Origin of the sequence: Nitrospira japonica (assembly GCF_900169565.1) — a bacterium.
Lineage (GTDB): Bacteria > Nitrospirota > Nitrospiria > Nitrospirales > Nitrospiraceae > Nitrospira_C > Nitrospira_C japonica_A.
Map to the genome: position 1 here is coordinate 115,343 of NZ_LT828648.1, position 115,343 is coordinate 230,685.

A 115,343-nucleotide genomic window follows, 5' to 3' on the forward strand; every position below is an offset into this window, starting at 1 on the left:
AATGCCTGAAGGGTCTGAATGAGTTCGGGCTTGACGGTATGTTCCTCCGGAGAAAGAATCGGACAAATCAGCGGAACTCCATCCGAACTGAACAGCATAGCGTGGCCGGTCATGCCGATGGAAACCTCGGCGATAGAATGAAACAGGGTATCCCGACGCATCAGAATCGTGATGGCCCCGATGACCGCCCGTTGTTGATCGTCAACGATGGGAGCTGAGACGACGACGACATGGGTGCCGAAAGAGGGATCGAAGGCGATCTCACCGACATAAGGCTGACGGGTCCCTCCTTTGACCACAGCCTGCCACCAGCCGGTCTTGCCGTAAAAGTACTCCACCTGGGGAATGGAGCTCACGACCAGCGCCCCTTGCACGTCGGTGACCAGAATGCCCACATAATCGGCCTTCCGGATGTCGTGCCACCGGATCAGATAGTTGGTCACGATTCGATTGATGAACAGCGGAAATTCGCTCCGCTTGTCCCGTTGCTTCCACCGCTGCTGCCAATCCTTGATGACCTCCTGAATGCGCTGCGCATCCTTTCCTTCATACGTCCGATTGGCTTCCACCACCGCCGTACGCAGGAAGGGAGTGGTCGCCAACTGTTGCGCCTCATTCATACCCCGGCTGACGTGCATTTCGATCCGGCGGGCCGCTTCGACCGCCACTTCCTTGAAGCTGGTACCGGTGGTCTCGCGCAGGGCGCGGCGTTCTTCCAGATAGGTCAAGGCGAGCAGGAATGTGAGGGGGAGAAGTCCAACCATCACGATCGCCGTGATGATCTTGTGCTGGAGACTGTACGACCGACTCCAGAATTTCATGAACGTGTCCGCCTATGCGAGGGACCGCCCGACCAGGCCCGCAGGGCGGCCCGTTCACTATCGCTCAAACCTAGGCACGCTTGAGCAAACGTCCGGTCGTTCCGGGCCACAGGAGCAACAGGGGGCTGGCGACAAAGATCGACGAATAGGTTCCGAAGACCACCCCCCACAGAAGGGCCAGGGAAAAATCGTGCAGCACCTCCCCGCCGCCGACGGCGAGGGGAATAAGGACCAGGACCACGGTCAAACTGGTCACAATCGTGCGGCTCAATACCTGATTGATGGCGGTGTTGATCATCATTTCCTCACTGTCCCGCCGTCGCACTCGAAGATTCTCTCGAATACGGTCGAATACCACGACCGTGTCCGTCAGCGAATAGCCCGCCAAGGTCAAGAGGGCCGTCACGACCAGCAGGGTGATCTCTTTGTCAAGAATGTAAAACGCGCCGAGAACGGCCAGCACATCGTGGAATGTCGCCAGGGCCGCCGCTACTCCGAACCGCAGTTCAAAGCGGGCGGCAATGTAGAGGATGATGCCGACAAACGATACGAGGACCGCGATCAGCGCATCCTCCTGCAGTTTCTTGCCGATGGTGGGCCCGATTTCCGTGCTGGAGTCCACAATAAAGGTGTTGCCGGGAAACTCCTTGGAAAAGATCGCGACGACCCGTTCCGCCGTTTTGTGTTCCAACGTCGTGGACGCCTTCACCCGAATCAGCAACTTGTTGTCCTGGCCGAATTCCTGAAGTTCGGCATCCCCCAACCCGTTTGTCTCCAAGGCCTTCCGAGCTTCGTCGATCTTGATCGGCTGATTGAATTTCAACTGCACGGCCGTACCGCCGGCAAAGTCGATACCCAGGTTGGCCGCACCACGGCCGATCTGGATGATCGCCAGAATTCCCAGCACGACCATGATGCCGGAGAACGCAAACGAGATGTTCCGCTTGCCCATGAAATCAAAGTTCGTCTTTCCCAGAATTTCCAGCATGCAGGCTCCTTCGACCTAGATACTCAACTGATCGACTTTGCGGCGTTGATTGATGATGTCAAAAATGACCTTGGTCCCGACTAGGGCCGTAAAGAGATTGATCGCGATGCCGAGACAGAGCGTGACGGCAAAACCCTTGATCGGACCGGTGCCGAACAGGAACAGCGCGACACCGGTGATCAGAGTCGTGACGTGGGAATCGATGATGGTGAGCAGTGCCTTGTCATACCCTCCATCGATGGCAAGCCGGACCGCTTTCCCCGATCGGAGCTCCTCTCGGATGCGCTCGAAGATCAACACGTTTGAATCGACGCCCATGCCGATCGTGAGGACGATGCCGGCAATGCCCGGCAAGGTCAACGTCGCCGTCAACGCGGACAACGCCCCCATCAAACAGATCAAGTTCAGGATCAGCGCAACGTCGGCGATGAGACCCGACAGCCGGTAGTAGACGATCATGAAAATCATGACGATCGCTCCGGCCACTAACGTCGCCTTGATGCCTTTCTCGATCGAATCCCGGCCGAGCGACGGACCGACCGTCAGGTCTTGGACGATCTTCAACGGTGCCGGCAACGCACCGGCTCGCAGTACGATGGCAAGATCATTGGCCTCTTGCGTCGAAAACGTCCCGGTAATTTGCGCACGCCCGCCGGAAATCCGCTCCTGAATCACGGGCGCGGAATAAATGGTGTTGTCGAGCACCACCGCCATCCGTTTTTTGACGTTCTCGCCGGTGATACGCTCGAACTCACGTCCGCCTTTGGCATCGAACGTGATGGAGACGTACGGATCATTGAACTGTCCGATCGATACCCGTGCATCGCTCAACACGTCACCCGTCAGCATGACGCGTTTCTTGACCAAATAAGGAATGCGATACTCCCGCCCCGTATCTTTGTCGATCGCCCGCTCAAAAAGGATCTGATCGCCCTCCGGCAGTTTGCCCTCGAACTGCGAAAGCACTTCGGCCTCTTTATCTTTCGGCACCCTGGCAGGAAGGTCCAATCTGATTTGGCTGTCCTCGTCCAGCATCTTGAATTCGAGCAGGGCGGTTTCCTTAATCAAATCTTTGGCCCGCTTCGGCTCCTTGACTCCCGGCAATTGCACCACGATCTGCTTTGGGCCTTGCCGTTGCACCACCGGTTCCGCCACGCCGAACTGATCGATGCGATTGCGGATGGTCTCGAGAGCCTGATTGACCGCGGAATCCTTGATGCGCTTTATTTCCGACTCCCGAAGCTCCCATGCCAGCGTATTGGCGGACCCCGCCGAGTCCTTCTCCGCAAAGGTCGGGAAGTCGTCGATCAATTTTTGGATCTGGGCCTTCAGGTCGGCGTTCTGAAACTGAACGGTGATGTCCGTCGGACTCGTGCGCTTGACCGACTCAGCCGGAATCTTCTTTTCCACCAGGAGATCCTGCAGCGACGTCAGCGACCGGTCTACCGCGATTTCGACCGCCCGGTCCTCGTCGACTTCCATCACCATGTGGATGCCGCCCTGGAGATCCAACCCGAGGGTGATGCCCTTGTTCGGCAACAGGGTTTTCAACCACCCAGGTAGGCCCTGATACACATCCGGAACCGACGGCACGAACGCAATCACCGAAGCGATCACGACCAGCGCCAACAACGTCAACCGCCCGCTCACTTTCTTCATCGTGCCTCTTGTCCCCTTGTTCCCGGAGTCTACGACTCTTTCTCGTCGTCATCCGCACGCAGCCGCGCGATGTGCTCCCGCTGGATCTTAATCTTGGTGTTGTCGGCGATTTGCAGCGTCACCGTGTCTTTGCCGAGATTCGCCACGACTCCCCAGACGCCGGACGACGTGATCACCTTGTCGCCTTTCTTCAGAGCGTCCATCATGGCTCGTTGCTGCTTCTGTTTTCTCTGCTGCGGCAATACCAGCAGAAAATAAAAGATGACGAAGACCAGCACGAAGGGGACGAGCGACAGAATGGTGCTTGCACCACTCCCCCCTCCGGCAGTTCCCTGGGCCCATGCGACTGATGCCATCCACATATGTGAGCGTGTCCTCTCTGCGTCGACTTTGCCTCGATCCTCTACTGACCGCTGGTCTCCGCCGTGCCGACGAACTCCGACGGAGCCTCCGCGCGCATCCGGTAAAACGCGTCTCGAAAATTCGCGAACGTCCCGTCGGCGATCGCCCCGCGAAGCCGACGCATGAAATCGGAAAAGTACCAAAGGTTGTGCGTGGTATTCAGCCGCGATGCCAGCATTTCTTTGACGTTGTATAGATGATGCAAGTACGCGCGGGAATATCGTCGGCACACCGGACAGGCGCAGTTCGGGTCGATCGGCCGCTCATCCCGTGTATACCTGGCTTGCTTGATCGAGACTCGCCCCGACTCGGTGAACAGCCATCCGGTCCGTCCATGCCGGGACGGGATGACGCAATCGAACAAGTCGACGCCGCGCGCCACGCCTTCGATGAGATTTTCCGGCATGCCGACCCCCATCAAGTAGCGGGGCTTTACGGAAGGAAGCTCGGGGGCGCAGATCTCCAACATTCGATACATCTCTTCTTTGGTCTCGCCGACCGACAGACCCCCGATGGCGTAGCCGTCGAATCCGAGTGCCACGATGTCGCGCGCGGATTTCCGTCGAAGCTCGGGATCCAACCCTCCTTGGACGATTCCGAAAAGCGCCTGGTCCGTCCTCCGTCGACTCTCCTGACACCGGCCAGCCCACAGCGTCGTCCGCCGCACCGCATCCGCCACCCTGTCCCGGTCGGCAGGCAATGCCACGCATTGATCGAAGGCCATGATGATGTCCGCGCCGAGGTCTTCTTGAATTCCAATCGCGGACTCTGGGGTGATGACGTGGGTCGATCCGTCCAGATGCGAGCGAAAGGTTACACCCTCGTCGGTGATCCGGCACAGACCGGCCAGGCTGAAGATCTGAAATCCGCCGCTGTCGGTTAGAATGGATCCCGACCAGCCAGCGAACCGATGCAGCCCACCCAGCTCCGAAATGACCTTATGTCCGGGCCGCAGGTAGAGATGGTACGCGTTGTTCAGAAACAGTCGAAAACCCAACTGGTGTAATTCTTCAGGATCGATCCCCTTGACCGGTCCCAACGTGCCGACCGGCATGAACGCCGGGGTCTCGATTTGACCATGTGCGGTCGTCAGCACGCCCAACCTGGCGTGCCTCTCCCCAGCGGTTTGCTTGACGGTAAATTCCATGCTGCTTGCCTGGTTCTCTCTTACATGTGGTCCGGAGCGGAGATGCCAAGCAGCGACAGGCCGTTCCTGAGCACTTGCTGGACTCCCGCCATCAGGGCCAAGCGCGCGGCCGTCCGGTCGGAATCGACGATCTCCCGTTGCCGGTCCCCATCCGGCACCACGATCCCCAACTCTCCTTCTCCACCGTCCCTATCGGCCGCCGGAGGCAGAACACGGTGCTTGTTATAGAACCCGTGAAGCAACGCCGCCAGTTGTTGCAGATAGTAGGTGAGCCGATGAGGCTCATACGATAGCGCGCTGGCGTGAACGACGGAAGGAAACGCCGAGAGTTTTCGAATCAATGCCAGCTCATCCGGATCCATCAGCATGCTCAAGTCCGTCCGGCTCGCCCGAGGACGGTCGATTCCGCGCGACTTGGAGACCCGCCATAGGCTCGAAATCCTGGCATGGGCATACTGCACATAGTACACGGGGTTTTCGGCAGATCGCTGTTTGGCCAGTTCCAGGTCGAAATCGAGATGGGTCTTGGAATCCCGCATAAGAAAATAGAATTTCGCGGCGTCGGCACCCACCTCGTCAATCACGTCCCGAAGGGTGACGAATTCCCCGGCGCGCTTGGACATCTTCACTTCCTCACCGCCGCGCAGCAACTTGACGAGTTGTACGAGAACGACTTGCAATCGTTCTTTCGGATGCCCGTAGGCTTGCATCACGGCCTGCATGCGAGGGATATACCCGTGGTGGTCCGCCCCCCAGACATCGATCAACAAATCATATCCTCGCCGCAGTTTGTCCCAATGATACGCGATGTCGGATGCAAGATAGGTATACTCTCCGTCCTGTTTCTTAACGACGCGGTCCTTCTCGTCGCCGAACTGTGACGATCGAAACCACGAAGCACCGTCCTGCTCGAATACCAACTGTCGAGACTTCAGGTCATCCAGCACTCGTTCGACGGCATGGGAGGACAGAAGAGACGCCTCGCTGAACCATGACTGGAATTCGATCCCGAACGAGTGGAGATCCTGGCGGATCACGTTCAGCAAATCCTCGAGGGCGAAGCGTCGGCACTGCTCTTCCAGGTCATCAGTATCCGGGTTTTTACCGGATCCCCGTTGTTCCCGTAACCGCTCCGCCACGGCGGTGATATAGGTTCCATGGTATCCGTCGGTCGGAAACGCGACGTGACGGCCGTCCAATTCTTGATAGCGGGCACATACCGATTGGCCCAGGAGCTTGGTTTGACGGCCCGCATCGTTGATGTAATATTCGCTGACGATTTCATACCCGACGGCATCGAGCAGATTCGCGACGGCTTGACCAACCGCGGCTCCGCGGCCATGTCCCACGTGCAAGGGACCGGTTGGATTTGCACTCACATACTCGACGAGGACCCGACGCCCGCTGCCGGAATTACTGCGGCCATAGCGGTCACCCTGGGCTTCAATTTCCCGCAATACTTCCTGCCAAACCGCGGGCTTCACCGTCAGATTGAGAAATCCGGGCTGGGCGATTTGGACACGATCGAACAGCCGATCGTCCTGGACCAACTCCTCAACGATGATCCGGGCGATATCTTGCGGACTTCTTTGCTCGGAGGAAGCCAGCGACAGAGCTACGGTGGAAGCCAGGTCTCCCCACTCCGGGCGCTTGGGAGCGTCCAGGCTTAGAACCGGCCATGATTCCGTTTTCAGCAGCCCTTTTCTTTTCGCCCCGTTCAAGGCATCCAGCAATGCGCTGGTAACTTTGTGCAGCACCACACCCTGAGACACCGAATCACTCCTAAGTCCTTAGCATTGAAAGAGAAAATTAGCCTGTCACTCTATCACACGGCCTAATGGGAGACAAGGCGCTTTGTGTGGATTTTCGAGGAGTTGTGACGAACCAACCGCTGCCGACACATATCCAATAGCGTGTGCGGAGGAATGTTAAGACAAGGCCGTTCCACACAGTGACCGACGGCCTCCCAGTTCGGGCATCGACAGGCGTCCGCCTTCATCACGGTCACATGTCCCCCTCGTGGAGCCCATCGTTCCGCCACGGTAGGACCGAACAGCGTGATAGTCTCTGTGCCAACCGACGCGGACAGGTGACTGGCTCCCGAATCGTGTCCCACGAACAGATCGGCCGATGCCAGCACACCGGCCAGCAATCCCAAATTCAGGTCCCTCAAAATGCCGATTCGTTCTTCCCTCACCAAGCGGGACACTTCCACGACCGTCGCATGGTCGGCCGGTCCCTCCAGCAAGGCGAGCCCAAGTCCGTCCCGCCTGAGGCCGTGGATCACCTCGGCAAATATCTCCGCCTTGGCACATTTCGATCGGCTTCCGCTACCAGGGTGAAGAAGGACGATCCTGCGATCAGGATCGAGATTTGCCTCGCGGAGGCGTGTGCGCCCGAGTTCACGCAGTCCCCGGGGCAACTGCAGCACCACAGGCTGCACAGAGTCGCGCGCCACTTCGTCCAGTGCCTCCCAAAATCGATCGCTCTGATGGACGGAAGATAGTCGGGGCGAAAATGGCGAGCAAACGGCGACTGTACCCTGCACGTATCTCCTGAGCACCTCTTCAAGAATTTCCCCTTCATCTCTGACCCAAGCCACCGCCAGTTCGCATCTGGCCAGCCAATTCGACATCACGCTTCCCGCTTCGACGTATCCGCCGAATAGTTGGCCGACGCCGAATCCTTGTGCCGGCATCCATCCGTCGACGAGGCCGCAATCCCGCAGCAATTCGCCGATCCGACGGTCGGCACAGAGCACAAATTCATGGCGGGGAAATTTTCTGCGGAGGTTGACGATCGCCGGTACGGCGAGCAGCACATCGCCCAATGCGCCGGGATGAATGATGACGACGGTTCGTATCACAATCGAGGAAGATGATTCTACGATCGGTCGCTCGCGAAGATCGACCGAGCCAATTCAAGATCCGCCGGCGTATTGATGTTTAAGAATGCTCGCCCGGCCGGATCGATGGTCTTCAAGTCTTCCGCGGTGACGGTATGTAATTTCAACGCGGGATGTTCGGTCACCCGATGGATCCGCAGGTCCTTTGCCGCCATCATGGACTCCATGACCGGCAGGCATCGCCGGCCGTACAGGGCATGCATGGGGTGCCATCCATTGTGTAACCGCGCCATCACGATGTCGGCCTCGGTCTTGAGATGCACGAAGTAGCGCACCGTCTCTTGACTCAAGAATGGCATGTCACAGGCCAGGACAAAGACCCGGTTCGTTCTGGCAACGCTCAATCCCGTGTACAAACCTCCAAGGCTCCCGCAATCCGCTACGAGATCACGAACGACGGGGACAGTGGACGAAAGATCGGGACTGTCCTGCGCGATTACGATGACGACGTCCTGAAAGACGCACCGGAGGATATCGAGGCTTCGCTCCAGAAGGCTGCGCGCTCCGATTTCGACAAATCGCTTGTCCTCACCCATTCTGCGGCTTTTTCCGCCAGCGAGCAGGATACCGGTGACCTCTGTGATCATAGACGTTTCACTGTGTCCGGCGGAAAAACAAAGAGGGGGTGGGTTTCCCCACCCCCTCTACGCATTGACCTCTCTCAGCGGCGATTAGATGGTCTTGCCCTTCTTCTTATTCGACCGCCGCGTCATGACCCATCCTTCCAGCAGCACGATACCGAACGCAATGACTGCCGGATAGATGTAGGTCTCCCTGGGGATCGGGGGATTCAGGAACGTATAATAGAAAGCCGACACGGCCATCTTCCGTCCTGCATCGCCGTTGTGTCCGTCCCAGGCAAAGAACACCGTAGGCACATACTGGCCGACCTCAAAGAACGTGTCCTCATCGTAGTCCTGATCCTTCTTGTTCCCAAGGGGGCGTTGGATCATGACGTACCACCGGCCGTTTTTCCACTCGGCCTTGAGGACTTTGAGGTTCTCCTCATAGGTGTCGCGTTCTTCAAAATCCTTGTCCCATCCCGTTCCCTTGAAGGCTCGGATGGATCCATCCGCTTCCCACTTCACGATGTCGACCGGGAACTGCTCGTTGGTTCCGAACAGGTAGCGCGGCTTGATCGGAGCCGGCAACTCCTTCCACTTGACCGGATGCTCGATCCCGATCGCGTCGTTGTACACGGTGTAGTTGTTCTGATGGGCCGCGATGGACCCTTCCTCACCGGTCTTGGGATCCTGCTCCTTCACATCAACATTTACCTGCGTAGGCGCCCAAGGCAGCTTGCCTTCGGCCACGCTCTTGGTCCGGTCGTCCCACTCCAATAGATACACGAGCGACTTTTCGTTATACAGAGCCCGAACCCAGATGTCGTCGATACGATTGACGAAGTTTCTCGGCTTGTGGGTGATCTGTCCGCCCATCGCGACGTATCGGCGGGAGGCCTTTTGCCACGCCTCATTTTCGATATCGGCCGGAATTTCCCCTTCGACCAGATTCGCCGGCACCACGAAATTGATCTTCGGCTTGTCGGTCAAGGGATCGATGGGAAGTGGATTTCCTTCGAGGTCCCGCTCGCACAACGAATTCACGAAGTTCGCAATATCCCACCGCTCGTCGACCGAGGTGTTATCCGCGAACGACGGCATCGGCGTTCCATTGACGCCAGTGGAGAAGGTTCGGAAAATGTTCTTCACATTGTACGGATCCTGGCGGCTTCCACGGAAATTCCAGCACTTATGCCAGTTGGCCGGCTGAATCGAGAATCCCCAGTCATCCTTCAGGTTGAAGGCATTTCCATCTCCTCGCCCTTCAGTACCATGACACTCAATACATTTCTTTTCGACGATGAGTTCTGAACCACGCTTCTTGCTTTCGTCATTTGCGGCTTTCGGCTTGATGTCGCCGAGCTGGAGCACCGTCTGTGTTTCCGACTGCTTGTCGGTGAACTTCCGGTCCTTCACCAATTGAGTCGTGACGAACGACAATACCTGAAGCCGTTGTTCCTCAGTCAAAATACCTTCCCAAGACGGCATGGCCGAGCCCGGCAAACCGTGCGTGACGGTCTCAAACAGGTCGTTCTGTCCAGCGACCGGCTTCTTCGCATCGAACAAGGGAAGCTCGCCGCTCGCCGTGTGACGGATCTTGAAAGTACCCTGATTGAAATTCCGAGGACGAGGCCACAGGCGGTCTGCACCGGGACCATCGCCCGCTCCATCGACGCCGTGGCACCAAACACACTTCGTAAAGTAGACCCGCTTCCCCGCCTCGATCATCTCGGCGGAGGGCTCCGCGGCGAGATCGCCTTTTTTGAATCCCTCTGGCAATCCTTCCGCACCGACGACCGGTATGCCGATCTGTCCGGAGGCCAGGATGATGCCGAAGGCGGCAGCGGCGGCCACTCCTACCTTCTGACTTGCGCTCTTTCTCATGTTTATCCTCTTCATCGTATGTCCAGGTTATCGAAAAAGCCTTCGGCGCATTAATCCCACGTACGCGGGTAGTAGCCGGTATGCCAATATTCGAAGAGAATGACCTTCCAGATTTCGTCGACGGTCAGGTGCTGCTCCCAAGGCGGCATGACGGACGCCCAGGGGAATCCTTCGTTCGGCAATCCAATTCCGCCCTTGGACACGCGCCAGAAAATGAAGGTCTCCTGGAGCTGCGCGATGGTGCCCGGATCGGTGAAGTTTGCAGGAATAGGATTGAAGGCAAAGGCATGGAGGCCGCGGCCGTTCAGATTATCACCGTGACAGAAGTGACAATTCTGAAAGAAAATTTCGCCGCCCTCACGCACGTACTTCAAGTACCCTGCCGCATTCTGATCCCAGGGATTGGCGTTCGGCTTCATGAGCCGGCCCATGCCCTGCTCCACAATGTTGGCATTGGTATATTCCTGATCATATTTCCCTTCGGGATTGACCCGGAAAGGATTCTGGGAGGTCTGCAGTACGTAGGTCTTGCCGTGCACCTTGGTGCTGGCGGGAGGAGCCGGATGCACGGTCCGAAGCTCGATCGGCTCTTCGGACTTTGGCACCATAGCGTTGTACGAAAATCCACCGATCAGAATCGGCAACAGAATCAGATAGGCATAGCGCAACATCTTATTCATGCCCGTCTGCGCGTCCATCACGTTCATGATCGGCTGCTTGAACTTTCTCCAGTCCTCTTCGTTTGCCGACATCCACATAAACACGGCCACGAGAGACACGGTCCCGTACATCGCTCGCACGCTGAACGGAATGGGCGGATACACGCGGAACTTCAGATACAGCAAAATGAACGCCCAGAATGTGATTCCCTGCCAGAACCGTGGGATGCCCATGCCCATCGCGTTGAGCATGTAGCTGAGCCCCGTAAAGCCGGCGACGAAGATCGCCAACTCCGTGAGCATCTGCATGGGCATATAGCCTTCTACCAAGCGCACGGTGTTCGACGGGACGATATCGAAGATCATCCCGACCAGCAGGAGGAGTCCAACGACTCCAACCAGCGCACCGACGGACATCAATGCTTTCATGGGTTAACTCCCTCTAGTCTTCGAACGATAGACTGTACAGATTAGGAAATCTTCGGTGGCGGCGCTCCGGCCTTCACCTGCGACAAATAGTCAACAATCTTTTTCAAAGCTCCCGCGCTCAGTTTTTGCCCGAAGACCTTGGGCATCGTGTTGTCCGGGAACGGCTTCACCACATAAGTGCTGGGTTCAACGATCGATTCCATGATGTACTCGGGAGTGCTCTTGGCCATTCCCTTGTACTCCTTGTCCTTGATCCGGAGAGGGGCATTGGTACCCTCCTCGAGCTTCGGACCAATCGTGCCCGTGGCGCCAGGGATACCGGGAATTGTATGGCACGCGACACATTGCGCCTTGGCAAAAATCTGATCGACCGGTTCGGAACCGTCCGCCATCAACGCACTGGCTGCCTTTGGCGCGTCCTCTTGCATCTTGGGACGATCGGCTTCCGGAATGAATTTCTCATAGGACTTGGTGATGTCTTCAAAAGAAGGCGCGTCGCGTCCTTCGCGGACGTACAACCACGTATCCACCGCCGCCAGCTCAGGCAGGGAGAGCGATATTGGTGGCTTGTGAATCTTGGGCATCGGGCTCTCTTTATCGTTAGTCCCCTTCACACCATAGCCCGCAACCACATAGCAGCTGGGACATGCATGGGATTCGGCAATGTACTCCTGCCCGTTGTCTGCCGTTCCAGATCCAGGAAAAGCCTCCTTATCTGCATACTCACGCTTGGCAGGATTGCCCTTGGAATACTTAGGATCTTCGAGCCGCTCTTTGCCCGCACGCTCAGGAAGACCGAGAAGGTTAGGCGCACGTTCCCCCAACATACCGGCATGGAATGCGTGACAGAGGGGGCATTGTCCTTTACCGATCGCACCCTGGACTTTATTCTGCCCAATTCCCCCGAAGATGATCTTTTCACCTTCATCGGCCAACTGCTGGGGCGTCATGGAACTGAAGTCCAGCTTCTCTTCCTTGGGAGGAAATCCTCCTTCTACCTGAGGCAACCAGTTTCCATAGCCGGAGAGGAAGGCCGCGACGAAAAACATGAATCCGCCAATCTTCAGCAAGGCGGCCAGGTTGGTGAAATACAAGGCCATCACAAACGTCGTGGCGGTAATCATCACTAGGGAGACGGGCAGAAGCCGGTTCTCACCATAGAAGTTGTTCTTGTAATTGGCGACGGCGACGAGGATCAGGAATGCTGCGAGGATTCCTATAAAGGTCTTGAATACCGCCCGCTTCTTTGCCGCTGGATCGTGGATGGAAACCTGGAAGTAAATGAGCAGCCCGACGAGGGTGGCCAGGATCATCCACCCCATCGAAAGAGCTTCGTTAATCAGATTACCCACAGTTGTAACCTCCTGCGGCTACACCGGGGACGGTGCATGCTGCACCCTCCCCGTGAGCCTCTACTGATAAGTAAGATGGTTAATGGCTGCCTGCCGGCTGCGGCGCGCTTCCCGGAACTCCAGCCTTGGCTTCCACAGGTACTTTCTTCGCCGCCAAGCTGCCGAGCCAAAAGACGAAGAGAATACTGATCCAGAAAAACAGCACGTTGAACGAAATCATATTGGCGGCGAATCCCACCGTATGCGTATAGGCCCACGGAGAGTTGTCGCGCATGATCTCATTGACGTGCCAGAAAAGGCGGACGGAAGAGCGGATGTAGCCCATCAGTCCCATCATCCAGGTAAACGCGGTTGCCAACATGATCAACGCGTACTGGGATCGCGCGGAGATCTTGCCCCACTCGATCGGCCCCATCTGCTTGGCGCCCTTCATCATCACGCTGTTCAGCGCGAACATGAAGAACAAGCATGACAATGTCGTGGCCACCTGAGGCACCGATAGGCCGACGCGCACGTTGGCCGGAATGTAATATCCATAGACCGCCAACCAAACAATGTTGATGTAGGCGCAGGCGAAGAATACGCCCATGAAAATGTTGCCGAACTTGGCCCAAGACACCGTCGAGACCTTGTTGCCTCGCATGTACCATACGAAGCTCAAGACGGTCGTGGTGATGATCACATTGATGCCGCCGTTCTTCGCGGACATGACACCATAGTTACCCAAGACCGGATGCTGCTGACCGCCCATCGCCTTCAGTTCGGCTGGCGTCATGACCATCGTGTGCGGCGTAATGAACACCAAGAATCCGCACGCGAGCAGGAACACGAGATACTTGATGTAGCGCTGATATTTTTCCGCTCCTCGCATCCGACCCATCGCCTGCCACAGGTAATAGTTGGTGCTGAGGAACAGAATGCCGATCATGGTCGCCTGAATGATGAACAACCACGCCAGCAGGCCGCCCATGAGCGTGATGCCCATTTGCTGACGGTAGGCATACACTTCGCGCATGAGCCAGTAGCCGGCAAACGGCAACGGGATCAGGAACGCGACGCCGAGCGCCATCGCGATATAGCCCATCCAATCATAATGGGCACGGTCTTCTTCGGTCTTGGCCGCCAGGAACTTATAGGCCGCATAGGCCGCGACGACACCGCCACCGAAGGCCATATTGCCGAGAATGCGGTGCACGTTGAGAGGATTCCACAATGCGGTATGAATCACGTGCCAGATGTTGCCGAGGAAGCGACCCTGCTCATCGACTCCGGCCGGGGACATCATGAACCCGATCCAGGAATTGGCCAAGAACATCAGCAGCGTGCCGATGATGTTCAGGATGACGGACATGCTCAAGTGGATCCACTTGAGAAATCCCTCCTTCATCTTGTCCCAGCCGTAGTAGTAAATGTAGAGCGTTCCGCTCTCGGCCACGAACATCAACGCATAGATATGCATGACGGGACGGAAGATGCTGGAGAGGTATCCGAAAAATGCCGGATAGAGAGTCAAGAACGTGAAGATCAAAATGCCGCCTAAAATTGCCGTCAACGAATAGGCCGTCAGACTGATCTTGATGAAGTCATAAGCGAGCTGGTCGTACCGCTTGGCGAGCGCCTTGTCCTTCGTCACCACGCCCATGAACTCGATGACCATGCAGAAGATCGGAACAGCCAAGACGAAGCTGCCGTAATACAAATGCTGCTGGTTCGCAAACCAGAGCAACACGCGGCTCTCGAAGTTGTAGCGGGGATAGTCCTTCGGGCCGTCGGTCGTCTTGGGTGCCGGAGCGCCGGCCACAATGCCTTCGGTCTTGTAATAGACATCGCGCCCCTTCTCGACCTTGTCTCCCTCCTTCTTTGCCCCATCAGCCGCGGGAGCCTCTTCGCCGGATGCCAGCGTCGGCAGCGACATGACGATGGGAAACAGGAGGAGGCCAACCATCGCGCACAGCGCCATGATTGAAAACACTTTCTTTCGGGTTGCAAGACCCATGGGATACCTCCTTGATGCAATACGACAAAGACTCATGACAAAATTCCAAACTTTCGCGGAGTCGTAACTCACAGACCTACTTGCGGAACAGGTACCAGTAGTCCAACCCCTGCATGTCCATCAAAAAATGATCGACCAAGGTGAAATAGGCAACACAGATGATCAACGAAATCACACCGTAGACGATTGCCTGACCCATATTGTCTCCTCCTCAACTCGAAACGCATTCCGGGAAATTATTCACGCCGAATGGCCCTGCCGTCAGCAGGGGCACTGGATGCCGGCGAACCAGTAAAAGAACCACAAACCAATCGCACAGGTGATGTAGAAAATCATCTTGCCGATCTTCACCTTGAGTTCGCTATCCGCTGTTGCCGTGGCCATTGGTTCTCCTTCTCTAGACTGGAATGGTAAGTGAGCGCATAAATTCAGGCATTTCTTGACACGGACATATGCGTGTGTTATTCAAATTTTGTCGTTGGGCGCGAAATAATAGGGAAAATCATGACGAAGAACTCAAAAGTGTTCGACATTATAGTTTTGGCTGGTATGGTTGTCAATATAATTTTGGCCGTCTTTTTGATCCTCTACTACTTCGACTTCCTTTAATTCTTTCCGCCACTTCCATCACTTTTTCCGGTGCTTTTCGGGTCGGAAATTGCGCACCGAAATCCAATGGTTTCATCGCGAAAGTCCGGCACGATCTTGCTGCGACTCGTAATGCGTACATCGTGCCCCGTAGTCGTATAAGCCCCCCCTCGCATGACCCGATAGGTACCGTATTCTGGGCTCGGCGGGTCTTGTTCAGGGGAATCGCGGTAGTACGTCTCGGCGTACCAATCATCCACCCATTCCATCACGTTTCCGGCACCGTCCATGACCCCGTAAGGGCTCTTGTCCGCCGGGAAGGACCCCACTCGCGCTGAAACCTCATGGCCGTCATTCACTCTTCCCCAGTTGGCCCCATTTGGCTGCTCGAGATTTCCCCAGGGCCAGAGTCGTCCATCGCCGCCCCGCATGGCCTTCTCCCACTCCGCTTCGGTCGGTAACCGCTTGCCCTTCCAGCGGCAGTATTCGACCGCATCATCCCAGGACACGTAGACGACGGGTTGATTGATCCCCCGCATCTTGCCGACGCTTTTCGCGTATCGCGAGGGCGGTCCGGCCTTGCGATGACCGGTCGCCGTTACGAACTGCCGATACTGATAGTTTGTGACCTCATGGCGATCGATCTTGAACGCACTCAATGCAATCGTACGCTGAGGTTGCTCGTCAAATCCTCCATCCGTCGTACCCCTCAAGAACGGACCGGAAGGAATTGCGACCATGTCTTCGCCGACAGGCTCTTCCTTAGCATCCGCCTCCAACGGCTCCGCAACCGATTCAGTGCGAGAGGAGGAATCTTCCAACGGCGTCAGAGATGTTCCTCGGAGAATGCCCATAATAGGCAACGCCGCAAAGGCGATCACGGTGAGCAGGAAAGCGACCTTGAATTTGGTTTCGAGCATAACCGGGGCTATGACGCCGAGGAATTTCCTCCAGCGTCGGCGTCGCTGGCACAGCGGATACCAATCGTGATGTCGGTCCGCCAGTGTTTGGCGGCGAAGCGTTTTGACAATCTTGTATTATGTTCCGTCTCCCTCCACGATCCCCCACGAACAACCTTCAGATCTCCGTTTTCCGGCCCCTTGGGATCCCGATACGGAGACTTCTTATAGTAATTTTCATCGTAGGTATCGGCCACCCATTCCGCCACGTTACCAGTCATATCGTGCAGGCCGTACGGACTTCGGCCTGACTCAAATGAACCGGGCGGTGCCAAATAGCGGTACCCGTCTTCGCTTCCATCCACATTGGCCCGCCCCGTGACGAAGGCCTCGCCCCACGGATATTTTCGCTTGCCTTCCCCGCGCCCGGCCTTTTCCCATTCGGCCTCAGTCGGCAACCGCTTCCCGGCCCATTTGCAGTAGGCATTGGCGTCATCCCACGAGACGCTCATCGCGGCAAACTCGGGTTTCAGCAACTTGGACTGATCGTCTTCGAACACTTCGATCCTCGGCAGTGCGCGCCTTGTCATTTTGGCGAATCGGGCATATTCATCCTGCGTCACTTCATTGCGATCAAGATAAAACTCTTTAAGAAAAACCTGATGCTCAGGAGCTTCATCCGGATCTCCGTCTTTGCTTCCCATCATAAAAGGGCCTTCGGGAATATGAACCATCTCTCGCCCTTCGTCTCCTATTCTCGTCTTATACATGGAATAGTCCTGCGCGGGGCCGGCGCTCGCAGTTGGCTGACTTTCAGTCTTAATGGACTTCGCCATCTCCTTCATCTTGTAGGCTTTATTCGACTCCCAGAGCATCATGCCGATCATCAGAAAAAAAGAGGCAAACACGAAGATGATCGAGCCGATCAAGACGCCTCTGTTTTCCATAATATTTCGATTCCCTTCACTCGATGTTTACGTTCATGCGGCCGGATCGGCAGGTTCAGGCACGTGTTTTCTGGCCGCGCGAATGTCGAGGAGCATGGAGATCTGGACTCCCAGAAATCCTCCCATCGCCGCTCCGGCCCCGGCCCCAACCCAAATGCGATCGGTCCCGGCGACCAACCAGACCAATGCTCCTCCGAGAACGGTTCCAATCAGGATACTGACGAGAAATCTTCGACCGCCGAGAAACCCGATCACACCGCCGAGTAGAAGTCCCAACCCGATGGCCACGGGCATGAGGCTGGCCCCCATGATAAATCCGATCAGGGTCCCCACCGTGCCCATGACCGTCATACCGAATACGATATCGACAAGCTTCTGGATCGGCATCGGGTCGGTTTCCTTCGCAGGCGGCTCTGTGAATGCCTATTTCGCTGCGCTGGCCGTCATCGGTCCGAAATCGATTTCGACCCCCGGACCGGCGATGATCGAGATTCCCCACGCCTTGGCTGCAGGTTCATGCTGATGAATCCGCTTGAAGTCGTCGTACACGTTGACCTTTTCCTCGAACCATTGTCCGATCTCACCGGTCCCGCTTTGCACGACGATTTCCGATCCGCTGAACATTCCGCCTTCGGTCAACGTCCCTTCAGGCTTTGTCGCGCTCCACACGTACTTCGTAAAGACTGGGATGAACATGAGGTCCGTATCCAATGACGCGTAAATGGCCGCTAACGGCTCCGTCCCAGCCACTGCCTTATTCAAGCGCCACCGCCAGGTCAGTACCGGATAGGCTTTGGGATCCCAATCGATCTTCTTCTTCTTGATGCGCTGCCCCGCATCTTTTGCGGACAAATAGCTGGATCCATTTTCAGTTTGAATCTTGTAGGCGTCACGACCCTTGGAATGGCTGCGCTGGCTTTCATGATCCCAACTCGAAGGAAACCCGTCAGCATCCTTGGCCTGGAAATCCTCCAAGACCAATGCCTGCCCCTGCCCGACGGCAGAGCCCTGCGCGATCACCAGACCACCGAACAGCAATGCGAGCAGCACCCTCATGCGACGAATCCCTCCTGACATGCGTAAATCACGGTCAAACCTCTTGCGATGGAATGGGCGCCAGCGCCGGCGATTTCTCGCCCTCGAATTCCTCTCCAAAAGCCTCCTGCTGCCCTCGCTGGCACATCCAGAACAGCGCAAACACCGCCCCCCAAAAGACCACCATGTTGAGCGTGACCATCTTCGCCGCAAACTCGAGATCCGGTGTAAACGCCCACGGGGACACATCGGCCATCAAGTCGGTGACGTGCCACGACAAGCGTCCCGACGAACGGATATAGCCCATGAGACCCATCACCCATGTGAAGGCAGCCGCCAGTCCGAAGAGCCCGACCATGCCGCGGACGGGGATCTTGCCCCACTGGACCGGTCCATGGACGATCGCGTGTTTGAGCATGGCCCGGTTGATCAACACGGACGCAAGAATCACGGTCAAGGTCGTCACTGCCTGCGGTGCGGACAAACCGACGCGTACCTTGGCCGGTAAGTAGAACCCATACAGCGACAGCCAGATCACATTGAGAAATCCCACCGCGAACAGCATGCCAATCGCAAGATTTCCCGTCTTGACCCAGGAGACGGTCATCGTGCGATTGGCCCGTCGGTAGTATAAGAAACTGAGCGAGGTGAGAAGAATCAGGATGTTGATGGCACCGTTCTTGGCCGACATGACCCCGTAATTTCCCACGACGGGATGTTGAGCCCCTCCCATCGCTTTGACCTCACCGGCCGACATCAACACCGTATGGGGCGTCAACCACACGAATAGCGCGAGTGTCAGCGCGCCGAGGAGGATTTGATAATACGGCTGATACCTCTCCCCACCCTTGATCCGGGCCATGCTCTGCCAAATGTAGTAATTGACGCCAAGAAAGAGCGCGCCGATCAGAAGCGCCTGCACGACGAACAACCACGTCAGCAATCCCCCCATCATTGTCACGCCCATGCTTTGGCTGAAGGCATAGACGGACCGCATCAGCCAGTATCCGGCGATCGGCATGGGCAGCAAGGCGCACACCGTGACGAAGAGGAAAATGTAGCCGACCCAGTCGAAGTACGCCCGCTCTCCGTCCGACTTGCTGGTGAAGAACCGATAGCAGGCGTAGGCGAGCACGACGGCGCCTCCGGACATGATGTCCGCGAGGAGTCGATGGACGTTCAGCGGATTCCACAAGGCGGAATGCAGGAGGTGCCAACCATTGCCCAAAAACCGTCCCGTCGCATCCACACCGGCCGGCGCCATCATGAACGCGGACCACGCATTGGCCAGCAGCAGCAGCGCGGTCCCGAAGATATTGGTCAAAATGCCGATCGCCGCGTGGATCCATTTCAAACCCGGTTCCGCCATGCGATTCCAGCTGTAATAGTAGAGAATCAACAACAGCGACTCACCGACGAACACGATGGCGTAGGCGGGCATGAAATCTTTGAACGTTCCCCCCATGTACTTCATGAAACTCGGGTAGAACCAGATGAACATGCCCAGCATGAAACTTCCGACCACTGCCGTGACCGATAGGGCCAAGAGTGCGACCTTTGCCAAGTCCCTCGCCAGTCCGTCGTATCGAAGCGACAGGGAAGGATTTTTTGTGAGGAGTCCGATAAATTCCAGCAAGGCGCAAAACAAGGGCAGTGCAAGGACGAATCCCCCGAAATAGGTGTGTTGTTGCGTCACGAACCACACCAGCAATCGGCTGTCCATCGAACCGATTCGCGAATAGACCGTTTCATGAGGCGTCGGAGCCGGCGGCCCTTGCGGGGTACCTTCCGTCTTGAAATAGATATCGGCGCCGCCATCGGCCGTCGCGGAAGGGGTGATCCCCGCCCACCCGCCGGCGACGATCAGCAGACCGACAAAGAACACCGGCACAACTGCACGCGCAAATCCCGTCTGTGAGGCAGCCATCGCGTCAGACCTTTGATGTTGATGGCGCGGCCAAAGAGGCACCCGCGCCGGACTTTCCCAATATACCCATGACAAACGGACAGCGGAGCATCGCCGTGCTCACTTCGGGTGCTTGTTGATCCTCAATATGGCGACGGTGGCCTAGATAATAGCCGTACAAACCCATCAGCGCCCCGACTATTCCGCCGGCCGCCGCCGCACACCACGTTGGAACACCCGGCTCTCTTGCCACAAAGATGACAACACCCGCCGCAACCAGGTAATAGGTCGAGGCAAACGCCATACCTGGCCACCACCAGTACTTCAGGGACTCGCTGAGCTTGGTGCCGAGCAATCCGGAAGTCCACGGTACTTGCGGTCGAACGCCGCTGAAATACGCGCCCAAGGCAATGGTTCCTCCCACCAGGGTGACTGCGGTCACTTGCACGATCAGCGCGAGCTGGCCTGTCTGCACACCGTGCCCCAGAGAGGCCACGAGAGCTCCGGCGAGCAGACCCGTCGCGACCCAGGGTCGCCATGGTGCAGATCGGGAGCCGATCAATTCACGCAACGACGCTCCGTTGGGAAAGGTGGTGAACGGCCGTCCCATGATCTGCATTTTCCTGACATGTCCGATCTCAAACGCATCACGGGCCACGGCCGTACAGGAAATGATCATGGCCATCATCGCCGGACCATCGGGATGTTGGAGATAATCATAGCCAACGAGCCAGAGCAGCGAAAGAACGAGAAGAGACAACTGCACCCCATAGGCAAAACCGATCCAACCGGCAATCCAACTCAATAGGCCCGCACCGTCTTGCTCGCCCATGGTCCGCCAGTCGGAGGCACGACCGACGCGATAGGCAGCCGCGGCGGTCACGACTCCCAGCGCTCCGCAGGTCACGAGGAGAACCCAGGGCTCCGACAACGGCAGGACGTGCTTGGCCAGTCGATAGCATCCGAAGGCCACCATACCCGGCGCAAACATGACGATCCGCTTTTTCTTGCGGACTGCGTCCTCCGTGACGGCCAGACTGAGGCTGGGCAAGACCCGCAACACCATCCGATGCAACATGGTCCTTACCGCCTGTCCTTTGCCGCGCCCATTCCGAAGTACCGAGCCTTCACTTCTTCCATCAGGGCGACCGTGATACGGGTGTCCCCCCGTTCCACGGCGGTCCGCTCCAATTCGATTTTTGCCATCGCACGGACGGCGGACGGCACATTATCCAAACGACGCTCGGCTTCCGGTTCCCACTCGATCCGTTCGCCGGTCAAGGGGCCCAGCAGCCTGTCGTAGGTGACCACCCGTTCGTTGCCTGCACGCAAACACTGTTCGACGTCCTCCCGGACCAACTCCGCCAGGTACGGCGGCATGCGCTCCAACCGGTGCAGTGCGTCGTCCGTCCACATCGTGCGGTCGATTAGGCCTCCAGGCTCACCCGCCGGCACCTCAACCCCGACCCTCAAACCACAACCCCGGCATTCCGAGCGTACAAACCACTGGGGGGATGCGCCGTCGTCGACCCGCTCCTCAATGCCCTCGCTATGCATCCAGCGCCCGCATCCGCAGGTCAGCATGGTCTAGCCTATTTTGCCCGGATACAGGATGTACAACATCGTGTAGGTGAAGCTCCCGGTGACGAACAAAATGCAGTAGATGATCATCGTGAATCGCCCGAGCGCCCGATGGCGCCGCGCGCCGTTCGGCCAAATTCGTTGAATGGTCGTCTCAATGCCAAGAACAAACGCCACGAGAATCAAGAAGCCCAGGTAGACTTCGAACTTTCGCATGGAAAATCCGGCGGTCGCGCCCCGCAATGCGAAGGCCAGTACCGCTACGGCCGTCGTTCCCCCCATGATCATCCCGATCCGTTTCCATGTGGTCACGAGGGGCGTCTCGCTCAGTTGCCGACGATTTCCGATAAACATCTGGGCACGAAAACCAAGAATGATCATGTAAATCGCCATGACCAGGCCGATGATGACCAAGATGATATGAAGGATAAGAACTGGAATAAACACGTTGTCGTATAACGCCTGAGAGCCTCCGAAACCTTCTTTGCCCTCCACCGCCAGGACGCCGAGCTGTCGAAAAAGGTAATAAGCGATGAAGAAGGACAACATGGCGATCATGCCGCCCAGCATCAGCCAGTGATGCGCGTCGGCCTGCCGCTTCTTTGCCTGAAACCATCCGATCACAAACAGCCCGGTGAACAAGGTTGCCATGAGCTGACTCAGGTCCGCCCCGATGGTCGCGTGAGTGCCGAGAAACCCGGGATCCTTCAACCAATCCATGATGACCTTACCCGTGACCTTTCGTACCCAGAACAACGGCGGTCGGCTCCAGTTCCACCGCGGAAACAAACCCGGCGCGGGTCATCCATTCAATCGCGTCGGTAACTTTGTAGCAGCCGCCCTGCTGGGTATTGATGAGGATATGCACCGCGAAGGCGGTCGTCCAAGCCGGTCCCGTTCCCGTCTCGTTGAGGAAACGGTCCTTGATGATGAGTCTCCCGTCCGCGGCCAAGTGCGCAAAGACCTTGCGAACCAGCGCCGCATTCGTCTCGAACGATTGATAATGGAGAATATCCGACATGAGGACGACATCATAGGGTCCGCCCAGTCCGTCTGCATTGAAATTGCCTGCTCGGAGCGAAATCCTCGACTCGAGGCCCGCTTCTTTGACGGTCTTTTCCGTGAGACGCAGCGTGGCCGGCAAGTCAAAGACGGTGGCGGACAAGTCAGGATAGACGCGGCAGAACGCAATCGCATTGGTACCGGCGCCTCCGCCCAAATCCAACAGACGAATCGTCCCCGTCAAATTGACCCGTTTGGCAAAGTCCGGTCCGCTTTGGCGGCCGATCCGATGGAGTACGGCCAGCACGTTGCCTCCAAGGTCGGGGTCGGTTTCGAACACGTGGCGGTCGACGGAGCGCTGTCCCGTGCGGATCGTCTGCTCGAGCGTTCCCCAATTCTCCCATTCCGCGTCGTGAAGGAGCAGGAGATGTCCGACGAAGTCGGACGAATGCCGTACCAAATGCTTGTCGGTGACGGAAGAATTGCCATACAGGTCGCCGTCCTTGGTCAACAGCCTCATGGCAACTAGGGCGTTCAGAAGGAGCGAGAGCGTGGGTTCGTGTGCTCCGATGCGAACGGCGATCTCACCGGCCGTCCTTTTCTTGCCGTCGAGCGCGGTGAAGAGATCCAGACGAACCGCCGTCAACAGAATTTTGGTTTCCCAGTAGTAACCGAGTTGGAAGATTTCCGCGAGCGAGAGTTCTCGTGACACACCCATCCTCCCAGCTGGCCCTTGCAGGATATTCAAAAGACAGGCCGTCCGATTTCAATATCCTATGGGGGGAAATGCCGTTGAAAGACCGCATCTTACCTAGATCGAAAACGCAAACGCAAGGCGGGGGCACCGCGACATGTCGCACAAAACGCTCAAAAACACGAAGGGCAGCGGAACTTCCGCTGCCCTTCGCCATCGACGAGGCTGTCGTCGAGAACCGAATCGAGTTACTTGATTTCAGCCTTGAGGTTCGCCGTTCCGCCTTCCGGAACTTCGACCTCGAACTCCACCTTCTTGCCCTTGGCGGCGAACGGATGCCAGGCCACGACCTTATGCTTGCCGGCCGGCACATCCTTGAGTTCAAACGATCCGTCTTCCTTCACCACGACGAAATGCGGATTCGTCACGGGCAGGAAGAAGGACTGCATGAACTCGTGCTGGTCGCACTGCAACCGATAATAGCCTTCCTTCTCCGCGCCTCCGCGGAAGGTCACCGGCTTGTCCAACTTGTCGCCCTTCTTGGCAAGACCGATGTTGAAACCGGTCGCCGAGGTCGAACCCTTCACGGTGAAGCTATGCGGATTGTGCAATACGCCCGCGGTCGACTTGGGATCGTCAGGATCCGAATCGGTATTTTCAACCTTGAACGGCCTGGTATTCACCACCACACCGCTGAAAGGCAGAAATTCGCAAAAGGCCGCCGTCACTTCCGTTCCTGCATACCCGTCCACGAAGGCCTTGTCTTCAATGTCGGTAACAGCCACGACCGCACCCTTCAAGCCCCCGTCCTTGCCGACCTCGACGGTCTTCAAGAACCGCTTGTCGCCGTCCATCAAGGACTTGTTGGGGTTCTTCGGGCAGAACTTGGGGTTCGGGAACTTCGAGAAGAGAAACTCTTTCTGCTCGGACTTCCCGCCGTAGGTAACCTTGCCGGAGATGGTTCCACCGGCAAATGAGATGACAGGCGTCGCAATGAACGCGACGGCTGCCACACCGAATACGACTGATAACGCACTCTTCATGGGACTGCCTCCTTGTGATTAAGAATTCCCGTTTCCCGGCTCGCGTTTCCCTGTATCTTCCACCGGCCTATTGAGAGAAAAGCCCTGACTATTCCTCTCTGGTTACCTCGATAGTGAGATGCGGGCAAGGCTGGTCTTGGACCCACATGTATATAAAATTTTACCGTATGCTGTCAATTGCCGACAACCGGGTGAAAACCGCTCTTGGAAGACCGTTTGCCTTGCAGTAGACGCAGAATGGCCCCTCCGGCGGTTGTCCGAACGGCCTCGTTTTGGTCATGGAGCGCCTCTTTCACGAGCAGCAGCACCGAGGGATCACCGATTCTTCCCAGTGATCTGACGGCCACAATCTTCGGCCCCGGGAGCGGATCCGTAGACAGATTCCCAAGGAACGACAGGGCGCCGGGCACGTTGCCTTTTGAGGCTTTACCCAAGGCATGCGCGGCCGAGGTCCTTGCCCCCGGATCGCTCTGTTGGGTCAACCCCCGTATCGTCGGCGCCACAGTCTCAAACGGTTGACCGAGCTGAAGCAATGCGGCGGCCGAAGCGGCCCGCACGGAAAATACCCCGTCCTGAAGCGCCTGATCGAGAGCCGGGACCGAGGCGTCATCGCCAAGATCGGCCAGAGCCGAGGCCGCGGCTTCGCGGACGGCCGGCACGGGATCGCGCAACAGTCGTTGAATGTCCTCGCGTGCCTCCCGTCGCCCCAGATGTCCCAACCCCCTGGCCGCGGCCCCTCTGACCGAGGGCTGCTTGTAGCTCAGCGACTCCAGCATGATCGGTACCGCGCGCCGGTCTTTCACGTCCGCCATCACCCGGATCGCCTCGGCGCGGTCCTCCGGATTCACCGCATCCGCTGCCCGACGCAGCGCGTCCCAGGCTTCTGCGCGTCCGTGCCGCAAGAGCGCGCCGAACGCGGCGATCCTGACCGTCGGCAATTCGTCCTTTGAAGCCTTTTCCAGCAGAGGAACGACGGACGGATCGCTGCTGCGTCCCAGCGCCTTGACCACACGGGCCTTGACGAGCCCGGCTTGATCGTCAAGGGCTGCCCGCAATTTCGGCGATTTCCGTCCGGCTTCGGTTCGACTCAACCCTTCCACCGCAAGCATGCGAACAGGACCCGACCCGTCGCTGAGTCCGTCCTCAAAATAGGGGATGAGCTCTTCCGAGTCGGCTTCCTTCAAGGCCGTAAACGCCGCCCCTCGCATCTGTTCGCGCATATCCTTCAACATCACGGTAATGAATCCCAACGCGACATCCCGAAGCAGCGGCGTCTCATCTTGATTGGCGACTCGCTCAAGCCGGTCATATTCCTCCAAGGCCTCCTTGGGATTACCCAATTTCAGCAGCGATCGAACCTTGAGCCGGCGAACGTCGGACGCGGAGGATGCTGCGCCGTCCAGCTTGGCAATTTCATCCAATACGGTTTGGTATTGCTGCTTGTCGTACAATCGCTGAATCTCGCCCGGCACAGCGGCCAGCGCCACAGCTCGGTCCGGGCCTATCCCCACCGCGATCGTGAGTGCGACCGCCAGCCATATCCGATTCACCACGTCGGTCATCTGATGCCTCCGGAATTCACAAACCGTTATCCCTGTCGCTTCTTGGTCGTACCGATGCTGCGCTTCCGATACCCCGGCGGCTCGTCGAAGTAGAAGGAAGGCTGCGGCGAGAACCGGATCCGTTGATATTCGAACGTCCAATCACGGTCCCGGCTCACCAGTTTCAAGACAATACCGGTTTCCACGTCCACCCACTCGTAGAATCGTTCGACCCGTCCGTCCTTTTCCGTTTGCACTTCATACAGACGCGTCGGCCGCCCTGCCGCCGTCGCGTCACCCACCAGCACGCGTTCGCGCTCTCCCGATAGTTCGGATTGGAACGGGAGGACGTCATCGGCATCGAGCGGCATGATCAAGAGCTCTTTTTGCTGTGCGAGAACATACCAGGCTTCTCCTAAGTCGAGCCTGATGATTTCGATTGCGGCATAGCCATGATCGGTGCGAACGGCATATTTGTATTCCAACCGCAGCCGGTTCCCTTTTGAAAAAATCTGGGCCTGATGTCGTTGGCCGTTCACCTGCCTGACAAGGCTGCCGGAAAAATCGGGGGTTACCGGAGAGGATTCCGGCTGGGCGGAACCCGCCGAGGTTGTGAGGCACAGGGTCATCGCAAGCACAAGACCGAGATATCTCGATGTCTTCGCACAGGCACTCCGCATGACCCGCGCGAGTCGGCCCCATCGTCGCTCAGACCGGCGCTCTAGCGAGGGTCGAGGCCCGGACTCCACATGACAAGCGGCCCGGACGGCAATTCCCGTAGCATGCTGCCCGATCATCTTGGGAGAACTTTGAGGTATGACGCGATCGCTGACAGGGTGCGCATCACGCCAATAGAGATGGCAGGCTGACCCGCGATCGAATCCGCACCTCTTACTGTTGGTGTTCGACAAGCGGGGTAATCTCGACGGAGTAGCCGAGGGATTCGGGGCCAAAACGGGGATTGTGCATGACTTTGTAGGGAGTACGATTCCCTTTGGGCGCCGGTAGTGACAACTGTTCAACGATCGTGCCGTTCGGTTGTACAGTTATCATCTTTGCGGAACCGGGCCCCGTCTGGGGATGCCACACGACCAATTGGTAGGTGCCGGGGGGAACGTCCCCGATGGTGAATTTCCCGTTTCCGTCGGTCAGCGTGTAATAAGGATTGTTGACCGCCATGGCCCAACTCTCCATGTAGGCGTGAAATCCGCACTGCATGTAGAACGTCCTGCGCCCCTTGTTGAGATAGACGGGCCCGACGAGCGACTTACCCGGGGCATGATTGTGAATGGCGTGAAGATCGCCGCGCCTGTGCTGCTGGTTCATGACCAACGGCGTGTTGAATAACACCCGCGCGCCCGCCTCGATGGAAGTCTCGTACCCTTGAATGTCGTGCATGACGGGATCCATGTTGATGACTTCCACGGCATGGCCGTTGCGCACGATCGTCACGAACGGCGTGAACATGCAATCCCGGGCCTCGATCAAGGGAACGGACACCTCGAACGGCTTGCCCGCTTCGACGCCCTCCAGCAAGACGATCGCATCCTTGAGACCGTTGTTCTCGCCCACGACGAAATCGTGAAGCAGCCGCCACCCCTGCCCGTTTGAGATGCGACCGCAATAGGCCGGGTCCGGGAACGTGATGAGATTGAATCCCTTGGGCTCCGGGACCGGCCCATCAAGGACCACCGTACCTTCGATGGTCCCTCCGCGCTGCACGTCGACCACGTTATAGGAAAAAGCAGGGGCAGAGGACCAACTCCAGAATAACCCCATACACGCGAACACAACGAGTACGGATCGCTTTGGCGTCATGATCCCCCCTCTGATATCGGATCGTTCAAGGAATCTGAAGTTCAAGCGTAGGCCTGATGTCGACGGACTTCCCCAGAGCCTGCAATCCAAAATGCGGGTTCTCTTCGATTTCATGCGCACTGCGGCGTCCTTTGGGTGATTCAAACAGGAAATCCGCCCTCACCGTTTCCTTGGCGGGAACGGTAATTTTCTGCTCCAGGACAATTCCGACGCCCGGGTGCCAGGCAGTCAGCAAGTACTCGCCAGCCGGGACATCGGTCAATGAGAAAGAGCCGTCTTTTCCGGTCACGTGATAATAAGGATTCTCGACGGCCAACCCCCAACTTTCCATGTAGGCGTGAAATCCGCATTGCATGACGAAAAACTTCCGGCCTTTCGTCATGCGAATGGTCTCCTTGATCGGCTCGCCAGCGAGATGTTCATGAGAGTCGGCCCCGACATTCCGCTTGTGATGAGGATTCATGGGAAGGGGGGTGTTGAACAGGACGCGAGGCCCCAAATGGGACGTTTCATAGGCTTGGATGTCGTGCATGACCGGGTCCATGTTCATGATCACGACGTCCGCTCGATCTTGGACGACCGTCACGAATGGTAGAAACCGACAATCCCTTGCTTCGATCGTTTGCGGTTCAAATTTGAACGGTTTCCCCTTTGGAACATCCGAAAGCAACACGACAACGTCCTTGAGTCCTCCGTCGGCCGCCACCTCGAATTCCTTCAGAATGCGCCAGCCGGTGCCTGTTGAAATTCGTCCGCAATAGACGGGATCGGGAAACGTAATCAAGTTGAACCCCTTGGGTGTGGGTTTCCCGGATGTCATCTTGACCTTTCCTGTGACAGTACCTCCATCTACGACCTGCGCCTCTTCATAGGCCCAACCCAGCGACGCGCCCACCGCCAACCATGACCAGAGAGCTATTATCACCACCCGTTTCATTTCACCCTCCACAAAAATGAGTCCTTCGAATACGAGATACAATTCTGCCATCGTACCAAAAGCCCTCATCAAAGAAAAAGGGGGAGGCCACAAGGCCTCCCCCTAATCCACATTTGCAGAGCAATGAATGAGCGGGAACAAAATCGATGGGTCTTGCAAGAAGCAAGACCCATCGTGGATTTTGTTCTTATTTCGCCGCGACCGGAATCGCATGCGCCGCCTGTTCAAGCGACGCGCTCTTCATCCCGGCACCGGCACCGGCCAACGGCAACAACCGCTGGTCGCCGGCCGGCAATACGCGCAGGTAGCCCCACTGACCGGATTGGGAATACGGCAACCGCTGGTTGCTGTACACGTAATCGCCCGGCAATCGGTAGGGTCCACCGGCTGACGACACGAACGCATCGAGCACTTCCGAGCCGGAGAACTCGACCACGCTGATCTGGTCGGCACCCCGCATGAAGGGCTCGATCGGCCATTCATGTTTCTCGATGCTGAACATGCCGTTCTGTTCATTGTTCGCCCCGATGACGTGAATTCGAACCGGATCGCCCGCGTGCGACTCGATGATGGGAGTCGCAGGATCTTCCGGCTTGTCCGCCTTACAGGGCTGGAATACTTTACCCAATGAACAACCCTGTTCTTCACGATACTTGTACGGCTCCGACCGATAGTTGATACCAGTCAGGCCCGCGACATTCTGCACGTACGGCATGAAGCTCGTGCCGATGATGTTGTCTTCGTCTTGGAAGAACAACGCCACGTCGCGATAGTTGGCTCTCATCTCATTGCCCGGCACGGTACGATCGATGATCACGTCCGCTGCCCAGGCATTCTTGTTCGTCAAATCCGCGCCGGTCTTCGGATCCCGATACTTGGAACCCTTCGGACCGACCACAACCGCCCCGAACAATCCGTTGCGTGGATTGGTCATGACATTGCCCCAATCCCACACCAGAGACGTGGTCTCGCCGTTGAACGGATCCGCGTAGTACGTGTAGGTCCGTTCTCCGCCGGACGCAATCGTTTGATCGCCGGGGTTGTTGCCGACGTTCGCACCCATCGAATCCTTCGGATCAAAGGCCAATCCGATGGCCGAGAAGGACGCCTTGCTGGCCTTCATCTTGTTTTTCAGATTGACTTTGACGCAATCGCCGATATTGACGCGGAGCGTCAGCGGCATCGGGTGCGCTTCTCCTGACACCTTGGCGACATCCTCCTCCAGGGCGTAGATCTTGGCCTCGGGATTGGTGATCTGGATCTTCCGCTCGAAGTCCACCTCGATCGACTCGGGCGCCTTCGCGTTGAACTTCATGGACGGATAGTCCATCGCCACCACGTTGAAGGTCTTGACCGGCGCATCAGCCGGACAAACCGGTAACGCCTTCGGGATTTCGCCTTTGACGGAGAATCCGGCCGGCAGCTTCTTCAGATCGGGCTGCTCCTTGTCGTACACACGGATAATGCCCCAGCCGCCCTCCGAAAACTTCGAGGACCGGCCGTTGAAGTGGATATAGTCCCCGGCCAGATGCCGAGGGCCGCCGGCTTCCGGCACGACCAGGTCGTACCGTTCGGCAATTCCGATATGGATCGAGTTCTTGCGGTTCGCATCCGACGCATAGCGCTCAGACCAGAAGGTGTGACCGGACAAGGTCCAAGTCATCGTCTCGTTCATGAGCGTATGCAGAAGACGGAATACCATCGTGTCTCCCGTATACGCGCGCAAAAGCGGCGTGTAGGGATCCCCGTGAATCTGGCTGTTGAAGGCCTGCGAGACATCGGGATTGGTCGCCAACCGCTGTGCGATCGGACCCGCGCGGAAGTTCAAGCCGCTTCCCGTCGTGTGGGTGCCGCCGTTCAGGAACGGCATCGGCGTCATGTACAGCTTTTCCGGCATCATGAACGAGACGGTCTTACCCGCCTCCAATGCCACTTCGATCGGCTGACCCGGCGGATTGCCGGCCGTCACGATGTTGACGGTATGCGGTACCGTATCGTGCACCTGCACCATCAGTTCGCGGAAGCTGTTGTTCACGCCGTGTCCGACCGGCTCGTTGGTATGGATGTCGGCGATCGGGCCGCTCCACACCAGTTTTCCGGTCTTCGGATCGTGATAGGTCGAGCCGACCGGCTCGGCGATGAACGTGCCGAACCCGCCGTGCGGCCACGTCGTCGCGCCGAAAGCGTGATCGTGCCAGAACACCGTTCCCACGTCCGCATCAACCCAGAACCGCTGCCGGACGAATTCCACCGTCACGATGTCGTTCGCCGGATGATCGTTCTTGAGTCCCTTGGCCAACGTGAGCGTGTTGCCACTGATGGCCTTGATCCGGGACACCTCGTTGCCTTTCACGTTATCGGCTCCCACGAGGATCAGAATGCCCACATGGTACTGCTTGGCATTCTTCACCGTGAGGGTGGTCGAGCCCTTCTTGGCGGCGGCCGACAACACCGTATTCATCGGAGCCGGAAGGCCCTTGCCGTTTTTCTTTTCCAGCATCGTGAACGGACGCACGGACTGTTCATACGAGAAGCCCGTGATCACGCCGTCCGACGCCTGGTTGTCGAACTGCAGGAAATGCCAATGGGTATTGATCTTTGACGACTGGAAATTCGTGTAGTCGTCGTCGTCCCACTCGCTGGTCAACGTCCAATCGACGCAGTCATAGATGTTGCCGCGGACCACCAGCGGATACTTGAGATCGTCATTCGCCCGGATGGCCGCCTCTTCTTCATGAAGCACGTAGATCAGCCCGTTCGGGTCCACGACCGGCGGCTCCTTGCCTTGCGCCTTGGCGATCTTGATCGGCAATTTGATGAAGTGCACGTTGTAGCTCTTGCGCCCGGCGTTGACCGGACACAGGCTCCAGTTGCCCTGCTCGCCCGGCGCAGCCTGATCAACGCTTTCCTCGCCGTTGGCATCGCGGCGGATCATCTCCAACCAAGGCGCCCCGACGTGGTTCGGCGAGAACATGACGCGTTTGCCGAAGTGCGGTGTCAAATGCGGCCACGCCACCTTCCCTGTCAACGGCTCGAACATAATCGGGTGCCGCTTGCCGGGATGGCTCGACTTGTACTTGGGGTTGTCGATCGTGCTTTCCTTCTCGCTCATGGCACGACCACCTTCCCACGTCCAGTCGAGCACCGTGGCATCATAGGAGACGATCTGACCCTTTTCGTCGTCCTTGTGTCCGGGCTTCCCTGAAGTAGGAAGCTGCATTTCGACCCAATCCTTGATCGTAATGGTGGCCGGGTTTCCCTTCCAGTTGCTCTTGCCTTTTTCCACAATTTTGAACTGGGTCCCGAACCAATCGACGGTCTGGCCGATCAACTTGTCGGATGAAACCGGAGTCTTGATGCGGCCTTTGCGATCGGGAAGCTCGCGCAGATCCGGCATCACGTCGTTCCGCAGGTCTCCCTGCTGGATCGTGTTGTACACGCGCCAGTATCCCCACATGCCCGCGACATAATGGTGCGCCACGTGGCAATGGAAGAGGAAATCGCCGGCCAGCTGCTGACAGAGTCCTGATCCGCACTCCGTTTCCAGGTCGAGCGCCTCAGACGGGCCGATGACCTCGACGTCGACGCGATCGGTCTTGGCACGAATCACCGGATACTTGACCGGTCCGTTCACCGCGGTGGCCCACAGGTTCATATCGTCGATCGCCCGCGGACTGCGCGGCCATCGAATCGTTCCCCCATGCGGATGGTGGCTGTGGAACACTTCCGAGCCGCCGTGCACCAGCCGGAACTTCGCGGGATCGCCCATGTAGGAACGGGGAATCGTCGGAGAAGGATCGCCGAACGTGTAGGAGCTGTACCCCATCGATTCATCTTCGAAACCGAAGTACTCGTGCTGCACGTGCATGTTGTTGATGCCGAAGGGCTCGCTGCGATAGTTGATCGCACGACCGCCCGGACGGTAAGCGTCGGTCAGGGGGTCACGCTGAGGAAGAAAATCGCCCTTCTTGTTGACCGGCCGAAACGCCTCGTCGCCGACTTCGTGATAAATCAGGACGAATTCACGGAAGTCCGGGCCGGTGCCATTCTGAATCATCACCTGCCAGCCGCTGTTTGCAGGCGTCGCATCTCCGGAACCGAGCGCCTCGAGATAGTTCGATCCCCTGGGCTCGACGACGAACGCGCCGAACATGCCCATGACGGTCAGTTCGCGATCCTGGCTGAACGTATGGAACTGGCGGACGCCTTCCTGGGTGCTGGGGTGGATATACCACTCGAAATCAACGGTCTTCTTCTCATCGACGATGGTATCGGGATTGGTCGTCGTCGCCGCGGCACCCGTGGCGGTCACGACCATGCTGGATCCATGGATGTGCAGGCTGACCGGTCCGCCGCCTTCTTCCAGCTTATTGGTCAACTTGATCTTGACGCAGTCACCCTGGTTGCCGCGTATGACCAGCGGCTGAATCCACTGCGCCTGCACGCCCGGAATCACAGCTCCAGGATCGAACCCTTCCTTTTCACGAGCATCCTTGTTCTTAGTCTCTTCCGCCCGGACTTTATCGAGATTCTCCTCGAGTGCGTACATGTACCCGGGATAGTAATCCAGCCACTGATTGAGAGTAATCTCGACGTTGATGGCGGCGACGTTATATTGCTTGACCGGTGCGGCGGCAGGGCACTTGCCCCCTCCCGTCGTGGAAACGGGCTCCACTCGTGGATCGGATACCAGGAGCATGTCCTGTCCACCGGCTCCATACTGATGCATCATGGAGGTGGTGTTGTACATGCCGGTATTGATGCCTTGAACCTGCGGGTCTTGAGCCAGATGCTCCATGACGCGCTGGTGCTGCTGCTCGACCATTGCGGCCCGCTGCCCGTTTCCGGACATCGTATCTTCCACAATAGTCTGTCCCTTGAGCTGCTCCGCCCACGCAGGGAGTTGATGCGTCATCGCGACGTGCGATGTGGAGTCCTCAGCGGATGCAAACGGGGCCCAGAGTAGAGCCGCAAGTGCGGTTGCGCCGAGGATGCGGGTAAAAACACGATCCTCTGCCTTGTGAAAAACCATGGACTGGCCTCCTTGGTGTTGATGGGTAACGAAAAACAGAACTCGTGCGGGAGAGGATGAACTCGGTATCACGGTCGAACCTAAATCAAATTCGCGATAATCGCGCCAACGACGCTATTGATGGCGAAATGTACTGAACTCGGCAACCTCTGTCAACCCCGACATTTTTTGACGTTGATCGCTCGACACACTGAGCGGTTAAACGATTTCATTGACATATCACGGTCCATGATCGACGCGAGCGAACGATGGCGTCACCGTAACGGATTTCTGCGCCAGGATCGGAGTTTATGAGATAATCACGCCATGATCCTCAAACGTTGGCTCGTCGGCGATCCCCTCAAAACGGCTCAGGCCGCCAACGAACGTCTTTCCAAAACCATCGCGCTGGCAGTCTTTTCCTCCAATGCGATTTCCTCTGTCGCCTATGCGACGGAGGAAATCCTCTTGGTGCTGATTCTCGCCGGCTCCGCCGCACTGGCCTGGTCCATTCCAGTGAGCCTGGCGATTTTGTTCCTGGTGATCGTGCTCACGATTTCCTACCGCCAGATCATTTACGAGTATCCGGAAGGAGGCGGCGCCTACATCGTCGCCCGGTCCAATCTCGGCGATATGCCGGCCCTGATCGCCGCCGCGGCCCTCATGATCGACTACGTGCTCACGGTCGCGGTCAGCGTGGCGGCTGGCGTCGCCGCCATCACATCGGCGGTACCAAGCCTGTACGCCCATCGCGCCACTCTGGGATTGACGGCCATCCTGTTCATCGTGGTGGTGAATCTGCGTGGAGTGCGGGAGTCCGGAAAGTTCTTTGCCATCCCGACCTATTCGGCCATCGGCGCCCTGGGCCTGCTGGTGCTCATCGGCACCGTTCAATCCCTGATCGGCTTCGTCCCCGCCGGTTTGTCCGAGTCCACCCCCTCGATCCCCGCCGGCGTCGAAAGTCTCACGCTCTTTCTGATCCTGCGTTCATTCGCCGCCGGCTGCGCGGCGGTCACAGGAATGGAAGTGATCTCGAACGGCGTGAAAGCCTTCCGTCATCCCGAATCGAAGAATGCCGCGACGACCATGATCTGGATGTCAGGCATCCTGGCCTCGCTCTTCATGGGCATCAGCTGGCTGGCGTATCACTACGGCATCACGGCAAAGGAACATGAGACGGTGGTCTCGCAGCTCGCCCGTCTGACGTTCGGCACGGGAGTGGTCTATTACACCATTCAAGTCGGCACCATGCTGCTCTTAGTACTGGCCGCCAACAGCGCATTCGCCGGCTTCCCTCATCTGTCCTCGATTCTGGCACGGGACGGATTCATGCCGCATCAGATGGCGACCTTCGGCGACCGCCTGGTCTTTTCCAACGGCATCATTATTCTGGGATTCTTCGCGTGCCTCCTGCTCGTGCTGTTTCGAGGCGATACCCACGCGCTCATCCCGCTGTACGCAATCGGGGTGTTCGTATCCTTTACCCTCTCTCAAGCCGGCATGGTCCGACGGTGGCTGATCAAGAAGGGGCATCACTGGCGCAAAAAACTGATCGTCAACGGAGTGGGTGCGGTCGCGACGGGCATCGCCACGATCATCATCGCCAGCACCAAATTCATGCAGGGCGCATGGATCGTTTTTCTGCTCGTGGCCGTGTTGATCATGATGTTTCGGGGGATCCGCTCACATTACCAGGCCGTGGCCGAGCAGGTGGCATTATCCCGCGACGCACGGCCGCCTCGACCGCGCAGAAACCTCGTGCTCATTCCCATCGGTGCAGTGAACAAAGCCGTGGTCCGGGCAGTCGACTACGCCAGGAGCCGCGGCGGCGAAGTGCGCGCCGTCCTGATCGACGTCGACAAAGAGGAAACGGCTCTCGTGGAGATCAAATGGGCGCAATGGGGATGCGGCGTGCCGCTGGTCGTTCTTCCGTCACCCTATCGTTCGATCCTCCGCGCGCTTCTCGGTTACGTCGAAGAAAATCTCAACAAGGATCCCGACTGTTGGATCACCGTGGTGCTGCCGGAAATTCTTCCGGCCCGCTGGTGGCAAAACATCCTTCACAATCAGCGGGCCCTGCTGCTCAAGGCTTCGCTCCTGTTCAAGGACCGCGTCATCTTGACCGATGTGCCCTTTCACCTGACGAGGTGACCATGACACCCGCATCGACGACCGCAGAACGCGCCACGATCCGGCTCGCCGTATTCACGTTCTCGGCGGCTCTCGCGCTCATCCTCACGACATGTCCGGCCCACGCCTTCAAGGTCAAGGAACCGGCCGAAGGGTCGTCGTTGACGGCGGGGCAGACCGTCACCGCCCACGTGGATCTGGAGAACGACATCGGCATCATCAAGGTGCGGTACTACTGGTATCGGGAACAAGATGAAACGTTGGTGCAGCAGGACGAGATCGACTCAAGCATCTCGAAATCCGAGGCCAAGATCTCCGTGGACAAGTTTCTGCAAAAGGATTCGGTGGTCGGCGGCGCGGTCGTGGCAGTTCCGGTCCTCGTCTCGACCGGCGATCAAGATCCCGCGTTTGGCGGTGCCCTTAAGGTTCCGTCCGAGGCGATCGGCCCGATGCGGCTGCTGGCGGTCGCGGAAATCTCGCGCGGACGCCTGGGCACAAGAACCGTCTTTGACGAGATCATCGTCACGGTCGACCCCGGCGCGGCTTTGCAGAACATCGATTTCGAGACCGAAAAGCCTCTGCTCCTCGGACGAGAGGGGCAATTGGCCACCTACGGACAAGTGGACGTTCTCGGCAAGATCTTCGAGCTTCCGGTCGTAGGCGAGTTTGCCGACGGGATTACCAGGCCCTTGAGCACGCCGGCCAGCGGAACGAGCTATCAGTCGTCGAACGAAAAGGTGATCCGGGTGCTGCAGGACGGCATGCTCAAAATCGTGGGGAACGGCAAGACCGTGCTCACGGTGAAGAACAGGGGTAAGGAGGCCGCGCTGGACGTCACCGTTGCCGTCGGTGACGAACCGAACGAGCCGCCGGTGGCCGTCGCCGGCGCAAATCGCACCGTCAGATCCGGCGCCAAGGTGGAATTGAATGGCCTGAGCAGCCGCGACCCCGAAGGCGAAGCGCTCTTCTATGCTTGGAGCCAGGTCCGCGGGGCAAAGGTTCCTCTCCTGGACCTCAACATGCCAAGGGCGTCGTTCGTCGCCCCGTTCGTCTCAGAGCCCAAACTCTTCCGTTTCAGGCTTCGTGTGACGGACAAAAAGGGCGCGGACTCGTTGCCGGCGTTTGTGGACGTCACGGTCGAGCCGTAGCGGAGCCGCACGGTATCGAACGATACTCTTCGAAATTGATTGTGAATCCTGCCGTTAGGCATCGCTCGTGCCCGCACCTCGCCAGCTGCGGGAACCGCGCTATCAGGCCTTGCTCAATCTCACCGGCCCGTAGGTTTGGCGGGCCGCATGAAGCTCTTTGATATGTTTGCGGAGGGTGGGGCCGAATTTTGACGCGAGCACTTCGTTTCGATGGCACATGATACGTTGCTGGGCTTTCGAGATCTCCTCTTCGAGCTGCCGAACCAGCCGGGCACCAGACCCGGTGATCCATTTGAGATGCCGTCCCGCATAGTCGAGATCTTGGAGTGAATACCGCACCGATTCAATTTCCTCGAAACAGCGAAATCGCGCACGGAGGAGATCCCGCCGGGTCAGCCCGGACGCTTTCCATTCGCTCATTCCCCTCGCCGTTTCAGCCCAGGTGGACAGACGCTCGAACAGCACCGCCCCCACCGTAAAAGTAAAAGTGGCGTGCAGGATGCCGCGGATCGGCCGCAGGCTGCGGCGCCACGGCGAGTAGAAGATCTGCTGGTTACGGTCGCCGCGGTACATGACGTGCTTGCGCAGCAACAGGTTCAAATGGTGATGGCTGTTTTCGTGGATCAGATCGTCGATCAAGTCCAGATTGTCACGGTCGAAACAATTGATGAATGACAACCCCGGTCGATGCCGATAACTGAAACTCACAACCCCTGCGGCATGCAGAGGAATCACCCGCGACGTGAGTAGGGCCAGGACTTCATGGCCTTCGGGCCATGCCAGCCGTACGGTGCGCCAGGCCCGGCCGATGCGATCCACATGACCGGAACTCGTCGGCCTCACGGCCTGAGGTCGTCGCTCTTTGTCATAGCGCAACGTCGGACCGACCGTGGGAAACTGTTGCCGGGCATCGGTCGCCGCTACCGCCTCCCTTTTTGTCCAATGCCATTCGATGCGATGGCCATGAAGCGTGCAGATTGGAAAGCGCCGGCCTTTCTTGAGGGCAACCCCGTCTCGGTCGATCTCGAACGTGACGGGACGCGCTGCCTGGCGCACGGCCTGGACGACAGACGGAGGAACGACCAATGTGTCTCCCGTTGTTCCGTTCGGAACCGTCCACGCCGGCTCCGCCCGCTCGACATGCTGGTCCAGAGTTCCCGGTACGCACCAGACATCCAATCGCCGTAGTCTGGTCCACTGGATCGCCCATCGAGGCTCGAAGAACAATGATTCCTGTGTCACCTCACGGGCCAATCTTGCACAGAGCCATTGCAGTCTCACGCTCAATCTTCCCGGCCGTCCTGGTCCTTGCGGGAACAACTCGTCCAGATAGCTGCTCTCGAAGAACTTCTGTTCACATTCCACGAAAAGCTGTTCGGCGAACTCGCGTGGATCGTCCTCCCTGCCGGCTTGCTGAAGGAGGTCCAGAAAGTACACCAGATCGTTGAGGGCTTCGATCCATCCGACGACCTTCCAATTACAGAACGCACGCTCCTCAATTGCTTGGGCAACGAAATGGAAATAGTCCGCCGGCAGACCGAATCGCGCCGACAGCTGCGGATAGTCGTCAGCGAGTTCCCGGCAGAGGTCCAAGAGCAGCCGCTTCATGGATCGCCGGAATTCACTCTGCAAACAGGCGAGTGCGGTGGCATCGAACAATGGTGTGGTCACGCGAGCCTCCGAAAGACAACGCGTGACTGTACCGAAGCCTGGAACGATCGTGCAAGGACACCGGGGCGGTCGGCGGTGACGGGTACACCGATGGGGGGTGGAGAGTCCAACCCCCGTTACGCGGGCACTTTGTCTGTACGCGAAATGGACGGTGAAAGACTTTTGACCTTCGACCACGAATCTCTGAGGTCGCGATGCTGTTGAATCAGCTGGTCAATGATGTTTCCGCAGGACACGCAACGCCACCCCTTCATCCACATCGGAATACTGCTTTCCTGCATATCGATCAAGTCATCAGGGACCATGAGTCCTTCACATTTCGTGCAATGCATGGCCTGCCTCCCTCATTGATGACGGATGTCCGCTGAGTTCTCGTGCGCCGGCCCTACCTGGCGCTGTACAACCTCGCGCAGTAGACACAAGCAATCAGGATGCCACGGATTCATACGACAGACTTGCCAGTTTTCATGGGTGATCGTAGAGTGCCTCACCTGGGCATGCACAGATCGGTCTGTCAGGTGACCGATTTCGCCCTCTGAGCGATCCTGGACGGGAAGGACCGATCCCTGACCAGTCCACGGAGGCCAGTAGTGCATCTGACAGGCTGCATGATATTTCCTGCAAAATACGGCGGTGACAGCGCCCCATGTCTTTAACGGATCTTGAGATCACTCATGTCCTCGCGGAAATCCAGGCCACCGTCGGCACAGGCTGGCTCCAACGGATCTTCCAGCCTGACATCCACGTACTCGTATTCGAGATCCGCATACCGGGGCGGACCCATCGACTGTTGGTGTCCTGCCAGCCGGACTGCGCAAGGCTTCATCTCTTGACTGGTCAGGTACGGAATCCGCCTAGGCCTCCGGCCTTTTGCCAATACCTTCGAGCACATATTCAGGGGGCCCGTATCGACGGGTTTTGCCAGATCCCCGGCGACAGAATCGTGGAATGGCGGCTGACCACCAAGGAGGGATCACGCACCCTGCTGTGTCAATTGACGGGAAGGCAAGCCAATGTCTATGTCCTGGACCCCACGGGGGTGATTCTCAAAGATCTCTTTGGAGATCGCACACTGGTCGGCACGCACTACCGGCCGCCCGGCAGACCCGATCACACAGGTCGCAACCGGACTTCTCGTTTTCCCGCCTCCAACGATTCGGGGGACTGTCCGATCTCCGCCGCCATCGAACATCATTATCAGGACCGCGAAGCTTCCGCGACGCTGGACCAGATCAAAGACATCCGGCGGCGGGCGCTCAAGAAAACCACTCAGAAAGCGCAGCGTCGCATCGAAGCCTGGAGGCAAGACTTAGCCAAGGCGACCCGGTTCCAAGAGTATGCCCGCTACGGAGAATTGCTGAAAGCCAACCTGGGGATGATTAGGAAGGGAATGGATCAGGTCCTATTGACCGATTATTTCGACCCAGAGATGCCTGAGATCTCCCTTCCACTCGATGGGACGAAATCCGCTCAAGGGAATATGGAAGAGTACTTCCGGAAATATCGCAAGTATTCCGCCGCACAGCAGGAGTTGCAGCCCCGCATTGCGCAGGCCGAGCAGGATCTTGCAGAGCTCAGGCAGGAGTTGGCCGATATGGAACAGGGAACCTGGTCACCCCCGGTCAGTGAACCCGCCTCCGGCACACTCCGCCCAAGCAGACGCGCCAAGGCTGGGCAAGCGAATCAACGGCGCGCGCCATTCAGGCGGTTCGTCTCGACCGACGGTCTGGCCATTCTGGTCGGGCGCAACGCCAGGGAGAACGATGAACTCACGTTCGGCCTGGCGAACAGCGATGACCTGTGGCTGCATGCGCGAGGAATTCCCGGCTCCCATGTCGTCGTGCGAATGGAGAAAGGCACGGATGTACCTCCGGCCACCCTGCTGGACGCGGCGACACTGGCCCTCCTGTACAGCGACCTCAGGAAGAGCGGCAAAGGCGAGATCATCTATACGAGACGCAAGTGGGTCAGGAAGGCAAAAAACCAGGCTCCGGGAGCGGTGCTTGTGGCGCGTGAGCAGTCTCTGACGGTCCGCTTGGATCAGGTGAGGCTTGCTAATTTGAAGGAACGAGCCAAGGAGAACACTTAGTTCAAAATTCTCTTTTCATAGGGTTTCCACGATCTCTGGACTATTCTGGTCTGATACAACCACAGCCATCAGACCAGGAGCCTAATCATGCCGACATTCGCCGCTCAGACTCAGACCGTTCTCGTTGTCGATGACGATCCCGGCGTCCTCTCGCTCTGTCGCACATTGTTGGAACGGGCCGGGTTTTCAGTCCTGCCGGCTGCAGGAAGTTCGGAGGCCTTGAAGATCTGTAAACACCATTCCGGTACCATCGACATCATGGTGACGGACTTGGTGCTTCCACCTCCGGAGTTCTCGTTCGCATCAGGAGGCAATGAGTTTCCTCACGTTCACGGACATGAGCTCGCCGTTCGCGCCCTCGGCATGCGGGACAATCTTCGGATCCTGCTGATGTCGGGCAACGTCGAGAAAGACCTGGCCGGCTATGGCATCAGGAAGGGATCTCTCCCCTTTATTTCCAAACCTTTTGATAATGTCGCGCTGATCGACCTCGTGCGTCGGACCTTGCAAGAGGCACCACCGACCAAGGAGTCGCTGCTGCAGGAACATCAGGACAAACACAACGGAACCGACGAATGGTTCGACTGATTGGCCCGACCGTCCTATTATTCGGTTGATACCGGCCACCTTGCCGACCGGTGATCCATCGGGGTTGCCGATGGGTCGTACGATCGTGCAACCGGATAAGCAAGAAGGGGGCTGCCGTCGTCCGACGGCAGCCCCCTTCTTCTTTACACATACGACCTGATCTTATCGTTTACCAGCGATCGCGCTTTCCTCCGCCACCGCTCCGGCCCCCTCCGAATCCACCACGCCCTCCTCCGCCTCCGCCTGCACGAGGTTCTTGAGGACGCGCTTCATTGACCGTCAAGGTGCGGCCTCCCATTTCCGATCCGTTGAGCGCAGTGATCGCGGCTTGGGCTTCCGAATCCGAGGACATCTCGACGAAGCCAAACCCGCGGGACTGTCCCGTGAACTTGTCCGTAATGATCCGAGCCGAGGCCACGCCGCCGTGCACCGCGAACAGATCACTCAACTGCTGCTCAGTTGCCGAATAGGGCAACCCACCGACGTAAATCTTCGAACCCATGTGGGGTTCCTCCTTATGAAAATGATGACATTGTCTTGAACACGAGCACCGGGGGAAGGGGCGGCCGAAGACGCGAAGGTTGTGGCGACTTGGGTCTGACTTCCGACGAAATTCCCGGACAAGGCAACATCAATGTGGCGGGTCTCCTTCTCTTGCACCCCCTTCACCGCGAGACCCGTACGTATGAAGTTAGAGCAACCCTAGCACAGGGTCTGGTGGATTACAACCGAGGAGGTGGGCTTCGGCCATTAGGAGGAGGAACGTAGGAGAGGCTCGATCATATCGATGGCTATTCACCAATCCGAACCAAGGAACCTTGCACCTTACAATACGCAAAGGTCTTGTAAAACAAGACGATCATGCCCATGAGCATGACCGCGTTGAGGCTGCAGGCCCAGATCAAGTTAGCCACCGGCGCTCCGGTGCCGTTCAATACAGCCCGCATGCCTTCAAATACGTGAGCCGCTGGATTGACCCAGGCCACGGCCTTGAGCCAGGTCGGTAACACGTCGAGCGGATAAAAGACGCAAGAGATCGGCTGAAACAGAAAGACCATACTCCAGGCAAGCACCTCCGCCTCCTGCCCGAACCGCATGATCAACGACGTCGTCAAGACTCCGATGCTCCAGCCGGTTACGACCAGATTGACGACGAACGGGAACAGCCACAACCCCATCACCAGAACATTGTAATCGTAAAACAGCCAGGCGCAGACGCCCATGACGAGGGATACGCAGGTCACCTTGAAAATGCTCATGGCGATCGTGGCCGCAAGAAATTCCGCTGGGGTCAGAGGACTCGCAAACAGATTCATGAGATTCCTCGCCCAGAGCTCCTCGAGAAAGGAAATGGTGATCCCTTGTTGCGACCGAAACAGCATGTCCCAAAGAATCAGGGCGCCGAGAAAGAACGTCACGAATCCCGGTACGTGAGGCTGGTATTTTGCCAGATACAGCGTGATGAACCCCCAGATCACCAGATCCAGGAACGGCCAATAAAAAATCTCCATGATGCGGGGCAAGCTTCGTCGATAGAGATACAGATGGCGCGATACCAGTGCGACGACCCGATGGAGTTTCACCCGCACCCCCCAGCGTCGCCCGATTCATGTTCATGGTCGCACCCGCCGCAGCCTCGATGCCCGCCCAGCAATTCTTCCATGAGGTGGCGCATGCCGGCGAATACGTGAACCCCGGCGCGCTGGCCATCCGGAGCGTTGCGAAGCCCAAGCACAAGAAGCACGAGCGGCATGACCAGCAATCCCAGCGTGAATAGTCCGGTCGACTGAATGCCTCCGCGGGCCCAGAACAGGCCCGCGCCCAGCACGAGCGGCAGCCCGCCCACGAGGGCGCTATTGGCCACCACGCGCCATGTGCAGGTTCCCCGCGTCAGGCCGATCGATCCGACGACCAGCCAGAAGAGCCCCCAGCAGAGGCTGAGTCCGAGCCCCCCGGCCGCCGCGCCGAGAGCGAAGTCTATGATTGTGTCCTGCACGGCGCTCCCTTCATCGATTCAGCGCGATTCCCGCGCAATTTTCAAGAACACTTCCTCGAGGTCGGCTTCACCGAACCGCGCCACGATTTCCCGGGCCGTCCCCTCTGCGACGATTGTCCCTCGCTGCAGAAAAATGATCCGATCCGACATGTCTTCCATCTCGCGCATGTTGTGCGAGGTATACAGGATGCTGAGGCCGGACGAACGGCGTTCCTCTTTCAACAGCGCGCGGATCTTGTGCGCGATGTCGGGATCCAGGCTTGCCGTCGGCTCATCCAGAAACAGGATCTTCGGCTCGGTGAGAAAGGCCTTGGCCAATGTCAGCCGGGTCATTTGTCCGGACGAGAGCTTTCGCGCCACCTTCCGGCGGATCTCTTCCATCTCAAGCTTCTTCACGATGTCGTCCACCCGCCGCTCGATGTCCGTCAAACCGTAGAGCCTGGCCACGACCCAGAGGTTCTCCTCGACGGTCAGGGCCAGAGGCATGGAAATGTATGTCGAAGAGAAGTTGACCTGCTGGAGGATCTCCTCGCGATGGGACGCCAGTTCCAGCCCGAACATTTGAATGGATCCCGATGTGGGGGTGATCAGTCCCAGCAGCATCTGCATCGTGGTGGTTTTCCCCGCGCCGTTCGGACCGAGCAAGCCGAGGATCTCTCCCGGCTTCATGACGAAAGAAATATCCTGCACGGCGGTGAACTCGCCGAATTGCTTTCGGAGTTTGGTCACGCTCAGGACGGGCGGGGTCATCATGGGACGATGAGCCGGTCTAGAATGAGAGGAAACTTTTGAGCTTGTCGGGCAGGTGGCATGTCTCGCACTTTCGATCCAATAGTTTCCCTTGGTGCTCGGTCTTGCCGTCGTGACACCGGAAACAATCTTTAAGGGCCCGCTCCCGGAGATACGATCCGTCCGGATGGTCCGGAAGCCACGGTTTGCTGTCGGCCGAGACATGACCGCGGGGCAGCACGATCGGATACCCCTTGATCGGTCGCTCGTGGACAACCCCCGAGTGGCAGCTGGTACAACCGTCCCCACGCCCCTGCAGCCGGAACGCCTCCATGTGCTTCCGATGGCTCATCACCAACCCGACGTCCCGGACCGGTGGAGGCAGATCACGAGGCGCCACCTCCGACACCCGAAGAATGTTGCGATGGCAACCCAGGCAGACGTCGGAATCAACCGAGGCCTTCAGATTATGCGCATCAGTCGGTGTGCCGAACGTATAAATGAAGACATCTCGCGTTCCCGCCCAGACCTTGTCATGAAGCCAGCCTTCGACTCCGGGCCGCACATGGCAGGCCACGCACGTGACCTCCTTATGGGACGACGCCGCCCAACTATCATACGAGGGCGTGATGTTGTGGCAGCTCGCGCAAAACTTCGGATGGTTGGTCAGGGGAACGGCCACTCCGCCCAGCGCCAAGGCACCGGCGATAAGTACCGATATGGTGATCGCCTTAGGCCTCCAGCTCATGCGCCGCGCGTGGTCGCCGCAAGGGGAACCGCTTGATGATAAGCGCGGCCACCCCCGTGACGTCGTTGAGATCGAAGGTGGGCACCCCCAGGTCCACGGGTTTGTCGGACACTACGGCGAGCAAGCCCTCCTGCGAAATCGGTATTTCTCCGATTTGCTCGCGGACGATCACGACCTTCGGATGACCTTCGTGCTTCCATCCTTCGGCGAGGATGAGGTCATAGGACTCGTCGAGGAAGCGACCGCGCACGTCCTCGACCGTCAATTGATCGGACACATCGGCGAACATGGCCATGCTGCCCTTCGACAGGATGACGACGCTGCTGGCCCCGGCCTGTTTGTGTCTCCAACTGTCTTTGCCTTCCGTGTCGAGATCAAACCCATGGCCCGCATGCTTGACCGTCGCGATCTTGTACCCGGCCTTGACCAATTCGGGGATGATTCGTTCGATGAACGTCGTCTTACCGCTGTTTGATTTTCCGACGAAGCATACGATGGGTACGACCATGGCTTGGAATTTCCCTCAACAACTGGACTGCCGGTGGGGACCGCCGCTCACATGCACGGCATGACCGTCCCATCCCTGCTCGCTCAGCAGCTGCACGGAGATCGGATCTCCCGGATTGAGCCGTTCCACCTCCATCGGAACGTCGATCAGGCAATTGGCTTTGACCATGGAGGTCAGAATGCCGGATCCCTGGTCTCCCGTCGTCCAAACCCTGAAGACGCCGCCCTCGTTCGTCAGGACCCCCCTGAGGAAATGGCGCCGATCGGCCCGCTTCGAAAACTTCTCTTGGAACAGCGCCTGCACCACGGGACGTCCGTAGCTTCGATGCCCGCCCATTTTGAGCATCGCCGGACGGACCAACTGCTCGAAGGTGACCATTGACGACACCGGATTACCGGGAAGACCGAATGCCAGCTTGCCCTGAATCTTTCCGAAGGCCAACGGCTGTCCAGGCTTGATCGCCAATTTCCAAAAATTCATTGCCGCACCGAGGTCTTGGAACACGGCCTTGGTGAAATCATAATCCCCCATCGACACGCCGCCGGACAGCACCAGAATATCGGCCGTCAGCCCATAGGAAATTTTCTCCTTGAGCGCGGCGGGGTTGTCTTTGGCAATGCCAAGCAGGAAGGGAATGCCTCCGGCGTCCTGTACCGCAGCGGCAATCCCGTAACTATTCGAATTGATGATCTTTTCCTCGCTATATCGCTCGTCCAGGTCGGCCAGTTCGTCTCCCGTCGACAAGATGGCCACCCGCGGCCGTTGATGGACGAAGACGAACGATTTGGCCAGGATCGCGAGCATGCCTGCTTCACCGGGCCGCACAGGAGTGCCCTTGGCGATGATCCGCTCGCCCTTCTTCACGTCTTCGCCTTGCGGACGGATATTTGAGCCCTTGAGTTCGGGTTTGAAAACCCTGACGGAATCCGGCGTATGTTCCGTATCCTCCACCTTCAATACCGTGTCGGCTCCTTTGGGAACCGGCGCGCCGGTCATGATGCGGATGGCCTGACCTGGTCCGACCGTCTTCATCGGCATTTTCCCGGCCGGCACATCTTCGATCACCGTCAGCGTCACAGGCTTGTCGATCGGGTGCTCGCGCTTGATGTCATCCCAACGAACGGCGAACCCGTCCATCGCGCTGTTGTCCCACGGCGGATTGTCTCGCTCGACGATGATGTCCTCACCCAACACGCGCCCTAGGGTATCGAGCAGCGGAATCTTCTCCAGTCCCAATACCGGTGTGCTGTCGAGCACGATCTTCTGGGCTTCCTCGAGCGGCGTCAGTCCTTGCATGGCGTCTTTGGCTTTCATGGGTGCGTCGCGTCAAGTCAATGATGATGACGTGGGGCGACGTTGACGAGCGAACCGCTCTTCTTGCAGAACGCCTCGACCTTGTTCGCAATCTCGTGATACGCCTCGGCCGTCGGCGTATCCGAATAGAACATGGCAAACGGCTCCCCGGCGTCAGATTGGGTCACGACGTCGGGGTCGAGCGGAATGCGGCCGAGAAACGGCACGCCCATATCATGAGCCGAGGCCTCGCCCCCGCCCTTCCGGAAGACCTCGATGTGATGGTGACAATGCGGACACTCGAGACCGCTCATGTTTTCCACGATACCGACGATCGGCACTTCGCTGTCCTTGCAGAACGTCACGGACTTGCGCGAATCCAGCAAGGCGACTTCCTGGGGAGTCGTGATGATCACCGCCCCGCTGACTTGGCCAAGGAGGTCGATGGTCGTGACCGATTCGTTGCCGGTGCCGGGAGGCAGATCGATCAGGAGGAAGTTCAGGTCCTGCCATTCGACTCCGCCGAGAAGCTGATTGATGAATTCGTACTTGTACGCGTCGCGCCAGATGATGGGATCGTCCGGATTCTGGAGAAGAAATGACATTGAGGCGATTTTGAGATTGTACGCTTGAAACGGAATGATGCCGCCCGACGTGCTAATCTTGAGCTTTTGCCCTTCGGCCCCGACCATCTTCGGAATGTTCGGTCCATGAATATCCATGTCGCAGATACCCACGTGCCAACCCTTCAATGCCAGACTGACCGCGAGGTTGGTCGTGCAGGTACTCTTGCCAACTCCGCCCTTGTTACTCATGATGAGCACTTTGTATTCGATCCGCTCCATCCGCTTCGCGACGAGCCAGCGGCTGTGCCCTTCCTTGTCCTTCTGGCACGATTCATTTTCATCACAAATCGCGCAGGCCCACATGTAGGTGCAGGCGTCGCTTCCGCCGGATGTCGGCGTTTGAATAATGTTCAGTTCACGAGGCATAATTTATTACCCTCTCTCGCAGGTCACGAGTATCAATGTCGCCTACCGCCCGATGGAACCCCGACATAGTCTCCTCCGGACGCACCGGACATGGCGGGGGCCATCGGTTTGCCGTGGCCGGATCCGGCCGGGGCTACCACTGTTGCCGGCTCCGCAGGGGCGGATTTCTTCTTGTTGAAAAACCCCGCGCTCACGATCCCGACTTCGTAGAACACATACATCGGAAGCGCCATCAGGCACTGGTTGAAAGGATCGGGCGTGGGCGTCAGCACGGCCGCGACGATAAAGGAGCCCAGCAACGCCCATTTGCGATAGCGCTTGAGGAACGGAGCGTCTACCCATCCAAGCTTGGCCATGAGCGTGATCGCCAGCGGCACCTCGAAGATCAGTCCGAACACCATCAGAAACCACAGCGCGAACCCCACATACTGGGCGATCGACAACTGCGGAATGAACCCGGCGTTTACCCCGTATGACACGAGAAAATTCAGCGCGAACGGCAAAACGAAGAAAAACGAAAAGCCGACCCCGGCGTAGAAGGCCAACGCGCTCAGGAAAGTAAACGGCCCCACAAAACGCCTCTCCTGGGCATGGAGTCCCGGCACGACGAATTGCCAGATTTCGAACAAGATATAGGGAGTCGCAATCACCAGCGCAAAGAGACCCGCGACCTTCACGTTCTGCCACAACGCCTCTGCCGGAGCCAGAAAGACGAAGGGCACCGTCGGCAAATCGGTGGGAACCCAGGAAAGCGACCCGGGAACGAACATGTTTTGCAGCGGCACGCGAAGCCATTTCACAAGCGTGTCGGCATAGAAAAACGTGCCGACGAACACGAGCGCCGTGACGATGACCGCCCGGGTGAGCCGGACCTGGAGCTCCACGAGGTGCTCCATGACCGGCATCTTTTTGTCTTCCAGCGGCTTAAAAACGGAGTCTTGCAGCCACCGATTGAGATCGTTTAGCACACCGTCCTCAGCATTCGCCGGAAGCCGACCATGGGCTCTTCGGAAGCCTTGCGGCTAGGTCGACGCTATTTCGGGTTGACCGCAACGAACAGGTTATTCCCCTGTCGACTGAGGAGGAGGACGGCCAGCTCCTCCTTTTTAATCTTCTGCGCGGCCTTATGGTAGTCCTCCAGGCTCTTGACCGCCTCGTGATTGACCTCCTGAATCACGTCACCCCGCTGGATGCCCGCCGCTTCTCCCGGCCCGCCTGGTTCCACGGAAGATACCACCACCCCGGTGGTCTTGGAGGGAATGTTCAATTGGCTCATCGTCGCGTTATCCAACGCCTGGACCCGCAGCGACGCGAGCACATTGTCCGGCGGCTTGACGGTTTCGCCTTGCTCTTTCTGCGGAGCCGATTCTTTCTTGGCCAGCATCTCGTCCGAGGGCCGTTCGGCCACCTTCACCGACAAGGTCTGCTCCTTCCCGTCTCGGAGAATCTTGACCTGTGCATCCTTCCCCACGACGGTCCGTGCCACCAGATTCCGCAATTGACTGACGCTCTGCACTTCCTTGCCGTTGAAGGCGATCACGACATCGCCCCGTTTGACGCCCGCGGCGTGCGACGGCCCGTTCTCGTTGACGTCGCTGATCAGAACGCCCTTTCGCTGTTCGGGAAGCTTGAAGGACTTGGCAAGAGCGGGAGTGATTTCCTGGATTGCCACGCCCATCCAGCCACGCACGACTTTACCGGTCTTCTGGAGGCTTTCGACGATATCCAACGCGATGCTGCTTGGAATCGCAAAGCCGATCCCTTCGGACCCTCCGGTTCGGGAGAAGATGGCGGTGTTGATGCCGATGAGGTCTCCGTTCATGTTGATCAGCGCCCCACCTGAATTCCCGGGGTTGATGGCCGCATCGGTTTGAATGAAATCTTCATAATCGGCAATGCCGACGTTCCCACGCCCAAGCGCGCTGATGATCCCAAGCGTCACCGTCGAGCTCAACCCGAAGGGGCTGCCGATCGCCAGCACCAGATCTCCGACCTGCAACTTTTCATATTCCGCCCACTTCAATGACGGAAGATCCTGCGCTTCGATCTTCACAACGGCCAAGTCGGTTTTGGGATCGGTCCCCACGATCTTGGCCGAAAATTCACGGCGGTCGCTGAGCGTCACCGTGATTTGGGTCGCACCCTCGACCACGTGATTGTTCGTGACGATGTATCCATTGGCATCGAGAATGACTCCGGATCCGGCGCTCTGGTCGGGACGATGGGGCCCGCCGGGAGGCATTGGCGGAGGAGTCGGAAGCTCGCCGCCCGGTTCGTCACCGCCGGGAGGACCACCGGGGGGGCCACCGAACGGTCCGGGAGGGAGCGGTCGCCGTCCACGGCCACCCTCGCCTCCGCCGGTCACGGCAATATTGACCACGGCCGGAGTAACTTTCTTCACAATGTCTGAGAACCCCTGGGCCATCGAGGGGGGAACCCCCGCAGCCTGAGCACCGGGCAGGGCAGAAGAAAGGATGACAACGCATGAGAGTACGGATAACGGCATGCAGACCCTACTCCACTTCACCATAACCAGGCTCCTCCAGAAGTTATAGGCGCGATTTGGTTGGCTGAACGATCCTCATTGTAGTCTAAGTATGGAACGAGATGAAAGGGGCCGACCATGCCCCTTGATCCCGGGATCTACCACTTTTGTGGATGAGATCTACCACTTTCGTGGAGTAGGCGCGGACAGAAAATTGATGCATGGTGAGAGTGACATTTCGGCAGTGCGGCCGCGTCCGGAACTCGATATCCAAGGCAACCACCTATTGGAGGAGATACCGATGACGAACGACGAATTGACGAAAGAAGAATTCCGCTCCCTCCTCGAATCACTGCCGATCATCGGCAACGAGACGGCAGACGCTCGGCTCAGCAAACTGTCGCGTCATAACGAAGCGCTGTGCAGAAAGATCGAGCAACTGCAACGAGCCCAGCTGATCCCGGCATAGCGCGGGATCCCTGCCGATATTGGCGCTGGGTCCCAGGCTTTCCCCCCTCCGGTCGGATCGACTCCGACCTTCCTGGACGTCTAGATGCTAGGAGCTCTCGTGAACCTCCGCACCGGCGGCCTGCAATGACTCGATCCATGCCTTCTGAAGATTGAGCGTCATGCGCTTTGCGGCCTGGTCGAAGGAAACGACCCGCAGTGTATTGGGCGCCCCTTCGTAGGTCGGAGGCCAGATCCGCCGTTCCGGATCTTGCGGGCGCAGATAAATGACGGGATACCACTGATTGATCCCGGGGGCCGTAGGCGAGTCCAGAGTCGCCCATCCTCGCCCCTCGGCTTGAATGAGCACGCGGTTGTTCCTGACGTCCAGCAGCGCGACTTCAAGCAACGACCAGTTATCCCGTCGGAATCCAGGCTGTGCATAGGTCGTCCAACCCAGAAAAAGCGTCACGGGATACTCTTGCTCCGTACTGGAGAGAACGACGAGGACGAGATACTCGAGTTCGTGCTTCTTCGCCAACTCGGCGAACTGAGCCCAATCTCCATTGGCCTGAGGCTGAATGCTTTCCGGCGGAACCATCTCCTTGATGCGCACCGGAATGGCCCGGCTGACTTCTTGTTTCAGGCTCTCACCCAGTTGGCGCAACGCTTCATCCGGCAAGTTCGGGCTCGCACCAGGATGTGCAGTATCCGAAACCAACAGGAGGCCAGCCGGCACAGGCCTGGGCTCCAATCGACCGAACACCCCCGCATCGGCCTGTGACTCGGGCGACAGATAGTCTCCGAGCCGGGACGGCGGCACGGCCGATGCGCAGGATGCGAGTAGCATGGCACTGACCAACGCGAAGGAAACTCCTCTCGCACCCTTCCGAGACACTTGTCCCTCCGTCATTCGGCCGTTCGGCGCTTTTTCTTCTCGGAAATACAACATACGTTCGCTTCCCTACAGACGAACTGTCAAGTGCGGGAGGCTGCCCTTGTATTCCCCGCGTAGCTCGGGTACGGTACCTCGCGTCGAGATAACCTGCCGTTGCTCCTCGAGGGAGACGGCGGCCTGATGTTGTTCCCGCTTCCCAGTGGAATCCATGCATCACTCGATCATCATCCCCGCCTACAACGAAGCCGGACGTATTCTGCCCTACCTGCGGAGAATTACGGACTACATGCGGGGCCGCGGGAATCCCTATGAAATACTCGTGGTCGACGATGGAAGTACCGACGCCACTCCGTCCGTCGTCGACGGCCTCTCGGCATGCATACCGGAAATCAGCCTGCTTCGGCTCCCCGGTCGCCGGGGAAAGGGCGCCGCGGTCAAACGCGGGATGCAGGCCGCAACCGGGCAACTTCAATTGTTTGCCGATGCGGATGGCGCCACCCCCATTGAAGAACTAGCCCGCTTGGAACAAGCCCTCGAAACAGGAGCCCACTTGGCGATCGGATCGCGGGCTCTGGCATCCCGGCTTCCGGAATTTTCCGTCCGAGCCAAGCTGTACCGCACGATCCTGGGCGGCCTGTTCAACGCAGCCGTCAGGCAAGGTGGCATTCGGAACATTTCGGACACGCAATGCGGGTTCAAGTTGTTCCGTCGCACAGTCGCACAAGACCTCTTCGGTGTGGCGACGATCGAGGGCTACGGGTTGGATTTGGAGCTACTCTACGTCGCGCAGCGCCGGGGCTATAGGATTGCAGAGGTTCCGATCAATTGGACCGATCAGCCTGGATCGAAGGTGCGCGTCTGGCGTGACGGCCTGCTGATGATGCGGGAACTCGCCCGTGTGCGGCAGAACGATCGAAAGGGGCTTTACCATACTGCGGCGTTCGCCGAATCGTTGGCTGCAAACCCCTCCCGCCGTCTTGGCCTGCCACTCAATTAGCAACGACCCTACGGAGGTCTGTCCGCTCCCGCCTCACGGCATGACATAGAGCGAGACTTTTTCGTCCTCATAGACCCGCACCCACTTCGTCTCGCGATAGAGTGCACGGTCCAACGGTGTTTCGCGGCGCACAAGAGCCCAATCTACGGCATACTTTTCAAGAACGGACAGATCGACCGGCTCACCCCGCGTGAGCGCAACATAATCCTGAAAGATACGCCGGTTTCCGATCCGCCAAGCCGGCATGCGTCCATCGATGAAAATCTTGTGCTCCGGCATCCACCAGAGCAGAAAGCCGCCGTAGCCGTAATCATTGTAGATCCGGGCTCCCGTTTGCGCGGAATGCGTCCGGATCCACTCCACGGCCTCGATCGGATACGAGGTCGTCCGAAAGTATCGGGCCGGGTCCGTCCCGGACTGGACCACGTGATGCAAATGGTCGGGCCCTTCCCATATCAGCAACAGCGCCGCAAGGATGGCCCCCGCCAACATGGCATGCCGCATGGCCGCCGCGCCAAGCCCCCGGTTCAACCAGTCGAATGCCGCGGCTGTCAGCTCGGCGGCCAACGGCAGACTGATGACGAGAAACACCGGCACGTTCCGCATGTGCCGCAAAGAAAACCACAGGAAAGCGATCCATATGATCCACCGGACCGGTTCATATCGGCGATACCAGCAGCCCATCGCGGCACTCAACGCGGCAAGATACAGGACATAACCGCGACCAGCCGTCGTCGCCAAGGACAGGGGTTGCCACTCCTGTAACTCGTCCACCATAAACTGGTTCGCCAAGGAATCGATGATTTCCCCATGGAGTCTCCATCCGTACGGATTCACCAGAGTCATGAGGGCCGACGCCGCTGTCAGGAGAACCAGCCGACGGAGATCCCACTGGGCAAAACCGGACTCGTCGGCTGGCGAGAATCTGAACGCCCGCTTGGCGTGCAGCCACCGCATCACCCAGAGAGCGCACGCGACCACGCTCATCAGCACAAGTCCCATCACGAACCCGCCATGCAGGTTCGCCCACACCAGAAAGAGCAGCGGGATCCAGCGCTGGGAAGCCCCCGCGGGATTCGACAGCAGGCGAAGCAGGACGGCAAGTCCCAGCCAGGAGACGAGCTGCGTACGCGCGCCCAGATAGGGCAGCGCGACCCAAATCGACAGCGTCGCGGCAAGCCAGCGAGCGGACCGTGGGACCGAGGCGGCGCCGGCCGCAATCAGCCAGGCACCGGTCGCGACCGCCCCGAATAGCACTATCACTCCCAATCCTCCCATCCATGATGCATACAGCGCCCCGATGATCGCATCGGTCAGCCATGCATGTTCGACCCATGGCCAGTCCGGCATCGTGTGGGAATAGGGATCGAGGGCGGGAAGCGGCAAACCGTTGTGAAGCAGGTCGAGCCCGGTTCGAAGGTGCCACCCGAAGTCAGGCTCGGTCAGAGGCTGAAGGGTAAAGTTGACGAGAAACAGCAACAGCAGCGCGTTGAGGGCAACCGCGTGACCGACTTCCCCTGCCGAACGATTCGGCATCTACCGCCCGGTGCCCGATGAAGAGCCGGAAGGGAGCCCGGGCCGTTTCGCCAGAAGATTTCCCATCACCAACCACTCCACGTCGGTTCGAAGAAAACAACGCACGGCATCCTCCGGCGTACAGACGATCGGTTCGTTCACATTGAACGACGTATTCAGAAGCACCGGCACCCCCGTCAGCCTGTCAAAGGCCTCAAGCAACAGACGATATCGAGGATTGGCATATTCATCTACGGTTTGCACGCGTGCCGAGCCGTCGACGTGCACGACCGCGGGGATCCGCTCCCTGGCCGAGGGAAGAACCGGCGCGGTGAACAGCATGAAGGGAGACGATCCGGAAAGATCAAAATACTCACCGGCACGCTCCTCCAGCACCGACGGTGCAAAAGGACGAAACGGTTCGCGGTGTTTCACCTTGGCGTTGATCAGTTCCCGCACATCCTCGCGGCGGGGATCGGCCAAGAGGCTTCGATTCCCCAATGCCCGTGGGCCGAATTCCATTCGATCCTGGAACCAGAATACCAATCGGCCGCTCGCCAGCTCGACGGCGACCTTCTCGGACAACTTCCCATCCGACAGCGTTTCCACGTCGAGACCGGCCGCGTCCAGCGCGCCCTTGCAGTCCCGGTCCTCGTATCCGGGGCCCCAGGCAGCCGTCCGCATGGGCGTTCGAGAAGTGAGCGCGCCGCGCCGGTGCGTCAGCCAGAGCGCCGCGCCAAGCGCCGCGCCGGAATCCCCGGCGGCGGGAGGGACATAGATATCGTCGAATCCGGACTCGCGTCTGAGACGGCTGTTGGCGACGCAGTTATACGCGACGCCTCCGGCCAGGCACAGGCGTGTCAACCCCGTCATCCGCCGTAGATGGCGGGCCAAATGCAGCATCGTCTCTTCCAAGACACATTGCACGCTGGCTGCAAAATCTCGATGGCGGCCGGTCACCTCTCCGCCGGGCGGCCGGGCGGGACCGAACAGCTCGAGGAACTCCGGAGCGAAGATGCGCAGCCGCGCCAAATGAAAATCCAATAGGCTCGTGTTCAGATGAAATTCCCCGTCCGCGAGCAGCGGCAAGATACGATCGCGAAGGGTCCGGGCAAAGACGGGCTTTCCATATCCCGCCAGTCCCATGACGATATATTCATCCTGATCCGGAACAAAGCCCAAGTACGCCGTCACCGCCGCATAGAATTGCCCGAGCGAATGAGGAAGCGGAATGCGGCTCAGGACGTCAATGGTCTGCCCATCAGCCCGGGCGAGCGTCGTCGTGTGGGATTCAGACGCGCCGTCCACGATCAGCACCGCGGCCTGCTTGAACGGCGAGACCAGCACGGTGCTGGCCGCGTGACAGAGATGATGATCGAGAAAAACCGGATCCGGACAGGCCGTTCCGTCCACCTGCCGGGAAAGAAATCGGCGCAGGAACATCAGTTCCTTCCATTCCTGGCCGAGACGCTCGAAACTCCTACGAGCTTTTGCCTTGCGCAGCTGAGCGGATTGCAGCATTCCCCGAAGCACAAGGGCCGCGCGCCGTCGCACTTCCCAGTATTTCCAAGGCACCGCGACGGCGTCGACGTCGCAGAGGCGCACTCCCGCCGTGTGAAGACAGGATCGAATGGCATGAACCGGAAGCGCCGTGACGTGTTTGACGCGGACGAACCGCTCCTCCTCGGCCGCCGCCAGAATCCGGCCGTCCTCCGTCAATGCCGCGGACGCGTCCCGCATGTTTGAAAGGCCGAGTACCAGCATTCCGAATCCTACTTAAAATCGATGCGCAGGCTCCGAATCGCTGAAGCATAGCCGGAGCGACCGCCGCCCGCAAGAAGCCGGCTCCAGTTGCATTCACGCCGCCGTTTCGGTACGGTGCTGAACGTCACATGACAGGTGCGTGCCCGTCTTGAGTCATGAACCCGCGTACCCGATGACCCCTGGGCCCTCGATCCTCATTTCATCACACCGAACCCGCGCCCGATGGGCCCTTGTGTTGGTGTGCCTCTGGATCGTGGGCTTGTCCATGGGATGCGAGAAACTCGCCTCCGCGTTGCGGCGTACTCCGCTGCCGGACATGGGCCCGCGGCTCAACAACTCCGTCAGACTGACCTTCGATCCCGCCTTGAGCAACATGAAATCCACATACAAGAACGATTGCGGAAATTTGCGCGAAGTCTACATCGGCACCGAATTAGAATCGGTGATGATCGACGCGGCCGCGCAGAATTTTCGAGCCGTATCGGTCGCCGGCGGGATCACGTCCCCCACCCCTCCCGACACCGAAATACTCGTGACGGTCGAACGATCCTCTTTCAGGCTGATCCAGGATCACCTGTATGACCGGGTTCCGGCGGACCTGAAGATCGATGCCTTGGTGACGTTCAAGGACATGTCGGGACGCGAACTGGGGCAACAGCCGATTTCAATCGACCGCAATCAACGACTGATCCTGGAGCCGACGCAGAAGCGATGCGACTACGGCAACATCGACGAGTTCCTCTACGAGTCCGGCGTCGCACTGTCGACGGAATTCATCCGGGTCTCCCGCCACCAGTTGACGGCAGCCGGCGCGGTCCCGGCGGCTGCCGTGGCCAGCGCCGCGAAAGCACCCGAGCCTGCACCGAAGGCTGGCCGCTCCCCGCTGTCGTTCAAAGCGACGGTGCTCGACGAGAACGGCAACCTGATCCTGGAGGGTGGAGAACGGGTGCGGGTGCGGGTCGACCTGGTAAACGGGGGCGATCAGGAGCTTCAGCAGGTGACCGCAACCATTTCAGGCACATCGGCGATTGTGGCACAGTTTCCTGCGACGACGCTTTCGGCCGGCCGGCTGCAGCCCGGTCAGTCGCGATCTCTTGAGTTCGCCGCCACACTGCCTCAATCCGTGCAGTCCCAGAAGGCGGAGATTCATGTGACCGTCTCCGATCCCAGCGTCGCCGCCGCCCCCGAACAAGTGCTCTCCGTCGCCATGCAGCCGACCGCCGCAAACGCGGACGACGTGGACCAAGTTCCCGCCACCGCAGCCGGTTTCAAACGCCCCAACACGTTTCTCTTGTCGATCGGCATTGGGTCGTATCGCGACACGCAATTGCCGGTCCGGAAATACGGGGCCTCTGATGCCGAAATGGTCGCGACCTATCTGCAATCGGTGGGCGGGATACCGGCATCCAATGTCCGCCTGCTTCAGGATTGGAAGGCCTTGCGCCCCGACATCGATGAGGCCCTGCTGGACTGGTTGCCGGCTCACGCGGGAAAAGATGCGATCGTCATCGTGTATTTCGCCGGGGTGGCGACGGTGTCGCAAACAGGAGAGGTCTATCTTCTTCCTTACGACGGGAGCCTCTCTTCCGCTTCCCGCTCCTATCCGCTCAAAGATCTGGAGGCGGCGTTGGCTCGCGTGAAGGCGAAGCAGGCGATCGTGCTGTTCGACGGGACCGTGTCGCGACTCGGATCAGGAACGGATGGCCGAGGGAAGAGTTCGCCTCCGCAATGGGGTGCTGCCGGCGGTTCCTCGATTCGTCTCGTATCGACGGGCAGCCTCGGAAAATCCATCGAAGACGAAAAACACCGGCATGGACTGTTTACCTACTACTTCCTCCGCGCGCTGCGCGGAGACGCCGACACCAATCGGGACGGTGAGGTCACGCTGGGTGAAACCGCTTCATATCTGAGCCAGAAAGTGTCCTGGGCCTCCAAGGCTCAATACGGACAGGAGCAGCGCCCGCTCGTGTTGCCGCCGCTCAAGCCCACGGATCCGTCCGGCACCCTCGTGCTGGCAAAGCCGGCCGCGATCACCGCCGTCGAAGCGCCCTGATCCTGCATCGAGAAACAGAACATACCACCAAAAAAAAGGGGTGGAGGTCATCCCTCCACCCCAAGTACCGAACGATGGCCGACCGACTATTCGTCGCCCTTGCAGAAGCTCCGCTCGTAGTTGATGATCGTCCACGCTTCTTCTTCGGTGATGGCCGCAGGAATCAACGACACCATCCCGGTTCCCGGGCTGCCGTTCTTGATTACCCAGAACAACTCGCCGTCCTTCCGCTTCTTGTGGAACTTGCAATTCGTGAAGTTCCGCGGGCTGGGATTGAGAATCGCGCCGGCAGGGCCGTCGCCCTTGCCTTCTTTTCCGTGGCAGTTGAAGCAGGTGCCCTTACCCTCGAACAACGCCTTTCCTTTGGCGATGCTCTCAGGGCTGGACGCAACCGGATTCTTCATGGCTTTGGCCTCGGCGATCTGGTCCGCCGGAACGCGCGGCTTCAACGGATCCTTCTCTTCGGCTCCCGCCACGCTCGCGGACAACATCAGCACCGCAGCGCTGACTCCCAAAAACTTAGAAAAAGTCCCCATCAGAAATCCTCCTTTGTGTTGAACCTACCGCAGATCTGAGGTCGGCCATGAGGCCGTCGACTCGTTGACCAAAAAGACGAAAAACGTTCGGGACTATAACAACGGCGTTCCGGCGATGTCAAGCAATTCGACCCTGATTCCGCTCTGTTGCGGCCGCCTGGAGTTCAAAACTTTTCGCCGGGTCTCCACTCCCATTTTGTCCGCCACCTGCCTAAGAGAACATCAAGGCTCATGCCACGGTGCTCGCGATGCGGGGACCGATATTTCGCTACGTTAGACGGATCCACCAAGGACGGGCCGGTATTCCAGACACCATTAGGCCCCACCTGTGACTTCCTGCCCCAGAAGGGTCCGGTACCGGCGGGCACGAATCGGCCTGTGATGAAGGAGAACCGACGAGGTGATCAGCGCTTGAGAACGATGTCGCGGGCGACTTTCCCGCTCGGCCCAAACGGCTTTTGAGGCTTGCCGTTCAATTCGGCTTTCACACCGCCGGCGTTGCCGAGTGTCAGCACGAATTGATCCTGCCCTTTCCACTTGGCTTTCTCCCCGGGCCTGAGCAAGGCTTCCTGCGGGCTGCCGCCGTCGATTTGGATGACCACCCAGCTCAGTTCCGTGGCTTCCAGATCCAGCACCAGCTGATCCGTTGCGTCGGGAGCGGTCTCCAAGGAGATGCCTCCCAGCGGGCCGTCGGACCCGATCGGCGCTGGAATCGGAGCGGCAGGGGGAACCGGTTGGCTGGCGGTGACGGCGGGAGCCGGCGCGGGGCTCGAGACCCGAGGAGCATTGGTCTCGACCTTCGGCGGAGCGGGAGGCGGCTGGTCTGCCGGCTTGGATTTCGATGGCGGCGTCGAGGCGGTCTGTGGCTCCGGCTCGGGCTTAGGCGCCGCGTCACGGGCCTCGGGAGCCGGCGTGCTTGTCCGCTTGCTGGCGATAGGCGGAAGATCCGTCGCGGGACGGCGCACCAACACGGTGGACTGTTCACGGCTCAACAGAAAAATCAGCGTGATGATTGCGATGCCGATGGCCACCGCGACCGCCTTGCGGTTGGCCTGTCGTTTTCGCTCCTCTTGAACCTGGCGGGCTTTCAGCCGTTCCTTCTCGTCCTGCTTCTCGTAAAACGCGCCGGCGGATTGAATGAAGCGATGGATCGCATCTTCTTCGTCGAGGCCCAGCGAACGCGCGTAGGAGCGCACGAACCCCCTGGCAAACACCTGGTCGGGCAGCTTGGCGAAATTCCCCTCCTCCAGCGCCCGGACAAAATCCGAACGGATTCTGGTTTTCGACGCCACCTCGTCGATCGTGAGCCCTTTGGTTTCACGAACCTGTTTGAAAAAATCGCCGATCGATTCCATGCAGTTCTCTCTTACGCGTTATGGGCAAGCGGGTGTCCCCTCGCCCGAACGAACAGCCGAAACAGCCGCGGCGCCCCGGTCCGCGCCATGCCAATCCGGGATCGCGTCCCGGCACGATCAGGTCACGGCTTCAATCGAGCCAGAATCTCCTTGGCCGCCGTCCCATACTCTCCGTTCTTGTCGATCAGGGTGACTTTCGTGAGGGTCTCGACGGCGCGCCGATCGAATCCCATCTTGTAGTAGATCCGCCCCAATTCAAGATTTGACTGTGCAGGAGGCACGTTGGGGGGATTCACCGTCAGAGCATCCTCCAGCGCCTCCATGGCACCCTGCAGATCGCCTTCGTGGGCCAGCGCGCGCCCGAGATGGAAGCGGGCGAGATCCGGGGTACTGTACAGCGGATTGGTCAGCGCCTTTCGAAATTCCGGAATCGCCTCGGCCCATCGGTCCTGGCTGATCAACACTTGGCCCAGGTACGTATGCGCCTCCGAGTACTCCTCGTCGATCTTGATCGCCGCCCGAAATTCCTGTTCGGCCTGGGCGAACTTGCCCTGGACCGCCAGAATGTGACCCAAGCCGTACCGAGCCTCTTTGTTGTCGGGATTCAGTTGAACGGCCTTTTGAAAGGACACGTAGGCTTTCTGACGGTCCCGGTCGAGGCTGGCCAATCCTTCCTGATAATACCCCTTGGACTTTTGCTTGGACTCCTCGGACGTGGCGCAGCCGGTCACCAGCCCCAGACCGATGACCGCCACGGCGGCGCAATACGACGACCGACGGCCAGCAGCCGTCCTGGAAAGACTCGTGGTCACGGAAGGTCCTCGAAATGGGTCAACCGCTTGAAGGCTTTGAAGCGCTCCTGGATCTCTTTGTAATCCAGGATGCGCAAACGGTCAAGACTAAAGGCTTCTACGGTAAAGGAGGCCATGACGCTGCCGAACACAATGGCTTGCTTGAACGCCTCGGCAGACCGGTTTCCGGTTGCAGCCAGATGCCCGAGAAAACCACCGGCAAAGGTGTCCCCTGCCCCGGTCGGATCGCGCACATCCTCCAGCGGAAAGGCCGGAGCGCCGAACACCTGTTTTTCATTGAACATCAACACGCCGTATTCGCCCCGTTTGATGATCAGGTGCTTCGGCCCGCGCGCCAGAACCTTCTGCGCCACCTTGACCAGATTGGAATCCTCGCCCAACGCACGGGCTTCGCCGTCGTTGATGATCAGAATGTCCACCTTTTCCAAGACGCGCCACAATGCGTCGCGCTTGCCGTTGATCCAGAAATTCATGGTGTCGCACGCGACGAGCGGCGGACGAGGCAGCTTGTTCAGCACGTCCAGTTGGAGTTCCGGATCGATATTTCCCAGGAACAGCACGTCCGGAGCGCGATACGCTTCCGGAATTTTCGGCCGGAAAGTTTCGAAGACGTTGAGCTTCGTGTCCAGCGTACGGGCTTCGTTGAGCTGATGGGAGTATTCCCCCTTCCACCGGAAGGTGGCGCCCGGGCGGCGTTCCAATCCGGCAAGATCGATGTTCCGGCTCTTCAGAAACATGAGATGTTGCGACGGAAAATCTTCCCCCACCACCGCGATCAGATTGACGTCCGCAAAATAGCTCGCCGACGTGGAAAAATAGGTGGCGGACCCCCCCAGCACTTCCTCCACCGCCCCGAACGGCGTCTTGACCGTGTCCAATGCGACTGACCCGACAACGAGCAATGTACCCATGAAATCACCGTTTTCCTTTCGCGGGAGACAAACGGTCCGTCAGGACCGCCAATTTGCGGCGAAGCGCAGCCGGAATTCGAGCCGGATCCGTCACGATGGCCTCGCGCAAGGCCCGCTGGCAGGCGCACTCTCCGCCTGCCGCCGCCGACGGGATCGAAGCCCGGAGCAGCCGCTTCGCCAACGCCACGTTCTGCCGCAACGTGGCCAAGATCGCCTCGACGGTCACCGGTTCCTCCGTCTCATGCCAGCAATCGTAGTCGGTCACCAGGGCGATCGTGGCGTAACACAGTTCCGCTTCCCTGGCGAGTTTCGCTTCCGGAAGATTCGTCATGCCGATCACGCTGACGCCCCACTGCCGGTACAGGCGCGATTCGGCCTTGGTGGAAAACTGAGGCCCTTCGATGCAGACGTACGTGCCGCCGCCATGAGCCGTCGCCCCGACCGAATGGGCCGCGGACGAGAGGTGAGACGCCAAAGACGGGCAGATCGGCTCCCCGAAGGCCACGTGCGCCACCGCGCCGCCCTCGAAGAAGGTCGACTCCCGCTGTTTCGTCAGGTCGATGAATTGATCCGGAAAGACGACATGCCCCGGCTTGATCGATTCCTTCATGCTTCCGACCGCGCTGACCGAGATGAGCCGCCGGATACCCAGTGATTTCAACGCATAGACGTTGGCCCGATAGTTGATCTCCGAGGGGCTGCGCGTATGCCCCCGCCCGTGGCGTGACAGAAAAGCGATGCGGACCCCGTCCAACTCTCCCAGTACGACGGCGTCGGACGGGGCGCCGAACGGCGTCCGCACCGACACCTCTTTGACCTGCCTCAGGCCGTCCAGATCGTACAATCCGCTTCCGCCGATGATCCCGACATCGGCCTGCCACGCCCGTCCTCTTCGCACCTTGATCATCGCCATCCCGCTTCCCTCTAAATTCACGCGGCGTCCGGCCCCCGTTACAGTCCGGCCAGAAACAGATCAATCAGTTCCGTCACCCGGGCAGCCGTGTGCTCAGGGGATTCCGACTCTCCGATTTCAAACCACCGGATAGCCGGCTCACGGCGAAACCACGTCAACTGGCGCTTGGCAAACCGCCTGGTGTCCCGCTTGAATCGCCGAACCATTTCGGCGTAATCGCATTCGCCCGCGAGATACTCCGCCGCCTGGCGATAGCCGAGGCCCTTCATCGCGGCGCTGTCGCGGCGATAGCCCCGGGCCAGCAGCCGGCCCGTCTCCTCGAGAAACCCGTGATCCAATTGCCAATCGATCCGCGCCTCGATCCGCCGGTACAACGAGTCCCGATTGCGGTCGAGCCCGATCAGCAAGGTGCGATACGGCTGGTCGCCGAATGCATGGGACGTGTGAAAGGCCGATAGGGGCTTTCCAGACAGCTGATGAACTTCCAGCGCGCGGATCACCTTCGCGCCGTCGTGCGGGTGCAGTTTGGACGCGGAAACCGGATCGATCGCGACCAATCGGCGGTACAAACTTTCGACGCCCGACTCTCTCACCTCTTCCTGCAGCCGGATACGAACCGCCTGATCTGCCGGAGGAGCCTCACAGAGCCCTCTCACCAGAGTCCGCACATAGAGGCCGGTCCCTCCGACGACCAGCGGGATGAGCCTGGCCTGATGCAAATGCTCGATTGCCTCCATCGCATGCTGACGGTAGAGTCCGGCATTGAACGGTTCGTCCGGCTGTGCCAAATCGATCAAGCGATGCGGAATCCCCTGCCGCTCGGACACGGTCGGCTTATCGGTTCCCAGGTCCATGCCGCGATACACCTGGCGGGAGTCCGCGGTCAGTACCTCGGTGTTGAAATGCTTGGCGACCTCCACGGCGACGCGGCTCTTCCCCACCGCCGTCGGACCGACGATGGCAACCAACGGTTTCAACCGTGCCTGCGCTTCGGTCAGAAGGGACATCGGAAGCAGTGCGCCCGGCGTCACGTCCACCCGACCCGCCCAAACAGCTTGTCGAGTTCGTCCGTCGACATCCTATACGCCGTGCGCCGGCCGTGGGGGCAGGTCATGACGAGCCCTTCCTCCACCCAATCCCGTACTAGTTGTTGAATTTCCGGTAACGCCATATGCCGGCCGGCTCGAACTGCGCTGTGACAGGCCAGGGACGCCAGCACGGGGGCGACCCGATCGTCGAGCGAGGAGAGACGGTCCCATTGCGAGAGATCATCCAGCAGGTCGCGCACGAGCGACGCGATGTCCATTCCGCCGGTTCCGGCCGGAACGGATCGCACGGCCACGGCGGTCCCTCCGAACGGTTCGATGGCCAGTCCCAGTGTTTCCAAATCGTCCAGGTGTTTTGTCAGAAGAGCGAACTGCGCCGCCGGCAGCTCGACCGTTTCCGGAATCAACAGCGGCTGGGATATCAGCTCCCGCCGCTGCCATGATCGATGGATCCGCTGAAACAGGACGCGTTCGTGGGCGGTATGCTGATCGATGACATGGAGTTCCTGCCCCACCTGTGCAATGACGTAGCGGCGGAGCATTTGGCCGAACGGCATGACATCGGGCAGCGGGGCGGTCCCGTACGATGACTCCGACTCCCGTACCCAGGTCAGTTGGTCCGCGCCGACCGGTTCGGATGTCGGCTTGGCCGGGCGGCTGGCTCGTGCGTCGAACCTTGTCTGCTCGACCGAGAGCGCGACCGCCGACGCTTCCTGGACCGGCCCCCCGGCTCCATCGTTCGCAATGGCCGTGGCCGCCGTTCGCTCCGGGCCACTGAATACCCGCCGCAGGGTCTGGGCAACCAATTGATGAATCCGGTCGGTCTCCGCGAAGCGAATTTCCCGCTTCGCGGGATGCACGTTGACGTCGAGTTTGTCGGGGTCCACTTCGAGGTACAAGACGTAGGTCGGATGACAGCCTTTCGCGAGAAGCGACGCATATCCCCCCGTCACGGCGTGAAAGACAGTGGAACTGCGCACCGGCCGCCGGTTCACGAAGCAATCTTGAGGTGTCTTCGCGCTCCTGGCGTGGACCGGATCGATGACCACCCCCCGGACCACGTAACCCGTGGCACGACCGAGGACCTCGACGGTGGATCCCACGAATGTCCGGCCGTAGACCTGCAGGATACGGTCGCGCCCTTCGCTGACGGCGGGATAATTCAACACGTCTTGGCCATTGTGGATCAATCGAAAGTGCACCGAAGGCCAGGCCAGGGCAGCCTGCTGCACGGCGTGACTGATATGCGAGAACTCCGTGCTCTTCGCCTTGAGAAATTTCTTTCTGGCCGGCTGATTGTAAAACAACTCGGCCACGTCGATCCTCGTCCCCGGCACCGGCGGCGCATCGGTGACGGTCCCGGCCACGCCTCCGACCAACGTCAGATGCGCGGCGGCGGCATCCCGTCCGGTAAACGTCGTGACGGCCACCTTGGAGACCGACGCGATGCTCGGCAAGGCTTCGCCGCGAAAGCCCATCGTCATGACGGAGGTCAAGTCTTGATCGGATGCCAGCTTGCTGGTCGCATGACGCTGGAAGGCGAGAGGAAGATCGAGCCGGCCGATTCCAGCCCCGTCGTCCGTCACCCGGATGAGGGACAGGCCTCCGTCTTTGACTTCGACGGAGATCCGACGGGCTCCCGCATCCAGGCTGTTCTCCACCAATTCCTTGACGACGGCGGACGGACGCTCGATGACTTCTCCCGCGGCGATCCGGCTGACCACATCGCCCGGCAGAATGTGGATGGTGGGGACACAGCCGGCAACGGCCATTGAATCAGACTCCGGAGGAGCGGAAGAGGAGTATTGCTGCATGGAAACAGGAAGCGAATGGGATCATCGAATTTCCGCGAGCTTGTTCTTGGCCAGTTTTGCCTCGTCGGACGTGGGGAACTCCTCGATCACCCGTTTGAGATTTTTCTTGGACTTGGCCAGGTCGCCGGTTTCTCCGGCGGCCAACCCGAGTTTGAAGAGCGAGGCAGGGACCTTTTCGTTGCCCGGATATTCAGTGGACACGTACTCAAACGATTGCATCGCCCGAACATAATCCTTTTGCTGGTAGTAGGATTCACCGAGCCAGTAATAGGCATTGGGCGTCAACGAGGTGCCGGGAAAGTCTTTCACAAACCGCTGAAAGCCGGAAACGGCCAAATCGTACTTGCCGTTGAGATAATCGTTGTAGGCCAGGTTGAACGCCGAGGTCGGCGTGATGGCCGGGACTCCAGGAATCGCCGCCGATTCCATTGAGCCGCCCGGCTTTTGAGACTTGGAGCGGGTCGGCTCACTCGCCGCCGGCTCGATCCTGGAAAATGACGAACTGGCGGCGCCGTCTTCGACCTTGGCGAGCCGGCTTTCAAGCTTCTGAATCCGCGCGGACACCTCGTCGAACCGCGGCCGGGCGCCGTCGCCGTCCTTGATTCGCTCCAAGGTCTCCATCCGGCGCTGCAAGGCATCCAGCCGCTTCTGATCCTGCTCTTGAGACTTGGTCACCGTCGCCAAGTGATCGCGCAACTCGATGAAATCAGCATGCTTGGCGCATCCGGACAGGAAGAGAAACCCGACCGCCATCACCACTGCTCCGCAAACCGATGTACGTGTGCCCATCGCCGTTATCGGGTCTCCTTCAACTGGGCCAGCTTGTCGTATGCCTTGCCGGCCTCCAGACTTTTTGGATACAAGGTCACCACTTGCTTGAACGCCGAGGACGCGCGTTTCTTGTCTTTCAACGCCAGGTAGGCGTATCCCTTCTTGAGAATCGCCGCGGGAACCTTTTCGCTCTGCGGATAATCCATTTCAACGCGATCATACGCATCGATCGCCTGCTTGTAATCCTTTTTGCCGTAATGGGATTCTCCGAGCCAATACCGAGCGTTGGGCGCAAGGTCCGAGTTGGGATATTGGCTCAGGAAGGCCGTGAAGCCCCGGCGTGCCCCGTCCAGGTCTCCATCCCGGAACAACCCGAGTAGCCGCTCGTATTCCGCCTTGTCCGGGCGATCGGACGTCCGGTTTGCCGCGGGTTTTTGGGCTTCTTCCGATTCCTCAGACACAGCCGAACGATCAACGGCCGGCGCGCTCTGCTCCGTGTCTTGAGGCGGGACGGACGCCGTGACGGTTTCTCTCTCCTGTTGCGAGGCGCCCTCCTGACCGGGCACGGGAACGGGAACCGGAACGACCGCGGACCGCTGAGGCGTCGAACTGGCGACCTGCGGGCGTTGCCCATTCCTCACCACCCCTTGAGCCTTGACCTCCTGCGATACCTGATCCAACGACCTAGTCAACGTGTCGAGCCGCTGGTCCTGTTCATCCAAACGGGTCGCCAGTTTTTGGGCAACCGATGCGACGCTCTTGTTCACTTCATTCAAATGGCCGGTCACCGCTTTGGTCGTTTCGTTGATATGCGTCGTGGAGGCCTTGCCATCGGCTTCCACCTTCGATGCCATCGTGCGGCTGGCCTGTTCCTCTTGTCCCACCCGCTCGTTCAAGCCCGTCAGCGATTCCCGAAACCCGGTCAAAGCCTGACTGAACTGGGTGAACTTGGTCGCCAGTTGCTCCGTACGGGCCTGATTCTCCGTCACCGCCTTGCGCTGCTCGTCCAGTTTGACATCCACGCTTTTCGCCAAGGTGGTGTTGGATTTTTGCACCACCTCGATGATGTCTTTTCGCAACAGTTCCATCTGCCGGTTGATTTCGTCGAGTCGGTTGTTGACCTCGGTGCGCAACTGGTCCCGATCAGTCTTGCTCTTCGTGTCCTGCGCATTGAGGCTTTCCCGAAGCTGCGAATATCGGGCGGTGTTTTCCGTTTCCAGATTCTTGGCCCAATGGTCCAGCTTCTGATCCAACTTCTTGGTCTGCTGTTCCAACCCGGCCGAGCGCTGCTTCAAATCCTCCTGTTTACCTTGGAGATCCTGAGTCGCGTGCTGCACCCGGTCCAGATCGCCTCGCAGCCGCGGAATCTCCTGCCCCTTGATTTCTTCCAATTCCTGCCGTTGCTGCGCGCCTCGCTGCGCCAGTTCTTCGTTCGACTGCTTGATGCTCTTCTGCAGTTGACGCTCCGTGGTCTTCAAGTCCGCCTGCTGCGCGACACAACCACCCATGCCCAGCGCCCACACCACGCCGCCCGCTGCCGTCCACATCCGCATGAGGCTCGCTTCAGGCTTCATTGTGACGATCCCCTCTTCGATTCGTCCGTCTCCGGTCGGCGCGAAGATCCTGCTCGGCGGGGCACAGAACTACTTTCCTGTTCGGACCACCAGGTGACCGCGTCGGTTCTGTTGGTAGCACGCTTCCGCATGGTCGTTGCAGAACGGCCGCTCCTTGCCGTAGGAGACGACCGACAACCGGTTGGCGCCGATGCCCAGTTCCACCAGATAATTCCGCACCGCTTTGGCCCGCTTCTCTCCCAACACCAGGTTGTACGCGGCGGTTCCACGCTCATCGCAATGGCCTTCCACCTTGAGCATCGCGCCCGGGTTGGATTTCAGCCAATCGGCATCGCGGCCGAGCGATTGGCGGCCTTCTTCCGAAATCGTCCAGCTATCATAACCGAAAAAGACGTCCCGCAGACCCGCCGCCGCGGACGCGGCCTGTTCCGCCCTGATCTCGTCAAGCTGATGTCCCGCACTTTCCGACGGATCCGCCTTGGCCAGCAACGTCCCGCTGCCCGGCCCGCCCTGGCTACCTTGGCCGCCCGGCCCGTTGCCCGAACTGCCGCCAGGACCGCCGCCAAGACGTTCTTCCGACGGATTTTTATCCAACCCCTTCAGCCCCCCGCTCCCCGATTGCATGCTCGTATCGGGAAAACTTCCCACTCCCGATTTCATGCTGCTGGAGGAGCCGGAACCGGTTCCGGCCGCCCCGCTCTTTGCCGCGCTCTGCTGTGCGGTTTGGTCTCCCGCCGACTGAACGCCCTTCTTCGCGCAACCGGCCGGGCCGACCAGCATCGCGATCGCGAGTAAGGCGATGGGAAATCTCTTAGACATCGTACGCATGGGTGCAGTCTCCTCTTTGAAAGTTGGTGTCACCTATAAGCCGCCGAAGTTCCGGACGATCCTCAGGACGCAGGCGACCAGGACGGCGCACTGTTATGTGTCCCTTCGAACGTCAGGCGCTCCAAGTTCTTGCCGTCCGAATCGATCATGTAGATGTGGCTCTTCCCGTCCGCCGACGAACTGAAAACCAAATGCCGGCCGTCCGGGGACCAGGAAGGCGAGTCGTCCACCCCGGGCCCTGTAGTCAATTGCATGCGCTTCTGCCCGTCAGGAGTAATGACGCACAGCTTATATTCCTTTCGGGGTGTTCGGCAAACATACGCGATCCAATTGCCCCTCGGCGACCAAGCTGGGGCGGCATTGTAATCCCCTTCGAACGTCAACCGCCGCACATTGGATCCGTCGGCGCTCATGAGGAACACTTGGGGTCCGCCTCCACGATCCGAGACAAAAGCAAGTTCCCTACCAGTAGGCGACCACGAGGGAGACAGGTCTCCCGAAGGGTTCACCGTCAAACGCTGGTTAATTTTGGTCCTGGTATCCAGACGATAGATCTCGGAATTGCCTTCATGACTGGACGCAAACGCCAGGAAATTTCCGTCGGGCGATAGAGCCGGGGTGATATTCAGCCCTCCCTGGGAGAAAATCGTCCATCGCTTGCCGGTCGCCAACTCGATCATGTCGATATCCTGGGTGTTGCGGTCCCGATAGGCCGTGAAGACAAGGAACCGGCGATCGGGCGACCATCGCGGCATCAAATTGAGAAAACCGTCCGCCGTCAATTGACGGGCATCGTAACCGTCATAGTCCATCACGTACAGCTCGCGCGCGGCTCCCTGTGCCGACACGTAGGCAATCTTCGTTCTGGCGATTCCCGGCTCGCCCGTATAACGGAAGACCAGTTCGTCCGCAAATCGATGGGCCATCAATCGGACCACGGAGGGTGAGCCGGCGTAGCGTTTTCCACCCACGACCTCGTCGCTGCCGCTGTCGTAGACGAACCCTTCCATGTTGACGTCCGCGTCCTTCTCCCCGTCCTTCTGCGCCGCTTTGCCCCAGACGAGCACCGAGACTCCGTTCTCGGCCGCCTGCTTGAAGACCGCCGCGGATGCGCTGCCCGTGCCGTTTCCCACGTCGCGAGCCTTGATGCCCAAACTGGGAAGATCCACCAATTCGAAGATCAGCGAGCGCTTCACGTCCTTTTTCAGGACCTCTTCCAACCGTCCGCCGAGCCACTCGGGACCGCCTCCGTTGTGGATTCCCAGTATGCCCAGCGAAATTTTCTGAAAGTCGGGCCGTGTCGCCTCCAAGAAGACGTCGGCTGCTCCCGATTCCAATATCCCCACGGCACCGGCCGCGAGAATCAGCACGGCCAGCGTCGCGCCGGCCAGTTTCATGACAATCATCCCAGTGCCTCTCCTACGCGAAACACCATCTCCACGTCCTGATAGGCCTCGGTCATTTCCGAAGGAAACGGAGGAAAAGCACGGGGCTTTTGCACGGCCCGCTGCCCCGCCATATCAAAATAGTCGTTTCCGGACGAATGCTCGATGCCGATGTCCTTGACCGTGCCGTTGCGGTAAAAACGGAACTTCACCACGACGCTGTACGTGCTGCCGGTGGCGTCAACGGGAGGCGGCTCCCAGTTGCTCTTGATAATGGCTTCCACTCTTGCCCAAAACGGATTGGTGCCGGACGCCCCGGACGCTTTCAGCATCGTCTGCGGCGCGACCTTGGCCACCGGCACGGAGGCTTCCTGCGGCGGAGGCGTCACCTTGACCGGGACCTCCTTGGGTGTCTCCAATTTGGCGGCCGGCTGGAAGTGTTTCACCTTTTTCAGTTCTTCCTCCAGTTCCCGGTTCTGATCCTCGCTCAGCGACGTCTGCGGCGTCTGTTGGTGCGCTTTCACGACCCGGTCCGGCATGGTGTCGGGTATGCGGGGCAAATCCGGAAGCTTCACTTTGGGGATCGGGGCCTGAGGCTGCGGCTGCGCAACCGCCTTGGCCGGAGTCAATTCGCCAAGTTTCGGTGCATCCGGGGGCAGTTGAAGATCCCGCAAAATATCCTTGGCGATGCTTTGGCGAACCGGGGCCGCGACCGGCGCGGGCGGAGTCGGTGCAGGAATCGGCGAGACTGGGACAGCGGGAGCGGGCGGTGCCGGATTCGGTGCGACGGAGGCGCGGGGGGCCGGCGGGACGGGTACGGGAGCCGGCGCGACCTGCTTGACGGGCGGAGCCGGCGCACGGCGCGGCTCCGATGGTTTCGGCTGGACGACGGGCTTTGAGGCTTCCACCTGCTGAACCGGAGCCGGCACGCTGACCAGCGACACTTCCATCGAGGACAACGGACGCTCCCCGTGTTGCGGAAGACGAAGCCCTGCCACGACGAGCAGGAGGACGACATGCAGGACGAACGAGGCCGCCAGCGCGCGCTTCAGCTTCAAAAAAAGCTTGTCCTGCTCCTCGGCGTCAAACCATTGAACAGGATGGACGTGCGCTTGAGCCGACATACGACCCGGTGAACTCCTGGCTAATTCTTGCGCGGTGGTTGTCCCGACGTGACGGTCTCCGTCACGCGCTCGGGACCCGTCGGATCCGTGACCATCCCGATCTTCTCGATACCCGCCTTCTTCACGCCATCCATGACCTGAACGACCACTCCGTACGGCACGTCGCGGTCGGCCCGCAAATACAGCGATACGTCGGGATGATCCCGTTTCAACGCCTTCAGTTTTTGCTCCAACTGCGCCACCCCGACCGCGTCCTTGTCGAGATAGAGCCGCTGGTCCTTTTCGATGGTCAGGACCTTCCGCATCTCAGGCTTGATGGTGTTCGTGGCGGACGTCGGCAACTTGATGTCCATGCCGCGATACAGCATCGGCGCCGTGACCATGAAGATCACGAGCAGGACCAAGACGACGTCGACCAGCGGGATCACGTTGATCTCCGCCATGAAGCGCCGCTGCCGGGATTCGAACATCACCGCTGGGCCCCCACGGGGACCGGTGCGGACTTCGGAGCGGGAGAAGGCACCGCACCCAGCAGCTCGATCGCCACGGTGTCGAGGCGGAACGCCGTCCGCCTGATGCGTGTCAGAAAATAGTTGTAGGCGATGACTGCGGGAATCGCGGTGAATAAACCGGCCGCGGTCGCGACGAGGGCCTCCGACACTCCCGGGGCCACTGCGGCGATGCTGGCGGTTCCTTGCGATCCGATTTCACGAAACGCGTCGATGATGCCCATGACGGTTCCCAGCAATCCGACGAACGGAGTGATGTTGCCGGTCGTCGCCAGAAACGGCAGCGCCGATTCGAGCTTGGACAGCTGGCTTTGAGACAAATGTGCGGCGCTGCGCTCGACCAGGTGCCGGTCGATGGGCGCGGACCCATCCTGGCCCTCTGCGCGCGCACCGGCCAAGCGATCCATCACCCCTTCGAAGACGGCCGCCGACGGGCTGGCCGGCAAATGGCGAACCTGGCGGTACAGTTCGTTCAAGTCATGAGACTTGGCCAGAAGATTCATGAACTGCTTGTCTCCCCGATCCGCAGAGCGAAAGGCCCGCCACTTCGCGAAGATGATGGCCCATGAGATCACGGAGAACACGAACAACAGCAACAGGACGACTTTGGAGACCGTCCCGAGCGTACCGACCGCCCCTGTCAATCCCGCTTGAAACATGTGCCTATACCTTTCCCGGACCGCGGCCTGTTTGCCAACACACGTATGGATTGTAGTCGTTGCCGGGGATCACTCGGAGGCCGGAGACGTTCGACCGCGAGACATGCGCCGGACCGAACCCAACGGAATAGCCTGTCGCAGGCACGTCCTCCTCAACACACACAGGCTGACTCGAAAAATGGCGGGGCCGACGGGATTTGAACCCGCGACCTCCAGATTGACAATCTGGCGTCCTAACCAGGCTGAACGACGGCCCCACGTGACTCTACTGATGGCGGAAGATCTGGCTGACAAGACTATGTGTAGCGGCTGGTCCAATCGACAATTTTTATAACGCTGTCGTACGTGTCATGTCTCACCTGCAACCGCCCTATTGTTGGTAGGCGGAACAGGGATCGAACCTGTGACCTCTGCCTTGTAAGGGCAGCGCTCTCCCAACTGAGCTATCCGCCCGATTTTTCTAAGTAAGCTGGCGGATGCTACCAAGTCCGTCTACTCTTGTCAACCATATCGCGCACTCTTCTTGCAGTCCTTTTTTTGAAGTACAGTCGAAAATTCCTGCAGCCGAATCACCGCGCGCGTCGAGGGAAATATCGTGTATGGACGGCTTTCAGTCGTTCCCGTTCCACGTGCGTATAGATCTGCGTGGTGGCGATATTCGCGTGCCCCAGAAACGCTTGAACGGCCCGCAGGTCCGCGCCCCCTTCCAGCAAGTGCGTGGCGAAGGAGTGCCGGAGCACGTGAGGCGAGACGGCATGCTGAATACCCGCCCGCCTCGCCCGGAGCTTCAGCATTTTCCAGAACCCCTGCCGGCTCATCGCTCCCCCGCGCCTCGACACGAACAGGTGCCGGGACCTGCGCGTCTTGAGCAATTGCGGGCGCACATCATCCACATATTGCTGCAGCAGCCGGCGCGCCGTCTCTCCCATCGGCACCAACCGTTGTTTCGATCCCTTGCCGGTGACCCGCAGGCATCCGACCGCCAAGTCGACCTGCGCCGCTTCGACTTTCACCAATTCCGTCACGCGAAGTCCGGTGGCATACAGCACCTCGGTCATCGTTCGGTCGCGCGCATCTTCCAGACTGGGCTGCGGAGGCAGATCGAGCAGTGCCGTCACCTCGTCCCGCGAGAGCGTTCGCGGCAAGCGCAGCCCCGGACGGCCCACGGCGACCCCTGCGGCGGGATCGTGTTCGATCAACTGCTCCACCCGAAGAAACCGGAGCCAACCCCGTACCGCCGAGAGACAACGAGCCGACGAAGGAGAGGAGAGCTTGGCTGCCCGGAGTACCGCCAGGAATTTCCGCAGACTCGCGGACGTCACCCGTTCCAACGCCGGGACGCCCTCGCGCGCGAGGTACGATTGAAACTTCGCCAGATCGCGCCGGTAGGACTCGATGGTATTGCGCGCCAATCCACCCTCGATCCGAAGATGATTCAGATATCGTTCCACCAACGGATCGGTCGCCATGACGTTCATGACGTTGATGATAGCCAATGGTCGAAACTTTTGACAGGGGAGCCGACAGCGGACAACCTTGACACCCCTCAGGGTTTCCGATAGTACTCAACTTTTACCGAAATCAGTTCCTTGTAGTCCGCGACCGACCGTGACTCTCCGACTTCTTCACACGTGGCTCCGCTCCCGCGTCGAAACGTTCGTCGCATCCGAGGACGGAGTGCGCCGGCTGTTCTGCTGCACCGCGGCACTGGCGAGCCTGCTGCTCGTGTCCACGTCGGCGCTTCCGGCGCCGGCCGGGAAAGCGCCTGCCGGGAAGACGGACGCGGCGAAGACCGAGGCCGGCAAGAACGCACCGGCCAATCATCCCACGCTGAACCAGGCCAAGCGACTGATCGATCAAGGACAAGCCGAAGAAGCCGTCACGCTGCTCCGTCGATTCCTTGCCACCACGCCCAAGCCCGACCTTCTCGACGACACGTATCTCTTGCTTGCCGCCGCATTGTACGGCTCACAGCAATACCCCGAGAGTCTCAGGTACCTGCAGCAATTGCAGACGGAATTTCCCAATTCCGAAGTGAGCGACCGGGGGAAGTTGCTGCTGGCCCGAACTCACGCGGCCATGGGAAATCCCGACCTGGCGTTTCCCATCCTGACGGGAGTCCGCACCCTCACGCAGGACGAAACCGCGAAACGCGAGGCGGTCCATATCAGCGGAGAGCTGTATCTCCAGAAGAAGGAGTATTCCCGCGCCATCCAGGCCTGGCTGGAGCAGATCGCGCTGAGCACGAACGACCAGGCGGACGAAATCCGCGGCCAGATCCGTACCGTGATCAACGAGTCGTTCGATAAGAAGGCGCTGGAACGAATCCGGGAGGCGTACCCCAGGAGTTTTCCTGGCGACCTGGCATCGATCCGGCTGATCGAATTGTATCTCAGCCGCGGGGAAGAGCATCAGGCCGCCAGGCAGATACAGCAGTTCCTCGCGAATTTTCCCGTCCATCCCTACGCGGCCAAGGCCACCGACCTGCTCGCGTCGCTGCAGACCAAACTGAAATCGAATCAGTTCTTGATCGCCACGGTGCTTCCGCTTTCCGGCAAACTGGCCCCGTTCTCGAACGACGTCCTGAGCGGGATCGAACTCGCGATGGCGTCGTACGGCGGGCACGCCGGGGGGCCGTCGGTGGGGTTGCTGGTCAAGGATCCCGAGGCGGAGCACGGCTCGTTCATCGACGACCTCGGCGCGATGCTGGCGAACGATCGGCCCATCGCGGTCATCGGTCCCCTCTTGTCGAAAAACCTTCCCGTCATGGCGGAATTGGCGGAACGCGCGCACATTCCGCTGCTGACTCCGACGGCCACGCTTCCGAACGTCCGTCGTCTCGGCGGCTATACCTTCAGCACGGCGCTGACCTATCAACTGCAGGCCAAGCGCATCGCGGCCTATGCGGTGGGCGAGCAGGGATTCCGCCGCTTCTGCATCCTGCATCCCGACACGGCCTACGGGCGTGAACTGGCCCGCTGGTTCGCCCAGGAGATTCACTCGCACGACGGCGAGATCATCGCCATCGAATCATACAAGGAAGGCGAGAGCGACCTCAGCCCTCAACTCAAACGGATGAAGGCCGAAGACCTCAAAAAATACGGCCTCTCGGTCCCCGTGGATCAGACAAAGCTCGGCGGGAAGTCCACGAAGATGGACAAGAAAGTCCTCTATACCCCGGGGTTCGACGCGATCTATATTCCAGGGCGGGCGGCGGACGTGGGCCTGATCGCCGCGCAATTGAATTTTCACGACATGAAGGTTCCGTTTCTCGGCAGCAACGGATGGAACGTGCCGGATTTCGCCCGGACCGCCGATCAATCGATCGACGGGTCCGTGTTCGTGGACGGCTTTTTCGTCGACAGTCCCAATCCGAACGTTCAGGAGTTCGTCGAGCAATACAAGAAAAGGTTTCAAACCGTCCCCACCCTCTTCGCCATGCAGGGATACGACGCCGCTCGGTTCGTACTCGAAGCCGTCAGAAAGGGCGCCGCCTCCGGCGAGGCGGTGAAGGATTTCCTGGTGTCGCAGCCGGATCTCCCCGCACTGGGCGGACCGGCCGCCTTTTTGGCCGACGGTTCGCTCAATCGACCGCTCTTTCTCATTCAAGTCAAGCGCGGTCGTTTCGTCCAGGTAGATTAGACGGACGGGCTGGTATAACGCATACGGACGGCGACTGATCGACATGAACGGCATCGGCCACATTCTCTATCAGATTTCGTACATGGGACTTCCCTTGTTGTTTGCCATGGTCCTGCACGAGTACGCGCACGGATGGATGGCCGACAAGTGCGGAGATCCGACCGCCAAACTCCAGGGACGGCTCACCTTGAATCCGCTGGCGCACATCGATCCGTTTGGAACGATCCTCATGCCGTTGCTCTGTCTGATGCTGCCCGGAGGCTTTCTGCTCGGATGGGCCAAGCCGGTACCGATCGATCCCAGAAACATGAGCCGCCCTCGTAGAGACATGGCCCTCGTGGCGGCGGCGGGGCCGGGAATGAACCTCGCACTGGCCGTCGTCAGCGCGCTGGCGCTTACCGCGATTTTGACCCTGGATCCCGGGCTTTCCATCCGCGGCGAATCCCGGGGCGCCGACGCTCCCGACGCGGGAGCCGGCTCGATGTTTCTCCTGCCCATCGCCGTCATGGCATTCTATTCGGTGCTCATCAACGTGTTTCTGGGCCTGTTCAATTTGATTCCGATCCCCCCGCTCGACGGGGGACGCATTCTCGTCAGCCTGCTTCCGCCCCAGCCCGCCATGGCGCTGGCGCGCCTCGAGCCGTACGGCATGTTGATTCTGGTCGGCCTGCTGGTGTTCGATAAGGAGCTCCGCGTCATCCATACGATTTCGAGCGTCTTCGCCACGGGCCTTTCGGGAACGTTGCTCTCGACTGCTCTGGGCCTCAGCACAGGAGGATCCGCTCAATGACCGGCAGGAAACGGGTGCTCAGCGGCATGCAGCCGAGCGGATTGTTGCACTTGGGGAATTACCTCGGCGCGCTGGAAAACTGGAAAGCGCTGCAAGATCAGCATGAGTGTTACTTCTTCGTCGCCGACTGGCACGCCCTCTCGTCCAACTATGCGGACACCAGCCGGATCCGGGAATTCGTGCGCGAACTATTGATCGATTGGCTGGCGGTCGGCATCGATCCGGTCCGCTCCACGGTCTTCGTCCAGTCCCGAATCCCCGAGCACGCCGTGCTGCATCTCCTCTTCTCGATGATCATTCCGGTGTCCTGGCTCGAACGAAATCCGACCTACAAGGAGAAACAGGAAGAAATCAAAGAGAAGGATCTCAGCACCTACGGCTTTCTCGGCTACCCGGTCCTTCAGGCCGCCGACATCCTCCTGTACAAGCCGGACTTCGTGCCGGTCGGCAAGGACCAGCTCCCGCACCTGGAACTGACCCGGGAATTGGCCAGGCGATTCAATAGTCTCTACCGTCCCGTGTTCCCGGAACCGATGGAACTCCTGACCAAGTTTCCCAAAGTCCTGGGCACCGACGGCAGAAAGATGAGCAAGAGCTACGGCAACACCATCAATCTCTCCGACACCGAACCGGTCGTGCGCCAGAAATTAAAGACGATGATGACCGATCCGGCCCGCGTCCGGCGCCATGATCCGGGCAATCCCGATGTGTGCCCGGTCTTTGACTTCCACAAAATTTTCTCACCCCTTCCGGTCATCGAGCAGATCAACCGGGAGTGCCGCACGGCGGCGATCGGCTGCATCGATTGCAAGAAACTCGTCGCCGACCGGCTGGTCGAACGGATGACGCCGATCTGGGAGGCCCGTACCGCCCTCACAAAAGACCCATCCCGCCTCGAGGAGATCGTCGAAGAAGGGAGCCGCAAGGCCGGAGAGGTCGCCAAGGCCACCCTGCACGACGTCACCGAGGCCATGCGGATCTAGTCCGCCATGCCTTCGCCCAGGCCGCCATTCCAGACACTCCATACTGTCGCGCGGTTTTCGTCGCGACGCCGGACCGTTCGAATCATCGCCCTGATTGGTCTGCTGAGCTGCGTCGCCCGCAGCGTCGAGGCGGCCGATCCACCGTGCGATCGATATCCGCCGGCCAAGCAAGCCCGCTGCGCCGACATTTGGAAGGGACTGAATCGGGAGGACGGGCCGGCCATCGCGCAATTCGGCTTGGAACAGCAACGGCGCCGGGAGGCGGGGCAGCTAACGGCGGAGCAACATCTCGCTCAAAACATGGAGTTTATCAAGCGCTCGACCGAGCGGCGGTTGGAACGGCTCAAGGAGCGGATGGCGAACGAGTAGCCGTCACAAGTCTTCGCGCTTCGGGGCTTCCACCGTTCGACCGGCCGAATCGAGCAACTCCCGGCTGACGATGATCGGCGCGTTGAAGTGAATGGCGAGCGCGATCGAATCCGACGAGCGGCTGTCGAACACCTTCGTATCCCCTCTGACGGCCACCGTCAGCGCCCCGTAGTACGTGCCGTCCTTCAGGGTGATGATCGTCTGGGTGACCGTTCCACCGTAGGACTCGAGGATCGTATGCATCAGGTCATGCGTCAGGGGACGGGAAAGTTTTTCATGATTAAGCGCGCCCTGAATCGACAAGGCTACGGTCAGATCGACGAAGATCGGAATCGCCTTTCCTTCCGCCTGCAACAGGACGACCGGTCCGTGATCGGACAGGCGCACCTTCACGTCGGCAATCTTGACCGGCTCGGAGGATTTCGACGAGGCCTCTTCCGCAAGAGCGATAGACCAGCCGGCGCCTGCCAATAAGAGGGTGAACAGAATACTTCTGATCATTGGACACCTCCTCCAGTCGAACCTCCTCACTCGCCATCACATCCGTCGGCCCGAAATCTCTTGTGCTGCCCTCCCCAGGCGGATCACCAGCCATCCGAATGTGGCCCGCCCGGACCCGGCATTCGACCTCCCTGTCGCGTCGTCACTCGCGGATAAACTGGTTGGACTGTTTTTCCCAGCCGATTTCGGTTTCCGCTCCGTGTCCGGTCACCACGACCGTCCCGTCCTCCAGCGTGTACAGCCGCTCCCGAATCGACCGTTCGATGGTGTCGAAGTCCCCACCCCACAGATCCGTTCGCCCGATGCTGCCGCGGAACAATGTGTCGCCGGCCAGGACGAGTTTCTGACCCGGGAGATGAAAACTCATGGATCCCGGCGTATGACCGGGCGTATGGAGGGCCACTGCCGTCTCGGAACCGAATGCGATCTTCTCCTCGTCCTGCAGCCAATGGTCCGGCGGCGGAACGGGTACATAGGGAACGCCGAACATCCGGCATTGCACGTCGAGCATGGTCCATAACTCACGATCCGCCGGGTGCAGGCAGAGCGCGGCGCCTGTCGCCTTCTTGATCTCGCCGGAGGCGAGGAAATGATCGAAGTGCGCGTGCGTGTGGAGAACCACGGCGACCGACAGACCCAGCTGGCGGACCTCGCTCAGGATGCGTTCATGGGCGCCACCCGGATCGACGACGATAGCCTGCCGTGAGACGGGATCTCCCAGGATCGAGCAATTGCATCCGAGAGGCGGCACGGAAAACGTTTTGCGGATGAAATCGGCCATGGCGCGGTCTGCTCCAACTCTCTTCTTCCTCTCGGTTGAGGATAGCCTGCGCAATACCGGAGGGTCAAACGGCGACGATTCGAGAATCCTCATGGACAAGTGCCGATGAAGCATGGATAATCGCCCCCAAGAAGCACGGGAAGGAGTACCGAGTGATGCGCGACCGCCCTCTCGTTCGTCGGACGCTGATGATGCTCCTCACCGTCGGCCTCGTGACGCTGTCCGGCTGCAAGCCGGACGATTCGCCGCTTCGGGCGGACAACGATCAACTCAAGAAGCAACTGGCCAGGCAGGAATCTCTCGTGTCGTCATTGCAGGACGGCAACAAGGTGATGCAGCAGCAGATCGATCTGCTCAATCAGGAGCTTCGTGACGCCAAGAAAGCCGCCGACAGTGCGAAATCCGAAGCCAGGGCGGCGGCCGACCAACTGGACACGCAATTGATCCAGGCCAGAAAACTGACGGCGGACATCAAACGGACGGCCGTCGAGCAGGCCGCGCAGAGCATCCATGTAGACACGAAGGGCTCGCAAATGGATGACACGCCGCATCCCTTGAGCACCGTCGCGAAAACCGTGGAGGACGCCTTGGGCCGAAACGGCTATCAGGTCAAGGTCAGCGTCAGAACGGAACAGAAGGCCGTCTACGTGACGGAACGCAAAGTCTCCAATCCCGTGTCGCTGGAAGTGGCCGGCTTCCGCAACCAATACGTCGTATCGCTTCAGGCTCAGCCGACCAACCTGACCCGCCTGACCGTCAAGGCCGATTTCGAGAAACTGGCCCAAGGCGGGCGAATCCTGAGCGTCAGCGCCGACGAAACCGCCGAGATCGAACGGCGGCTCATCGGCGAGATCAGCAAGGCCCTGGCCGCGCCAAGCAAAACGTAATGCCTTCTTTCCGGCTCGTCTGCTTCACAGTCGCCCTGGCGCTGTGCACGCTTCCCGTCTCGGCCGCGAAACACGGCCCCTCTGCGGAACTCTCCCGGCATCTCGCCGCGATTGCGGCGCTGGCCGTTCCGTCGCCGACGGTCGTGATTCCGGCAGGTCAGTTTCTGCTCGGCAGCAAGCGGATCGACGACGACCCCTACGGGCTCTGGACTCAATTCGACGATACGGAGCTTCCCCAGCAGCGCGTATGGCTCGATGCCTACGCCATGGATCGGGACGAGGTGAGCCTGGGCGAATATCTCCTTTTTTTGCAGCATCGCAAACAAAGTCCCTCCGAAGAGTTGCAGAAATTGATCTGGCACGTCATCACCGTCCATTCCATTTCGGACCATACGTTGAGCCGCTGGCCTGCGCTCTACGTCACGTGGTACGAAGCCAGTGATTGGTGCGCCTCCAAGGGAAAGCGGCTGCCGACGGAAGCGGAATGGGAAAAAAGCGCGCGCGGCGAAGACGGCAACCTGTTCCCCTGGGGATCACAGCCGCCCGACGGCCGGCTTGCGATGTTCGATCAGCATCACGTTCACGAGATTCCCATTCTCGCGCCGGTCGATTCCCTGGACAGCGGTCGCAGCCCGTACGGCATTCACCATTCAGCCGGAAACGTCGCCGAATGGGTGCAGGATTGGTTCGGCTTCGATTACTACGCCTACATGCCGGAGCGCAATCCTCCCGGCCCCACGAGCGGGCGCTACAAGAGCGTCCGGGGCGGCTCATGGAAGAGCAGGGCGATCATGCTCCGTACCGCGACGCGAGGAGGAGCGCCGCCGGGCAATCGCTCACCCACCGTCGGATTTCGCTGCGCGGCCGCGGTTGAGCCACCCGGACACTCGCCCAACGAAAAGTAACGCTCCGCTTGGCGATTCGCGGTCGCCGTGATAGCCTGACCTCCAAGTCGGCGCGGATCCGCCGCGTCGGCTCTCTCCCTATGCGACGCAAAATCTTCATCGGCGGCTTCATCGTCGCCATTACGCTGGTCGGCTGCTCTTCCATGCAACGGGAGCGGGGCGGTCCCGCGCCCGCGACGACTCAAGATTGTTGCCGCTCGGCAGACGTGGCCCCCAGCCGATCGGCCATCGTCCGGAGCGCCGCCAAGCTCGTCGGCGCGCGCACCGTCGAAGTGAACGGCCATCGAATCCATTATGACTGCGCCGGTGTCACGCGGGCCGTGTTTCTCGAGCACGGCATCGATCTCTACGAAAGCCGGACGACCGACCGGCACGCCAATGGAGTCCGCCTCATTTATAACCACATCCGGGAGTACGGCAGACTGCACCAGGGACCGGCGGTCAGACCCGGGGACCTCGTCTTCTTCGACAATACCTGGGACTCCAACAGCGACGGGAAAATGAACGATCCGCTCACGCACGTGGGCATCGTCGAGCGTCAGGACCGCGACGGCACCATCGTCTTCATCAGCCGGGTCGCGGGAGCCGTGGAGCGCTATCGCATGAACCTCGGCTTGCCGCACGTCCACCGCGCCGCGGACGGGAAAATTCTCAACGATCACCTGAGGCGAAAGGATACCGGGACCGCGGACCAGACCGGATATCTGACCGGCGAACTGTTCGCCGGATTCGGCACGAGAACCGGACTGTAGCCCGTCGCGGGACCCGCGTTCGGCAGGCCCGAATCCGGTACACGGCCGTCCACGCATCGCCCCTGTTCCCCACCCACGTGGGATCGTCCCCGGCGTCTTGCGGACTGTGCGCTATACTTAGGCCATGCGCGCGGCGCTCATTCGCGCCTGCGTAAGACACGGACACGGTGTTCCGGTAGCTCAACCGAAGGAGAGACCATGGCCAAAACTGCGACCTATTGCAGCGACTGCTATAACAAGGTTGGACGGACGGAAGATGCGCAGATCCAGGCGGCCGAGAAATCGGGTCAGATTCCGATGACAGGCCAGGGGACCTGCTGCAAATGCAGCAAAGCCACCGTCGTTGTGTTCTACGAAAACTAAGGGAAGGCTGTCGAGTCTTTAGCGACGCGAGAACGCAGCCGGCAGCCTGTTTCACAGCCTGCTACGCGTGTCCGCTGCCTTCCGCTTCCTCAAAATCGCCGAGGAGTTCCTCCAACTCGTCGAGTTCCTTCTGATCGACGCGTTGAAATTCGACGCCAAACTGGTTCGGCTCGACCCATCGGACCAAGGCCTCCGGAATCGAGACCGGTTCTTCAACCCCGGGAATCATCAACCGGATCACGATCACCTTTCCCGGATAGACCTCCAAGCCGCTTTCAATCTTCGCCCCGCCGAGCGACAGATCGACGGTCGTGCCCTCGACCTCGTGTGAGTTGCCGCACAGCAACCCATTGATCTGAGCCGGGACCCGTCGATGCCTTCTGCGTTCCATGCGACCCGCCTCCTCGCTGCCGGACGGCGACATCGGAACCGCCCCCGCCGGAAAAGACAGCGGCAGCATACGCGCTTCCAGCCGGCAAATCATCAAGGCCGGGTCGGCACGCCACCGCCACCGGGCCTGCGGAATTTTCAGGGCCTGCTACACTTGGAACATGGCTCTTTCATCCCAATCGACCGCCCTCGTTCCGGTCGATCCCCGCAGGCGCATGCTTCTAATGGTCCGCGAACAGCTGATGAGCCTTCACGGCGCGCTGATCGTTGCCGAACAATCCTCGTACGAAGGCGTCATCGGCCCCGTCGGGTCGGTCGAAACACTTCTGGACTTGCTGCAATGCAATCCCTGGTTCACCTGGCTGCATCCCTTTTCCGATCTGCTCGTGCGGCTCGACCACCTGCTCGACGACGACACGTTTGAAATCAGCGAGGACAACCTGGCCCACCTGCTCGGCGAACTCGAAGGGCTGCTTCGGCCGTCGATCGCGGGGGACGGCTTCGCCCGGGCCTACTTCGAAGCGTTGCAGCGAAACTCCGACGTCGTCCTCGCCCATTTTCGCCTCAAGCGCCTGCTCCCGGACGCGGCGTAATCCCCACCGGAGCTTTGCCGACCGCACAAACCGCCGTCTCCCTTCCCTGCTCTTCGTCCGACCAGTCGAACCCGTCGCTTTTCTCCTCGAATGCCCAGCATTTTTTCTCTGACCTGTTAGAATAGATCCATGGCCCTGTCGTCGCATCACCGTACGCTGCCTCCGACGATAATCCATCGACAAGCCCTGCTCGACCTCCGACGCGGATTATTGGGACTTCACAAGGCGCTGATCATCGCGGAGCAATTGACCTATGAGCGAATCAACGGCCGCGTCGCTTCGACCGGGCAACTGCTGCAGCTGGTCTTGAACGACCCCTGGTTTACCTGGTTGCATCCCCTCTCCCAGTTGGTCATCCGCGTGGACGAATTACTCGACGCCGACAGTGACTTGACGTCGGCCGAAGTGGACGAACTCGTTTTGGAAGTCCGCAGGTTGATCCGGCCGTCCGAAGAAGGCGACGGATTCGAACGAAGTTACTATGAAGCGCTTCAACGGGCTCCCGACGTCATCTTCGCGCACGTCGAAGTGAAAAAGCTCCTCACCAAGGCCGCCGCCTAGCGTCCATGTGATTTCGTCCCGTCAGTTTTAAATCACTTGCGTGCAGGGCCACGCGAAGACGCGAAGCGCCGGCTTCTTCCACCCCGGATGCTTCGCCGCCTCCTCACACCAAGCCAGGACCGAGTTCGTCACACGCGTCACGTGATCGTCGTCGAGCGACACCAGAATGACGGTGTTCGTTCCCGGGAAGAACGACAGCCCATCGGCGGGACCGGTCTGACCGTAACCGATCGTCTGGTTGACTTCGGTGAAAGCCCGCACGTCGCACTTGTGAAGCAGCTCATGCACCCGTTCTTTGAGCGAGGAACGAAAGACCACCATCAGCATCTGCATAGCACGTCCTCCGAATGGGCCGTCGATCCCGGCAGGTGAGTTCGAGAAACGCGAGGGATCATAATGGCTTCAAACCGGAGAATCAACGCGATGGAGGGCCGATATTGCCGACTCCGCCGACCCTGAATGCTGCGACCACCAGTGAATCACGACCAAACATTCCAATCCGAACGGCAGATATCCCGCATAGCCGAGCAGCGGCATCTCAAATACTTGGAATCGGTGTACGAAGGGCACGGTATACTGCCACTTTGCCAAGCTGCCCCAATTCCATAGTTCCCACCATATCCCGCAGACCAACGCCGCGAGTCCGTAGAGCCACGGCAACCGCCAATCGCCCTGCATGATCGGCGAGAGAATCGTCGATTCGCCGTAGACCGCTTGCAGTGAAACAGCCAATAGTAAGGGCGCGATCCAGACCAACGCGAATAGACTGTCCGGCCACAGCCCGATACACAGCAGACCAGCGCAGGACACTGCCAGTCCGGACCAGGCAAGAGCGCCTGTATGTCGGACCGGAATCGCCCAGAATCGATCCAGGCCGGCGGTTAGACATGGAAACGACGCCAGCAGCCCTGCCGTGCAGGCAACGGCCGGAAGCACGGTTGAGAAAGACACGGTGCCGCGCAGTACATAGCTGAGCGGCGACAGTTCATCAATCCCGACGTAATACCAGTTCTGGACGAATCGGTTGAGGTACTCGAAGAGCCACCAGAATCCGGCGCTGAGGGGAAACAACGCAAGAAGGAAGCGGGGACGGTTCAGGAGAAGACAGCGACCGGTTCTGAACACGGTCCATGCGTTGACCGTGACGACATAACCGAGCCAGAGCGGGGTAAACGTGTGTTCTTGGATCGACGTCATCCACGCGAACCTCGTCCAGGCCAGCAGCCACCACGTGATGGTCCATGCGATGCCTGCCCATCCCCACCAAGGAACATGGCGATGCTGAGTTCCGAGTGCTGAATCGTGAGTTGCGCGAGTCGCGTGCCGAAAACGGGAGTGTGACGTGAGGACTTGATACAGGATCGGGCCGACCGTCAGTCCGATTGACAGCCCCACGGCGAGAAACGCCATCCAGGAAAACGGCGCATGCACCGCGAGAATAGTGCGAGGAGGAAACTCAAGATACGGCCACAGCGGTTTGCCGGCAAGCCAGACCCCCAGCAACGGCAGACCGAGCAGCAACGCCATCACGACCGGGATCACGCCGGCTCTGCCCATCCGGATCGCCTTTACATTCGTTCCTCATCGAGTTCGATGACATCCGCCCAGGTAGACACGGGCGGAAGCGCGCTGACCGCCACACCCCGCTTCGCGGCGACCTCCTTCAACCGGTTCTGAAACCGCTGGCGGGCTGGATCATCTTTGGGCGCTGAAGTCAGTAGTCCCCGACTCCACTGAACGACTTCGTCCTGCGTCAGATCTTTTTTCCCGTGCGCGGCAACCCAGGCCAGCAACTCATCGTCTGTCCCGCCTGCCAGTGTCCGCTGTTCGAACGCCTTGGCGTCGATACCCAGAAAGTCGATCAGGTACTTATCGAACCCGACCGTGATGTAATTGTAGTCTTGAATGAGCCCGGCGTTGCGGAGACGGATCTTGTCGATAAACCGCCCGAGATGGGCGATGCCGCCGAGAAGAGACTTCGGACTGCGGGGATACCGGCCTTGCGTCATCGTGAAGTGCCTCCGTTGGTGAAACCAGCGGCACGATACAGAACGACGACGAGGCCTGTCGAGGGCCGAATGTACCTACTCAACTGGTACACTTCGACTGTGTCATGTCCAAGACTGTGCAACAGACAGGACGACTCGCCGGCCTGCTTCCTGGACTCCCTGACTCCCGGAAGGACCAGCACAAATAGGACATTTAAGCCTGAAACCAATGAAACGAACTTTTTTTGCGTAGCAGCGTAATTCGCGCCTTTGATTCTCTGGAATTGCAAGTTTTACTAATTTCGTTATGCTGCTCTTCAGCATGGGGTCACCCTGTTCTCTGTTGTACGGCTAACGCCAGCCCGCGCGTTCCTTGCGCGTCCGGATTCAGCACATGGTTAGCCGAGCCTACTTATCCGAGCCCGGAAGAGACTGGAGAGCACATCTGACCACTCAGGCTTGTTCAAGCCAAATTCGAGGAAGGCTTCCGGAATCGAAAACTATAGGACGAAATTCCGCTCGAACACACCCGGGTTCCGGGTACGTTTAGGATGTGAGCCCGCGAGAATGCAGTTGGAGGTCGTTTTCAGCGGCCAGTTTTTGCAGACTTTCCAGCCTGCAAAAACCTATCGATCCCCGCCGCCATCTTGCGGCCCTCGGCGATCGCCCACACGATGAGCGAGGCGCCGCGCTTGGTGTCGCCACCGGCAAAGACGCCGTCGAGGTTGGTCATGAAGTTGTCGTCCGTCGTTACCGCGCCGCGCTGGTCGTATGCCACACCGAGGCTGTCGAGCAGCCCGTTCTTGACCGGGCCGGTGAACCCCATGGCCAGCAGGACCAGATCCGCGTCCATCTCGAACTCGGTGTTCGGCATGGGAACGAATTTCCCGCCTTCGAATTTCACACGATGGCCATGCAGTTTGGTGATGTGTCCGTTGTGCCCGGTGAATTTCGTGGTCGAGACGCTCCACTGCCGGTTGCAGCCCTCTTCGTGCGCATGCGACGTCCGCAGCTGCATCGGCCAGAGCGGCCAGGGCGTGGAACTCGCCCGCTGCGGCGGCGGCTCCGACAACAGTTCGAATTGATGCGCTTCAACGCAGCCCTGGCGATGCGCGGTGCCCAGGCAATCCGAACCCGTGTCGCCACCTCCGATGATGACCACCCGCTTGCCCTTGGCCGTGATCGGCTCGTCGGAAACCGCGATGCCGGCCGTCCGCTTGTTCTGCTGCGTCAGATATTCCATAGCCAGGTGAACACCCTTGAGTTCGCGGCCGGGGATCGGCAACTCGCGCGCCTGCTCGGCTCCCATCGTGAGTCCCACCGCGTCGAACTGCTTGCGCAGTTGCTCGCCCGTGATGTCCTTGCCGACGGTGACGCCCGTCTTGAACTCCACTCCTTCGGCTTTCATCTGCTCCAGCCGGCGGTCGATGACCCACTTTTCCATCTTGAAATCCGGAATGCCGTACCGGAGCAACCCGCCGATGCGGTCGGCCTTTTCGAACAAGGTCACGCTGTGGCCCGCGCGAGCCAGCTGCTGCGCCGCCGCGAGTCCTGCCGGGCCGGAGCCGACGATCGCCACGGTCTTGCCGGTTTTCACCACCGGGAGGATCGGAGCCACTAAACCTTCGTTGAAGCCGCGATCGATGATGTTCCACTCGATGACGCGGATGGACACCGGATCTTCGTTGATGCCGAGCACGCAGGCTCCCTCGCAGGGAGCCGGACAGAGACGACCGGTGAATTCCGGGAAATTATTCGTGGTGTGCAGGGCCTTGAGCGCGTCCTTCCAACGGCCGCGGTACACCAAATCGTTCCATTCGGGAATGAGGTTCACGACGGGACAGCCGGTACCACCCTGGCAAAACGGCACGCCGCAATCCATGCAGCGCGCGCCCTGGATCTTGAGCTTGTCCTCGGGGATAGGCTCGTACATCTCCTTCCAATCGAGCACGCGCAGCTCGATCGGCTTCCGCTTCGGCCCCTCGCGGGCATATTTCATGAAACCCTTCGGGTCACCCATCAATGCACCGCGCTCGCCTTGCGTTTCCGTTCTTCCAAGACCCGTTTGTAATCGACCGGCATCACCTTCACAAATTTTGGCAGCATGGCCTCGAACGCATCGAGCACTTGCTTGGCTTTGCGGCTACCTGTGTACATGAAGTGCTTGGTGATCAGGTCGTGAAGCAGCTGTTTGTCCTCCTTCGTCGAAACCGGTTCCAATTCAACCATGCCGGTGTTGCAGCGGCTCTGGAACTTGCCGAGATCGTCGAGCACGAACGCGGTGCCGCCCGACATGCCCGCGGCGAAATTTCTGCCGGTTCGTCCGAGCACGACCACGACGCCGCCCGTCATGTATTCACACCCGTGATCGCCGGTTCCTTCGACGACCGCACGCGCCCCGCTGTTCCTGACCGCAAACCGCTCGCCCGCCATGCCGTAGAAGTAGGCTTCGCCCTGGGTCGCGCCATAGAGGGAGGTGTTGCCGATGAGGATGGTCTCCTCCGGGGTGAACAACACGTTCTTGGGAGGAAACACGATGATCTTGCCGCCGGACAACCCCTTGCCGATGTAGTCGTTGGACTCGCCTTCCAATGTCAGCGTCACGCCACGCGCCAAGAACGCGCCGAACGATTGTCCCGCCGACCCGATGAACTTGATCGAGATGGTGTCTTCCGGCAGGCCTTCCAACCCGTACTTTTTTGCAATCTTGCTCGACAGCACCGTGCCGGTCGTGCGGTTCACGTTCTTGATCGGCAGCTCGATCGTCACCTTCTCGCCTTTGTCGATCGCCGGCTTGCACAACTCCACCAGCTTGTTGTCGAGAATGTCGGCCAGCCCGTGATCCTGTTTCTGCACGCAGTATCGCGGCACGTCCGGGCCCACGTCCGGCATCGTCAGCAACGGGGTGAGGTCCAGCCCCTTTGCCTTCCAGTGGTCAATGGCCTTCGTGATCTTGAGTTTGTCCACCCGTCCGACCATTTCGTTGACGGTCCGGAACCCGAGCTTGGCCATGAGTTGCCGGGCCTCTTCCGCGACGAAGAACAGATAGTTGACGATGTGCTCCGGCTTGCCGCTGAACTTCTTTCGCAGTTCGGGGTCCTGCGTCGCGATCCCGACCGGGCAGGTGTTCAGATGGCACTTGCGCATCATGATACAGCCTTCGACGATCAACGGCGCCGTCGCGAACCCGTACTCCTCCGCGCCGAGCAGCGTGGCGATCACGACGTCGCGGCCCGTTTTCAGCTGACCGTCTGTTTCGACCTTGATGCGGCCGCGCAGATCGTTGAGCACCAACGTCTGATGCGTTTCGGCCAAGCCCAACTCCCAGGGGATGCCGCCGTACTTGATCGACGACAGCGGTGACGCACCGGTGCCGCCCGAATCGCCGCTGATCAGCACCTTGTCCGCATGCGCTTTGGACACGCCCGCCGCGACCGTCCCCACCCCGACTTCCGCGACGAGTTTCACCGACACGCCGGCGTCCGGATTGGAGTTCTTCAGGTCGAAGATCAGCTGGGCCAGATCCTCGATCGAGTAGATGTCGTGATGCGGCGGCGGAGAAATCAGCTGCACGCCCGGCGTCGCGTACCGGAACTTCGCGATATTCTCGTCGACTTTGTGGCCCGGCAGCTGGCCGCCTTCGCCGGGTTTCGCACCCTGCGCCATCTTGATCTGCAACTCGCGGGCGTTGGCCAGATAATGGGCCGTCACGCCGAACCGCGCCGAGGCGACCTGCTTGATATAGCTGTTCTTGGAATCTCCGTTCGGCAGCGGCGTGAAGCGTTCGGGATCCTCGCCGCCCTCGCCGGTGTTGCTCTTGCCGCCGAGCCGGTTCATGGCGATCGCCAGCGTCTCGTGGGCCTCCTTGCTGATCGACCCGAACGACATGGCGCCCGTGTTGAAACGCTTGACGATGTCTTTGGCCGACTCGACTTCCTCGATCGGAATCGGGGCTTGCGCGAATTTGAAATCCAACAGCCCGCGCAAGTTCGACCGCCGCTTGCTTTCGTCGTTCACCAATTGGGCGAACTCGGCATAGGTCTTCGCGTCGTTGGCGCGGCTGGCATGCTGCAGCTTGTAGATCGTCTCCGGATTCCAGTTGTGATGCTCGCCCTGGATGCGGTAGTGAATCTCCCCGCCGAAATCGAGCTGCCTGATGGCGGCCGGCTCATAGGCCACGCGGTGCCGGCGCAACGTCTCCTCGCCGATCTCACGGATGCCGACCCCTTCCACCCGCGACGGGGTACCGGTGAAGTAGCGGTCGATCAGTTCGTGATTCAGTCCGATGGCTTCGAAGATCTGCGCGCCGCAGTAGGACTGCACCGTCGAGATGCCCATCTTGGAGAAGATCTTGAGCAGGCCCTTGTTGATGGCCTTGATGAATTTGCCTTCCGCCGTCTGGGCATCGAGCCCTTCCGGCAGATAGTTGTCCCGCTCCATGTCCACCAGCGTCTCGAAAACGAGGTACGGATTGATCGTCCCGGCGCCGTAGCCGATCAAACAGGCGAATTGATGGACGTCGCGCGGCTCGCCGGTTTCGAGGATCAATCCCACTTCCGTTCTGGTACATTCCCGCACCAGATGATGGTGCACGGCCGAGATGCCGAGCAGGCTCGGGATCGGCGCCCATTCGTCATTGACGCCGCGATCGCTGAGAATCAGGAATTTATGGCCGTCCTTGATCGCCTGTGAGGCGTCGCGGCACAACTCGTCGACCGCGGCGCCGAGCCCGTCCGGGCCTTCAGCCACCCGGAACAGCATGCGAAGCGTCTTGCTCTTGAAGTTCGGATCCGAGATGCCCCTGATCTTCTGCAGATCGGCGTTCGTCAGAATCGGCTGCTGCACCTTGATGCGGCGGCAGGACTCGGGCGATTCATCCATGAGGTTGGGCTTCGGCCCGATGTTGGTCACCAGCGACATCACGAGCTGCTCGCGGATCGGATCGATGGGCGGATTCGTCACCTGCGCGAAGAGCTGTTTGAAATACTTGAAGAGCAGTTGCGGACGGTCCGACAGCACCGCAAGCGGCGTGTCCGTGCCCATGGACGAGATCGCCTCTTCGCCGGTCACGATCATCGGGGTGATGACCATTTTGAGCTCTTCCACCGTATAACCGAAGGCCTGCTGGCGCTGGCGGATCGTCGGATGGTCGGGCTGCGGGACGTTCAACGGCTCCGGCAATTCATCGAGCGAAACCCCGTACTGCGTCACCCAGCTGCGATAGGGTTTGCGGCCGACGATGTCCGCCTTGATTTCTTCGTCGTCGATGATACGGCCCTTCGCCGTGTCGACGAGGAACATGCGGCCCGGCATGAGCCGGCCCTTCATGCGGATGTCTTTGGGGTCGGCCGGAAGGACGCCGGCCTCGGAAGCCAGGACGACGATGCCGTCCGTCGTCACGTGGTAGCGGCAGGGCCTCAATCCGTTGCGGTCCAGCGTCGCGCCGATCATCTTGCCGTCGGTGAAACAGACCGCGGCCGGCCCGTCCCAAGGTTCCATCATCGCCGCGTGGTACTGATAAAATCCGCGCCGGTCGAGATCCATCTGGGAGTTGGCCACCCACGGCTCCGGAATCAGCATCATCATCGTGTGCGGCAAGGAGCGTCCACCCAGGAGCAGAAACTCGAGCGCGTTGTCGAGACAGGCGGAATCGCTTTGGTTCTCCGAGACGATCGGGAACAGTTTCTCCATGTCCTTGCCGAACAGCTCGGAATGGAGGCGCCCTTGCCGCGCTTTCATCCAGTTGACGTTGCCCTTCAGCGTGTTGATTTCGCCGTTGTGGCACACATAGCGATAGGGATGGGCGAGCGGCCAGGTCGGGAACGTGTTCGTGCTGAACCGGGAGTGGACCAGGGCCAGCGCGCTGACCATACGCTCATCGTTGAGGTCCTGATAGTAGGCCGCCATCTGATGCGGCAGCAGCAAACCCTTATAGACGATGGTGTTCGCCGAGAGACTCGGCACGTAAAAATATTCCCGTCCCTGAATCGCCGATTCCTTGATGGCTTTCTCGACCCGCTTTCGGATGACGTACAGCTTGCGCTCGAACTGCGCCTCGTTGAGCACGTCGCGGGCAATGAAGACCTGGCGCATGAAGGGCTCGGTCTTCCGCGCCTGTACGCCGATGGCGTCGCTCTTCACCACCACGTCGCGCCAGCCGAGCAACCGCGCCCCTTCCTCCTTCACGATCTCGGCAAAGAGTCCTTCGCACTGGCGGCGGGAATCGGCGGTCGGCGGCAGGAACAACTGCCCCACGCCGTACTCGCCGGCTCCGGGAATCTTCACGCCGGCGTCTCCCGCGGCGCGCACCAGGAACTCGTGCGGCACTTGAAGCAGAATCCCCGCGCCGTCTCCGGTGCACGGGTCGCAGCCCTGCGCGCCGCGATGGGTCAGGTTTTCCAGTACCTGAAGTCCCTTGCGGACGATCTCGTGCGACTTCTGTCCTTTGATGTTGACGACGAAGCCGACGCCGCACGAATCTTTTTCGTGTTGAGGGTCGTAGAGCCCTTGCTTCGGTGGAAGCCCTGGGAGTTCCATCATCCTATCTCGTGAGAAAGGCAGGTTTTTTCCTGCTGGACGGAGGCCATGCCGAGAGGAACCTGGGACGTGGGAATCCCGTTTGTCCTGAAGCGATGTCCGTTCTAAATTGTGATTCACAATAATGGAAGGGTTATTCTTCTGTCAAGCCGACGAGAGGTGCGGTTTTGCGGGCGGTTCGCTTGACTTTGTTTCCTTCTCTGCCCTACCATCCGCCGCATGCCACAGGGTCCCGTGATCTCATCCATTCAGACCATGGCGGATGTCTGGGACGCGTACCGTCGCGAGCTGGAGGGGGTCGAAGACCAGGTCCGCAAGAACCTGGACTCCAGCGTCACCCTCGTCAATACGGTCGCCGCCCATATCCTGAACAGCGGGGGCAAGCGGATCAGGCCGCTCCTGTTGCTGCTCAGCGCGCAGCTCTGCGGTTATGCCGGCCGGGACCACCATCAGCTCGGCAGTCTTGTGGAATTCATTCATACGGCCACCTTGCTGCACGACGACGTCGTGGACGATGCGGACCTCCGCAGGGGCCGGAGAACAGCCCGTAAAGTCTGGGGAAATCAGATCAGCATTCTGGTCGGAGACTATCTCTACTCCAAGGCTATGTGCCAGGTGGTCGAGTTCCGGAGTCAGGGCATCAACGAAGTGCTGGCGGAAGCTTGCAAGAAAATGGCGGAAGGTGAAGTCCTGCAGCTCTATTACAACGGGAACCCGGCCATGCCGGAAGCGGACTATCTCAAAGTCGTGGAACACAAGACCGCCGGGTTGATCGCGGCAGCCTGCCGGATGGGCGCCATCCTGGCCGACGCATCGGAACCGCAACAGGACGCCCTGTTCCGCTTCGGGCAATACCTCGGCATCGCGTTTCAGGTGGCCGACGACACGCTGGATTACACCGCAAACGGCGACTCTCTGGGCAAGACGCTCGGCCAGGACCTTCGCCAAGGCAAAGCGACCCTCCCGCTGCTGCATCTGCTGCAACATTGCTCGGAAAGCGACCGGCAGATGATCAAGGACCGGATGGAAACCCGTACGCTGAACGACGACGACCTGACCCGCCTTCTCCATCTCATGGAGGACTACGGGTCCATCACGTATGCACTGGACCGGGCGCAGGATTATATCGCCGCGGCCAAACGGGATCTCAGTTCGTTCGAAGACAGTCCAGCCAAACGAGCCCTTTCGGTGGCTGCTGACTACATGGTAACCCGCGACCGGTAACCGTTTTTCCGCACGTGTTCCATCGCCTGTACGGGTGGAACGGGCAACGTCGGACACACGGCCCAACCCCTCGAGTTTGCCCTGGCACCTCTACCATTTGTCCACTTCGCAGAAAAGGATGACGCATGGCACACATCATTCCCTTCCGAGGCACACTGTACGATCAGGCGACGGTCGGTTCCGTCCGTGAAGTGGTCGCACCCCCGTATGACATCATCGACGCGGCGGGACAGAAGGCGCTTCACGATCGGCATTCGCACAACATCATCAGACTGGAGCTCGGCACCGACAAACCTGGGGACAGCACCGGGGACAACCGCTATACGCGTGCCGCCGCCGCGCTGCGTGAATGGCTAAAGACCGGCGCGATGAAGCGGGACGCGCAGCCGGCCCTCTACTACCACACGATCGAATACCGTCCTCCGGATTCCGCGGCCGATGCGCCGGTCAAGGTGCTGCGGGGATTCCTCGTCACCACGAAATTGGAACCGCTCGATTCCGGGCACATTTATCCCCATGAGAACACCAGGGCCGCGGCCAAGACCGACCGCTTGAACCTATTGGAGGCCTGCCGCGCCAATCTCAGCCCCATCTGGCTGCTGTATTCCGATCCGCAAAACGCCGTGCTAGACCTGCTGGAAAATACCGTCAAAGGTGTGCCGGCCCGCATCGACTTTCGAGACGACGAAGGATGCCGCCAGCAGCTGTGGGCCGTGACGGACCCGGCGGTGCTGAAGCAGGTGGTCGACCTGATGGAGAGCAAACCGCTTTTTATCGCCGACGGACACCATCGATACGAAACGGCACTCAATTACCAGCGTGCCCGGCGACAGCAAGCGAGCGGGACGTCCTCCGGTCTCCACCCTTATGACAGCGTGCTGATGCTGCTCGCGCCGTTGGAAGATCCCGGTTTGACGGTGCTGCCCACCCACCGTGTCACCACCACGCCGTTGCCTCCCTATGAACGTCTCAAGAGCCAGTTGAGCGAAAAGTTCGCGCTCAAGGAATTTCCCTTTACCCGGAACGACAAGTCGGCCGTCCGGGCGCAGTTCATCGAATCACTCCGCAATCTCGGCCGCACGGCTCCGACATTCGGGCTGTCCGTGCGCGGCCTGGCCTCATACGTGGTATTGACCCTGTTGCCGGCCCATCGACCCGACTCCGGTGCCTCGCCCAGAACCAAGCTCGACGTGTCGCTCCTGCAACAACTCGTGGTGCCGGTCCTCTGCCCCACGCAGCAGGAGCAGGAAGCCATCGTCTATACCAAGGACGACGCCGAAGCACTGGACTGGGCTCAGGATGGTCCCGGCACCGGAGCGCTGCTGCTGAACGCCACCAAGGTAAGCGAAGTTCAGGCGGTGGCGGTGGCCGGAGAACGAATGCCTCACAAATCGACCTACTTCTATCCCAAACCGCTCACGGGCCTGGTGATCAACGTCATGGAAGGATGAGCGCACGACCATGAACCGACATCACTCTCCAACCGGTCCGGCACGCGGGAGCCCTCCCTAGGCGCAGGCGCAGTTCCTCGCACCTCACCACGCTGCCCGGCCGTCCAGAAGGAGGGGAAGACAAGTCTATGAAAGCCAGGATCCTCATCGTCGATGACGACCCCGACATTGCCACGATGCTGGAAGATCGTCTTCAGGCCAGCGACTATGGAACCCTCGTCGCGCAGGACGGCGTACAGGCGCTCGAATTGATCGAGCAGGAGGTGCCGAAGCTCATGCTGCTGGATCTGGACATGCCCCGCCTGACCGGCCTGGAGGTCCTGAAGCGGCTGCCTAAAATCCGCGCGGCGGAAGATCTCCCCGTCATCGTCATGACGGCGCACGGATCCATCGAGGCGGCCGTCGAGGCCATGAAGAGCGGCGCGTACGACTTCCTCACGAAACCACTCGACAAAGACCACCTCCTGCTGGTCATCCAGAAAGCTCTGGAGCGCGACGCCCTGAAACGGCAGGTGGCCTGCCTGAAATCGGAAATCGACGGCCGCTATACGTCGATCATCGGCACCAGCCCCAATATCCGTTCCGTCATGGAAGCGGCGCAGCGCGCGGCGAAATCCGATGCCGGCGTGCTCCTCCTGGGTGAGAGCGGCACCGGGAAAGAGCTGTTCGCGCGATCCATCCACCAATGGAGCCCGCGCCGCGTCAATCCGATGATTGTCATCAATTGCGTGGCTCTCACTGAAACGCTGCTCGAAAACGAGTTGTTCGGGCATGAGCGCGGAGCCTTTACCGGCGCCGACCGCCTTCAGAAGGGCAAGCTTGAAATGGCCGACGGAGGCACCGTCTTTCTGGACGAGATCGGCGACATGCCGATGGCGCTGCAGGCGAAACTGCTGCGGGTCCTTCAGGACCGGGAATTTCACCGCGTCGGAGGCACCCGCCTGGTTTCGGTCAACATTCGGATCATCGCCGCGACCAACAAGGATCTCAAACAGGCCGTCAAGAACGGGCACTTCCGGGAAGATCTCTACTTCCGTCTGAACGTGATCACGCTGACCCTTCCCCCGCTGCGGGACCGTCCGGACGACCTGCCCTTGCTGGCCAAGTTCTTCCTGAACCGCCACGCGAAAGAGGCCAAGCGTTACGGCATGATGTTCCATCCGGAGGCGATGAACGTCATGATGCAATATACCTGGCCAGGAAACATCCGCGAACTCGACAACGTCATCGCCCGGGCGGTGATCTTGAGTCCCACGGAAATCATCGAGCCCGACCTGCTGGTGATGGACGCGGCGGCCCTCTCGCACCCCGAAGCCCTCACGTATGTCTCGCTTCCCTACCACCGATCGATGGAAGAGCACAGCCGCCACATTATCGATCAAGCCTTGAAACAGGCGGAAGGCAATCAAACCAAAGCCGCCGAACGACTGCGCCTGCAGCGTACGTATCTCGCCCGGCTGATCAAGCAGCAGAAGTTACGGCAGGAAGAAGTGTAAGGTCGGAGGAGCCGATCAGCGGACCGGCTGGACCGTCGGCAAGCGGCTCGACAGCTGAATCATGCCGGTGGTGGCGTCGTGCTCCGCCTGCGAGTACCGTTGCGGCGTGCCGACATCGGACCAATAGCCCTGATGTTCGAAACCCAACACGGCATCCCCCCGCTGGATCGCCGCGAGGTACGCGTCGATGATGGACGAGGCCTGTCCCTTCGAGATGTCGCGCAGGAGCCGAGGATGCAGGAGGTGAACTCCGGCAAACATGCGAGGATGTGCGAGAATGGGTGACGGAAGCCCCTTCCCGGTAATCCGGACGATCCGCTGATCGTCGTCCATCTCCACCAACCCCCACGATGCGGCGTCGGGGTCGGTCCGTACCACCAAGGTCGCCGCGGCGTGACGAGTCCGATGGAAGGCGATGACGGCTTCAAGGTCGATTTCCACGAGGGTGTCGCCGTTCAACACGAGGATCGGCTCGCCGTTGAAGCTGCCCTCGACCTGTTTGAGCGCCCCACCGGTGCCCAACAGCACCCGCTCGTGCGAGTAGGAGATGCGCATGCCGTATTTCGATCCATCGCCGAGCGCCTGTTGGATCATCGGGGCGAGATAGTGCAGGTTGATGACGACGTCGCGAATTCCGTGACGCCTCAAGAGCAGCAGATTCCAGACAATGAGCGGCGTGCCCCCCACGGGTAACAAAGGCTTCGGCATCGTGTTCGTCAACGGCCTCAGCCTCGTACCCAACCCTGCAGCCAAGATCATTGCCTTCATAAATGCATGTCGTCCGGTGAATTGCACGCGCTCGTGGACGGAAGCAGCCGATAGCCGGCCCCGGCGCCTGAGGGGATGACCGCGGCGCCGATCATTGCAATTCCGTCACGTGCGCACTGAGCAGCCTGCGAAGCGCTTTCAACTCGGGGTACTTGTGCAGGTTGCGCTTCACGTAGCCGAGCGTCCTCGGAATGTCGGCCAGGAACTTGGGATTGCCCTTGACCTGATCGATGTAGACGAATCGGCCCGCCGCCTTCAGATTCCGTTGAATGCTTGTGAAATCGAACAGACGCCGAAACGCATCGCGATCCGTCCGGAGGTGCCCCCGTTCCTCCAACCGGTCGAGAAAATGGCCGATCAGTCGATCGATGAGTGTTTCGTCGAGCGCGATGTACGCGTCCCGGAGCAGCGAAGCCAGGTCATACGTGGCCGGCCCCATCAGCGCATCTTGAAAATCGATCACGCCCAGACGGCGACCGTCGACCATGAGGTTTCTGGAGTGATAGTCCCGATGGACGAACACCCGTGGCTGGCCCGCCAACTGCTCGGCAATCTTTCGAAATTCGTCACGAATCTCCGAAAATTCACCGTCGGCCACCGGCCGGCCGCGGCGCGCCGCAATGCCGTACTCGAGAAAATGGTCGAACTCCCACATCAGCAACGGCACATCGAAGCCCCGGTGAACCGCCAGACAACGCGCATCAGCCAGTGAGGTCGCCTTGATCTGCATGTCGGCCAAGACATCGACCGCCTGCCGGTACAGCATCTCGACCCGGTGCGGCGGCGCGTCCCGGCAGGCTTCCGACAGCGTCAGGTCCCCGAAATCTTCCAAGTACAGCAGACCGGCCGTTTGATCATAATAATACAATCCCGGAACCGGCACACCGGCGTTCGCCAGCTGCGTGCGGACATTGAGAAACGGAAGCTCGGTGATCTGGTGCGACGCGCCGCTGACGGCTTCTTCCGAATGCTTGAACGCCTCCGGCTCGGCCAACTGCATCAAAATCAGGGAGCCGGGCGCGGACTCGTTGAACTCGACCCGAAAATATCTCCGGTTGGAGGCATCGCCGGCCAGCGCGGTCAGGTTCTTGAACGTACGGGAGAACGGAAGCCGGGTTTCAACCGCCTCTACGATACGGGACTGATCCGGAGAGGCCAGCGGCTTCTGAGGAGACGCAGGGTCGGTTGTGCCCATCAATGTCGCATTATACACGAATGATTCGGGTTGACGAACATTTCATGTCTCTTCGACGGTCCACCGCCACCGGCGTTCGGAATGGTCTCATCGAGGCGAGGACGAGAAGAGCCGTGACGACCGTTTGAATCCCGTCAACGCTCAGAAAAATAGCTCCACGAAATGGATCCTATCGCCGCGCCAATCACGTCGGCCACCCAATCCCACGAACTCGCTTCCCGGGAGGGAATAAAGAATTGGTGCACCTCATCCGTCACGGCGTATGCGGACGCAGCCGCGATCGAGAGCAGCACCGCTTGGCGCGCCGCCGCCGGTCCTGCCGCCCATCGGAAACCTCGATAGCAGAGGATCCCCAATACGGCATACTCCACCGCATGCAACAACTTGTCGCTGACCTCCCGCATGAGGAACTGCGGCAGTTGTTCTTCCGGATGTGATTGCGCGGAAAAGTAAAAGATCAGCGCGGCGTATCCGAACACCGGCGCCCAATACCACAGTTGGGACAGCCACGCGTCCTGTCTGAATGGTTCCGATGACGTCTCCATTCGCCTCCGTTCATTGCAAGCCCTACCACCCTATGACATACTCTCAAAAACTTCGCAATTCTTCTCCGAGGCTTATGAAGAAGGCGCGCGTCTGTTTCGTCTGGCACATGCATCAACCCTACTACACCGACCCGGTGTCGGCCTCGGCCAGCATGCCCTGGGTCCGCCTGCACGCCACCAAGGCCTATTTCGACATGGCCTTTCTGCTGGAGCGGTTCCCGGGCGTCAACGCGACCTTCAACTTCACTCCCTCGCTGCTCCTGCAACTCCAGGAAATCGGAACGGGCAAGGTCCGCGATCTCTTCTTCGAGCATACCCAACGGCCGGCGGAGGAACTCCGGCCCGAAGAGAAAGCGTTTCTGATCCGCCACTTCTTCTCCGCCAACTGGGCCACCATGGTCCGTCCGCATCCCCGCTACCATGAATTACTGGTCAAACGAGGGCTGGAGACCGACGAGACCCACCTCGAGCGGATCGCGCGCCAATTCTCGACCCAGGAATTGCTGGATCTTCAAGTCTGGTTCAATCTCGCATGGTTCGGATACGGATCCTTGCACCGCTTCCCGCGGCTGGCCGCCCTACGGGACAAGAATCGCGGATTCACCGAAGCGGACAAGCAAGAAGTGCTGGCCTTGCAGCTGGCGGCCGTTCAACAGATCATTCCGATGTATCGCGCCTTGGCCGAACGGGGCCAGGTCGAGCTGACGACGACGCCCTTTTATCATCCGATTCTCCCACTGGTCATCGATACGGACAGCACTCAGCGCGCCAGACCCGACTTGCCGCTTCCTGCGCGCTTTCGGGCTCCGGAAGACGCCGAAGCCCAACTGCGGCTGGCGGTGGAATTTCACACGGCGACGTTCGGTCGCCCTCCGGCCGGGCTTTGGCCATCGGAAGGCTCGGTCTGCCCGGAACTGATTCCACTGTTGCCGCGTGTGGGGCTTAAGTGGCTGGCGACCGACGAAGGCAATCTCGCCCGTTCGCTCCATGGCTCCGGGCAACACTGGCATCGGCCGGCCGATTTGTATCGCGCCTACCGGACCGGCCCGCCGGACGGCGAGATGACCATCGTCTTTCGAGACCGGGATCTCTCGGACGCCTTCGGGTTCATCTATCACAAGACGACGCCGGACGTGGCGGCGGAGGACGTCCTCCGGCGGCTGCGTCAGGTCGTGCGCGACGTCCCCCACGAGAACGTCCTGATCCCGATCATCCTGGACGGAGAAAACCCGTGGGAGCATTACCATGAAGGAGGCGAGCAGTTTCTGTCCGCGCTGTATACGGCGTTCGAACGACAGGGTCTGCATGAAGCGGGCGTGGAAACCGAAACGGCCACCGTCTCCGAGGCGCTGGCCTTGATGCCCCCGTCCACTCACTTGCCCTCGCTGCATTCGGGTTCGTGGATCAACCAGGATTTCAAGATCTGGATCGGGCATGAGGAGGACAACCGGGGCTGGAATCTCCTCAGTCACACCCGTTCCCACCTGATCGAGCGGACGCCTGCGCTTTCGTCCGAGCGCGCGACGGCCGCCTGGCATGAACTCTATGCGGCGGAAGGCAGCGATTGGTTTTGGTGGTACGGTGATGATTTCGACACGGCCTATAAAGAAGAGTTCGACCGCCTGTTTCGCACGCACCTGAGAAACGTGTGGACCCTCGCGGGCACGACGCCCCCCGACATGCTGAATCAACCGGTGTGCGGTGTGCGGACCGACTCGGCGGCGGACCGCCTCACCTACCCCGTGTCATTCCTGCATCCGGTCCTCGACGGGCAAGTGACCGATTTCTTCGAATGGCGCGGAGCCGGGACGATCAATACGCGGCCGCCGCTCGGAGCCATGTGGAAAGCCGACGGGCTCCTGACCGAGATCTTTTTCGGATGGGATCTCGACCAGTTGTTCCTTCGTCTCGATTCCGAGGAAGCCGAGCGGGCGCGACGCGAGGGGCTCCAAGTCGAGGTACACTTGCAGAGCCAGGCGCACGCCTTCCGGCTGACATGGCCCATGAACGGAGCCGGAACGGAAGAATACCTCTTGGCCCGCCGCGCCCCGGAAGGCACCTGGCAGGAGATCGGGCCATCGCGCCTGTTTTGCCGCAAAACGATTACGGAGCTGGCGATCCCCTTCAAAGAGCTCGGAGTGGAAACGGGCCATGCATTGCGGATGAGCCTCGTCATCCTGGAACAGGGACTCGAGATCGCGCGGTATCCCCACCAGCACCCGGCCGAGGTGACGGTTCCAGGACCGGATTTTGAATCCGCCTTGTGGCGGGTGTAACCCTCGCGTCGCATGTTTGAAAGAAGAGTTTTCAATGCGCAATTGAACGGCGTACACTACACGTTCAACCTTGAGCATTGAATATTGGAGGGCGTGATGCCGGATTTAAGACGCGATCCCGTTGTGGGGCGCTGGGTGATCATTTCCACGGACCGGAGCGGCCGCCCGCATGACTTCACACAACTGCTGCCGTCACGGCCGATCTCGACCGCCCTCTGTCCGTTTTGTCCCGGTCAGGAACGGCTGACGCCCAAGGAGATCATGGCGTACCGGCCTCAACCGTCCGAGGCCAACGCGCCGAATTGGAGTGTCCGGGTCGTTCCGAACAAGTTCCCGGCCCTGCAGGTGGAGGGTGAATTGGGCCGCGAAGGGCTGGGGCTCTATGACCGGATGAACGGCATTGGCGCCCACGAAGTCATCATCGAGACGCCCGGACACAAGGACGGCCTGGGAGACCTGCCCGCCCAGAAGATCGAAGACGTCCTATGGGCCTATCGTGACCGCATTCTCGATCTCAAGAAGGATCCCCGGTTCCGCTACATTCTGATTTTCAAGAACCATGGGGCTTCGGCCGGCGCGACCCTGGAGCACAGCCATTCGCAGCTGATCGCGTTGCCGATCATCCCCACCAGCGTCAGCGGAGAGATCGAAGGTTGCCGTGCGCATTATCAGCAGAAAGAACGGTGCATCTACTGCGACATTATCCGTCAGGACCTCACCGACGGAGATCGCATCGTAGCCGAAAACCCGGAGTTCGTCTGCGTCACTCCGTTCGCCCCCCGCTTTCCTTTTGAAATGTGGGTGCTGCCGAAGCAGCATGCCGGTTATTTCGAAGAAGGCCAGAAGGGGCAGTTCGAGTTCCTCGCATCCATGCTTTCCGAAGTGTTGCGGCGGATGGACAAGGTATTGGCCAGACCGCCTTACAATTTCGTCCTCCATAGCTCTCCACCCCACGAGCACACCGGAGATTTCTACCACTGGCACCTGGAAATCATCCCCAAGCTCACGCAGGTGGCGGGATTCGAATGGGGCACGGGTTTCTACATCAACCCCGTATCGCCCGAGGAGTCGGCTAAATTTCTGCGGGACACGCGCCTCTGAGCGGACGCTTGCTCCCCGCAATTGGCGGGCTTATCATCGTCTTCCCATGCAAGTCCAACTCAGCCATCCTTCCAGAACCGTCGACGTCAAAGGCCCGAAGAAGGTCAAGGACCTGCTGAAGGAATTGAATCTGGTCGTGGAAGCCCATTTGGTCATCCGGGGCGACGAACTCGTCACTGAAGACGAGATGCTCTACGACAAGGATCATGTCGAAATCCGGCCTGTGATCTCAGGAGGGTGAACGAGACCCTCCCGCTCGCTTATCCTCCCGCAGACGACGATGTGATGCATTTCGCTCGGCATCCGCACGTGAATTGACCAGACGATTATCCGACTCTCCCCGCCGGAAGAGGGGTTGTGCCCCATCCTGCCGCCGTTCTACAAGCGTTAGAACTCGCGGGGATACGACTGTGCCACGAACACCCAGAACGGCGGCGGGCTTTAGGCTGGCGGCAATCCTGGCTGCCTTTCTTCTGCTGCACGGATGCAGCGGGGGTGGTTCGGAGGGAAGCACAGGGCATGCACATCCAACCGCGTCCTGCTCCGCCGCCGACCTTGAAGGCACCATGGATTCGGTGCTGTCGGGAGTCGCTTCTCCGACGGACTTTTCCTTCTCGGTCAAACGGCCGGACGGCCGTCAGTACGTCTACAGCCGGGGAGCGTCGACACTCCAGACGTCCTATTCATCCGCCTCGACATCCAAACTGGTTTCTGCGGTCATCATTATGAGGCTCGTCGAGCAGGGACGCTTGAGCCTCGCCAGCAAACCGCAAGATCTGATCGGCACGTGGCCGATCGGTGGCGGGGACCCGCTTTTGAATATGACCCTGGCCCAATTGCTGAGCTTCACTTCCGGTCTGACGATCGAGCCAAGTTGTCTCGACGACGGGACATCCGAGTATGAAGCCTGCGTGACGACCATCGGAACGGCCAACGGTGGAACCGGCATCACACCCGGTCAACAATTCTTTTACGCGAGCACCCATTTGCAGGTCGCGGGACTCATGGCGATCAAGGCCAGACCCGCCGCTACCTGGCAGGATGTGTTCTTGGAATTCAAACAGCAAACCAATCTGTTTCCCACAGCGTCTTACGACAGCCCCTCGCCGAATAATCCGGCCCTCGCCGGCGGCATGCATTGGACCGGAGAAGAATATCTGGCTTTTCTCGACGCGCTCAGGAAGGGTGAATTGTTGAATGCCGGCTCCATGGGCCAATTGCTGGCCGACCATACGGCTTCCGCGGCAATCGTCTCCTCGCCGATCGCCGTGGCACCGCCCGACGGACTGGGTGAAGACTGGCACTATGGGTTCGGTCTGTGGCACGAATGCCAAAGCGCGAACTTCAACTGCACTCCCGGCACCCGAGTGTCCAGCCCGGGCATCTACGGAGCCTATCCATTTTGGGATCGCAGCAAGGGATACGTGGGCATCGTCGCGATGCAAGGCCCGTCCAATTCGATTCCAATCGGCATTGGAATCGAACGATCCGTGCGCCCCACGGTCGAACAATGGGTGGCGTGTCAGTAAACGCGCGTTGGTGATTCCAGCAGAGTGAGAACGACACGACTCGTCTTTCTCATCGGCCGGTGTCGAACCAATAGATGAGTTCCAGAAGATGCAAGTCCACACCGCGGCTGTCCGGCCCATACATGGTCGCATCCGAGTAATGCTGGAAATGGTACCCCACCCCCAGCGGTCCGAACAATCGACTGGTGGCCCCGAATGTCCAGACAAATTGGAACGGACCTCCGAAGTTCTGGTCGCCGAACTTCGAATCGGTGAGTAGCGCGCCGCCCACTCCCATATCGATGGAAATGAGGCCGTCACGCCGGCCGAACATCACATCGAACGGCACCAACGTGAAGACCGCGTGGGTCTCGCCCGAACCATGCAGTGCACCGGCTGAGGTCAAGGCTCGCGTCGCGAACAACCAATCGGACCCGACACTCCATTCCCAGGGAAGGCGCGCGGCAAGGGCAAGATCGACTTGGTTGAAATCCGTCTGCTGGTCCTTCCCGATCACCGAACTGCCGCTCAAGCCGGCCCTCACGTTCAAGGACTCGAGCCTGAATCCTTCGGCGATTGCGGACGTTGCGGCCATGAAGATCATCAGGCCGATGAGGGCACCAGGACATAATCGCGCACCGATCCGCACTCGCCCCATGGAATCGCCTTTCGTAAAGAAAATTAGACCGCGGAATGCCGTAATCAGGCCGGTGGAGAAGAGCCGGAGCATTGTTTTCATGAGGATTGGAAGGATCCCCATGATCTTGAATGTCGCGCCCTGTCGCCTCTGACGCAGTGCGGTTTGCTTCTTTATGACCTGTCATATCCTAAGACTCCCAGAAAGGCAATCAACTTCGCCAGGGCGTGCCAGGCGGCCGGGACGACGCCGTCCAAGGTCCCGATTGCAATCGACACGACGCCGACCGTAAGATCGCCCCATGAACTGCACCAAATGCAAGACCAGAGCGGTGATCAAGCTGCCGCGGCATCACGCCGCGTTCTGCAAGGACTGTTTCAACGGTTTCGTCCACGATCAGGTCGCCAAGGCCGTCAAATCGCAGAAGATGTTCGGCAAGGAAGCCCGCATCTTGGTCGCGGTCTCGGGAGGCAAGGACAGCCTGGCCTTGTGGGACATTCTCTTGAAGCTGGGCTACAGAGCCGACGCGCTTTATGTGAATCTCGGTATCGGAAGCTATTCCGAGCGATCGCATGAGAAAGTCCGCCGTTTCGCCGAGGCCATCGCCGCCCCCCTCGGCGCGGCGCTCCATACCCATACAGTCGAGCAGGAAGAAGGGGCCGGGATCCGTGAGCTTGCCATGCTCGTGCACCGGCCGACCTGCAGTACCTGTGGAACCATCAAACGCTATCAATTCAATCGCGCCGCGATCGAGCACGAATACGACGTCATGGCGACGGGTCACAATCTGGACGACGAGGCGGCGCGCCTGCTGGGCAATGTGCTCCATTGGCAGGAAGACTATCTCGACAAGCAGAGCCCCAGTTTGCCGGCATCCGTCGAGGGATTCGCAAAGAAGGTCAAACCCCTCTATCGGTTGACGGAGCGCGAACTGGCGGCCTATTGCGTGTTGAACAAGATCGATTACATCGTAGAGGAATGCCCGATGGCCCAGGGCGCCAAGACACTCCTCTATAAGGAGGTTCTGAACCGACTCGAAACGGAATCTCCCGGCACCAAACATACGTTCTATTGGGGTTTTCTCGACCGGTCACGCAAAGAAACCGGGAGTCAGGCCACGATGGAGCAAAAGGACCGGACCGCGCTGCATCCGTGCCAGACGTGCGGTCAACCCACCACCGCGGAAATCTGCTCGTACTGCAAGTTGATGACGCGAGCGAAGACCCCCTCCGTTTCCTGAGCGTCGCCCTTGCCAAGCCCCCTGCCAACCCCGTAAGCTGACGTCCACGCAGCTAGCAGGCTTGTTACGGCGGAGTTCGGCAGCCCGGCGATGGGGGATCGCCGGAGGCGACCGTTGATCCTTCCATCTTTGGTGTTATTTCTGTAGACCATGGCAACGACGGCACGCGACTACTATCAGATTCTCGGCATCGCTCGTTCCGCCTCAGCCGACGACATCAAGAAAGCCTTCAGACGCCTTGCCCGCCAATATCACCCGGACCTCCATACCGGCGCCAAGAAAGCCGACATGGAGAAAAAGTTCAAGGAACTCAACGAAGCCCATGAGGTCCTCTCCGATCCGGACAAGCGGAAGAAGTACGACCAGTACGGCGCGCAATGGGAACAGGCGGAGGCCTTTGAAAAGGCCCGGCAGCAATCCGGTGCGCGCGGCTTCGGTGGTCAGGAATCGGGCGGCGGATTCTCAGGGGAGGGCTTCTCCGACATCTTCGAAAATATCTTCGGCGGACGTACTCGCGGTGGCGGAGGACGGGGCTTCGCCATGTCGGGAGAAGATCTGGAGACCGAGGTGGAGTTGACGTTGCGGGAGGTCCTCACCGGAGTGACCAAGCGGATCAGCCTGCGGGAGCCCTCCACCTGCCCGGTGTGCCAGGGAAGCGGCGAGTTCCGAGGCAGGACTTGTCCCACGTGCGAGGGAACCGGAGTAAAGACGGAATCCAAAACGATCGAGGTCAAGATTCCGGCCGGTGTGCAGGACGGTACGAGGGTCCGCGTGGCCGGCAAAGGACAGCCCGGCATGAACGGAGGAAAGCGGGGGGATTTGTATCTCCACGTCGTCATTCCTCCCGATCCGATTTTCCGCCGGCAAGGCAGCGACGTCCACGTCGCGCTGCCGGTCTACGCCTGGGAAGCGGTCTTAGGAGCCGAGGTCATGGCGCCGACCCTCACGGAACCCGTGAAAGTGAAAGTCCCCCCCGGCAGCAGAGCAGAAGGCAAGCTGCGCTTGAAAGGCAAGGGGCTTCCATCGGCCGCCGGCGGCCATGGCGACCTCTTTCTCACCCTGCAGATCGTCATGCCGGCTTCGGTCACGGACGAAGAACAGTCCCTCTACGAACGGCTGGCCAAGATGCGGCATCCCGATCCCCGCGCCGAGCTTCTGACTCAAGCGCGAATGCGGTAGCGGGATGACGCTGACCGAATACGGTGTCCTGGCCTTCAGCTCCCTCTTCGTGATCGTCGATCCCATCGCAACGGTTCCGGCCTTCCTGGCGATGACCGCCCGCGACACGATCCCTCAGCGGCTGCGGATGGCCCGCGTAGCCTGTCTGGTCGCGGTTGGAATTCTTGCCGCATTCGGATTGATCGGCCAATGGCTTTTCGCGCTTCTCGGCATTACGCTGCCGGCTCTGCAGATCGCCGGCGCGTTGGTCTTGTTGCTGGTGGCGCTCGACATGTTGAGAGCGCAGCGCTCGCCGGTGCAAGGCACCGAGGCGGAGACCGCCGAAGGCGCCACGAAAGACGATATCGCCGTCACGCCCCTCGCCGTCCCGATGTTGGCGGGACCGGCCGCGATCTCGACGGTCATTCTGCTGGACGCGCAGGCCGTGGATTGGACGTATCGAGCGTTGCTGCTCACTTGCGTTGCGCTGGTGGGTCTGGCAAGCTACCTCATCCTGGCGATCAGCGCGTCGGGGGCCCGGTGGATCAGCCCCTTGGCGGAAAAGATCATCACGCGCCTGATGGGCTTGCTTCTCGCCGCCTTGGCCGTTCAGTTCCTCTTTAACGGACTGAAGGGCGAAGGCGGTTTGTTTGTGCGATAATGACGCGATCGTATGGTCTTATTCGATTTCTTTAACCGAAGAAGGAGGACGGCATGAAGAAGGGAATCAGGAACGTCATGACGCTCGGAGCGGCATCGGCATTCACGCTGGCGCTCGCGACCTCTGGAGTCTGGGCCAATGAACCGGGTTACGGCAAGGACGGTCACGGTGGAGGCGAACACGGCGGGATGCGCGGCCACGGCATGGGCATGATGCACAGCAGCGCCGGCCATTTGATCCGCCACCTGCTCAAGCACGAAAAGGAAATCGGCTTGACGCCCGATCAGGTGACCAAGCTGAAGGAGATTCAACTCAATCTCGACAAGACGCGCATCAAGAGCGAAGCCGATATCCAGGTCGCCGAACGCGAGATCAAGGCGCTGACCGACAATGAAAAGTCCGACCTCGGCGCCATCGAGGCCAAGTTGAAACAGAGCGAAGACCTTCAGGTCGCACTCCGCATGACCTCCATCAAAACACGCCGCGAAGTCCTGGCCCTGCTCACGCCGGAACAGCGCCAGAAGGAACAGGCCGAGCACGAGAAGATGATGCAGCAGCATAAAGAAGGCGGCAAAGACGGCAAGAATCCGCACGGGGGCGGCATGGGCAACCCGCACGGTGGAATGACGCCGGGGCATCCGCCGAAAGCCGCGGACGCGCCGCCGGCCAACTGAGTCCATTCGGCCTTGGAAGGAGACACGCCATGAGACATCACCTGCTTACTGCGATATTCGTCATCGGCATGATTGTCGGACTTGGCACTCCGGCCTGGAGCGGCAAGCACGCTGACCTGCTTAAAGACGCGAAGGTGACGATCGACCAGGCGATCAAGACCGCCCTCGAAAAAGTTCCCGGTACGGCCGTCGAGGCCGAGCTCGAAAAGAAGCACGGCAAGGCCGTGTGGGAAGTCGAGATCGTCGGCGCAGACGGCAAGGTCTCCGAGGTACACATCGACGCAGCCACCGGCGAAGTGATCGACGTGGAAACCAAGAAGGGCGGGAAAAAGGGGAAATAGTCCGTCATGAAATTGAAGAGCCATGAGTTGCTGGTCGGCCCTGGGCGGGCTCCCGCCCGCGCCATGTTGAAAGCGGTCGGATTCACCGACGAGGACCTATCCCGTCCGATCATCGGGGTCGCCAATACCTGGATCGAAGTGATGCCCTGCAATTTCCACCTGCGCCGGCTGTCGGAGCGGGTGAAGGCGGGCATCCGGGCCGCAGGCGGCACTCCGATCGAGTACAACACCATCGCGGTATCCGACGGGATCTCGATGGGCACCGAAGGGATGAAGGCCTCCCTGATCAGCCGCGAGGTCATCGCCGATTCGATCGAGCTCGTCGCGCGCGGACATCTCTTCGACGGCGTCGTGGCACTGTCCGGTTGCGACAAGACGATTCCCGGAACGGTGATGGCACTGGCGAGGCTCAATGTTCCCTCGCTGATGCTGTACGGCGGCTCCATCATGCCGGGACAGTTTCAAGGGCATGACGTCACGATTCAGGACGTCTTCGAAGCCGTCGGCAAACACGCCTCCGGTCGGATGACCAACGAAGAGTTGAAGGACTTGGAGGATCACGCCTGCCCCGGTCCCGGCGCCTGCGGCGGCCAATTTACCGCCAACACGATGGCCATCGCCTTCGAATTCCTGGGGATCTCACCGATGGGCCGCAACGGCGTCCCCGCCATGGACAATCGGAAGGACGACGTCGCCTTCGACTGCGGCAAGCTGGTGATGGATTTGTTGAAGCAGGATCTCCGCCCTCGTCGGATCATCACCCGCAAGTCCCTGGAGAATGCGATCGCCGCCGTCGCCACCACCGGAGGATCGACCAACGCCGTGTTGCATCTCCTTGCGATCGCGCGGGAAGCGGGCCTCAAGCTCACGATCGACGATTTCGACAAGATCAACCGCAAGGTGCCGCTGCTTGCCGACTTGAAGCCGGGCGGCCGTTTTGCCGCCGCCGACCTGTATGCGGCGGGAGGGACGACGTTGGTGGCCAAGCGGCTGCTCGACGCCGGTCTGCTCCACGGAGACCAACCGACGGTCACGGGCCGCACGATCGAGGAAGAAGCCAAGGGCGCCAAGGAAACGCCGGGCCAGCAGGTACTGCGTCCCCTTTCGAATCCCATCAAGCCGACTGGCGGATTGGTGGTCTTGAAGGGTAATCTTGCGCCTGAAGGCTGCGTGGTGAAAGTGGCAGGCCACTCGATGACGCATTTCCGGGGACCGGCCAAGGTCTTCGACCGGGAAGAAGACGCCTTCGTGGCGGTGAAAGCGGGGCAGATCAAGGCAGGCGACGTGGTCGTCATTCGCTATGAAGGACCGTCGGGAGGTCCCGGCATGCGCGAGATGCTCGGCGTGACGGCGGCGATTGTCGGCGCCGGCCTCGGCGACAGCGTCGCCCTCCTCACGGACGGCCGGTTCTCCGGCGCGACGCATGGGCTCATGGCCGGGCACGTCGCTCCCGAAGCCGTCAGAGGCGGACCGATTGCCGCAGTGAAGAACGGCGACATCGTTGTATTCGACATCCCCAAGCGCCGCCTGGATCTGGAATTGAGTCAGAAAGACATCAAGGCAAGGATGAAAAAGGTCAAGATGCCGGTTCCGCGCTATAGTTCCGGCGTGATGGGCAAGTATGCCCGGCACGTGTCTTCGGCCTCCGAAGGAGCCGTGACGAGCTAGGACACACCTGGGTTTACTTGCCGGGTTTTTCCAGGCAGACGGTCAGGACGGCGGTGACCGCATCATCATGACTGTACTTGTGGAGATAGGATAGGGCCGGCAAGGCCCGTCCGATCTCCTCGTTCACCTGCGATTCTTCGTTCCGCAACAGGAACCTCACTTCATTGAACAACGTCAGCCATTCCGATTTCCTCAATCGGTTCACGTAGGAACTCCGGTTCCACCGCATCAGGTTCCAGAGCCGCTCCGAATAGCGAAGGCAGTCGAAAACCCTGAGCGGGTCCGGCTCGGCCCTTCCATAGTGCGAGTGATCGCAGAGGTCGATGAGGGCCACTAGCCGGCCGCCCGGGCGCAGGATCCGAAAGCATTCGCGTAGGGTCACGGCCGGATATCGCAAATGCTCGAAGGCCGTATAGGAACAGACGACGTCGAAGCACCCGGCTTCGAACGGTAAAATCATTCCATCGTAGATCCGATAGGCAATCTGCTTGCGTTTGGCTTGATCCGGTGAGACATAGGCTTCGATGTCCACGGCGCTGCAGCTTTTCGCTCCGGCGGCCATGGCATGTTCCAAAACTTCGAGAGTCTGGCCTGGACCAATCTCAAGAATATCCTGTCCCTCGATCGGCACAAACCGGGAATAGAACCGCAACACCTGACGCGCCAACCCGGCATCGCCGCTGAGCCCGGTCGAGTGAAGTCCTCTGGCAAGCCGGGCGACCGGCTTGATTCCCATCAAGGTATTCTGAAGGACGGCTAAGGGCCAAGACATATGTGCGATAGGCGGCCTGTGCACCCCACGCAATGCTGACGCATGGGCTCCTGGCCGCGAAACAGGCGACGACGATGGGGCGCGGCCTCTCACCGGCCTTTCATCCGACCGCGCATCTCGTTGATCATGTCGGTGAGCTCCGCTTCGGCTCTGGCTCGTTCACTGACCAGTTTATCGAGATTGTACGGGCGCGCTGGCTCCGGGCCTGTCTGATTGGGACTGGTTTGTTTGGGATTTGCTTGCTTGGAATTTTCCTGGTTGGGATTTGTCAGACTTGGATTTCTCTGATTGAGATCCGGCTTTTCCGGTTTGACCGGAGTTTCCACGGGAGAAGGTTGAACAGGCTTGGCAGGAGGCGACGGCACTTCCGAAGCGGCCTGCGTCTGCGGCGGCGTCACGACGCCTGCTTCCGAACGGCCGCCGATTCCCTGCTCACGGAGCCATTGCGCCGCAACGTTGGATTTGAGCGAGAAACTGATGCTCGTGATCGGGAGGCCGTCGGACGCCACGCGGGCGATGGCGGTATTCACGCCGATCATGCGCCCGCCGGTGTCCAGGAGCGGACCGCCGCTGTTGCCACGATTCAATCCCGTTTCCGTCTGAAAGACATTCTTGCCCCGCACACCGTTGAAGTTGTCCACCTCCGCGCTGATGACGCCGGTGGTCAAGGTCCATAACCCGCCCTGCTCGGGATGTCCGATAGCCACGACCCGGTCACCGATTCTCGTCGCGGTGGAATCGTCCAGCCCCACGGTCGGAAGCGGGTCGCTCGCGGACTCAAGTTTCAACAGCGCCAGGTCCAACGGCTGGGAATAGGCCACCATCTTTGCCCGAACCATGCGCGAAAGATCCGATTGCGAGTTGCCGGTCACACGAGAGGGCTTCAGGAATACCGACAGACGGGGGAAAGGCCGTCCTGTCCGTTCGTCGACGACGACATGTGCGTTGGTGAGTACATACCCGTCCGGCCGAATGATCGAACCGGTTCCCCCGCTCCCCTTCCCTCCGTTGCCGTCCTGATGCCCCATGACCATCACGACGGCCGGCGACGCCTGTTCATAGATTTCCCGCGGAGAGAGATCTTGCGCGGAGGCCCAGCCCAGCCACAGGAGCGGGAAGACGAGGACGAGTTCAAGGATGAGAATGTTCATACGACCGACCAACCGATGGGCCAGTGTGGTCCTGAACGCCTTCCGCATTATACCGGAATCGCCCGTGCGCAACAGGCACGAGAACGACCGGTCATCTCGAAAGTCCCAGGGCTTGAGACTGCATGTCGTCGCGGCGCGCTTCCAACAATTCTGCATAGAGCGTTTGATATTGATACACCATATGGTCGATATGAAACTCGAGCGGGAGTGAGCCGGCCCGCTTCAGCGCATGCCCGCGCGACTCGCGGCCCTCGCGATACAGCTGCACGAGAAAGGCGGACAGAGCCGCCACATCTCCGTCATCGACCACTATTCCTGACCGATGAGTCTCCATGGCTTCTCTCACTCCCCCTACATTGGTCGCCGCGATCGGAAGGCCGGTCGCTCTGGCTTCAAGAATGACACGGGGCAGCCCTTCCCAACGGGAGGTCAGCACGAAGGCGTCCATCGCCTTCATGGACGCGGGGATATCCCGTCTCCACCCGGCCAAACGGACGCGGTCCTCGAGCCTGTACCGGACGATCAGCGACTCCACCGATTGGCGTAGTTCTCCGTCTCCGATGAGCACGAATCTGGCCTGGGGAAGACGGTCGCACACGTTTTTGGCCACGGCCATGAAGTGTTCAGGGGCTTTTTGCGGCTTGAGGCAGGCCACCGTCCCGATCAGCCAATGATCGGAGCCGGCCCCGAACTCGCAACGCATGGCCGCACGATCCCGCTCATCGAACGGCAGCTCGAACGGCCCGGGATCAATTCCCGGCCTGATGAGCGACACGTTCTTTTCAAACAGTCCCCAGCGCCTGCCTCTGTCGATGTCGGCTTGCGCCACGGCAATCCAATAGGTGGTAATCCATCCGGTGATCCGTTCAAGCCGGGTGAACAACCATCGAACCGCCGGTGACTGCCCCGGAGTAATGCCGAAGCCATGGATGGTATGCAGGATGATCGGTACCCCGGCGAACCAGGCGGCCCATCGGCCTAAAATGCCTGCTTTGGAACTATGCGTGTGGACGATCGTGGGACGGAGACGGCGAAACAGGAAGATCAACTCGACGAGTGCTGCGACGTCTCCGAAAAGATGCACGGGACGGCCGAGCCAGGACAACAGGATAACGTCAAGTCCCCTGATCGCCTTTGCATCCTCATCGAGCAGGCCGCCCGGACCGGTGGCGAGTACGAGGCGATACTTGGCGGGGTCGAGATGGGAGACGAGATGCAGGGCGATTTCCTGCGCGCCGCCGAGTTCGAGTTTCGTGATGACGTGGCAAACCGTTTCCATGCAAGAGGCTCACGCGGTCACTGGCTGCGCCTGTTGTCCTCTCAGCTGTTCGGCCAATCGCTTGCCTTGTCCGATCGCATCTTCCATGGACGTGTGCTCCCAACGGCCATACCGGCCGATCGAATGAATTCCACGGCGCTCAAGTTCGGCAAGAATGGCGGGTATCGCCTTGGCACGGTGGCGATCGAAGTACACGTACGCGTACCGCAAGTCTTTGACGTCGGCCACGACAAGGTCGTCGTCGGGACGCAGGATCCCGGCTTGTTCCAAGCCGGAACGCGCCTGTTCGATCAGTTGTTCCGGCGCTCGCTGCTCCGCCGGCCGATGTGAAATTTCCACATACATGGAACTGCAGCCGGACCGGCCGAGCGACGGAGAAAAACTCATGGGAAATCCGACGCGATAGAATGGGTACCCGGACTCCGGGAAATAGATCCAGTGCTTGTCCGAAACCTGTTCCCGCGACACCCCGAGATTGACGTTATAAACGGACACCCAGCGAAGTCCCGCCGCGGCTTCCTTCAAGCGTTGGGGAAAGTCCGGACAACGACGGACCAGTTCGGGCACGGGGATGGTCGAAACGAGGGATTCATAGTGCTCGGTCCTGCTTTCCCCTCGCCGCCGATCATGGAACAGCGCCCGACGGCGCTTCGTATCCACCTCGATCAACTCACAGTCACGTTCCACCTGATCGATGCCGGACAGGAACGACTCAGGCAGGACGCGGATTCCGTCGTTCGCCGGATAGAGGAACGAAGGGTTGTAGCCGAAAGCTTTGTCCTTGATGCCCAATGCCCCATTGATGACGTCTTTGAGTTCCGGTTTCGGCACGAGCCATGACACCCAATCGGACGTCAATTCGTCGAGGGACACCTGCCAGAGCTTTTCGTTGAACGGCACCATGAAATGCTTGGCCATGCCGTCCCCGAGATTGTCCAGAATCCACTGTTTGAACGACCGGTCTTTGGGCGCGATCGACGCGACCGGCTGCGTGAGCGTCGCGATGAATCCCATCAGGCACTCCCGTATCACTTCGGGAGGCAAACCGAACGTGTTCACCTGAAACGGATACTCCGTGTACGTCTGATGCGAATAGATGAACGACTTTCTCCCGTGCTGCTGCAGTCTGCCTGCGAGCAGCCGTTCGACCAGCGCTTTGATTTCCGCCTGCCGGAAATGCAGCAGATGTCCCGTATAGTCGAACGTGAACCCATCCTTCCGATAGGACCGGCACAGCCCGCCCACGTCCTGCTCCCGTTCATAGATGCGATAAGGAAGACCGGACAGGTGATAGGCGGTGCTGAGACCGGCCAACCCGGCTCCGACGATGACGATCATGCAGCAGTCCTTTCCTCTTCCGGTTTGCCCGGGGCGTGATCCGGCCTCCGCACATCGAGCCGCTTCAAGACCGCCGTGGCGGCGAGCAGCACTGCAGCGGTCCCGAGGCACAGTCCCATCGCAACCTGTTCATTGGCGCTCATGACGAGCAGTCCGATTCCCGCGACGCAGGCCGTCGCCGCGTAGCTGGCGATGACCACTTGGGGTACCGACATCCCCCAATGGCGCAACCGAATCGCAATATGGTCCGGACTGCCCCAGAAGATCGGCAGGCCACGTTGATACCGGACGTACATGACGAACAGTGTGTCGAAGATCGGAATGCCGAGAATGAACACGGGGGTGAGCAGCGAGAAAGGGTGGGCGCTCGGATACTTTTCAATCATCGTCATGGCGCCGAGGAGCAGCCCGATGAACATGGCTCCGGTATCGCCCATGTAGATCCGCGCGGGTTGCCAGTTGTACCGAAGAAAGCCGACCAGGCTGCCGATCAACGCCGCCAGCATGAAGACCATCGTCTGATCGTTCTGCAAGACCGCCACAATGAGAAGAAACATGGCGCTCACGGCGCCCACACCGGCCGACAGCCCATCCATGATGTCCAGCAGATTGAACGCATTGATGAGTCCGACCATCCAGAACACGGTCAGGATCAGATCGAGCCATTCGGGGAACGCAGCGATTTCGATTCGGATTCCGCTCTTGATCAGGACAAACACGGCG

Annotated in this window: 105 protein-coding genes and 2 tRNA genes (2 of these 107 running past the window's edge); 30 read left to right on the forward strand and 77 right to left on the reverse strand. The window is 59.8% G+C overall.

Translation table 11 applies throughout. The features are described from left to right. From NSJP_RS00555 to NSJP_RS00685, 29 genes are all read right to left on the reverse strand, one after another. Positions 1-821, reverse strand: partial view of a PAS domain S-box protein gene (locus NSJP_RS00555; RefSeq protein ID WP_080885006.1) — the start only. Its footprint begins 2,359 nt before the window's first position; only the first 821 of its 3,180 coding nucleotides appear in the window; its start codon is at positions 819-821; the stop codon falls past the left edge of the window. A 70-nt stretch (positions 822-891) separates the two neighbouring features. Then, complete coding sequence (gene secF / locus NSJP_RS00560) at positions 892-1,809, reverse strand: protein translocase subunit SecF (protein ID WP_155969721.1); 918 nt, start codon at positions 1,807-1,809, stop codon at positions 892-894. A 15-nt stretch (positions 1,810-1,824) separates the two neighbouring features. Then, complete coding sequence (gene secD, locus NSJP_RS00565; protein ID WP_080885007.1) at positions 1,825-3,468, reverse strand: protein translocase subunit SecD; 1,644 nt, start codon at positions 3,466-3,468, stop codon at positions 1,825-1,827. Between the two features lie 29 nt (positions 3,469-3,497). Then, on the reverse strand, positions 3,498-3,830 hold the full coding sequence (gene yajC / locus NSJP_RS00570; protein ID WP_080885008.1) for a preprotein translocase subunit YajC: 333 nt from the start codon (positions 3,828-3,830) through the stop codon (positions 3,498-3,500). A gap of 41 nt (positions 3,831-3,871) precedes the next feature. Then, positions 3,872-5,017 carry a tRNA guanosine(34) transglycosylase Tgt gene (gene tgt, locus NSJP_RS00575; protein WP_080885009.1) on the reverse strand — a complete coding sequence of 382 codons (1,146 nt, stop codon included), beginning with the start codon at positions 5,015-5,017 and terminating at the stop codon, positions 3,872-3,874. Positions 5,018-5,037: 20 nt separating this feature from the next. Continuing rightward, on the reverse strand, positions 5,038-6,789 hold the full coding sequence (gene argS, locus NSJP_RS00580; protein ID WP_080885010.1) for an arginine--tRNA ligase: 1,752 nt from the start codon (positions 6,787-6,789) through the stop codon (positions 5,038-5,040). Positions 6,790-6,851: 62 nt separating this feature from the next. Then, the gene (locus NSJP_RS00585; protein ID WP_080885011.1) at positions 6,852-7,883 is read right to left on the reverse strand and encodes a glycosyltransferase family 9 protein; all 1,032 of its coding nucleotides are present in this window, start codon (positions 7,881-7,883) and stop codon (positions 6,852-6,854) included. A 17-nt stretch (positions 7,884-7,900) separates the two neighbouring features. After that, a complete protein-coding gene (mobA, locus tag NSJP_RS00590; RefSeq protein ID WP_080885012.1) occupies positions 7,901-8,509 on the reverse strand; it encodes a molybdenum cofactor guanylyltransferase in 609 nt (202 codons plus the stop codon). 84 nt (positions 8,510-8,593) lie between these two features. Next, positions 8,594-10,369, reverse strand: coding sequence for a c-type cytochrome (locus NSJP_RS00595; RefSeq protein ID WP_231989448.1), 1,776 nt, complete (start codon positions 10,367-10,369; stop codon positions 8,594-8,596). Between the two features lie 50 nt (positions 10,370-10,419). Continuing rightward, on the reverse strand, positions 10,420-11,457 hold the full coding sequence (locus NSJP_RS00600; protein WP_080885014.1) for a c-type cytochrome: 1,038 nt from the start codon (positions 11,455-11,457) through the stop codon (positions 10,420-10,422). Between the two features lie 41 nt (positions 11,458-11,498). Continuing rightward, on the reverse strand, positions 11,499-12,809 hold the full coding sequence (locus NSJP_RS00605; protein WP_155969723.1) for a c-type cytochrome: 1,311 nt from the start codon (positions 12,807-12,809) through the stop codon (positions 11,499-11,501). A 79-nt stretch (positions 12,810-12,888) separates the two neighbouring features. Beyond that, positions 12,889-14,805 (reverse strand): cytochrome ubiquinol oxidase subunit I, encoded by a 1,917-nt coding sequence (locus tag NSJP_RS00610; RefSeq protein ID WP_080885016.1) that lies wholly within the window; start codon positions 14,803-14,805, stop codon positions 12,889-12,891. A 76-nt stretch (positions 14,806-14,881) separates the two neighbouring features. Next, a complete protein-coding gene (locus NSJP_RS19815) occupies positions 14,882-15,004 on the reverse strand; it encodes a hypothetical protein (RefSeq protein ID WP_269457703.1) in 123 nt (40 codons plus the stop codon). Between the two features lie 62 nt (positions 15,005-15,066). Next, positions 15,067-15,189 carry a hypothetical protein gene (locus NSJP_RS19820; RefSeq protein ID WP_269457704.1) on the reverse strand — a complete coding sequence of 41 codons (123 nt, stop codon included), beginning with the start codon at positions 15,187-15,189 and terminating at the stop codon, positions 15,067-15,069. Positions 15,190-15,410: 221 nt separating this feature from the next. Continuing rightward, positions 15,411-16,313 carry a formylglycine-generating enzyme family protein gene (locus NSJP_RS00615; RefSeq protein ID WP_080885017.1) on the reverse strand — a complete coding sequence of 301 codons (903 nt, stop codon included), beginning with the start codon at positions 16,311-16,313 and terminating at the stop codon, positions 15,411-15,413. An 8-nt stretch (positions 16,314-16,321) separates the two neighbouring features. Then, positions 16,322-17,239, reverse strand: a complete 918-nt coding sequence (locus tag NSJP_RS00620; protein WP_080885018.1) for a formylglycine-generating enzyme family protein — start codon at positions 17,237-17,239, stop codon at positions 16,322-16,324. Positions 17,240-17,272: 33 nt separating this feature from the next. Further along, entirely contained in the window at positions 17,273-17,626 is a 354-nt protein-coding gene (locus NSJP_RS00625) for a hypothetical protein (protein WP_080885019.1), read from the reverse strand. A 36-nt stretch (positions 17,627-17,662) separates the two neighbouring features. After that, a complete protein-coding gene (locus NSJP_RS00630; RefSeq protein WP_172834060.1) occupies positions 17,663-18,295 on the reverse strand; it encodes a DUF3047 domain-containing protein in 633 nt (210 codons plus the stop codon). 34 nt (positions 18,296-18,329) lie between these two features. After that, positions 18,330-20,201 carry a cytochrome ubiquinol oxidase subunit I gene (locus tag NSJP_RS00635; protein WP_080885021.1) on the reverse strand — a complete coding sequence of 624 codons (1,872 nt, stop codon included), beginning with the start codon at positions 20,199-20,201 and terminating at the stop codon, positions 18,330-18,332. A 4-nt stretch (positions 20,202-20,205) separates the two neighbouring features. Further along, positions 20,206-21,258, reverse strand: a complete 1,053-nt coding sequence (locus NSJP_RS00640; protein WP_080885022.1) for a hypothetical protein — start codon at positions 21,256-21,258, stop codon at positions 20,206-20,208. A 5-nt stretch (positions 21,259-21,263) separates the two neighbouring features. Continuing rightward, the gene (locus NSJP_RS00645; RefSeq protein ID WP_172834061.1) at positions 21,264-21,596 is read right to left on the reverse strand and encodes a PCP reductase family protein; all 333 of its coding nucleotides are present in this window, start codon (positions 21,594-21,596) and stop codon (positions 21,264-21,266) included. Between the two features lie 171 nt (positions 21,597-21,767). Continuing rightward, on the reverse strand, positions 21,768-22,481 hold the full coding sequence (locus tag NSJP_RS00650; protein ID WP_080885024.1) for a DUF420 domain-containing protein: 714 nt from the start codon (positions 22,479-22,481) through the stop codon (positions 21,768-21,770). Between the two features lie 7 nt (positions 22,482-22,488). Beyond that, complete coding sequence (locus NSJP_RS00655) at positions 22,489-23,475, reverse strand: methyltransferase (RefSeq protein WP_172834062.1); 987 nt, start codon at positions 23,473-23,475, stop codon at positions 22,489-22,491. 230 nt (positions 23,476-23,705) lie between these two features. Beyond that, the gene (locus NSJP_RS00660) at positions 23,706-24,500 is read right to left on the reverse strand and encodes a hypothetical protein (protein ID WP_080885026.1); all 795 of its coding nucleotides are present in this window, start codon (positions 24,498-24,500) and stop codon (positions 23,706-23,708) included. Between the two features lie 173 nt (positions 24,501-24,673). Continuing rightward, positions 24,674-26,062 carry a HEAT repeat domain-containing protein gene (locus NSJP_RS00665; RefSeq protein WP_080885027.1) on the reverse strand — a complete coding sequence of 463 codons (1,389 nt, stop codon included), beginning with the start codon at positions 26,060-26,062 and terminating at the stop codon, positions 24,674-24,676. Positions 26,063-26,088: 26 nt separating this feature from the next. Then, on the reverse strand, positions 26,089-26,670 hold the full coding sequence (locus tag NSJP_RS00670) for a hypothetical protein (RefSeq protein ID WP_155969725.1): 582 nt from the start codon (positions 26,668-26,670) through the stop codon (positions 26,089-26,091). Between the two features lie 262 nt (positions 26,671-26,932). Further along, positions 26,933-27,859, reverse strand: a complete 927-nt coding sequence (locus tag NSJP_RS00675) for a carboxypeptidase-like regulatory domain-containing protein (RefSeq protein WP_080885029.1) — start codon at positions 27,857-27,859, stop codon at positions 26,933-26,935. Positions 27,860-27,884: 25 nt separating this feature from the next. Next, positions 27,885-28,847, reverse strand: coding sequence for a carboxypeptidase-like regulatory domain-containing protein (locus tag NSJP_RS00680; protein WP_231989449.1), 963 nt, complete (start codon positions 28,845-28,847; stop codon positions 27,885-27,887). 136 nt (positions 28,848-28,983) lie between these two features. Continuing rightward, entirely contained in the window at positions 28,984-33,828 is a 4,845-nt protein-coding gene (locus NSJP_RS00685; protein WP_080885030.1) for a multicopper oxidase domain-containing protein, read from the reverse strand. A gap of 306 nt (positions 33,829-34,134) precedes the next feature. Between NSJP_RS00685 and NSJP_RS00690 the strand changes: the two genes are divergently transcribed. Further along, complete coding sequence (locus NSJP_RS00690) at positions 34,135-35,958, forward strand: APC family permease (RefSeq protein WP_080885031.1); 1,824 nt, start codon at positions 34,135-34,137, stop codon at positions 35,956-35,958. A gap of 2 nt (positions 35,959-35,960) precedes the next feature. Continuing rightward, positions 35,961-37,085, forward strand: coding sequence for a PKD domain-containing protein (locus tag NSJP_RS00695; RefSeq protein WP_080885032.1), 1,125 nt, complete (start codon positions 35,961-35,963; stop codon positions 37,083-37,085). 102 nt (positions 37,086-37,187) lie between these two features. Here NSJP_RS00695 and NSJP_RS00700 read toward each other — a convergent pair whose 3' ends face one another. Continuing rightward, on the reverse strand, positions 37,188-38,756 hold the full coding sequence (locus tag NSJP_RS00700) for an aKG-HExxH-type peptide beta-hydroxylase (RefSeq protein ID WP_080885033.1): 1,569 nt from the start codon (positions 38,754-38,756) through the stop codon (positions 37,188-37,190). 646 nt (positions 38,757-39,402) lie between these two features. Here NSJP_RS00700 and NSJP_RS00710 point away from each other — a divergent pair. Beyond that, positions 39,403-40,845 (forward strand): Rqc2 family fibronectin-binding protein, encoded by a 1,443-nt coding sequence (locus NSJP_RS00710; protein ID WP_080885035.1) that lies wholly within the window; start codon positions 39,403-39,405, stop codon positions 40,843-40,845. Between the two features lie 87 nt (positions 40,846-40,932). Then, positions 40,933-41,433 carry a response regulator gene (locus tag NSJP_RS00715; protein ID WP_080885036.1) on the forward strand — a complete coding sequence of 167 codons (501 nt, stop codon included), beginning with the start codon at positions 40,933-40,935 and terminating at the stop codon, positions 41,431-41,433. A 169-nt stretch (positions 41,434-41,602) separates the two neighbouring features. Here NSJP_RS00715 and NSJP_RS00720 read toward each other — a convergent pair whose 3' ends face one another. From NSJP_RS00720 to NSJP_RS00765, 10 genes are all read right to left on the reverse strand, one after another. Next, a complete protein-coding gene (locus NSJP_RS00720; RefSeq protein WP_080885037.1) occupies positions 41,603-41,935 on the reverse strand; it encodes an RNA recognition motif domain-containing protein in 333 nt (110 codons plus the stop codon). Between the two features lie 289 nt (positions 41,936-42,224). Then, positions 42,225-43,016 (reverse strand): ABC transporter permease, encoded by a 792-nt coding sequence (locus NSJP_RS00725; RefSeq protein ID WP_231989450.1) that lies wholly within the window; start codon positions 43,014-43,016, stop codon positions 42,225-42,227. Then, positions 43,013-43,429, reverse strand: a complete 417-nt coding sequence (locus NSJP_RS00730; protein ID WP_080885039.1) for a hypothetical protein — start codon at positions 43,427-43,429, stop codon at positions 43,013-43,015. The genes NSJP_RS00725 and NSJP_RS00730 overlap by 4 nt, the downstream gene beginning before the upstream one ends. 18 nt (positions 43,430-43,447) lie before the next feature. Further along, the gene (locus tag NSJP_RS00735; protein ID WP_231989451.1) at positions 43,448-44,182 is read right to left on the reverse strand and encodes an ABC transporter ATP-binding protein; all 735 of its coding nucleotides are present in this window, start codon (positions 44,180-44,182) and stop codon (positions 43,448-43,450) included. Positions 44,183-44,198: 16 nt separating this feature from the next. Further along, positions 44,199-44,906: a cytochrome c3 family protein gene (locus NSJP_RS00740; RefSeq protein ID WP_080885040.1), complete on the reverse strand. Its 708-nt coding sequence runs from the start codon at positions 44,904-44,906 to the stop codon at positions 44,199-44,201. Continuing rightward, positions 44,890-45,414, reverse strand: a complete 525-nt coding sequence (mobB, locus tag NSJP_RS00745; protein ID WP_080885041.1) for a molybdopterin-guanine dinucleotide biosynthesis protein B — start codon at positions 45,412-45,414, stop codon at positions 44,890-44,892. Before mobB ends, NSJP_RS00740 begins: the two co-directional genes overlap by 17 nt. A gap of 15 nt (positions 45,415-45,429) precedes the next feature. Beyond that, positions 45,430-46,728, reverse strand: a complete 1,299-nt coding sequence (locus tag NSJP_RS00750) for a molybdopterin molybdotransferase MoeA (RefSeq protein WP_080885042.1) — start codon at positions 46,726-46,728, stop codon at positions 45,430-45,432. Positions 46,729-46,745: 17 nt separating this feature from the next. Then, on the reverse strand, positions 46,746-47,699 hold the full coding sequence (locus NSJP_RS00755) for an Mrp/NBP35 family ATP-binding protein (RefSeq protein WP_155969727.1): 954 nt from the start codon (positions 47,697-47,699) through the stop codon (positions 46,746-46,748). A gap of 32 nt (positions 47,700-47,731) precedes the next feature. Beyond that, positions 47,732-48,667 (reverse strand): twin-arginine translocase subunit TatC, encoded by a 936-nt coding sequence (gene tatC, locus NSJP_RS00760; protein WP_231989452.1) that lies wholly within the window; start codon positions 48,665-48,667, stop codon positions 47,732-47,734. Between the two features lie 65 nt (positions 48,668-48,732). Continuing rightward, on the reverse strand, positions 48,733-50,229 hold the full coding sequence (locus NSJP_RS00765) for a Do family serine endopeptidase (protein ID WP_080885043.1): 1,497 nt from the start codon (positions 50,227-50,229) through the stop codon (positions 48,733-48,735). Between the two features lie 256 nt (positions 50,230-50,485). Here NSJP_RS00765 and NSJP_RS00770 point away from each other — a divergent pair, with 256 nt between their 5' ends. Continuing rightward, entirely contained in the window at positions 50,486-50,653 is a 168-nt protein-coding gene (locus NSJP_RS00770; RefSeq protein ID WP_155969729.1) for a hypothetical protein, read from the forward strand. 87 nt (positions 50,654-50,740) lie between these two features. Here NSJP_RS00770 and NSJP_RS00775 read toward each other — a convergent pair whose 3' ends face one another. Next, positions 50,741-51,481 (reverse strand): hypothetical protein, encoded by a 741-nt coding sequence (locus NSJP_RS00775; protein ID WP_155969731.1) that lies wholly within the window; start codon positions 51,479-51,481, stop codon positions 50,741-50,743. Positions 51,482-51,737: 256 nt separating this feature from the next. Here NSJP_RS00775 and NSJP_RS00780 point away from each other — a divergent pair, with 256 nt between their 5' ends. Beyond that, positions 51,738-52,526 (forward strand): dolichyl-phosphate beta-glucosyltransferase, encoded by a 789-nt coding sequence (locus tag NSJP_RS00780; RefSeq protein ID WP_080885046.1) that lies wholly within the window; start codon positions 51,738-51,740, stop codon positions 52,524-52,526. Positions 52,527-52,559: 33 nt separating this feature from the next. Here the strand turns inward: NSJP_RS00780 and NSJP_RS00785 are convergent, their stop codons facing one another. Together NSJP_RS00785 and NSJP_RS00790 are read right to left on the reverse strand one after the other, a co-directional pair. Continuing rightward, positions 52,560-54,062, reverse strand: coding sequence for a hypothetical protein (locus NSJP_RS00785; protein ID WP_080885047.1), 1,503 nt, complete (start codon positions 54,060-54,062; stop codon positions 52,560-52,562). Next, positions 54,063-55,805: a carbamoyltransferase family protein gene (locus NSJP_RS00790; RefSeq protein ID WP_080885048.1), complete on the reverse strand. Its 1,743-nt coding sequence runs from the start codon at positions 55,803-55,805 to the stop codon at positions 54,063-54,065. A 265-nt stretch (positions 55,806-56,070) separates the two neighbouring features. Here NSJP_RS00790 and NSJP_RS00795 point away from each other — a divergent pair, with 265 nt between their 5' ends. Continuing rightward, positions 56,071-57,858 (forward strand): caspase family protein, encoded by a 1,788-nt coding sequence (locus NSJP_RS00795; protein ID WP_155969733.1) that lies wholly within the window; start codon positions 56,071-56,073, stop codon positions 57,856-57,858. An 86-nt stretch (positions 57,859-57,944) separates the two neighbouring features. Here NSJP_RS00795 and NSJP_RS00800 read toward each other — a convergent pair whose 3' ends face one another. The 17 genes from NSJP_RS00800 to xerD form a co-directional block, all read right to left on the reverse strand. Continuing rightward, complete coding sequence (locus tag NSJP_RS00800; RefSeq protein WP_197685452.1) at positions 57,945-58,394, reverse strand: c-type cytochrome; 450 nt, start codon at positions 58,392-58,394, stop codon at positions 57,945-57,947. Positions 58,395-58,798: 404 nt separating this feature from the next. After that, the gene (locus tag NSJP_RS00805) at positions 58,799-59,749 is read right to left on the reverse strand and encodes a helix-turn-helix domain-containing protein (protein WP_080885050.1); all 951 of its coding nucleotides are present in this window, start codon (positions 59,747-59,749) and stop codon (positions 58,799-58,801) included. Positions 59,750-59,871: 122 nt separating this feature from the next. Continuing rightward, on the reverse strand, positions 59,872-60,561 hold the full coding sequence (locus NSJP_RS00810) for a tetratricopeptide repeat protein (protein WP_080885051.1): 690 nt from the start codon (positions 60,559-60,561) through the stop codon (positions 59,872-59,874). Beyond that, on the reverse strand, positions 60,558-61,472 hold the full coding sequence (locus NSJP_RS00815) for a PfkB family carbohydrate kinase (RefSeq protein WP_080885052.1): 915 nt from the start codon (positions 61,470-61,472) through the stop codon (positions 60,558-60,560). The genes NSJP_RS00810 and NSJP_RS00815 overlap by 4 nt, the downstream gene beginning before the upstream one ends. A 4-nt stretch (positions 61,473-61,476) precedes the next feature. Further along, positions 61,477-62,379, reverse strand: coding sequence for an S-methyl-5'-thioadenosine phosphorylase (gene mtnP / locus NSJP_RS00820; RefSeq protein ID WP_080888470.1), 903 nt, complete (start codon positions 62,377-62,379; stop codon positions 61,477-61,479). A gap of 44 nt (positions 62,380-62,423) precedes the next feature. Next, on the reverse strand, positions 62,424-63,422 hold the full coding sequence (gene miaA, locus NSJP_RS00825; RefSeq protein WP_155969735.1) for a tRNA (adenosine(37)-N6)-dimethylallyltransferase MiaA: 999 nt from the start codon (positions 63,420-63,422) through the stop codon (positions 62,424-62,426). Then, positions 63,413-65,203: a DNA mismatch repair endonuclease MutL gene (mutL, locus tag NSJP_RS00830; RefSeq protein ID WP_172834063.1), complete on the reverse strand. Its 1,791-nt coding sequence runs from the start codon at positions 65,201-65,203 to the stop codon at positions 63,413-63,415. Before mutL ends, miaA begins: the two co-directional genes overlap by 10 nt. A 63-nt stretch (positions 65,204-65,266) precedes the next feature. Further along, positions 65,267-66,034 carry a tol-pal system protein YbgF gene (gene ybgF, locus NSJP_RS00835; protein WP_080885054.1) on the reverse strand — a complete coding sequence of 256 codons (768 nt, stop codon included), beginning with the start codon at positions 66,032-66,034 and terminating at the stop codon, positions 65,267-65,269. 5 nt (positions 66,035-66,039) lie between these two features. Then, the gene (gene ybgF / locus NSJP_RS00840; protein ID WP_080885055.1) at positions 66,040-67,590 is read right to left on the reverse strand and encodes a tol-pal system protein YbgF; all 1,551 of its coding nucleotides are present in this window, start codon (positions 67,588-67,590) and stop codon (positions 66,040-66,042) included. Between the two features lie 69 nt (positions 67,591-67,659). After that, a complete protein-coding gene (locus tag NSJP_RS00845) occupies positions 67,660-68,418 on the reverse strand; it encodes an OmpA family protein (protein WP_080885056.1) in 759 nt (252 codons plus the stop codon). A 62-nt stretch (positions 68,419-68,480) separates the two neighbouring features. Further along, entirely contained in the window at positions 68,481-69,824 is a 1,344-nt protein-coding gene (gene tolB / locus NSJP_RS00850; RefSeq protein WP_080885057.1) for a Tol-Pal system beta propeller repeat protein TolB, read from the reverse strand. Beyond that, positions 69,821-70,927 carry an energy transducer TonB gene (locus NSJP_RS00855; protein WP_080885058.1) on the reverse strand — a complete coding sequence of 369 codons (1,107 nt, stop codon included), beginning with the start codon at positions 70,925-70,927 and terminating at the stop codon, positions 69,821-69,823. The genes tolB and NSJP_RS00855 overlap by 4 nt, the downstream gene beginning before the upstream one ends. Positions 70,928-70,947: 20 nt before the next feature. Then, positions 70,948-71,397: an ExbD/TolR family protein gene (locus NSJP_RS00860; RefSeq protein ID WP_080885059.1), complete on the reverse strand. Its 450-nt coding sequence runs from the start codon at positions 71,395-71,397 to the stop codon at positions 70,948-70,950. Continuing rightward, a complete protein-coding gene (locus NSJP_RS00865) occupies positions 71,397-72,095 on the reverse strand; it encodes a MotA/TolQ/ExbB proton channel family protein (protein WP_080885060.1) in 699 nt (232 codons plus the stop codon). The genes NSJP_RS00860 and NSJP_RS00865 overlap by 1 nt, the downstream gene beginning before the upstream one ends. Positions 72,096-72,274: 179 nt before the next feature. Then, positions 72,275-72,352, reverse strand: a tRNA-Asp gene (locus NSJP_RS00870). Between the two features lie 120 nt (positions 72,353-72,472). Beyond that, positions 72,473-72,548 (reverse strand) — tRNA-Val (locus tag NSJP_RS00875). Between the two features lie 116 nt (positions 72,549-72,664). Beyond that, positions 72,665-73,591: a site-specific tyrosine recombinase XerD gene (gene xerD, locus NSJP_RS00880; RefSeq protein ID WP_197685453.1), complete on the reverse strand. Its 927-nt coding sequence runs from the start codon at positions 73,589-73,591 to the stop codon at positions 72,665-72,667. Positions 73,592-73,703: 112 nt separating this feature from the next. On the opposite strand from xerD, the gene NSJP_RS00885 reads away from it, so the two are divergent. From NSJP_RS00885 to NSJP_RS00900, 4 genes are read left to right on the forward strand one after another with little or no spacing between them, the layout of a single operon-like run. Next, on the forward strand, positions 73,704-75,737 hold the full coding sequence (locus NSJP_RS00885) for a penicillin-binding protein activator (protein WP_172834064.1): 2,034 nt from the start codon (positions 73,704-73,706) through the stop codon (positions 75,735-75,737). A gap of 43 nt (positions 75,738-75,780) precedes the next feature. Next, a complete protein-coding gene (locus NSJP_RS00890) occupies positions 75,781-76,527 on the forward strand; it encodes a site-2 protease family protein (RefSeq protein ID WP_080885063.1) in 747 nt (248 codons plus the stop codon). After that, the gene (trpS, locus tag NSJP_RS00895; RefSeq protein ID WP_080885064.1) at positions 76,524-77,510 is read left to right on the forward strand and encodes a tryptophan--tRNA ligase; all 987 of its coding nucleotides are present in this window, start codon (positions 76,524-76,526) and stop codon (positions 77,508-77,510) included. Before NSJP_RS00890 ends, trpS begins: the two co-directional genes overlap by 4 nt. A 6-nt stretch (positions 77,511-77,516) precedes the next feature. Beyond that, complete coding sequence (locus tag NSJP_RS00900; RefSeq protein WP_080885065.1) at positions 77,517-77,879, forward strand: hypothetical protein; 363 nt, start codon at positions 77,517-77,519, stop codon at positions 77,877-77,879. 3 nt (positions 77,880-77,882) lie between these two features. On the opposite strand, the gene NSJP_RS00905 is transcribed toward NSJP_RS00900, so the two are convergent. Continuing rightward, positions 77,883-78,380, reverse strand: coding sequence for a bifunctional nuclease family protein (locus NSJP_RS00905; protein ID WP_080885066.1), 498 nt, complete (start codon positions 78,378-78,380; stop codon positions 77,883-77,885). Positions 78,381-78,522: 142 nt separating this feature from the next. Then, positions 78,523-79,161, reverse strand: coding sequence for an MBL fold metallo-hydrolase (locus NSJP_RS00910; protein ID WP_080885067.1), 639 nt, complete (start codon positions 79,159-79,161; stop codon positions 78,523-78,525). A 155-nt stretch (positions 79,162-79,316) separates the two neighbouring features. On the opposite strand from NSJP_RS00910, the gene NSJP_RS00915 reads away from it, so the two are divergent. The 4 genes from NSJP_RS00915 (at position 79,317) to NSJP_RS19085 (ending at position 82,068) form a co-directional block, all read left to right on the forward strand. After that, positions 79,317-80,048 (forward strand): hypothetical protein, encoded by a 732-nt coding sequence (locus NSJP_RS00915; protein WP_080885068.1) that lies wholly within the window; start codon positions 79,317-79,319, stop codon positions 80,046-80,048. Then, positions 80,048-80,953: a formylglycine-generating enzyme family protein gene (locus tag NSJP_RS00920; RefSeq protein WP_080885069.1), complete on the forward strand. Its 906-nt coding sequence runs from the start codon at positions 80,048-80,050 to the stop codon at positions 80,951-80,953. Before NSJP_RS00915 ends, NSJP_RS00920 begins: the two co-directional genes overlap by 1 nt. Before the next feature lie 80 nt (positions 80,954-81,033). After that, positions 81,034-81,705, forward strand: a complete 672-nt coding sequence (locus tag NSJP_RS00925) for an NlpC/P60 family protein (RefSeq protein ID WP_080885070.1) — start codon at positions 81,034-81,036, stop codon at positions 81,703-81,705. A gap of 198 nt (positions 81,706-81,903) precedes the next feature. Continuing rightward, positions 81,904-82,068 (forward strand): hypothetical protein, encoded by a 165-nt coding sequence (locus NSJP_RS19085; RefSeq protein ID WP_155969739.1) that lies wholly within the window; start codon positions 81,904-81,906, stop codon positions 82,066-82,068. 61 nt (positions 82,069-82,129) lie between these two features. Here the strand turns inward: NSJP_RS19085 and NSJP_RS00930 are convergent, their stop codons facing one another. Continuing rightward, the gene (locus NSJP_RS00930; protein ID WP_172834065.1) at positions 82,130-82,459 is read right to left on the reverse strand and encodes a PilZ domain-containing protein; all 330 of its coding nucleotides are present in this window, start codon (positions 82,457-82,459) and stop codon (positions 82,130-82,132) included. Between NSJP_RS00930 and NSJP_RS00935 the strand changes: the two genes are divergently transcribed. Both NSJP_RS00935 and NSJP_RS00940 read left to right on the forward strand, forming a co-directional pair. Then, complete coding sequence (locus NSJP_RS00935; RefSeq protein WP_231989455.1) at positions 82,458-83,051, forward strand: hypothetical protein; 594 nt, start codon at positions 82,458-82,460, stop codon at positions 83,049-83,051. The two genes, NSJP_RS00930 and NSJP_RS00935, sit on opposite strands and share 2 nt — an antisense overlap. A gap of 129 nt (positions 83,052-83,180) precedes the next feature. Further along, complete coding sequence (locus NSJP_RS00940) at positions 83,181-83,612, forward strand: hypothetical protein (RefSeq protein ID WP_080885073.1); 432 nt, start codon at positions 83,181-83,183, stop codon at positions 83,610-83,612. A 27-nt stretch (positions 83,613-83,639) separates the two neighbouring features. Here the strand turns inward: NSJP_RS00940 and NSJP_RS00945 are convergent, their stop codons facing one another. From NSJP_RS00945 to gltB, 5 genes are all read right to left on the reverse strand, one after another. Then, positions 83,640-83,945, reverse strand: coding sequence for a hypothetical protein (locus NSJP_RS00945; protein ID WP_080885074.1), 306 nt, complete (start codon positions 83,943-83,945; stop codon positions 83,640-83,642). A gap of 69 nt (positions 83,946-84,014) precedes the next feature. Next, the gene (locus NSJP_RS00950; RefSeq protein ID WP_080885075.1) at positions 84,015-85,169 is read right to left on the reverse strand and encodes a hypothetical protein; all 1,155 of its coding nucleotides are present in this window, start codon (positions 85,167-85,169) and stop codon (positions 84,015-84,017) included. Positions 85,170-85,180: 11 nt separating this feature from the next. Then, positions 85,181-85,621, reverse strand: coding sequence for a DUF5069 domain-containing protein (locus tag NSJP_RS00955; RefSeq protein WP_080885076.1), 441 nt, complete (start codon positions 85,619-85,621; stop codon positions 85,181-85,183). 565 nt (positions 85,622-86,186) lie between these two features. Next, positions 86,187-87,620 (reverse strand): glutamate synthase subunit beta, encoded by a 1,434-nt coding sequence (locus NSJP_RS00960; RefSeq protein ID WP_080885077.1) that lies wholly within the window; start codon positions 87,618-87,620, stop codon positions 86,187-86,189. After that, positions 87,620-92,137 carry a glutamate synthase large subunit gene (gene gltB, locus NSJP_RS00965; protein WP_080888472.1) on the reverse strand — a complete coding sequence of 1,506 codons (4,518 nt, stop codon included), beginning with the start codon at positions 92,135-92,137 and terminating at the stop codon, positions 87,620-87,622. Before gltB ends, NSJP_RS00960 begins: the two co-directional genes overlap by 1 nt. Positions 92,138-92,356: 219 nt before the next feature. Between gltB and NSJP_RS00970 the strand changes: the two genes are divergently transcribed. From NSJP_RS00970 to NSJP_RS00980, 3 genes are all read left to right on the forward strand, one after another. After that, complete coding sequence (locus NSJP_RS00970; RefSeq protein WP_197685454.1) at positions 92,357-93,361, forward strand: polyprenyl synthetase family protein; 1,005 nt, start codon at positions 92,357-92,359, stop codon at positions 93,359-93,361. Positions 93,362-93,486: 125 nt separating this feature from the next. Beyond that, positions 93,487-94,812, forward strand: coding sequence for a DUF1015 domain-containing protein (locus tag NSJP_RS00975; RefSeq protein ID WP_080885078.1), 1,326 nt, complete (start codon positions 93,487-93,489; stop codon positions 94,810-94,812). Between the two features lie 128 nt (positions 94,813-94,940). Next, positions 94,941-96,308, forward strand: a complete 1,368-nt coding sequence (locus NSJP_RS00980) for a sigma-54-dependent transcriptional regulator (RefSeq protein WP_080885079.1) — start codon at positions 94,941-94,943, stop codon at positions 96,306-96,308. A gap of 15 nt (positions 96,309-96,323) precedes the next feature. Here the strand turns inward: NSJP_RS00980 and NSJP_RS00985 are convergent, their stop codons facing one another. The 3 genes from NSJP_RS00985 to NSJP_RS00995 all read right to left on the reverse strand — a co-directional run bounded on the left by NSJP_RS00985 (position 96,324) and on the right by NSJP_RS00995 (position 98,816). Further along, the gene (locus NSJP_RS00985; RefSeq protein WP_080885080.1) at positions 96,324-97,076 is read right to left on the reverse strand and encodes a nucleotidyltransferase family protein; all 753 of its coding nucleotides are present in this window, start codon (positions 97,074-97,076) and stop codon (positions 96,324-96,326) included. 91 nt (positions 97,077-97,167) lie between these two features. Continuing rightward, positions 97,168-98,271 (reverse strand): aminoglycoside phosphotransferase family protein, encoded by a 1,104-nt coding sequence (locus NSJP_RS00990; RefSeq protein ID WP_080885081.1) that lies wholly within the window; start codon positions 98,269-98,271, stop codon positions 97,168-97,170. A 134-nt stretch (positions 98,272-98,405) separates the two neighbouring features. Continuing rightward, complete coding sequence (locus NSJP_RS00995) at positions 98,406-98,816, reverse strand: VanZ family protein (protein ID WP_080888474.1); 411 nt, start codon at positions 98,814-98,816, stop codon at positions 98,406-98,408. Between the two features lie 74 nt (positions 98,817-98,890). Between NSJP_RS00995 and NSJP_RS01000 the strand changes: the two genes are divergently transcribed. The 4 genes from NSJP_RS01000 (at position 98,891) to NSJP_RS01015 (ending at position 103,722) form a co-directional block, all read left to right on the forward strand. Next, positions 98,891-101,092 carry a glycoside hydrolase family 57 protein gene (locus tag NSJP_RS01000; protein ID WP_172834066.1) on the forward strand — a complete coding sequence of 734 codons (2,202 nt, stop codon included), beginning with the start codon at positions 98,891-98,893 and terminating at the stop codon, positions 101,090-101,092. A 96-nt stretch (positions 101,093-101,188) separates the two neighbouring features. Then, complete coding sequence (galT, locus tag NSJP_RS01005) at positions 101,189-102,193, forward strand: galactose-1-phosphate uridylyltransferase (RefSeq protein WP_080885083.1); 1,005 nt, start codon at positions 101,189-101,191, stop codon at positions 102,191-102,193. A 46-nt stretch (positions 102,194-102,239) separates the two neighbouring features. Beyond that, entirely contained in the window at positions 102,240-102,434 is a 195-nt protein-coding gene (locus NSJP_RS01010; protein WP_080885084.1) for a MoaD/ThiS family protein, read from the forward strand. 169 nt (positions 102,435-102,603) lie between these two features. Further along, complete coding sequence (locus tag NSJP_RS01015; RefSeq protein WP_155969741.1) at positions 102,604-103,722, forward strand: serine hydrolase domain-containing protein; 1,119 nt, start codon at positions 102,604-102,606, stop codon at positions 103,720-103,722. Positions 103,723-103,771: 49 nt separating this feature from the next. Here the strand turns inward: NSJP_RS01015 and NSJP_RS01020 are convergent, their stop codons facing one another. After that, complete coding sequence (locus tag NSJP_RS01020) at positions 103,772-104,440, reverse strand: acyloxyacyl hydrolase (protein ID WP_172834067.1); 669 nt, start codon at positions 104,438-104,440, stop codon at positions 103,772-103,774. Positions 104,441-104,639: 199 nt separating this feature from the next. Between NSJP_RS01020 and NSJP_RS01025 the strand changes: the two genes are divergently transcribed. From NSJP_RS01025 to ilvD, 6 genes are all read left to right on the forward strand, one after another. Further along, positions 104,640-105,578 (forward strand): ATP-binding protein, encoded by a 939-nt coding sequence (locus NSJP_RS01025; protein WP_080885087.1) that lies wholly within the window; start codon positions 104,640-104,642, stop codon positions 105,576-105,578. 150 nt (positions 105,579-105,728) lie between these two features. Beyond that, positions 105,729-106,757, forward strand: a complete 1,029-nt coding sequence (locus tag NSJP_RS01030; RefSeq protein ID WP_080885088.1) for a DnaJ C-terminal domain-containing protein — start codon at positions 105,729-105,731, stop codon at positions 106,755-106,757. A 4-nt stretch (positions 106,758-106,761) separates the two neighbouring features. Then, positions 106,762-107,397: a MarC family protein gene (locus NSJP_RS01035; protein WP_080885089.1), complete on the forward strand. Its 636-nt coding sequence runs from the start codon at positions 106,762-106,764 to the stop codon at positions 107,395-107,397. A 53-nt stretch (positions 107,398-107,450) separates the two neighbouring features. Continuing rightward, the gene (locus NSJP_RS01040; RefSeq protein ID WP_080885090.1) at positions 107,451-108,071 is read left to right on the forward strand and encodes a Spy/CpxP family protein refolding chaperone; all 621 of its coding nucleotides are present in this window, start codon (positions 107,451-107,453) and stop codon (positions 108,069-108,071) included. 29 nt (positions 108,072-108,100) lie between these two features. After that, positions 108,101-108,412: a PepSY domain-containing protein gene (locus NSJP_RS01045; protein ID WP_080885091.1), complete on the forward strand. Its 312-nt coding sequence runs from the start codon at positions 108,101-108,103 to the stop codon at positions 108,410-108,412. Positions 108,413-108,418: 6 nt separating this feature from the next. After that, positions 108,419-110,080: a dihydroxy-acid dehydratase gene (gene ilvD, locus NSJP_RS01050; RefSeq protein ID WP_080885092.1), complete on the forward strand. Its 1,662-nt coding sequence runs from the start codon at positions 108,419-108,421 to the stop codon at positions 110,078-110,080. A 13-nt stretch (positions 110,081-110,093) separates the two neighbouring features. Here the strand turns inward: ilvD and NSJP_RS01055 are convergent, their stop codons facing one another. From NSJP_RS01055 to NSJP_RS01075, 5 genes are all read right to left on the reverse strand, one after another. Next, entirely contained in the window at positions 110,094-110,816 is a 723-nt protein-coding gene (locus tag NSJP_RS01055) for a class I SAM-dependent methyltransferase (RefSeq protein ID WP_231989458.1), read from the reverse strand. A gap of 125 nt (positions 110,817-110,941) precedes the next feature. Next, positions 110,942-112,003 (reverse strand): S1C family serine protease, encoded by a 1,062-nt coding sequence (locus NSJP_RS01060; RefSeq protein ID WP_172834068.1) that lies wholly within the window; start codon positions 112,001-112,003, stop codon positions 110,942-110,944. Positions 112,004-112,094: 91 nt separating this feature from the next. Beyond that, on the reverse strand, positions 112,095-113,282 hold the full coding sequence (locus NSJP_RS01065) for a glycosyltransferase family 4 protein (RefSeq protein ID WP_080885095.1): 1,188 nt from the start codon (positions 113,280-113,282) through the stop codon (positions 112,095-112,097). 9 nt (positions 113,283-113,291) lie between these two features. Beyond that, a complete protein-coding gene (locus NSJP_RS01070; RefSeq protein WP_080885096.1) occupies positions 113,292-114,620 on the reverse strand; it encodes a protoporphyrinogen/coproporphyrinogen oxidase in 1,329 nt (442 codons plus the stop codon). Then, positions 114,617-115,343 carry the 3' portion of an MraY family glycosyltransferase gene (locus NSJP_RS01075; RefSeq protein WP_080885097.1) on the reverse strand. 317 nt of this gene lie beyond the right edge of the window, so the window shows 727 of its 1,044 coding nt (coding positions 318-1,044); its start codon lies off the right edge, out of view; the stop codon is at positions 114,617-114,619. The genes NSJP_RS01070 and NSJP_RS01075 overlap by 4 nt, the downstream gene beginning before the upstream one ends.

Bases quoted from the DNA above. Each gene is read 5' to 3' on its own strand.
- secF (WP_155969721.1), bottom strand. From the start codon at position 1,809: ATGCTGGAAATTCTGGGAAAGACGAACTTTGATTTCATGGGCAAGCGG.
- secD (WP_080885007.1), bottom strand. From the start codon at position 3,468: ATGAAGAAAGTGAGCGGGCGGTTGACGTTGTTGGCGCTGGTCGTGATC.
- yajC (WP_080885008.1), bottom strand. From the start codon at position 3,830: ATGTGGATGGCATCAGTCGCATGGGCCCAGGGAACTGCCGGAGGGGGG.
- tgt (WP_080885009.1), bottom strand. From the start codon at position 5,017: ATGGAATTTACCGTCAAGCAAACCGCTGGGGAGAGGCACGCCAGGTTG.
- mobA (WP_080885012.1), bottom strand. From the start codon at position 8,509: ATGATCACAGAGGTCACCGGTATCCTGCTCGCTGGCGGAAAAAGCCGC.
- NSJP_RS00595 (WP_231989448.1), bottom strand. From the start codon at position 10,369: ATGAGAAAGAGCGCAAGTCAGAAGGTAGGAGTGGCCGCCGCTGCCGCC.
- NSJP_RS00600 (WP_080885014.1), bottom strand. From the start codon at position 11,457: ATGAAAGCATTGATGTCCGTCGGTGCGCTGGTTGGAGTCGTTGGACTC.
- NSJP_RS00610 (WP_080885016.1), bottom strand. From the start codon at position 14,805: ATGGGTCTTGCAACCCGAAAGAAAGTGTTTTCAATCATGGCGCTGTGC.
- NSJP_RS19815 (WP_269457703.1), bottom strand. From the start codon at position 15,004: ATGGGTCAGGCAATCGTCTACGGTGTGATTTCGTTGATCATCTGTGTT.
- NSJP_RS19820 (WP_269457704.1), bottom strand. From the start codon at position 15,189: ATGGCCACGGCAACAGCGGATAGCGAACTCAAGGTGAAGATCGGCAAG.
- NSJP_RS00615 (WP_080885017.1), bottom strand. From the start codon at position 16,313: ATGCTCGAAACCAAATTCAAGGTCGCTTTCCTGCTCACCGTGATCGCC.
- NSJP_RS00620 (WP_080885018.1), bottom strand. From the start codon at position 17,239: ATGGAAAACAGAGGCGTCTTGATCGGCTCGATCATCTTCGTGTTTGCC.
- NSJP_RS00625 (WP_080885019.1), bottom strand. From the start codon at position 17,626: ATGCCGATCCAGAAGCTTGTCGATATCGTATTCGGTATGACGGTCATG.
- NSJP_RS00630 (WP_172834060.1), bottom strand. From the start codon at position 18,295: ATGAGGGTGCTGCTCGCATTGCTGTTCGGTGGTCTGGTGATCGCGCAG.
- NSJP_RS00635 (WP_080885021.1), bottom strand. From the start codon at position 20,201: ATGGCTGCCTCACAGACGGGATTTGCGCGTGCAGTTGTGCCGGTGTTC.
- NSJP_RS00640 (WP_080885022.1), bottom strand. From the start codon at position 21,258: ATGTTGCATCGGATGGTGTTGCGGGTCTTGCCCAGCCTCAGTCTGGCC.
- NSJP_RS00645 (WP_172834061.1), bottom strand. From the start codon at position 21,596: ATGTGGACGGACGACGCACTGCACCGGTTGGAGCGCATGCCGCCGTAC.
- NSJP_RS00650 (WP_080885024.1), bottom strand. From the start codon at position 22,481: ATGGATTGGTTGAAGGATCCCGGGTTTCTCGGCACTCACGCGACCATC.
- NSJP_RS00660 (WP_080885026.1), bottom strand. From the start codon at position 24,500: ATGAAGAGTGCGTTATCAGTCGTATTCGGTGTGGCAGCCGTCGCGTTC.
- NSJP_RS00665 (WP_080885027.1), bottom strand. From the start codon at position 26,062: ATGACCGACGTGGTGAATCGGATATGGCTGGCGGTCGCACTCACGATC.
- NSJP_RS00670 (WP_155969725.1), bottom strand. From the start codon at position 26,670: ATGACCCTGTGCCTCACAACCTCGGCGGGTTCCGCCCAGCCGGAATCC.
- NSJP_RS00675 (WP_080885029.1), bottom strand. From the start codon at position 27,859: ATGACGCCAAAGCGATCCGTACTCGTTGTGTTCGCGTGTATGGGGTTA.
- NSJP_RS00680 (WP_231989449.1), bottom strand. From the start codon at position 28,847: ATGGCAGAATTGTATCTCGTATTCGAAGGACTCATTTTTGTGGAGGGT.
- NSJP_RS00685 (WP_080885030.1), bottom strand. From the start codon at position 33,828: ATGGTTTTTCACAAGGCAGAGGATCGTGTTTTTACCCGCATCCTCGGC.
- NSJP_RS00690 (WP_080885031.1), top strand. From the start codon at position 34,135: ATGATCCTCAAACGTTGGCTCGTCGGCGATCCCCTCAAAACGGCTCAG.
- NSJP_RS00695 (WP_080885032.1), top strand. From the start codon at position 35,961: ATGACACCCGCATCGACGACCGCAGAACGCGCCACGATCCGGCTCGCC.
- NSJP_RS00710 (WP_080885035.1), top strand. From the start codon at position 39,403: ATGTCTTTAACGGATCTTGAGATCACTCATGTCCTCGCGGAAATCCAG.
- NSJP_RS00715 (WP_080885036.1), top strand. From the start codon at position 40,933: ATGCCGACATTCGCCGCTCAGACTCAGACCGTTCTCGTTGTCGATGAC.
- NSJP_RS00720 (WP_080885037.1), bottom strand. From the start codon at position 41,935: ATGGGTTCGAAGATTTACGTCGGTGGGTTGCCCTATTCGGCAACTGAG.
- NSJP_RS00735 (WP_231989451.1), bottom strand. From the start codon at position 44,182: ATGATGACCCCGCCCGTCCTGAGCGTGACCAAACTCCGAAAGCAATTC.
- NSJP_RS00740 (WP_080885040.1), bottom strand. From the start codon at position 44,906: ATGAGCTGGAGGCCTAAGGCGATCACCATATCGGTACTTATCGCCGGT.
- mobB (WP_080885041.1), bottom strand. From the start codon at position 45,414: ATGGTCGTACCCATCGTATGCTTCGTCGGAAAATCAAACAGCGGTAAG.
- NSJP_RS00750 (WP_080885042.1), bottom strand. From the start codon at position 46,728: ATGAAAGCCAAAGACGCCATGCAAGGACTGACGCCGCTCGAGGAAGCC.
- NSJP_RS00755 (WP_155969727.1), bottom strand. From the start codon at position 47,699: ATGCCTCGTGAACTGAACATTATTCAAACGCCGACATCCGGCGGAAGC.
- NSJP_RS00765 (WP_080885043.1), bottom strand. From the start codon at position 50,229: ATGGTGAAGTGGAGTAGGGTCTGCATGCCGTTATCCGTACTCTCATGC.
- NSJP_RS00770 (WP_155969729.1), top strand. From the start codon at position 50,486: ATGACGAACGACGAATTGACGAAAGAAGAATTCCGCTCCCTCCTCGAA.
- NSJP_RS00775 (WP_155969731.1), bottom strand. From the start codon at position 51,481: ATGCTACTCGCATCCTGCGCATCGGCCGTGCCGCCGTCCCGGCTCGGA.
- NSJP_RS00780 (WP_080885046.1), top strand. From the start codon at position 51,738: ATGCATCACTCGATCATCATCCCCGCCTACAACGAAGCCGGACGTATT.
- NSJP_RS00785 (WP_080885047.1), bottom strand. From the start codon at position 54,062: ATGCCGAATCGTTCGGCAGGGGAAGTCGGTCACGCGGTTGCCCTCAAC.
- NSJP_RS00790 (WP_080885048.1), bottom strand. From the start codon at position 55,805: ATGCTGGTACTCGGCCTTTCAAACATGCGGGACGCGTCCGCGGCATTG.
- NSJP_RS00795 (WP_155969733.1), top strand. From the start codon at position 56,071: ATGGGATGCGAGAAACTCGCCTCCGCGTTGCGGCGTACTCCGCTGCCG.
- NSJP_RS00800 (WP_197685452.1), bottom strand. From the start codon at position 58,394: ATGGGGACTTTTTCTAAGTTTTTGGGAGTCAGCGCTGCGGTGCTGATG.
- NSJP_RS00805 (WP_080885050.1), bottom strand. From the start codon at position 59,749: ATGGAATCGATCGGCGATTTTTTCAAACAGGTTCGTGAAACCAAAGGG.
- NSJP_RS00815 (WP_080885052.1), bottom strand. From the start codon at position 61,472: ATGGGTACATTGCTCGTTGTCGGGTCAGTCGCATTGGACACGGTCAAG.
- mtnP (WP_080888470.1), bottom strand. From the start codon at position 62,379: ATGATCAAGGTGCGAAGAGGACGGGCGTGGCAGGCCGATGTCGGGATC.
- mutL (WP_172834063.1), bottom strand. From the start codon at position 65,203: ATGGCCGTTGCCGGCTGTGTCCCCACCATCCACATTCTGCCGGGCGAT.
- ybgF (WP_080885054.1), bottom strand. From the start codon at position 66,034: ATGGGCACACGTACATCGGTTTGCGGAGCAGTGGTGATGGCGGTCGGG.
- ybgF (WP_080885055.1), bottom strand. From the start codon at position 67,590: ATGAAGCCTGAAGCGAGCCTCATGCGGATGTGGACGGCAGCGGGCGGC.
- NSJP_RS00845 (WP_080885056.1), bottom strand. From the start codon at position 68,418: ATGCGTACGATGTCTAAGAGATTTCCCATCGCCTTACTCGCGATCGCG.
- tolB (WP_080885057.1), bottom strand. From the start codon at position 69,824: ATGATTGTCATGAAACTGGCCGGCGCGACGCTGGCCGTGCTGATTCTC.
- NSJP_RS00855 (WP_080885058.1), bottom strand. From the start codon at position 70,927: ATGTCGGCTCAAGCGCACGTCCATCCTGTTCAATGGTTTGACGCCGAG.
- NSJP_RS00860 (WP_080885059.1), bottom strand. From the start codon at position 71,397: ATGTTCGAATCCCGGCAGCGGCGCTTCATGGCGGAGATCAACGTGATC.
- NSJP_RS00865 (WP_080885060.1), bottom strand. From the start codon at position 72,095: ATGTTTCAAGCGGGATTGACAGGGGCGGTCGGTACGCTCGGGACGGTC.
- NSJP_RS00890 (WP_080885063.1), top strand. From the start codon at position 75,781: ATGAACGGCATCGGCCACATTCTCTATCAGATTTCGTACATGGGACTT.
- trpS (WP_080885064.1), top strand. From the start codon at position 76,524: ATGACCGGCAGGAAACGGGTGCTCAGCGGCATGCAGCCGAGCGGATTG.
- NSJP_RS00900 (WP_080885065.1), top strand. From the start codon at position 77,517: ATGCCTTCGCCCAGGCCGCCATTCCAGACACTCCATACTGTCGCGCGG.
- NSJP_RS00905 (WP_080885066.1), bottom strand. From the start codon at position 78,380: ATGATCAGAAGTATTCTGTTCACCCTCTTATTGGCAGGCGCCGGCTGG.
- NSJP_RS00910 (WP_080885067.1), bottom strand. From the start codon at position 79,161: ATGGCCGATTTCATCCGCAAAACGTTTTCCGTGCCGCCTCTCGGATGC.
- NSJP_RS00915 (WP_080885068.1), top strand. From the start codon at position 79,317: ATGCGCGACCGCCCTCTCGTTCGTCGGACGCTGATGATGCTCCTCACC.
- NSJP_RS00920 (WP_080885069.1), top strand. From the start codon at position 80,048: ATGCCTTCTTTCCGGCTCGTCTGCTTCACAGTCGCCCTGGCGCTGTGC.
- NSJP_RS00925 (WP_080885070.1), top strand. From the start codon at position 81,034: ATGCGACGCAAAATCTTCATCGGCGGCTTCATCGTCGCCATTACGCTG.
- NSJP_RS19085 (WP_155969739.1), top strand. From the start codon at position 81,904: ATGGCCAAAACTGCGACCTATTGCAGCGACTGCTATAACAAGGTTGGA.
- NSJP_RS00935 (WP_231989455.1), top strand. From the start codon at position 82,458: ATGCGACCCGCCTCCTCGCTGCCGGACGGCGACATCGGAACCGCCCCC.
- NSJP_RS00930 (WP_172834065.1), bottom strand. From the start codon at position 82,459: ATGGAACGCAGAAGGCATCGACGGGTCCCGGCTCAGATCAATGGGTTG.
- NSJP_RS00940 (WP_080885073.1), top strand. From the start codon at position 83,181: ATGGCCCTGTCGTCGCATCACCGTACGCTGCCTCCGACGATAATCCAT.
- NSJP_RS00945 (WP_080885074.1), bottom strand. From the start codon at position 83,945: ATGCAGATGCTGATGGTGGTCTTTCGTTCCTCGCTCAAAGAACGGGTG.
- NSJP_RS00950 (WP_080885075.1), bottom strand. From the start codon at position 85,169: ATGGGCAGAGCCGGCGTGATCCCGGTCGTGATGGCGTTGCTGCTCGGT.
- NSJP_RS00955 (WP_080885076.1), bottom strand. From the start codon at position 85,621: ATGACGCAAGGCCGGTATCCCCGCAGTCCGAAGTCTCTTCTCGGCGGC.
- NSJP_RS00960 (WP_080885077.1), bottom strand. From the start codon at position 87,620: ATGGGTGACCCGAAGGGTTTCATGAAATATGCCCGCGAGGGGCCGAAG.
- gltB (WP_080888472.1), bottom strand. From the start codon at position 92,137: ATGGAACTCCCAGGGCTTCCACCGAAGCAAGGGCTCTACGACCCTCAA.
- NSJP_RS00970 (WP_197685454.1), top strand. From the start codon at position 92,357: ATGCCACAGGGTCCCGTGATCTCATCCATTCAGACCATGGCGGATGTC.
- NSJP_RS00975 (WP_080885078.1), top strand. From the start codon at position 93,487: ATGGCACACATCATTCCCTTCCGAGGCACACTGTACGATCAGGCGACG.
- NSJP_RS00980 (WP_080885079.1), top strand. From the start codon at position 94,941: ATGAAAGCCAGGATCCTCATCGTCGATGACGACCCCGACATTGCCACG.
- NSJP_RS00985 (WP_080885080.1), bottom strand. From the start codon at position 97,076: ATGAAGGCAATGATCTTGGCTGCAGGGTTGGGTACGAGGCTGAGGCCG.
- NSJP_RS00990 (WP_080885081.1), bottom strand. From the start codon at position 98,271: ATGGGCACAACCGACCCTGCGTCTCCTCAGAAGCCGCTGGCCTCTCCG.
- NSJP_RS00995 (WP_080888474.1), bottom strand. From the start codon at position 98,816: ATGGAGACGTCATCGGAACCATTCAGACAGGACGCGTGGCTGTCCCAA.
- NSJP_RS01000 (WP_172834066.1), top strand. From the start codon at position 98,891: ATGAAGAAGGCGCGCGTCTGTTTCGTCTGGCACATGCATCAACCCTAC.
- galT (WP_080885083.1), top strand. From the start codon at position 101,189: ATGCCGGATTTAAGACGCGATCCCGTTGTGGGGCGCTGGGTGATCATT.
- NSJP_RS01010 (WP_080885084.1), top strand. From the start codon at position 102,240: ATGCAAGTCCAACTCAGCCATCCTTCCAGAACCGTCGACGTCAAAGGC.
- NSJP_RS01020 (WP_172834067.1), bottom strand. From the start codon at position 104,440: ATGAAAACAATGCTCCGGCTCTTCTCCACCGGCCTGATTACGGCATTC.
- NSJP_RS01025 (WP_080885087.1), top strand. From the start codon at position 104,640: ATGAACTGCACCAAATGCAAGACCAGAGCGGTGATCAAGCTGCCGCGG.
- NSJP_RS01030 (WP_080885088.1), top strand. From the start codon at position 105,729: ATGGCAACGACGGCACGCGACTACTATCAGATTCTCGGCATCGCTCGT.
- NSJP_RS01035 (WP_080885089.1), top strand. From the start codon at position 106,762: ATGACGCTGACCGAATACGGTGTCCTGGCCTTCAGCTCCCTCTTCGTG.
- NSJP_RS01040 (WP_080885090.1), top strand. From the start codon at position 107,451: ATGAAGAAGGGAATCAGGAACGTCATGACGCTCGGAGCGGCATCGGCA.
- NSJP_RS01045 (WP_080885091.1), top strand. From the start codon at position 108,101: ATGAGACATCACCTGCTTACTGCGATATTCGTCATCGGCATGATTGTC.
- ilvD (WP_080885092.1), top strand. From the start codon at position 108,419: ATGAAATTGAAGAGCCATGAGTTGCTGGTCGGCCCTGGGCGGGCTCCC.
- NSJP_RS01055 (WP_231989458.1), bottom strand. From the start codon at position 110,816: ATGGGAATCAAGCCGGTCGCCCGGCTTGCCAGAGGACTTCACTCGACC.
- NSJP_RS01060 (WP_172834068.1), bottom strand. From the start codon at position 112,003: ATGAACATTCTCATCCTTGAACTCGTCCTCGTCTTCCCGCTCCTGTGG.
- NSJP_RS01065 (WP_080885095.1), bottom strand. From the start codon at position 113,282: ATGGAAACGGTTTGCCACGTCATCACGAAACTCGAACTCGGCGGCGCG.
- NSJP_RS01070 (WP_080885096.1), bottom strand. From the start codon at position 114,620: ATGATCGTCATCGTCGGAGCCGGGTTGGCCGGTCTCAGCACCGCCTAT.